The organism is Zunongwangia atlantica 22II14-10F7 (assembly GCF_002094855.1).
In the GTDB taxonomy this organism is placed as follows: Bacteria; Bacteroidota; Bacteroidia; order Flavobacteriales; family Flavobacteriaceae; genus Zunongwangia; species Zunongwangia atlantica.
Map to the genome: position 1 here is coordinate 1 of NZ_ARYN01000014.1, position 115,343 is coordinate 115,343.

Here is a 115,343-nt window from a genome sequence, read left to right on the forward strand (position 1 = left end):
TTCACTATGGCCGGCTCATCCACTATAGATCCCGAAGAAGTTGAAAACGAATTTGAGGAGGGTGTCGATGAAATTCCTGATTTAGATGATGAAGACCCTGAGGTTGCGGAGCCAGATTTTGCAGCTGAGTCAGATGTGCCTGAAGCGACAACTGCTGCTGCTGCAGATTTCTCTTCCGCCGAAACTGTTGATGACTTGAGTTCTGAGAGTTCTGAAATATTAACCTCCTTGGAGTCGGCTGTAGATGATGTTCCCGCAAATGCGTTGAGTATTTCTGCATCTTTAACCGAAGATGATATTGAAGCTATGTTAGATCTTGATCAAGATTTACCAGATGGTGTTGACGCTGATGCAATTGTAGCGTCTCTTCCGGATGACATTATAGCACTTTTGCCACAAATTAATTACGATTTTTCTAGCAGTGCATCTTCGACTGTAATTCCAAATGGAATTAATGTTTTAAATTCTGGTGTTGATTTAGATCCAGTTGCGCAAGCAGTAGATGCACCATGTGAGGATGTTTATAATGATGCTTATGACGATGTAATCGCAGATCTTCAGGCAACAAGAGATGAACAATTAGCGACTGTTTTTGCAAATTTTGAAAGAAGATCGGCTGCAGCAGAAGATAGATTTAATAGCAGGACAGAAACTTTAAATAACAGTGCAGATGAATTTGCCGCTGAAATTGAGGCAATCGCTGAAGAATTCTTACTAGCTGCAGAGGGCTTGGATTTTGCTGAAGAGGAATTAAGATTGATGGCATTCCTAGTTGCCTTGGAAGGAAGAATAGAACTTCAAAGTTGGTATGATGCTGCTTCAACTGTAATTTCTAATGCACGAACAACTGAGGAAACTACCATAGAAGAAAGAAGAGATGATAGAGAATCTACTGTGAATTCCAATTATCAAAATTCCGCAGATCAAGCAAGAGAAATTTTAGTAGCAGGTATTGCGGCTTGTCATAATCAAGGTTCTGGATCTTAGTATTTAGTTTCATTTGATAATTTATTATGTTATTTAAAAACCTGTTGTTTAAGTTTAATTTTAAAACGGCAGGTTTTTTGTTTTTGGTGCTGATGTCCTCAAATGTATTTGCCCAAAATAACTTTTTAGGTAAGCCAGGTTATATGACTATTCCCACAGCCGATTGGAGGGATGGTCATGAGCTTGGCTTTTCCTATGCTTTTATTCCGGGAGAATATTCAGATGATACCTTTAGTCCTGGGGCGCAGGAAGCTGATGTTGATGTATATAGTGTTAGAGTTGCATTGACTAGTTTTATGGAAGTTAATTTTGGTGTTTTCTATCGTTCTGAAATTGCTGATGAAATTGGAGTCGGAGATCGTCAATTAGATTTTAGATTTAGACTTCTTAAGGAAAGTGAGTATTTGCCTACAATTGTTTTGGGTTGGACTCCGCCGGGATCCAGATCTCCTGTTATCTCTCATGATTACTTAGTGGCTACTAAGAATATTAAATCGTCAATTGGTAAATTTCAATTATCATTAGGTTACGGTTCTCCTTATGTCTTGGTTAGGGGAGGAGATGATAATAATTTCTGGAAAAGTTTAAGTTTTGAAGAAAAGGAGAATTTCGGTAACAACCATTATTTAACAGGTGTTTACGGAGGTGTTTCCTATGAGCCTTTGTCTTTTTTAGGCGCAAGTATTGAATATAATACTTCTACTATTAATGCTGGTGTTTATGCTAAGCTTTGGGATGAACATATTATGTTGCAAGCTTATACTTTTGAAGGAAAAGAAATAGCCTTTAATGTTAATCTTCAGTTTTCGCTGAATTTTTTACCTAGATCATTAAGAAGATATGAGAAGAAATAGAACCCTTTTTATTTTATTCTTTTTGATTAGTTCCTTGGCTTTTGCTCAGGAATTGAAAGAAGCACTTTATGATGAGGGTTTCGAAAATGTGATTGTAGATGATAAGAACGACACCATAAAGATATTCTTTGAACTTAGGGAGTTTCGTAGTCCGTATCATAGTATGCGTTTTGCTAATGATATTGCTTCTAATTTTTTAGGTGAGAATCAAACTATAGAGTGGATACCGCTACATCATAATGTCCCTGTTGGAAAATATAGTTCCGATTCTTATAGTTTTAATACTTTGTCTTCTTCAGACTTAGAATTCTATAATCGGAATAATAAACCTTTTAAGAATTACCGTTGGAATATTCGGGTGCGACCTTTTGTTGCTGCACGTTTTGGGTATTATTCTAATCCTTTTGAAACAGTTTTTGACGGAATTATTGATACCCGAGTATATTTAGCCAAAGGTTTAAGTGCGCAAACCGGAATTACTATTCCTATTCAGAATTCTTTAAATAATACTAGTATGTCCCCAAGAATGGCTCCTAGTATTTTGACTTACTTTACGCAAATAAAACCAGGACATTTTGCTAATGTGTCTTTTGGGACTTACCATAACGATAAATATGGCTTAGATGTACAATACCGATATGGTTTACCATCAAAGAATTGGAGTGTTGGTTTTGAGGCTGGTTTAACTGGATTCTATTATCAGGATGGTTTTAATGATATCACATTCTCTAATATGAGTATGATTCATTTTATTGCTGATATCGAATACCATTTACCTATTGAAAATTTGAATGTAAGAGCTAGTGTTGGTCGTTTTATATATGAAGATTTTGGCGGTCGGGTTGATTTAATAAAGCAATTTGGATTAGTTGATGTTGGTCTCTTTGGAACCTATACTCAAAATGGAGCGACAGGAGGATTTCAATTCGCAATTCCTATTTTTCCTGGGAATATATTTAAAACGAAGAAAATACAACTTAGAACTACTGAAGAATTTAGATGGGAATATACCTATAATAACGAAGATCGCGTTGGTTTAAAATATCGTATTGGAGCTGCGCGTTTGGTAGATGTTTTAAGGCAGTATCGAGTTGACTTTATTCAGTCCTTAAAAGAATAGTTCTTCTAAATTTCAATTACACTTACCCCATTTATTAATCTACTTCTGCTATCCATTATTGCTGAGTTTACAAAGAGTGTCTCGCCAATTTGTTTCTTTCCGTAGTCATCATGAACGTGGCCAAAAAGATGAAGTTTTGGTTTAATATCAACGATCTTTTTCAATAGTTCTTCACATCCAATATTTCTGTAAGTTTTACTTTCATCTAGGATGCCGTAAGGCGGAGTGTGGGTTACTAAGATATCAGTATTGGCAGGTATAAGATTCCATTTTTTTCTAATCCCTCTTCCTCTCTCAAGATTAAAAGCCCAATTGCCATTTCCTGGTGTATGTGGACTTCCCCAAATGTGCAAACCTTTAATGGAAATCCCTTCATTTTCTAGATAAATAATGTTACTAGGGATCAGGCTTTTTAAATCTTTTTTGTTTTTCTCGAAGAAAAAATCATGATTTCCAGAAATAAGAATTTTATAAGGATGAGTTTGGTTTGAGAACCATTTCAGGAAATCGAGTGTTTCAAGTCTAGTACCACCTTCAGTGAAATCTCCGCAATGTATTAAAAGATCTCCGGCTGGAAGATTTAGTTCATGATGTCTATTGTGAGTATCGGAAATTGAAATTATTTGCATATACTATTCACCTTCAACTACACCATCTTCCTGTTCTTGCGAAATGTAATCTTTATCTACAGGTAAAAATTTATTGGTGATTTTAGTAAGTGCGAACGCGATAATTACTGCGGTAAATGCAAAGAAAATAAACTTAACCAACAAACTATCGCTCATGGCAAAACTGTAGAACGCTAAGAAAATCTCAGCAACAACAAACAGAATCTTTATAGATAGTTTAAGGATCATTGGTTATTTAGTTGATAATTGCAAATATATATTCTAATTCCGGTTTTTTGGTAACATATTGTCAGGTTTGACGTAAATTTAACGTAGGCTGTCCTCTTCGGTTTAACTTTTTAGTTAAATATTCTTAATCCTTCAAGGAGCTGTTGTTAAAGGTTGTACATTTCAGTGAAAACTTTCCAATCTTGAAAAGAAAACCAAAAATTATAATATCGATTTTCGTTGTTTTAGCCCTGCTTTTTTTTGCCGGACTATTTCTGAATTCCTTCGTCGAGAAAAAGGCGATAAGCTTACTTGAAGAACAGGTGCCTGAACTTAAATTCGATAAACTGAAGGTTCAGGTTTTTAAAAATGCGGCGGAATTAACCAAAATCGACTTAACGCAGGGAGAAGTTAATATTCAATCTGAACGTTTAAAGGTTAGCGGGCTTAATTATTGGAAGTTTCTTACCCAAAAGAATATAGATCTTAATAAGGTTCAGATTAACGATCCTGAAGTGGTGTATCAAACTAAGGCAAAGGATCAAAAAGCTGGAAGAAAGCAAAAAAAGGATAAGCAGAATGGGCCAAAATCGTCTGGATTGGATAAAGAAATAACTGTAGAAGAGATTATTCTTAATCATTCAAAATTTGTGTTGCTCGATAGTGTTTCAGATGAAAAAATTAAGGTTAAAAGCTTCGATTTTCGACTTGAAGGATTAAAAATTGATAGTGTTTCTATTTCAGAAAAAATACCTTTTCAGTTTGATCATTTTAAACTAAATGCAGATTCGGTTTATTTTAAAGTTGATGATCGGCATAAGATGAATGTTGCTGCGATCGAAATTCAGGATAAAAAAAGCAGCTTAAAAGGGCTAAAATTAGAGTCTATTTATTCTAAACAAGAGTTTCAAAGGCATATTCCCGTAGAAAAAGATAGGTATCATTTAGTGGTAGATAGTATTTCGCTGGAAAATCAATATTTTGGATTTCAAAATGATAGTTTAAGGTTTAAAGCCACAAATCTTTTAATTAGCGATGCCGATTTTGAGATTTACAGGGATAAAATGCAGCCAGATGATAACTCGATAAAACCCATGTATAGCCAAATGCTAAGAAAACTTCCGTTTTTATTGAAAATAGATACTTTGCAGGTGAAAAATACTCAGATTGTCTATGAAGAACGTATGAAGGCCAATCGAGAGCCAGGGAAAGTAGTTTTTGGAAAAGTGGCAGGGAAAATATCGAATCTTACCAATTTTAGCGATGCTTCTGAATTTCCTACAACACGAGTGGTGGCTAGTGCTAATTTTATGAAGCAGGCTTCTTTACGCTTAAATTGGGCGTTTAAAGTAAATAATCTTAGCGATTGGTTTGATATATCGGGTAATATGAGTTCACTTTCGGCTGAGAATATGAATGGTTTTTTAAGGCCTGCGATGAATGTGCAGGCAGCAGGTTCTATAACTAATATGGATTTCGATTTTTCAGGAAACAGGAATAAAGCGACTGGCGGTGTGAATATCGCTTATAAAGATTTTAAAATTGAAGTTTTAAAGAAAGATGGCACCGAAAAAAGTGGATTTTTAACCACTATCGCCAATATATTTGTGAAACATAATGGCGAAAGTGGCCGAAATGTGAATGATGGTTTGGAAATAGAACGTGATAAAACCAAATCATTCTGGAACTATTTGTGGTCTTGTATTAAGAAAGGAGCACTAAAGACCTTTGTCTAAATTTTAAATGTGATCACCGGGCGTTTGGCATGATTAACCAGATCTTCACTTATACTTCCGTTAAAGAAATGCGATAGGCCTTTGCGACCGTGTGTGCTGATGCCTATTAAATCTGCTTTAAATTTTTCAGCAAAATTTAAAATTCCTTTTTCTACGCTAATGTCATTATAGATATGTTTTTTTACATTTTTAAGACTCATTTCCTGTAAAAATTCATCTAAATCTGCATAAGCTTGTTTGCTTGTCGTAAAATTATTTGGAGTGTTTACAAAAAGTAGATGTAATTCAGCTTCAAAAAGTTTAGCAAATTCTATGGCTTTTACTAGTGTTTTTTTGTTATCGATTTCAGTATCTGTGGCGAAAACAAACTTTTCGATTTTAAAATCTGGCGACTCTTCTTTGATCACTAAAACAGGAATTTCAGATTGTCTAACTACCTTTTCTGTATTTGATCCTATAAACATTTCCTGAAATCCACTGCTTCCATGAGATCCCATTACAATAAGATCGCACTGGTTGGATTTTGCAAATTCAGTGATACCTTTAAAAGCATAATTAAATTGTACAGCTTCGTTTACCGGAATGCCTTCTAGGTATTCACTTTTTTTAATTGTGCTAAACTGCATATGAGCAAGCTTCATAAAATATAGGGCTTCAGGCACATTTTGACTGTTTCCCTGTACGGGGTCAATTAAGCTAAGTGGTAAGTCCAACATGTGAAGCAGGAAAATTTCAGCATCAAATTTTTTAGCAATTACTGCTGCAGTTTTTAGTGCGTTTTCAGCTTCTTTAGAAAAGTCTGTTGGGACAAGAATCTTTTTCATGGCGGGAAAGATTAAGAATGTTTATTATCTATCTTAAATTTACGAAGATTTTTGCCTAAATGCCTGGTTTTCTTTCTCGGGAATTATTATTATATTTGCAGCGTTGAAACTAAAAAAGTACAGCGAGGGGACATAAAGTCCCCTCTTTTTATAACCAGTATGAAGTTGAAGGAGAACGTAGAAAAGTTGCTACAAGAAGCATTCGAAGAGAATAATTCCTTATTTTTGATTGAACTTATTGTAACACCAGATAACCAAATAAGAGTGGTTATCGATGGCGATAAAGGTGTCTCTGTTGAAGATTGTATTTATGTAAGCCGAAAGGTAGAGCATAATTTAGACAGGGAAGAAGAGGATTTTTCTTTAGAAGTGACATCGGCCGGTGCAACCGAGCCGCTACAAATTCCCAGACAGTATAAAAAAAATATTGGCAGAAAGTTGCAGGTTAAAACTGAAAATGGAAAATTTGAAGGAAATTTAATCGATGCTACAGAATCTGATATTAAACTTCAATGGAAAGCACGTGAACCTAAACCTGTAGGAAAAGGAAAGGTTACGGTAGAGAAAGAGGCTGTATTAGAATATTCAGCAATTGTTGAAGCAAAAGTTATGATAACATTTTAATTGTTTTAGTATGGAAAATCTCGCCTTAATAGATTCATTTTCAGAGTTTAAGGATGATAAGTTGATAGATCGTGTAACTTTAATGGCGATCTTGGAAGATGTTTTTAGAAATGCTTTAAAAAAGAAGTATGGTGAGGATGATAACTTTGATATCATTGTAAACCCTGATAAAGGGGATTTGGAAATTTGGAGAAACCGTGTGGTAGTTGCAGACGGCGAGGTTGAAGATCCAAATCAGGAAATATCACTTACAGAAGCGCGTAAAATTGAACCAGATTTTGAAGTTGGTGAAGATGTTTCTGAAGAAGTAAAATTAATTGATCTTGGACGTAGAGCGATTTTAGCATTAAGGCAAAATCTTATTTCTAAAATCCATGAGCATGATAATACAAATATCTATAAGCAGTTTAAAGATCTTGAAGGAGAGATTTATACTGCAGAAGTTCATCATATAAGACATCGTGCAATTATTCTTTTGGATGATGAAGGAAACGAAATTGTACTGCCAAAAGACAGACAAATTCCTTCAGATTTCTTTAGAAAAGGAGAGAATGTACGCGGTGTTATAGAAAGTGTTGAGTTAAAGGGGAATAAGCCAAGTATAATTTTATCTAGAACAGCACCTGCATTTTTGGAAAAATTATTTGAGCAGGAAATCCCTGAGGTTTTTGATGGTTTAATTACTATTAAAAAAGTTGTTCGTGTACCTGGTGAAAAAGCGAAAGTGGCAGTAGATTCTTATGATGATAGAATTGATCCTGTTGGAGCTTGTGTTGGGATGAAGGGATCTAGAATCCATAGTATTGTACGCGAACTTGGAAATGAAAATATTGATGTGATTAATTATACAAATAACGATCAGTTATTTATCACAAGGGCTTTGAGTCCTGCAAAAATCACATCTATTAAGATAGATGAAGAAAATAAAAGGGCTGAAGTTATGCTTAAGCCTGAAGAGGTTTCTAAAGCGATTGGTCGTGGAGGGCATAATATTAGACTTGCTGGCCAGTTAACAGGTTACGAAATTGATGTGTTTAGAGAAGGAGTAGAGGAAGATGTTGAATTATCTGAATTCTCTGACGAAATCGAAGATTGGGTAATTAAGGAATTTGCAAAAATTGGTTTAGATACTGCAAAAAGTATTTTAGAGCAGGATGTAAATGACCTTGTAAGACGTACCGACCTGGAAGAAGAAACCGTTCGTGAAGTAATGAGAGTTCTTCGTGAAGAATTCGAAGAATAATTTATTGTAGTTAATAAACAAAAGAGGTTAATTTAGAGGGCAATTTATGGCTGAAGCAAAAACAATGCGATTAAACAAAGTATTACGTGAATTCAATATTTCGCTAGATCGGGCTGTAGAGTTTTTAAATTCTAAGGGGCATGATATTGAAGCACGTCCTACTGCTAAAATCTCTCAGGAGACTTATCAGGTTCTTTTTAATGAGTTCCAGACAGATAAAAGCAAAAAAGTAGCTTCTAAAGAAGTTGGTGAAGAAAGGAAGAAAGAGAAAGAAGAGCTACGTTTAGCCCGTGAGCGTGAGCAGGAGGAAAAGAGAAAAGAGCAGGAGAAAAAGGAACAGGAGAAGTTGAAAGAAGAGCAGGAGCGTAAGAAGCAAGAGCAGGAAACGCTTGGTTCTCGTACTAAACTTACTGGCCCTAAAACTGTAGGTAAGATAGATTTGGAAAAATCACAGGTTGAGAAGAAAAAAGAGGAGCCTAAGAAAGAAGAAAAGGTAGAGAAAGCTCAGCAGGAAAAACCAGCCCAAAAGCCAGTTGAGGAAAAGCCTAAGCCAAAAACTGATTTTAGTAAAAATCAGAATACTGCCCCTAAAAAAGATCAACCTAAGCAAGAGCCTAAGAAAGATAAAGATGTTCCTCAGGAAAAAACTGAGACTGCCGCACAGGGAGAGGATTCTAACCGTATAAAAACTAATTATACAAAATTAGATGGTCCTAACTTTACGGGAGAGAAAATCGATCTTTCTAAATTTAAGAAGCCTGCTAAGAAAAAAGACGACAAGAAAACTGCGGCATCTAATGATGATAAAAAAGGAAACCGTAAAAAGCGTCGTAGAAGAATTAGTAAGGATGTAAAAGGCGGCCCTAATCAGGGAGGTGGAAATAACAATAACAACAACCGTAAAGGTCGTAATAATAATAAACAGCGCAGCAGGCCTATCGCCAAAGAAGAGCCTAGCGAAGAAGAAGTACAAAAACAAGTTAGAGAGACTCTTGAAAAACTTCAGGGGAAATCTAATAAAGGTAAAGGTGCAAAATATCGTAGAGATAAGAGGGATCAACACCGTCAACGTTCAGAAGAAGATCTTGCAAAACAAGAATCAGATTCTAAAGTACTTAAGGTAACCGAGTTTGTTACTGTTAGTGAGGTTGCGACAATGATGGATGTGCCGGTAACTAAAGTTATTTCAGCATGTATGTCTCTTGGTATGATGGTGACAATGAACCAGAGATTGGATGCAGAAACTCTTTCTATTGTTGCTGATGAGTTTGGTTATGAAGTGGACTTCGTAACTGCGGATGTGGAAGAAACAGTTGAAACGCAAGAAGATGCTCCTGAGGATTTAGAAGAAAGAGCACCTATTGTAACGGTTATGGGTCACGTAGATCACGGTAAAACATCTTTACTGGATTATATTCGTAAAGAGAATGTTATTGCTGGTGAAAGTGGAGGTATAACACAGCATATTGGTGCTTATGGTGTTGAATTAGATGGAGGGCAAAAAATTGCATTCCTGGATACGCCGGGTCACGAAGCCTTTACGGCAATGCGTGCTCGTGGTGCGCAGGTAACCGATATAGCTATTATCGTTATTGCTGCAGATGATGATGTGATGCCACAAACGAAAGAGGCTATTTCTCACGCGCAGGCAGCTGGAGTGCCAATTATTTTTGCAATCAATAAATCTGATTTGCCTACAGCTAATCCAGAGAAGATTAAAGAGAAGTTAGCTTCTATGAATCTTCTTGTTGAAGATTGGGGAGGTAAAGTGCAGTCTCATGATATTTCTGCTAAAACAGGAATGGGAGTTAAGGAATTACTTGAAAAAGTATTGCTTGAAGCTGAGATTTTAGAGCTTAAAGCGAATCCTAATAAAATAGCTAATGGTACCGTAGTAGAAGCTTTCTTGGATCGTGGTCGTGGTTATGTGGCTACAATTCTTATTCAGGCAGGTACGCTTAAGATAGGAGATTATGTTCTTGCAGGTCGTCATAGTGGTAAAATTAAGGCGATGCATGATGAACGAGGGCACGAGATAAAAGAAGCTGGTCCATCAACTCCGGTTTCTATCTTAGGTCTAGACGGTGCGCCACAGGCAGGTGATAAGTTCAAAGTGATGTTAGATGAGCGCGAGGCTAAGGATATTGCTGCTAAACGTACACAATTACAGCGCGAGCAGAATGTAAGAACGCAGCGTCATATCACCTTGGATGAAATTGGTCGTCGTATTGCGTTAGGAGAATTTAAGGAACTTAACATTATCCTGAAAGGTGATGTTGATGGTTCTGTAGAAGCACTTACTGATAGTTTCCAGAAACTATCTACTGAAGAGATTCAAGTGAATATTATTCATAAAGGAGTTGGTGCCATTACAGAAAGTGATGTGTTGTTAGCTTCTGCTTCAGATGCGATTATCATTGGATTTAATGTTCGTCCTGCAGGAAATGCGAGACAGGTAGCAGATAAAGAAGAAATCGACATTAGAACATATTCGATCATCTATGATGCAATTAATGATCTTAAGGATGCGATGGAAGGAATGCTATCTCCAGAACTTAAAGAAGAGATCACTGGTACTGCTGAAATTAGAGAAACGTTTAAAATCTCTAAAATCGGAACTATTGCTGGATGTATGGTTACTTCAGGTAAAATCTATAGAAATGCCGGTGTCCGCTTAATTCGAGATGGTGTAGTGATTTATACAGGAGAATTGTCATCCCTTAAGCGTTTTAAAGATGATGTAAAAGAGGTAGCTAAGGGATATGACTGCGGTATGCAGGTGAAAAATTACAATGATATCAAAGAAGGTGATGTAATAGAAGCCTTTAGAGAGGTAGAAGTTAAAAAGACTCTTAAATAAAAGAGAGTGTGTTTATAAATAAAAAAAAAGGGCTGCATTTGCGGCCCTTTTTTTATTGTGATGTAATCTCTTGAATTTTTCTATAAGAAGATAAGTAGCGGCTTAAAATGATTATTATCATTTTATTTTAACCTCACTTTAGCAGTTGTAAAATTGTCTAGGTTACTTTCTTTTTGGTTTTGGTATAAAAGCTGAAGGATATGTCTCTTTAATTATTAAAAGTGCTCTGTCGGCTTCTAATCTGTTTCTGAAATTACCTATCCAAACTTTATAATTTGGAGCCTCATATTTAATTCTGGCTGGGTATTCATAAAGCGCTTCGTAGTCTTTTATCTGGTTGCTGGCTTCTCCATTGCTTCCGCTAAATAGCTGAATTACAAATCGATCGCCAATATTGTGTGATTTTTGAAGCTTTGTTTTTGTTTCTGCTAATTCCGCAATCATTTCATCTTGTGAAATGTTAATTTTTGCAGAATCCTCTTGGGCAATTGCTATACTCGAAAAACTTAAAAAAGATCCAAGTATTAAATTTCGAAAGCTTAAAATATTCATAGTTATGATTTTATAGACAAATGTAAAACTAAATAACTGAGATTATATCTATTTTATTATTTAGAACTAATATAAATTACCTATTAACGCTTCTCTAACATAAACAAAATCCAACTTAAGTATTACTTTTGTGCCTGAATTTAATGGTGCGATTCTAAGTTTTTACGTACAGATTTTAATCTTAAAAACCGTACCAAAGTTTAGACGTTAATTCAACTTATAATATGAAAAAGGTGAAATACCGCCACTCAACTTCGCGATTGCTCTTAATTGTAGCGCTTTTTCTATCGTTTACTGTAACGAGTTTTGCTCAGGATTCAACAGATGTCGAGGCTGGGGAGCCAGAAACAGCTGCCGATAAAGCAGATGCTTCAGCTTCTGCCGAGTTAGGAGATCCGGCCGCAGGAAAAGGTTTGTTTAATTCTTTATGTGCAGCTTGTCACAAACCATATTCAGCAAGTATTGGTCCTGCTTTAAATGGTGCGACATTAAGACATGATAAAGAATGGCTTTATGCTTGGATTAAAAACAATGCAGAGTTAAGAGCATCTGGTGATGCAGATGCTGAAGCAATTTATCAGGAATATAATGGTACTGCGATGCCAGCTTTTCCTCAATTGTCTAATGAGGATATCGATAATATCCTGGCTTATGTTGAGCAACCAAAACCAGAGCCAGCTGCTGCTGCAACCGGAGGAGCAGGTGCTGAAGGTGGAGAAGGATCTGCTGGAGGTGTTTCTGTAAATATTATTCTTGGGGTTCTAATATTTGTTTTAGTAATGTTACTTGTTGTTTTGTTTTTAGTGAACAAGACATTAAAGAACTTTGCTGCTGCGAGTGGAGTGACTCTTCCAGAAAAACCATCAAGAAAACCAATTTGGCAGGCGTTTGTAGAAAACCAGTTTTTAGTATTGGTGTTCTCTCTTGTTGTTTTGTTAGGTGTTGGATATTTCGCGTATGGATTTTTAATGCAGGTTGGTGTAGATCAAGGTTATCAACCAATCCAACCTATTCATTATTCGCATAGAATTCATGCTGGTGATAATGGTATAGAGTGTAAATACTGTCACTCTTCAGCTCGTGTATCAAAAACTTCAGGTATTCCATCATTAAATGTTTGTATGAACTGTCATAAAGCAATTTCAGAAGTTGCTCCAGAGACGGCTACTGCAGAGCATTCTAAGGAATTCTATGACGGAGAGATTGCGAAGCTTTATGATGCTGTTGGTTGGGATCCATCTACAAGAACATATTCAGGTGAACAAAAGCCTGTGAAATGGGTTAGAATACATAATCTTCCAGATTTTGTTTACTTTAACCACTCACAACACGTTTCTGTTGCAGGAGTTCAATGTCAACATTGTCATGGTCCTATTCAGGAAATGGAAGTTGTGCATCAGGAAGCCCCACTTACAATGGGATGGTGTATAAACTGTCACAGGGAAACTGGAGTTCAGATGGAAGGGAATGAATATTACGAAAAGATTCATGAAGAGCTTTCTAAAAAGTATGGTGTAGAAAAGCTTACCATTGCTGAAATGGGAGGTCTTGAATGTGCAAAATGCCACTATTAATAACTGCGTTAGCAGATATAAATTAAGAAGTTAATATCTAGATATATATGTCATCAAACAAAAAATACTGGAAAAGTGTTGAAGAACTAAAAGGTAGTTCTGTTGTTGAGACGCTAAAACAAAAAGAATTTGCAGAGGAGATTCCTGTTGATGAGTTTCTTGGAGATGAAGAGTCTTTAAGTAATTCAAAAACTTCTAGAAGGGATTTCTTAAAGTATGTTGGGTTTAGTACTGCTGCTGCTTCACTTGCTGCCTGTGAAGGTCCGGTTGTAAAATCGATTCCTTATGTTGTGCAGCCAGAGAATATTGTTCCTGGTGTAGCAAATTACTATGCTTCTACTATTGCAAATGGTTTCGATTTTCAAAGCGTATTGGTAAAGACTCGTGAAGGGCGACCAATTAAAATTGAGAATAATGACCTTGCTAAAGTAAAAGCTGGTGGTGGTGCTCGTGTTAATGCTTCAGTTCTTTCTTTATATGATAAGAAAAGAGTGAAGCGCCCTATGATTGATGGGAAAAATGTTTCTTGGGAAGAATTCGATCGTCAGGTTGGTTCAGCTCTTAACGGAGTATCAGGTGATATTGTTCTTTTAACTCAAACTTTTGCTAGCCCAAGTACTACAAAGCTGATTCAGGAATTCAGCGCTAAATACCCAAATGTAAAACATGTGGTGTATGATGCTGTTTCTGAAGATGCTGCTCTTTCAGCTTTTGAATCTAGATATGGAAGAAGAGCATTGCCAAATTATGATTTCAGTGAAGCAGAAGCAATTGTTTCTATAGGAGCTGATTTTCTTGGTGACTGGCAAGGTGGAGGATACGATGTGAGCTATGCTAAAAGTCGTGTTCCTGAAAATGGAAAAATGTCAAGACACGTACAATTTGAATCAAACTTGTCTTTAGCAGGTGCGAAAGCAGATAAACGTGTTCCTGTAAAACCATCGCAGCAAAAAGCAATTTTAGTTGCATTGTATGGTTATATAGTTGGAGGTGATTCTACAAGTGAATTGCCTTCTAATATTGATGAAGCTGTTGTGAAAGCTGCTAGCCAGTTAAGAGAAGCTGGGAATAAGGCGGTTGTAGTTTCTGGAATTCCAGATGCAGATGCGCAATCATTAGTGTTAGCAATTAATGAAGCTTTAGGTAGTACAATAATGGATACTGATAATGCACGTATGACCCGTCAGGGAAATGTTGCTCAGGTTTCAGAACTTGTACAAAGTATGAATTCAGGAAGCGTTGGAGCTCTTATGGTGGTTGGAGTAAATCCAGCTTACAGTTTGCCGAATGCTTCAGAATTTGTTGAAGGATTAAAAAATGTAGAAGTTTCTGTTTCTTTTACAATGAAAGAAGATGAAACTGCAAAACTTTGCAAATATATAGCTGCTACTCCGCACTATCTTGAAAGCTGGGGGGATATTCAGTTTACAGATCAGCAATTCAGTTTAATGCAGCCAACAATTAGACCGTTGTTTGATACGCGTCAATTTCAGGATTGTTTATTAAAATGGTCTGGAAATAGCCAATCCTATAGTGATTATATTAAAGAAACTTGGTCTGGTAATTTATCAGGAGGTTGGAATCAGGCATTGCATGATGGTGTTTTTGATGGAACAAGTCCTGTTGCTGTAGTAGCTTCAGAAGACTTTACTTCTTCAAGTAATGATGCCTCTTCACTAAGAAAATTAAGTTCATCTGCTCAGGAAGGTAGCGAATATGAACTTACTTTATATACTAAAGTTTCGATGGGAGATGGTGAACAAGCTAATAACCCTTGGTTACAAGAGCTTCCAGATCCTATTACAAGAACAACATGGGATAACTATTTAATGATTTCTAAAGCCGATGCTGATAAGTTAGGCTTGGAGAATGAAATTGTTTCTAACGGAGCTTTAAATGGTAGTTATGTAAATGTTACTGTAGGTGAAACAACAGTAAAAAATGTTCCCGTAATTATACAACCTGGGCAGGCTAAAGGTTCTGTAGCATTAGCTTTAGGATATGGTAAGAAAGAGGGAATGCAAAAGGAAATGCAGGTAGGTGTTAATGCTTATCCTTTGTACCAAAACTTTAGTGCATTTCAAAATGTAACTTTAGCAAAGGCTGAAGGTATGCATGAATTTGCTAGTGTACAGATGCAAAGTACTTTGGCTGGTCGTGATGATATTGTTAAAGAAACCACGCTATCAGTTCTTACAACAAAAAGTAAGCATGAATGGAATAGTGTTCCTGAGGTAGATTATAATCATCAGGAAATTCCTGTAAGTGATGAAAAAGCGGATATTTGGAGTGCTTTTGATCGTACAATTGGGCATCATTTTAATTTATCTATAGATTTAAATGCTTGTACTGGTTGTGGAGCCTGTGTTATTTCTTGTCATTCTGAAAACAACGTTCCTGTTGTTGGAAAAGATGAAGTTAGAAAGTTTAGAGATATGCACTGGTTAAGAATTGATAGATACTATTCAGCTGGTGATACATTTGTAGAAGAGCAAGAGAAATTAGTTAATCTAGGTGCTTTTGAAACTTATGATACTATAGAGGATCCATCTTACGATAACCCTCAGGTTGCTTTTCAACCAGTAATGTGTCAGCATTGTAACCATGCACCTTGTGAAACTGTTTGTCCTGTGGCGGCAACTTCACACGGTCGTCAGGGTCAAAACCAAATGATATATAACAGATGTGTAGGTACAAGATATTGTGCTAACAACTGTCCTTATAAAGTAAGAAGATTTAACTGGTTTAATTACGCTCAAAACGAAGAGTTTGATTATCACATGAACAATGATCTAGGTCGTATGGTATTAAATCCAGATGTGGTAGTTCGTTCTCGGGGGGTAATGGAGAAGTGTTCTATGTGTATCCAAATGACGCAAAAAACAATTCTTGATGCTAAGCGTGAAGGAAGACCTGTTAAAGATGGTGAATTCCGTACAGCTTGTTCAGCGGCTTGTGATACTGGTGCAATTGTGTTTGGAGATGTAAATGACAAAGAGTCTAAAGTTTCTAAATTGCAAGGTGATGATAGAACTTATCATTTACTTGAAAGTATAGGTACTAAGCCAAACGTAATGTATCAGGCTAAAATTACCAATACCGCTGAAGCATAATAATTAAGTAATAAGAATCAATTTTAAAGAAATATGTCGTCACATTACGAAGCACCTATAAGAGAACCTCTTGTTACCGGAGAGAAAACTTATCATGATATAAGTGTTGAAGTAGGAGCGCCTGTACTTGGTAGAGCTAATAAAACCTGGTACGTTGTATTTACACTTGCCTTAATTGCATTTTTGTGGGGATTAGGTTGTATTATTTACACCGTTTCAACAGGAATCGGGGTTTGGGGATTGAACAAAACCATTGGTTGGGCATGGGATATTACCAACTTCGTTTGGTGGGTAGGTATTGGTCACGCCGGTACATTAATTTCGGCAGTATTATTGCTGTTCCGCCAGAAGTGGAGAATGGCAGTAAACCGTTCAGCAGAAGCAATGACAATTTTTGCGGTTGTTCAGGCTGGATTGTTCCCAATTATTCACATGGGGCGTCCTTGGTTGGCATATTGGGTACTACCTATTCCAAACCAATTTGGTTCTTTGTGGGTTAACTTTAACTCACCACTGCTATGGGATGTATTTGCAATTTCAACGTATTTATCGGTATCACTTGTTTTCTGGTGGACTGGTTTACTTCCGGATTTTGCAATGCTTCGTGATAGAACTACAAATGAATTTCAGAAGAAAATATACGGTATACTAAGTTTTGGATGGAGTGGACGAGTTAAAGACTGGCAACGTTTTGAAGAAGTGTCTTTAGTTCTTGCTGGTTTAGCAACACCTTTAGTACTTTCTGTACATACAATTGTATCTTTTGACTTTGCTACTTCAGTAGTTCCTGGGTGGCACAGTACAATTTTCCCTCCATATTTTGTTGCTGGAGCAATTTTCTCTGGATTTGCAATGGTGCAAACACTACTTATCATAATGAGGAAAGTTGTGAATCTTCAGGATTATATTACACTTCTTCATATTGAATATATGAATAAAGTAATATTGCTAACTGGAGGTATTGTATCTGTAGCTTATATTACGGAATTCTTTATAGGATGGTATTCTGGTACTAGTTATGAGAATTATACCTACCTATCTTTTGGTGCGGCTACTGGTCCTTATGCATGGGCATTCTGGGCACTTATTATCTGTAACTTTGTAGTGCCATTAACTTTATGGGTTAAGAAGCTAAGAAGAAATATTCTTTGGACATTTATTGTAGCTCTTGTAATTAATATTGGAATGTGGTTTGAACGTTTTGATATTATTGTTATAGATCTTAGTAAAGGTAGAACTCCTTCTTCTTGGGCTATGTTCTCTCCAACTTTCGTTGATATAGGAGTATTTATTGGAACAATTGGTTTCTTCTTTGTTTTGTTCCTGCTTTATGCTAGAACTTTCCCTGTGATTGCTCAGGCGGAAGTAAAGACAATTTTGAAGTCTTCAGGAGAATATTATAAAAATCTTCGTGCAAAACATGGTGATGATGTTCCTCATCACGCTGAAAGCGATCCAACTGCAAAAGAGCCTGCAGCTAATGTTCAACAGAAAGACGCTTTTTTAGGAAGCGATTCTTCTAAATCTACCCATGAGGCTACTGTTAATGCAGATGCCTTAGGTATTACTGAAACACAAAAAGATCAGTTAGATGCAATGTTGGCTAGAATTGGAACATTTAACCCTGAGACCGAGAAGGCCGATAATTTACAAAAGCTGGATGGAGTAGGACCTGTGTTAGAACAACATTTACATCAGGTTGGTATTTATAAGTACGATCAGGTAATTAAATTAACCAAGGAAGATTACGAATTGCTTGATGAAGTTATAGAAAACTTCCCTATCCTTGCTAACCGTGGTGATTGGAATGCACAAGCAACTGAATTAAAAAATAAATAATCAAGATGGCATCAAAGACAATACACGCTATTTATAACGATGATGATCTGCTATTACATGCGGTAAAGCAGGTTCGTGAAGCGCGCTATCATATTGGTGAAATATATACTCCTTTTCCCGTTCACGGGCTAGATAAGGCAGTTGGTGAAGCACCTACAAGATTAGCTATAGCTTCGTTTTTATACGGTATAACAGGTTTATCTGTTGCTGTTTTGATGATGAACTTTATGATGGTTCAGGATTGGCCTCAAGATATTGGGGGAAAGCCTAGTTTTTCCTTTATAACAAATATGCCATCATTTGTTCCGATTATGTTTGAGTTAACAGTATTTTTTGCAGCTCACTTAATGGTAATCACTTTTTATATGAGAAGTAGATTAGCTCCATTTAAAAAAGCAGAAAATCCAGATCCAAGAACTACAGATGATATGTTCTTAATGGAGATAGACGCAACTAATCATAATGTAGAAGACCTATCTAAATTTTTATATGATACGGGAGCTGCAGAAATTAAATTAATTGACAATAAATAGACCAGATGAGAAGTTTATTTCATAAATCTTTAATCTTTGTTATAATCGCGGGCTTCTTTAGTTCTTGCTCCGGAGATAAGGATCGTAATTATCAATATTTTCCAGATATGTACCGTCCGGTACCTTACGAACCTTATGGGGCTTACGATATTTTTGCTAACCAGCAGGAAGCTAAATTGCCAGTAGATGGTACTATTCCTAGAGGGTGGATGCCATACGAATACGAGGATACTCCTGAGGCAAGAGAAGCAGCAAAGGCTAATCTTAAGAATCCAATTCCTTATACAGAAGAAAACCTAACAAAAGGTAAAGCGTTATATACTGTTTATTGTGCGGTATGTCATGGAGATAAAGGTGATGGTCAAGGGACTTTAGTAGAAAGAGAAAAAATTCTTGGTGTGCCTTCTTATGACGATCCAGGTCGTAGTATAACTGAAGGGAGTGTTTATCATACAATGTATTATGGTCTTAATAATATGGGATCTTATGCGGTGCAAACAAGTATCGAAGAACGTTGGCAAATAGATCATTATGTAATGAGTTTAAAAGATAAATTAGAGGGCAACCCTGAGAGATCTTTTCAAACAAATACAATCACTCAGGAGAATTCAGATAATCTAAATCCTGCAGAACCTGCAGAAGATTTTAGTGAAGAAGATACACAATCTGAAGAATAATTAAATAGGAATATAGCTTTTAGATCTAGTAATATGTATACGCTTTCTAGTAAATTAAAATTAACTGCAATTATTCTAGTAATTGTTGGTGCCATAGGCTTGGTTTATGGATTCATTTCTACACCATCTAACGAAGAAGAGTTGAAGGAATTATTGGCGGCAGATGCCCATGGAGAACATGGTGGAGAAGAACATCATGAGGCTTCGGCAACAACAGAACAACATGGAGAAACTGCAGATGTAGCCCATGATGAATCTGTTGAGCAGCATGGGGAAACTGCCCATGGAGAAGGAGAGCATGGTGATTCTCATATGGAGCATGTATTGCACCAATTTCAAACAAAACCATGGTCGGCGCTTTTCGTTTCAGCTTTCTTTTTCTTTATGATTGCATTGGGCGCCTTGGTATTTTATGCAATTCAATATGTGGCTCAGGCAGGTTGGTCTCCGGTTTTATTTAGAGTTATAGAAGGTGTTACCAATTACCTTTTACCAGGATCTATTATTGTTGTGCTTATTGTGATTTTTGCAGGTACTCATTTTTACCCTTGGCAAAATCATGAGCTTGTGGAAGAAGATGTTATTCTTCAGGGAAAATCGGGATACCTTAATTTTCCATTTTTCGTAATTAGAGCTATCATTTACTTAATTGGATGGAACGTTTATCGTTTTATAGCTACTAGAAATTCTATTGCTCAGGCTACTGCTTCTAATCTAACTCCGTATAAAAAGAATTTTAAAGCCTCAGTATTCTTTCTGTTATTCTTTGTGATAACTGAAACTACAATGGCTTGGGACTGGTTTATGAGTATGACTCCGCACTGGTATAGTACATTATTTGCTTGGTATGTTTTTGCAAGTGTTTTTGTGTCTGCTATTACAGTGATTGCTTTAGTTACAATGTTTCTTAAGAAAGCTGGCCATTTAGAATTTGTAAATGATAGTCATTTACATGACTTGGCTAAGTTTATGTTCGCTTTCAGTGTATTCTGGACGTATCTTTGGTTTGGTCAATTCTTATTGATTTGGTATGCGAATATCCCAGAAGAAGTAACTTATTTTATCATTAGAATTGAAGAATATAATTTGTTGTTCTTCGGAATGATAGCCTTAAACTTTATATTCCCTATTTTAATGTTAATTAATAGTGATTATAAACGTATTCCTTGGTTTGTGATTATGGCGGGTGTTGTAATTCTTGTAGGTCATTATATCGATATTTTCTTATTGGTTATGCCTTCTACTGTAGGTCCTTACTGGTCTTTCGGTATCACAGAAATTGCAGGAATACTATTCTTCCTAGGTCTGTTCATATTTTTTGTGGGCACCGGGCTTGGGAAAGAATCCTTATACCCAAAAGGTAATCCTTTCCTTAAGGAGAGTGAAAATTACCATTACTAATTAAAAGATTGATTGTTTAAAGAAGACTTTATAAAATGACCGTATTTTTAGTAATCATAGTATTAGCACTTCTTGCTGTAACAGGATGGCAGATTTCAAAAATATTTGAATTGTCAAAATCTCCTGATGCAGATACCTCTCAGGTAGCTAACAACAAGGATAATGAGAACCAGGGTAAATTAATGATGGGGTTTGCCGTTTTCCTATATCTTTTAATGTTTTACTGTTTTTGGACTTTTACAAATGTAACGCTACCAGATGCAGCCTCAGAGCATGGAGGGAAATATGACAATCTAATGTTGATCTCAATGTTATTGATCATGTTTGTGCAAATCGTTACTCAGGCTTTACTTCACTATTTTGCTTATAAATATCGTGGTGAGGCTGGTAAAAAAGCTTTGTTTTATGCCGATAATGATAAACTTGAATTTATCTGGACTATTATTCCTGTAATTACCTTAGCAGGATTAATTATCTATGGTCTTTTCACGTGGACAGATATTATGAGCGTTAATGAAGATGAAGATCCCTTAGTTGTAGAATTATATGCACAGCAGTTTAGTTGGACAGCTAGATATGCTGGTGAGGATAATACTTTAGGTGAAGCTAATGTTAGATTTATTGAAGGTACTAATACACTTGGAGTTGATAAAGAAGATTCTTATGCTCAGGATGATAAAGTGGTAAGAGAGCTTCACTTACCGGTTAATAGGCCAGTTTTATTTAAGTTAAGATCTCAGGATGTATTGCACTCAGCTTATTTTCCTCACTTTAGAGCGCAAATGAATGTTGTTCCTGGTATGATTACTCAATTTGGTTTTACTCCAACAGTAACTACGGAGGAAATGAGAAATAATGGTGATATTGTTGATAAAGTTGAACGTATTAATGATATTAGAAGAGAAAATGGAGATGATTCTTACGAGTTCGATTATTTCCTTTTATGTAATAAAATTTGTGGACAAGCTCACTATAACATGCAAATGAAAGTAATAGTAGAGTCTGAAGCAGATTACGAAGCATGGTTGGCTGAACAGGCAACTTTTGGAGAATCAATGTCTGAGGAATAAAATAACATTTAAGAATTAAAAGTATTATTTAAGAAGATATGTCAGCAGTAGTAAACGCACCAGCTCACGATCACCACGAAGATCACGGACATCATCATAAGCAAACCTTTATATCGAAGTATATTTTTAGCTTCGATCATAAAATGGTAGCTAAACAGTTTCTTATTACAGGTTTGTTAATGGGAATTGTTGGTATTGGAATGTCAATTTTATTTAGAATTCAATTAGCATGGCCAGAACAGTCTTTTGCTATTTTTGAAGCTTTACTTGGTAAATGGGCACCAGATGGTGTGATGACACCAAATATTTATTTAGCATTAGTGACTATTCACGGTACCATAATGGTTTTCTTTGTGCTTACTGCTGGTTTAAGTGGTACATTTAGTAACTTACTTATTCCGTTACAGATTGGTGCTCGTGATATGGCATCTGGTTTTATGAACATGCTGTCTTACTGGTTGTTCTTTTTAGCTTGTGTGATTATGCTTTGTTCTTTATTTGTAGAAGCTGGTCCTGCATCTTCAGGTTGGACTATATATCCTCCTTTAAGTGCCTTGCCTCAAGCTATTGGTGGTTCAGGAATGGGGATGACGCTTTGGTTGGTTTCTATGGCATTATTTATTGCTTCGCAGTTACTTGGTGGTATTAACTATATTGTTACTGTTATTAACTTAAGAACCAAGGGAATGTCGATGACTAGACTTCCATTAACTATTTGGGCATTCTTTGTAACAGCTATTCTAGGTTTAGTTTCTTTCCCGGTATTATTGTCTGCTGCTTTATTGCTTATTATGGATAGAAGTTTTGGGACTTCTTTCTTCTTAAGTGATATTTTCTTGGATGGTGAAGTATTGAGTCATCATGGTGGTTCGCCAGTACTTTTTGAGCACTTATTCTGGTTCTTAGGTCACCCAGAGGTTTATATTGTAATTCTTCCAGCACTTGGTATTACTTCAGAGGTTGTTGCTACAAACTCTCGTAAACCTATTTTTGGATATCGTGCAATGATTGCATCTATTTTGGCTATCGGATTCCTTTCAACAATTGTATGGGGTCACCACATGTTCGTATCTGGTATGAACCCATTCTTAGGATCTGTATTTACATTTACAACATTATTGATTGCTATTCCTTCTGCGGTAAAAGCCTTCAACTATATAACAACTTTATGGAAGGGTAACCTTCAAATGAATCCTGGTATGCTTTTCTCTATTGGATTAGTGTCAACATTTATTACTGGTGGTTTAACCGGTATTATTCTTGGGGATTCTACATTAGATATTAACGTTCATGATACATATTTCGTTGTGGCTCACTTCCACTTGGTGATGGGTATCTCAGCATTGTATGGTCTTTTTGCTGGTGTTTATCATTGGTATCCTAAAATGTTTGGGCGTATGATGAATAAAAATCTTGGTTATATCCATTTCTGGGTAACGGCTGTTGGAGCATACGGAGTTTTCTTCCCAATGCATTTCTTAGGTATGGCTGGTCTTCCAAGGCGTTATTACACCAATACTGCATTTCCTTACTTTGATGATCTTGCAGATATCAATGTTATTGTAACTGTTTGTGCCATTATTACAGCACTAGTACAGTTGGTGTTTATCTATAACTTCTTTGCTTCTATGTTCTATGGTAAGAAAGCAACGATGAACCCTTGGAAATCGAATACGCTAGAGTGGACAACTCCTGTAGAGCACATTCATGGTAACTGGCCAGGTGAACTTCCTGTAGTATACCGTTGGGCTTACGATTACAGTAAAACCAATAGTGATGGTGAATATGTAATTACAGGGCAGGATTATGTTCCTCAGAATATTCCAATGCAGGAAAATGAAGAAGATTTGCATCACTAGAAAAAATCTATCTTAAAAATACACAAAAGCCTTTTCTTTATTGAAGAGGCTTTTTTATTTTATCTTTGTTTTGCCTATACTTAGATTGAAATTAATTTATCTGCTATGAATGAAAACCTGGATGCCACTGGCGAAAATTTTTCTTCGGAAGAATTTGATATTGAAAGAGCTTTAAGACCGCTAAGTTTTGATGACTTTGCCGGACAGGAACAGGTTTTAGATAATCTTAAAGTGTTTGTCGCAGCTGCAAACCTAAGAAGCGATGCTCTAGATCATACGCTTTTACATGGTCCTCCTGGATTGGGAAAAACTACATTGGCGCACATTTTGGCAAATGAACTAGGGGTTGGCTTAAAAGTTACTTCAGGGCCTGTTTTGGATAAACCGGGAGATCTTGCAGGTCTTTTGACCAATCTTGACGAACGTGATATTCTTTTTATTGATGAGATCCATCGATTAAGCCCAATTGTAGAGGAATATTTATATTCCGCGATGGAAGATTATCGTATCGATATAATGATCGAATCTGGGCCTAATGCTCGTACAGTTCAATTAAATTTGAGTCCGTTTACTCTTATTGGAGCTACGACACGCTCAGGTTTGCTTACAGCGCCTATGAGAGCACGTTTTGGTATTTCAAGTAGGCTGCAATATTATTCAACCGAATTACTTTCTGATATTGTACAACGTAGTGCACAAATTTTAAATGTGCCTATTAGTATGGAAGCTGCAATAGAAATTGCTGGCCGTAGCCGTGGTACGCCTCGTATTGCGAATGCGCTTTTACGAAGAGTGCGTGATTTTGCTCAGATTAAAGGTGATGGAAAAATTGATATTAATATTGCTAAATATGGGCTTAAGGCTTTAAATGTTGATGCCCATGGTTTAGATGAAATGGATAATAGAATTCTGGAAACCATCATTGAGAAATTTAAAGGTGGCCCGGTAGGAATTACCACTTTGGCAACAGCTGTAAGTGAAAGTGCAGAAACAATTGAAGAGGTTTATGAACCTTTTTTAATTCAGCAGGGATTTATTTATCGTACGCCAAGAGGAAGAGAAGTGACTGAAGCTGCTTATAAACACCTTGGGAAATCCCGTGGTGCAACTCAGGGCGGTTTGTTTTAAATTCCGAAGAAACTGCAAAGAAATTCTGTATAATTTTTGATGATTTTGATTTATGAAGAAAGAAATTCCACAGGTTTCAACCTTAACTTTTTTAAAAAATGCTGCTCAGATTGTAAAAAATCCGCTGCCATTTCATCGTGAGAATTTTGCAAAGCATGGTGATATTTTTAGGTTAAATATAGGGCCTAAAAAATCGGTGATCTTTTGTAGAGATGCCGAATTTGCCCAGTATGTACTTCAGAAAAATCAGAAGAATTATTTCAAATCTGAAATTCAGACCAAGGATCTGGTAAAATATGTAGGTAATGGTCTGCTTACTTCAAATGGTGAGCATTGGCAAAAGCAGCGAAAGCTTATTCAGCCTGCTTTTCATAAAAAACATATCGCAAATTTACTCGATACAGTTTTAGAAGCTATTCGAGTGGAGTATTTAAAGATTCGCCCGGAAAAAACAATAGATGTTTATCCTGTTTTTAACGATTTGGCTTTTCAAACGGTGGTAAAATCTTTGTTTAGCAGTGCGGCAAGCCAGGAAGAAATTAATAGGCTGCAATTTGTAACCGAAGCTAATCAAAAAATGCTGGTTAAAGAATTGCGACAGCCGTATAAACATTTGTGGTTTAATATCAGCGGAAAGCTAAAATATCATCTTAAGCTTAGCGAAGAATCAAGGCAAATTTTAAAGAATATCGTCTATAAGCGAAAGCAAAATCCTAAACGCTATGATGATTTGCTGGATATGTTGTTGGATGCGCGTTACGAGGATGGGCAGGCAATGAGTGAAGAACAGTTGATTGACGAAATTCTAATTCTATTTGTCGCCGGGCACGAGACCACTTCTAATTCTTTAAGTTTTACCACACAGTTATTAGCCCAAAATCCACAAATTCAGGATAAAATTTTTGCTGAAGTAAAAGCGGCTTCAGACAATACAAATTCGTTAATGGATTTTCTTCAGCAATGTTCATATACACAAAATGTAATTTTGGAGAGTATGCGATTGTATCCGCCGGCATATTTTATGGATCGGGTAAATTTGGAAGAAGATGAATTTAACGGGATGAAATTCGATAAAAACTCTAACCTTTTATTTTCATTTTATGAGATTCATCGAAGTGAAAAACATTGGGAGAAACCCTTAGATTTTAATCCAGATCGTTTTACTTCAAATAAAAATCCAGAAGCTTATTTCCCATTTGGCGCAGGTCCAAGAAAATGTATAGGAAGTAATTTTGCGATGTACGAGATGATTTTGGCTGTTTCAGAACTTATTTTAAATTATAAGATCTTACCGGTAAAAGAGAAGATAGAAATTTTGCCGCTTATTACCCTGAAACCTAAAAATGCTTTTGTAGAATTTCAGAAAAGAGCTTAATGGCGATAGAAAACAAGGCAAAAAACACCAATCTTATCAAAGAAGAGGCGAAACGCCTTGGTTTTATGTCCTGCGGAATGAGTAAAGCAGAGTTTCTAGAAGAAGAAGCACCAAGATTGGAAGAATGGCTTAATAAAAATCGAAATGGACAAATGTATTACATGGAAAATCATTTCGATAGGCGCTTAGATCCTACAAAACTGGTAGAGGGCTCTAAAAGTGTGATTTCTTTATTGCTGAATTATTATCCTAACGAATTTCAAAACCCAGAATCTTACAAGATAAGTAAATATGCCTACGGAAAAGATTATCACTTTGTGATTAAAGACAAACTGAAATCTTTGCTTCAATTTATACAAAATGAGATTGGAGAAGTAGATGGGCGAGCTTTTGTAGATTCTGCACCGGTTTTGGATAAAGCCTGGGCCGCAAAAAGTGGTTTGGGTTGGATTGGTAAAAATTCGAACCTTTTATCTAAAAAAGCAGGTTCTTTTTTCTTTATTGCAGAATTGATCGTAGATTTAGAATTAGAGTATGATACGCCGGTTACAGATCATTGCGGTACTTGCACCGCCTGTATCGATGCCTGCCCCACAAATGCGATTGTAGAGCCTTATAAGGTAGACGGTAGTAAGTGTATTTCGTATTTTACAATAGAACTTAAGGATCAATTACCTAATAGTTTTAAAAATACTTTTGATGACTGGATGTTTGGTTGCGATGTTTGTCAGGATGTTTGTCCCTGGAATCGATTTTCTAAATCCCATAGTGAACCATTATTCGATCCGCATCCAGATTTGCTGAAATTCGATAAAAAAGATTGGGAAGAAATCACCAAAGAAACCTTTAACGAAATCTTTCGAAAATCGGCCGTAAAAAGAACCAAATTTGAAGGCTTAAAGCGCAATATCGAGTTTTTAGATACTCAAAATTGATTTGTAATTCCTAAGTCTTAATCCCCGCAGTAAGTATTTAGATAGATATCCCAGTTTTTTAAAAGTTGGGAGATTAAAAATTGAATAAAGAACCTAGAGACGAATCCACGAGGAATGATTAATGAAGACTTTTTTCAAATTCGAGCCAGGTCTAGGGTGAATTAAACCCTTAATACGGATTAAAAACTGGCTAAAATCTTATCATTATTTTAAAATATTTAGGTAGTAAATGTAATCTACCTTACTAACTTTGTATTAGCTAAAACCAAAAGTTATGAGCAACAACTCTAGAAAAAGGCGCGAGGCCTTAGTGTATCATGCTAAGCCGAAGCCTGGAAAAATTCAGATCGTACCAACCAAAAAGTACTCTTCGCAACGTGATCTTTCGTTGGCGTATTCACCTGGTGTGGCAGAGCCATGCCTTGAGATAGAAAAAGATAAAGAAAATGCTTATAAATACACTACCAAAGGAAATTTGGTAGCGGTAATTAGTAATGGTACGGCGGTTTTAGGACTGGGCGATATTGGGCCAGAAGCTTCTAAACCTGTGATGGAAGGTAAAGGTTTGCTTTTTAAGATCTTTGCAGATATCGATGTTTTTGATATCGAAGTAGATACGAAAAATGTAGATGCTTTTATCGAAACTGTAAAAAATATTGCTCCAACTTTTGGTGGAATCAACCTTGAAGATATTAAAGCTCCTGAAGCTTTCGAAATCGAAAGGAGATTAAAAGAAGAGCTTAATATTCCTGTAATGCACGACGATCAGCATGGTACAGCAATTATTTCTGCAGCTGCTTTGCTAAATGCTACAGAACTGGCGAAAAAGAAAATGAGTAAGGTGAAGATCGTGGTGAGTGGTGCTGGTGCAGCGGCGGTTTCCTGTACAAAACTTTATAAGGCTTTTGGCGCAAAGGCTGAAAATATTGTGATGTTGGATAGTAAAGGCGTGATTAGAAAAGATCGTCCAAATCTATCTGAGGAAAAATTAGAGTTCGCTACAGATCGAGATCTAAATACATTGGATGATGCAATGAAAGATGCCGATGTTTTTATTGGTCTTTCTATCGCAGATATCGTTTCTCCAGAAATGCTTAAAAGCATGGCGAAACGTCCTATCGTTTTTGCAATGGCAAATCCTAATCCAGAGATCGATTATCAACTAGCTATGGATACTCGTAAAGATGTAATCATGGCAACGGGACGTAGTGATCATCCTAACCAGGTGAATAACGTACTTGGTTTTCCATTTATCTTTCGTGGGGCTTTAGATGTTAGAGCAACAAAGATCAATGAGGAAATGAAAATGGCCGCTGTTAAAGCTTTAGCTGAACTTGCTAAAGAACCAGTGCCAGAACAAGTGAATATTGCTTATGGGGAAACTCGACTTAATTTTGGTTCAGATTATATCATTCCGAAGCCATTCGATCCAAGACTTATTGCTAAAGTGCCGCCGGCGGTAGCAAAGGCAGCAATGGAAAGTGGTGTTGCAAGAACTGAAATTACAGATTGGCAGAAATACGAAGATGAGTTGTTAGAACGAATGGGAAGTGACAATAAGATCACCCGTTTGTTAATGCAACGTGCGAAGAATAATCCTAAACGTGTGATTTTTGCTGAAGCAGATCATCTGGATGTGCTTAAAGCTGCACAGATTGTTTTTGATGAAGGTATTGCAATTCCTATTCTTCTAGGTAGAAGAGAAGTAATTAAGGAATTAATGAACGAGATCGATTTTGATGCAGATGTAGAAATTATCGATCCAAAATCTGATGAAGAAAAAGATAAACTTCAGAAGTATGCTGAGGCTTATTTTGATTCTAGAAATAGAAAAGGAGTAACGCTTTATGATGCGCAGCGATTAATGCGTGAGCGTAATTATTTTGCTGCAATGATGGTAAACGAGGGTGATGCAGATGCCTTACTTTCGGGGTATTCCAGAGCTTATCCAACGGTGGTGAAGCCAATGCTTCAGTTAATTGGTATGGCCAAAGGAATTTCCAGAGTAGCCGCTACCAATGTAATGAATACCAGTAGAGGGCCAATATTTATAAGTGATACTTCAATAAATATCGATCCTTCAGCAAAAGATCTTGCTAAGATTGCGCAATTAACTGCGGGCGTTGTAAAATTATTTGGTTTAGAGCCGGTAATGGCAATGCTGTCTTATGCAAACTTTGGATCTTCTAATCATCCTGAAGCCAGAAAAGTTAAAGATGCCGTTTCGTATTTACATCGTTATCATCCAGATTTATTGGTAGACGGTGAACTTCAGTCAGATTTCGCATTAAACAAAGAAATGCTTCAGAATAAATTTCCGTTTTCAAAATTGGCGGGTAAAAAGGTAAACACTTTGATCTATCCAAATTTAGATTCAGCAAACAGTGCTTATAAACTTATAAAAGAGCTTAATGAAGCCGATTCTATTGGGCCGATCATGATGGGAATGAACAAACCGGTACATATTCTTCAGCTTGGTGCAAGTGTAGAAGAAATGGTAAATATGGCTGCAGTTGCTGTAGTAGATGCTCAGGAAAAAGAAAAAGCCGCAAAAGCTAAAAAGTAACCTGTATTTTTTCAGGATAGAATTCAGGTATTTCTATCAAAAAGTAAATTTAACATACGCATTGATTAAGGGGGAAGACATACGTTTTCCCCCTTATTTTATTTTAGTACATTTGGGCTTTAACTTTCGGTTAACGTATGATTCATCACTTAAAGGGCAAACTGGTAGAGAAGAATCCTACCAATGTTGTAGTAGATTGTAATGGCGTTGGTTATTTTGTCCATATTTCGCTTAATACCTTTTCAAACTTAAAAGACGAAGAGAATATCTTTTTATTCACTCATTTACAGGTGAAAGAAGATTCTCATACGCTTTTTGGATTTAAAGAAAAATCAGAAAGAGAAATCTTTAGGCTGCTTATTTCCGTAAGTGGTATAGGGGCAAGTACGGCAAGAACCATGCTTTCTTCTTTAGAACCTGCGCAAATTAGAGATGCGATTGCATCTGGAGACGTTGCAACTATACAAAGTATAAAGGGAATAGGAGCAAAAACAGCGCAAAGGGTTATTTTAGACCTAAAAGATAAGATTGTTAAAATCTTTGGTATAGACGAGGTTTTTGTAGAACAAAACAATACTAATAAAGAAGAAGCGTTATCTGCTTTAGAGACTCTGGGGTATGCTCGTAAGCAATCAGAAAAGGTGCTTAATAAGCTTATCAAAGAAAATGAAGATCCTACGGTAGAGACTCTAATTAAATTGGCGCTAAAAAACTTGTAGTTACATTGAGAAACAATTACCTGAGATTGTTAACATCGGTGCGTTTTCCTTCATCACTAGTGCTGTTGCTGTTAATTTCTTTTAATTTATCTGCACAGGAAGAAGAGGAAGAAGAAACCCAGCAGGATACTACCCAAACTTCTACGTTTGGAAGTATTGCTATGCCCGATCCCGGGTCGATACAATCTAAGTACGAATATGATCCTGTATTAGATCTCTATTTTTATAAAAAAACGCTGGGAGAAACCAATATTGGCCTTCCGTTGGTGCTTTCTCCTAAGGAATATGAAGAGCTGGTAATTAAAGAAGAAATGAAGCGCTACTTTAGGTTAAAGAACGAGGCGCTTACAGGAAGATCTGATGATGCAGATGCTTTGCAGCGTGATTTATTGCCAGATTATTATGTAGATTCAGATTTTTTTCAAAGTATTTTTGGAGGTACAAATATTGATATTTTTCCGCAAGGTTCTGTAGCTATGGATCTTGGGATTTTGTATACTAAACAAGATAACCCGGCATACTCACCAAGAAACAGATCTAATTTCACTTTCGATTTCGATCAGCGAATTCAATTGTCACTACTCGGTCAGGTAGGAACAAGATTAGGGATTACGGCTAATTATGATACCGAATCGACCTTTGATTTTCAGAATCAATTAAAACTGGAATATACACCAAGCGAAGATGATATTATTCAGAAAATCGAAGTAGGTAATGTAAATATGCCGCTTAATAATACATTGATTCAGGGTGCGCAAAGTTTATTTGGATTTAAAACTCAGCTTCAGTTTGGTAAAACAAGAATTACCGGAGTTTTTTCAGAACAAAATTCAGAACGTAGAACAGTAAATGTTGAAGGTGGCGCAGCTGTTGAAGAATATGAAAAATTTGCCCTGGATTACGACCAGGATCGTCACTTCTTCTTAGCTCATTATTTTAGAGATAACTATAACGAATTTATTGCCGATTATCCATTTGTAAGAAGTGGAATCCAGATTAAAAGAATCCAGGTTTGGATTACCAATAGAACAAATAACGTACAGAATCTTACCGATACTAGAAATATTGTGGCTATCCAGGATATAGGGGAAAGTCCGGTTGATGGAAATATAGGTTTAGATAATGTGCCGCCCGGATTTTTTAATCAGGCTCCTGGTGCTTTTCCAGATAATGGTAACAACGATTTCAATCCTGTAGGTATAAATGGCAATGCACCATCGATATTAACTTCAGCTATTAGAGATATTTCTACCGTAGAAAGTGGGTTTGGAAATGTTCAGGTTTCAGAAGGTATAGATTACGTAAAGCTTGAAAATGCAAGGCAGCTTAGCCCAAACGAATATAGGCTGAATCAAGATCTTGGTTATATTACATTAAACCAAAGACTAAGTAATGACGAAGTCTTGGCGGTTGCGTTTCAATACACGGTTAATGGGCAGGTGTATCAGGTTGGTGAATTTGCAAATGATGGAGTGAATGCTACCGGAGACGAATCTCAGCAACAAGAAGGTCAAACCGATGCAAGGGTAAGTCAGAATTTAGTGGTAAAAATGCTTAAAAGTACGGTCACTAATGTAAACGAGCCGGTTTGGGATTTAATGATGAAGAATATTTATAGTTTGGGGGCTTATGACCTGGATCCTAATGATTTTAGATTGAATCTTCTGTATACAGATCCTCAACCTTTAAATTATATAAGAGCAGCAGAAAATTCTACAGTGCCTTTACCAGAAGATGTTCAGGAAACTCCGCTTTTGCGTGTTTTCAACCTTGATAATTTAAATACTAATAACGATCCTATTAATGGTGGGGATGGTTTCTTTGATTTTGTGCCAGGGTTTACTATCGATGTGCAAAATGGGCTTGTGATTTTTACTTCTGTAGAACCTTTTGGAGAATATTTATTCGATAAATTAGATAATACACCAAACAATAATCAGGAGATCTACTCAGAGCCTTCAACCTGGAATGATAACCAGGAAAAATATGTATTTAGATCACTTTATCGAACCACAAAAACTCAGGCAGAGCAGGAAGATGCCGATAAGAATAAATTTCAGTTAAAAGGACGCTATAAATCATCGAATTTCGAGGGAATACCTATTGGTTTTAATGTGCCACAGGGATCGGTTACGGTTACTGCCGGAGGAAGAACGCTTCAGGAAGGTGTAGATTATGTGGTAAATTATGATTTAGGCCGAGTGCAGATTTTGGATGAGGCGCTTTTGGCTTCAGAAACGCCAATTCAGGTAAATACAGAGAGTAATGCGTTGTTTGGGCAGCAGTCTAAGCGTTTTACAGGGATAAATGTAGAGCACCAGTTTAATGAAGACTTTATTGTTGCGGGTACATTCTTAAATCTTAGGGAGCGACCACTTACACAAAAGGCCAATTACAGCTACGAGCCAATTAACAATACTATCTTAGGATTCAATTTTAATTATACAAAAGAGGTTCCTTTTTTAACAAGATTGGTTAATAAATTACCCAATATCGATACAGATGTAAAATCGAATCTTTCGGTAAGAGGTGAATTTGCCTATTTAATTCCGGGTGCTCCAGCTGTAAATGATTTTGATGGAAAAGCAACTTCTTATATCGACGATTTTGAAGCTGCACAAACTTCTATAGATATTAGCACTCCGTTAAGTTGGGAACTTTCCAGTGTGCCTATTGGTTTTGGTGGAGAATTAGCCAATGGAGATCTAAGTGTTGGTGATCGCAGGGCTAAGCTGGCCTGGTATACTATCGATCCTGTTTTTTATAGTAATAGTCGCCCAGATGGTATTACAGATTCAGATCTTAGTAGTTATGCAACACGACGTGTAACTGTAGATGAAATTTTCCCGAATACCGATGTGATTCAGGGGCAGGCGCAGGTAATTTACACCATGGATGTTGCTTATTATCCTGAAGAGCGTGGACCATATAATTATAATTCGGCCGCGGCAGGAGGTAATACCTTGCCGAATCCTGCCAATAATTTTGGCGGAATGATGCGCGGAATAAATACTACCAATTTTGAACAATCTAACGTTGAGTATATTCAATTTTGGGTAATGGATCCATTTATTTATCAGGATGATCCAGATAATATAAATAACGACGGAAAAATCGTCTTCAACTTAGGAAATATTAGCGAAGATGTGCTTAAAGATGGTAGAAAGCAATATGAAAACGGTTTACCTGAAGATGGCTCAGATCTAAATACTACCGAGACTGCTTTTGGGAAAGTGCCATCAGATCAATCTCTTGTTTATGCTTTTAGTTCAGAAGGTGAGGCTAGACTTAATCAGGATGTTGGATATGACGGTTTAGGTGATGTAGAGGAAGCACAAAAGTTTCCTCAATTTGGAAATCTACCAGATCCATCAGCAGATAATTATGAGTATTTTTTAAATGTAGATGGTGGGATTAGAGAACGCTATAGAAATTACAATGGTGTAGATGGAAACTCGCCAGATAATTCCGGCGATAACAATCGCGGTAACACTACACTTCCTACTACAGAAGATGTGAATCGTGACAATACCATGAACACTATTAATAGTTATTTTCAATATGAAGTTCCATTTTTTGAAGGGATGAACAGTGAGAATAACGAGTATGTTTCAGATACTAAAGAGTTAAATGTTACGCTTAGAAATGGGCAAACCCAGCGAGTTCGTTGGGTACAGTTTAAAGTGCCAATTTTTGAACCTACAGATGCTATTGGCGGAATTGCAGATTATCGATCTATCCGTTTTATGAGGATGTTTCTTACTGAATTTCAAAATCCAACTTTGTTGAGGTTTGGAACTATGGAATTGGTAAGGGGAGATTATCGCCGTTATAATGGTGATTTAAATGAAGAGGGTAATTTGCCAGTTAGTTCTGATGCACTTTTTGAGGTTACAGCGGTAAATATTGAAGAAAACGAAAATCGAGAGCCAATTCCTTATGTACTACCACCGGGAGTAATAAGAGAAGAATTGTATCAAAATAACACCAATATCAGGCAAAATGAGCAATCGTTAGCTATGCGTGTTTGTGGTTTAGAACCACAGGATGCTCGCGCAGTTTATAAGAACTTTCAGGTGGATATGCGCCAGTATAAAAATCTTGAAATGTTTCTTCATGCCGAAGGTTTCCAGGGGCAAACAGATCCTGATGATGGTGATATGGTTGCTTTTGTAAGAATAGGAACAGATTTTACAGATAACTTCTACCAAATTGAAATTCCGCTTTCAATAACGGCGGCAGGTAGTGTGAGTCCAACAGATATCTGGCCAGAACTTAACCGTTTAAATTTACCTTTAGAATTACTTCAGCAGGTAAAAACAGCGGTTTTAGGAGATCCTTCTTATAATACAACGCGCTTAAATTTCTTTGATGAAAATTTAGAACCACGAAACCCTGAAGATGAGTACGAGCCGGGAAGATTAAGACTAGGAGTTAAAGGAAATCCGAGTTTTGGAAACATAAGGCTTATTATGCTTGGGGTGAAAAATGGTACACCACGTGCCGGTTTGCAGGATGTTTGTGGAGAAGTTTGGTTTAATGAACTTCGTTTATCAGATCTTGATAATGAAGGTGGTTGGGCCGGAGTTTTAAATATTGATACGAATTTGGCCGATTTTGCTACCTTTTCTGCAACCGGTAGAAAAAGTACTGTTGGTTTTGGAACTTTGGATCAGGGGCCAAATCAGCGTAGCAGGGAAGATGCAGAGCAGTATGATTTTGTGACTAATATTAATATGGGGCAGTTGCTACCTGAAAAATGGGGAATTAAAGTTCCTGTAAATTATAGTCGGGGCGAAGAGGTGATTACTCCAAAATACGATCAGGAATTCTTAGATATTGAGTTAGACACTCGTTTGGCTTCAATTACCGATCCACAGGAAAGGGATCGTGTTAAAAAACAGTCCCAAACTTATACAAAACGAGAAAGCATAAACCTTATTGGTCTGCGAAAAGAACGAACAGGCGAATCTAAACCACAACCTTACGATGTAGAGAACTTTGCGTTTTCAGGTTCTTATAATCAGGTAGATTATCGCGATTTCGAGATCGAAGAATCTTTAGATCAAAATGTGAGAACAGGTGCTACTTACGAATTTAATTTTGCGCCTAAAAAGGTAGAGCCATTCAAGAATATTGCAGCTTTAGATAGTAGTCAGTATTTTTCACTAATTAAAGATTTCAATCTTAATTTATTGCCATCTAATATTAATGCTAGCGCTAACTATTTTAGGCAGTATACACAGCAACAATTTAGATCTTTAGAACTGAGTGATGATGATATTGGAATACCTACTTTGTATCAAAGAAATTTCTTATTCGATTGGGAATATGGGATTAATTATAATCTAACCAATGCTTTAAACTTTAGTTTTAACGCCTCTAATAATCGTATTATTAGAAACTATATCGACGAGGATGGTAATGCTAATGATGAAATTGGTGTTTTTGATGATTATTTTAATGTTGGAGAGCCAAATTACCATTATCAAAGCATTCAGGTGAATTATGAGTTGCCACTGAATAAATTACCAGTTTTTGAATTTTTAAAGACTTCGTATTCGTATACAGGAGATTTTCAGTGGCAACGAGGATCAAGAATTTATCAAAATCTTGAAGGTGTGCCTGATATTGGAAACTCTGTTCAGAATTCAAGCACCCATCAGTTAACTGCGAATATGGATTTACAAAAGCTTTACAATTATGTGGGGCTTAGAAAAAAAGAAAGCAAGAGAGGAACATCTATTGCAGAACGTAGTATGGGAGTTCCAACTTTGGAACCTTCAGGAGAACAAACTCAGGAAAAACCAGCGCGAAGAAGAAGTTCAGCTTCAGGAAATAAAGCTTTAAATACGGTTATCGATGTAGTGACAGCTGTAAAAAGGCTTCAGGTAAATTATAGAAATACACAGGGAACATTCTTACCAGGATATACGCGTAGTATTGGTTTTATGGGAACATTAAAACCTTCAGCAGGATTTACTTTTGGTATGCAGGATGAAATTAGGTACGAAGCAGCAAGACGAGGTTGGTTAACTTTGTATCAAAATTTTAATCAGCAATTCACTACTACCGAAAATGAAGAACTAAGTGTGCAGGGGTCTGTAGATTTGCTTCCAGATCTTACCATCGATATCACAGGGCGAAAACTTTATTCTGAAACTTTTTCTGAAAACTTTCAGGTAGACGCTCAAAGTCTGCAATATCAATCTTTAACTCCGTATACTTTTGGGAACTTTAATATTTCTACGATTTTAATTAAAACTGCATTTAATCAAAGTGACGAGCAATCTTCAGCAACTTTTCAGCAGTTTAGAGCCAATAGAATTGAAGTAGCCAGAAGATTGGCGGCAGAGCGTGGTTTAGATCCTAATAATGTAGATGAAAGTGGATATCCTGTTGGTTTGGGAAGATCTAATCAGGCTGTTCTATTGCCGGCGTTTTTAGCTGCATATACAGGAACTTCTGTAGATAATGTGAAACTTGGAGCCTTTAGAGATGTTCCGCTGCCAAACTGGAATATAAAGTATACTGGTTTGATGAGATTGGAGTTTTTTAAACGTAATTTTAGAAGGATTTCTCTTTCCCATGGTTATCAGTCTAATTACACAATTAATCAGTTTCAAACTAATTTAGATTATGATGCTGAAAATCCTTTTGAAACCAATCAGGCCGGAGATTATAAAAATCCAACATTATTTTCGAATATCGTATTGTCTGAATTATTTACACCATTGCTTCAGGTAGATTTAGAAACTACAAATAATATTCAGCTTTTAGGAAGATTAGAGAAAGACAGGCAGCTATCCCTTAGTTTCGATAATAATATACTAACAGAAATTAGTGGTAATCAATACACTTTGGGAATGGGATATCGATTAAAAGATATGAAAATTGTAACAGCTTTAGGTGGTCGTCGTAGAGTGTTAAGTAGTGATCTTAATTTTAAGGCCGATGTTTCCTATCGTAGAAATAAAACTATTGTTAGATATTTAGATTTGTCAAATAATCAGGTAATAGCAGGGCAGGATATCTGGTCTATAAATTTTGTGACAGATTATGCGATCACTAAAAACCTTACTGCATTGTTTTATTATGAGCATACCTTCTCTGAATATGCTGTTTCTACAGCATTTCCGCAAACAACGATTAGGTCTGGTATCACTTTAAGATATAATTTTGGAAATTAATGCCGCCCTATTTGAACAATTACCCGAAAAAATTAACTTTGTCGCTATATAAAACATAACTATGAATATTCCAGAGGATTTAAAGTACACCAGAGACCACGAGTGGGTTAAAATTGATGGCGACATCGCAACTGTAGGAATTACAGATTTTGCACAGGGTGAATTAGGAGATATTGTTTACGTAGAGGTAGAATCTGTAGACGAGTCTCTAAACCGTGAAGATGTTTTTGGTACGGTAGAAGCTGTTAAAACAGTTTCAGACCTTTATTTGCCATTAACAGGAGAGATTATTGAATTTAACGATAGTCTTGAAGACGAGCCTGAAAAAGTAAATAATGCACCATACACTGATGGGTGGATGATTAAAATTAAATTTGCTGAAATCGCTGAGCTGGAAGATCTTCTTACCGCACAGGAATATAAAGAAATCATCGGTGGTTAAACTTGCCTTTTCTCTGGCAGGTCTATATACGGCTACGCTAACTTTTTTCTCACTGTATAAAATTACACCTGAAATTACGGTGGGTGATTTTAGTCTAGGAGATAAAGTTTTGCATACTTCGGCTTATTTTGTTTTATTTTTAGTCTGGAAAATCTCATTCTTTCTTAAAGCTGAAAATAATTTATCGTATAAGTCTACAATTTTAAAAATAAGTGTTGCTTGCACCGGTTTTGGTATGCTAATTGAGGTCTTACAAGGAACGCTTACCAGTTATAGACAGCCAGATTGGTTGGATGTAATTGCGAATTCAACCGGTGTTTTAACAGCATCGATACTTTTTTTAATCTTTAAGAGGACACTCGAAAAGGTTAAATATTAATATTTATTTAATTTTTTGGAAAAAATATTTATTTTAGCAAACCTTATTAATCATTAACCATTATGGAACCTAAGAAAAATCCGAAAGCAGATTTATCGAAAAGAAGCGTGTTGTTTCTTCAATTAGGTCTTATATTGGTTCTTTTTGTTACTTGGCAGGCTATTGAATGGAAGACTTATGAGAAGTCTGAAATTGATACCGGGATGGTGCAGATGGATCAATTAGACGACGAAGAAATTCCAATTACAGAAATGCAAAACACTCCACCGCCACCTCCACCGCCACCACCGGCGCCAGAGATTATCGAAGTTGTGGAGGATGAGGAAGAAGTAGAAGAAGATGAAATCGAATCTACTGAAACTAGCCTTGAAGATATCGTAGAGGTAGAGGAAGTTGTTGAAGCGCCTGTTGAAGAAGAGGTAGCAGACGTTCCTTTCGCGGTTATCGAGGATGTGCCAATTTTCCCTGGATGTGAAAATCTTAAAGATAACGACGAGCGTAAAGCTTGTATGAGTGAAAAGGTAATGAAATTTGTGCAAAAGGAATTTGATACAGATTTAGGATCTGAACTTGGATTATCAGGTATTACTCGTGTAATTGTTCAGTTTAAGATTGATAAACAAGGGAAAATTACAGAGGTAAGAGCACGTGCTCCACACCCTAGATTAGAGCAGGAAGCTGCTAGAGTGGTAAACAAATTACCTAAAATGCAACCAGGTAAGCAAAGAGGTAAGCCGGTAGGGGTTGTATACTCATTACCAATTACATTCCAAATTCAAGACTAAGGAAATTACAATTATACTTTTTAGAAATCCCGGCTTATGCCGGGATTTCTTATTTTAGGATATATTTAAAAAGTGTATCTTTCGTGCCGAATATCTATTACTCTTGTATGAAGTATTTTCTACTTCCCTTCGTTTTATTAGCTACTTTTTTTGTTCAGGCGCAGAATGCTGAAGTGTATCCTATGTTTCCTGAATGTGAACCTGTAAGTTATGACGATTCTGAAATTTGTTTTAAAAATACCCTTGTTAATTTTATTGTAGATCATTTTGATATACCTTCTAATGTGATAACCAATGATTATACAGGAGAAATTGCAGTGGTTTTTGAAGTAACTAAAAATGGGGCTTTTAAATTGATGTATGTTAATGCCGCTTATGATGAATTGAAAGCTGAGGTAGCCAGAGTTTTTGATTTACTTCCAGTAATAGAACCAGCAAAATATAATGCAGAGCCAACATATATGCAGTTTAGACTGCCTATTAAAATTCCATTAGAAAGAAATCAAATTCAGGATTTAAAAGATAAATCACAAGATAATTCTGTTGCTCCAATAGTGAGTTCTAAAGAAAGTTTAGAAAATAATGAATTAGTTGTCGCGTCTAATGAATACGATTCTATTCGGTCTAAATTATTTACAAATCCTCGTTATGAAAGTAGTATAAATATTCCTTTGTCTCACGAATATTATTCCCGTTTCGATGCTGCTTTAAATAAAATAGGAACTAATAATCACACGGCTTCAAAACCACTTCTTTTTAAAGATGTGTCAAAGTATTACGATCTAAAATCTGATGCTGAAAGACTTCATCAAAATCGCAAAACATTACTTGGTAGAAAAATTTGGAACGAACATACTATTAGATTTCAGAATGAAGATTATTGGTTTACTTTCGATTTTGCTTTGGATCTTCAGTTGGGTAAAGATTTTGGAGATAGCAATGCAGATTTCACCTATAATAATACCAGAGCTGCAATATTTCAAGGAGGATTAGGTGAAAACCTTAATTTTTACACGGTGGTTTATGAAAACCAGGGAAGATTTGCAGGTTATTTTAATGATTGGGCTGAATTAATTAGGCCAGATGGTGGTGATCCTGCTATAATCCCGGGACGTGGTATTGCTAAACCTTTTGGGAGTGATGCTTATGATTATCCTGTAGCTGAAGGTTACTTGTCGTATAGCCCTAGTAAGTACTTTAACATTCAGTTTGGGCATGGGAAGAATTTTATCGGGGATGGATATCGATCGTTGTTAGTAAGTGATGTCACTTCTCCCTATCCATATTTTAAATTAAACACCACTTTTTGGAAGTTGAAATATACCAATACCTGGATGTCTATGCGAGATGTTAGGCCAGAGGTAACCGGGGATGGAAGCTTCAGGACTAAATATATGGCTAATCACTATTTAAGTTTAAATGTGAGCAAACGACTTAATATTGGTCTTTTTGAATCTGTAGTTTGGGAAAATGACAATAATCGTGGTTTTGATATCAATTATTTAAACCCAGTTATTTTTTACAGGGCAATAGAATTTTCTACCGGTGCCAGGGGCGGTAATGCCTTAATAGGATTAAGCGGGAAATATAAAGTTAGTAACCAATTAAATGCTTATACCCAGATTATTATAGATGAGTTTTCTACCAGTGACGTTTTTGGAGGAGAACAAAGTTGGAAAAATAAATTAGGTTATCAATTAGGTTTAAAGTACTTCAATGCATTTAAAGTACCTAATCTTTTTCTTCAGTTAGAATATAATCAGGTGCGTCCTTATACCTATTCTCATAATACCGAAGTGCTTAATTATGGGCATAATAATCAATCCCTTGCTCACTTATGGGGAGCTAATTTTAGAGAAATCATTGCTATTGCCAGATATAAAAAGGATAGATGGTATGGTATGGGCAAATTAATTTATGGGAAAAGAGGATTCGATTACGATAACGACCCTTATTCTTATGGAGGTGATATTTACCGTAATTACGAAGATCGCCCTTTTGATAGTAATGTAGAAATTGGTCAGGGAAATACGGGAATTTCTTTCTTTGGTCAGGTAGAGGCCGGATATATTATAAATCCTGAAACCAACTTAAAACTCTACGGAAGTTTTATTTATCGTAATATGAATACGGAAGTAAATACGGCTAGTCACTTTGATACTTCTACCTCCTGGCTAAATTTTGGTATTCGTACAGATATTTTTAATTGGTATTACGATTATTAAGATAAAAGCAAGCTTTTAAAATTAACAATTGTACGGCCTTGTCAAAACCTAATTAAGGAGTATCTTTGCGCCAATTGTAAAAAATAATTTTTGAGTAGCGCACGCGTACATAGTTCTTCCCCTTCGTTATTATCAGATTTTAAGGAAATAACCAAAATGCGTTTGGCCATTAGTGTGGTGTTTTCTTCAGTTGCGGGTTATTTTTTAGGTGCAGAAACGGTAGATTTTGTGGTCGTGCTGCTATTAGCCATTGGGGGTTACTTTATGGTGGGAGCTTCTAATGCCTATAATCAAATCATAGAGAGAGATCTTGATGCTTTGATGGATAGAACAAAAAATCGTCCAGTTCCATCTGGTAGAATGTCTGTTACAACTGCTTTTATTATCGCAAGTGTTTTTACAGTTTTAGGTTTAGTGGTGCTTTATATTATTAACCCTAAAACAGCGATGTTTGGTGCTATTAGTATATTTCTTTACGTAAGTATTTATACACCCTTAAAAACAAAAACACCACTTTCTGTATTCGTAGGTGCCTTCCCGGGAGCTATCCCGTTTATGCTTGGTTGGGTGGCGGCATCAGGAGAATTTAGTATAGAGCCGGGTACTTTATTTATGATTCAGTTTTTCTGGCAATTTCCTCATTTTTGGGCAATTGGATGGTGGTTGTATGACGATTACAAAAAAGGAGGCTTCTTTATGTTGCCTACCGGGAAACGAGATAAAGGTACGGCAATCCAGGTAGTTTTATATGCTGTGTGGACTATATTGGTATCTTTAATTCCTGTTTTTGGAGTAACAGGAAGATTATATCTAACTCCGGTTTCAGGAGTGATTATATTATTGTTGGGCTTAGGAATGCTTTATTATGCAGTTAGGCTTTTTAAATTAAAAACTGCAGATGCTGCCAAAAAATTAATGTTGGCGAGTGTATCATATATTACCTTATTACAAATAGTTTACGTATTGGATAAATTTATTAGAGAATGGATTTAACAAAAGGGAGCGAACAGGAAAGAAGAGATCGTGCCAAAAAAATGATGTTGTGGTTTGCTATTATTAGCATGGGGATGATGTTTGCAGGTCTTACCAGTGCCTATGTAGTAAGTAAAACAAGACCAGACTGGCTTACAGAATTTGAATTGCCGCAATCTTTTATGTGGAGTACTATTGTAATTATTATTAGTAGTATTACCATGTTTTTTGCAAAAAAGAATATTATATTAGGAAACAGAAAAAACGGTACGGCTTTTTTACTGGGAACTTTAATTCTGGCAACACTTTTTGTAGTGTTTCAGTTTCAGGGCTTTGCAGATATTGTTGAGGCTGGTTATTATTTTACCGGAAGTGAAAGTACAATCACCACAAGCTTTATTTATGTGTTGGTTTTAGCACACTTAGCCCACCTGGCGGCGGGTTTAATAGTACTTTTGGTGTTAATTTATAATCATTTTAAACAACGGTACTACAAGGGGCAAACACTTGGATTAGAGCTTGGTGCAACATTTTGGCACTTCCTTGATGTACTGTGGGTTTACCTGTTTTTCTTTTTATATTTCTTTAGATAATAAAAAAGCGTATTTTTGCGCTGCACTTAAAATTAAATGACTTCTTCTATGGACGCTACTGTTGTTAGAACAGGCACCGAAGGTAAAACTTGGGGCGGTGGTAACCAGCCACTTGGAGCCAGCTATGGTAAGTTGATGATGTGGTTTTTCATCCTTTCCGATGCACTTACATTTACAGGATTCTTATCTGCATATGGATTCTCAAGATTCAAGTTTATGGATTCTTGGCCAATTGCCGATGAAGTTTTTAATCACTTTCCTTTCTTACATGGGGTAGATGCACCAATGTATTATGTTGCATTGATGACATTTATTCTTATTTTCTCTTCTGTAACTATGGTTTTGGCTGTAGATGCAGGTCACCAAATGAAACAGGGAAAAGTAACCACCTATATGTTCTTAACTATTATAGGGGGGCTAATTTTCTTAGGTTCTCAGGCTTGGGAGTGGAGTAACTTTATTTCTGGTGAATATGGTGCTTTGAAAACAAAAGGAGGTAAAATTCTTCAATTTGTGGATGGAGAAGGTCATCGAGTAGCTTTAGAAGATATAGCTGTTATGCACGAAAGCGAACGTGCTACACACGAAAGTAATAAAGGTCTTTGGTTTGAAAGTGAATCTACTGTTTCAGAGTTCACTTTAGAAAGTATCAAAGAAGGTTTTGCTGCTAATGACGATCTTTATATTAGAACTTTAGATTTTAATGAAGAAGGAGAGAAAACAGTTCTTTCTAGAGCAGAATCACAAAATTGGTTAGATAATAATGCTGTTGGAGTTGTAGAAGGAGCTAATTTAACCGAGAATGAATATGGGCCACCATTATTCGCAGATTTCTTTTTCTTTATTACAGGTTTCCACGGTTTTCACGTAGCTTCTGGAGTAGTGATTAATATCATTATTTTCTTCAACGTTATTTTAGGAACTTACGAGAGAAGAGGAAGCTATGAGATGGTAGAGAAGGTTGGTTTATACTGGCACTTTGTAGATTTAGTTTGGGTATTTGTATTCACTTTCTTTTACCTTGTTTAATTTTTTGAATCTAAGAAATTATGGCACACGATAGTACAGCACATCAGCACGAATCAAGTACAAAAAGAATCTGGCAGGTTTTCGGGATTCTTTCAGTAGTAACCATTGTAGAAGTGATATTAGGGATTTTTAGACCTCCTTTTTTAACTGAAACTTCTATAGTGGGTATGCACTTGCTAAACTGGATATTTATTATCCTTACACTATATAAAGCATATTATATCGCCTGGGCTTTTATGCACATGGAACACGAAACCAAAGGTCTTCGTAGAGCCGTTGTATGGTCTGGAGTATTTTTGGCAATCTATTTAATCTTTATCTTACTTACAGAGGGAGATTATATTTACGAGGTTTATAAAAACGGGTATATCGCCTGGGATTTTTAAGTCTTACAAAAGTTAAAAGATTAAGAAAAGGCGGTTTTGTTAAACCGTCTTTTTATTTTTGTACTCCTTTTCTGAATAGGTGTTATGAAGAAATTTTTTGTACTCACAGTACTTTTTGCATTGCCAATTGTTGCTTATCTTTTTTTTGCATCAGGTAAAAATAATTTTGCCAGACTACCAATATTAACTGAGGATGTTACTGAAATATCCAGCCTTTCCAGTTACGACCAAGAACCTGTTTATCTTCAGGATCATATTAGTGTTATTGCTTTCTTCGGTGAAAATCTTGAAAATCTTAAAGGGAACACCTTCAATCTTGATAAAAAAATCCTGGAAAAATATTACGGATTCGATGATTTTCAATTTGTAATAATACTTCCTGAAACCGCCAGAGAAAACGCTGCTGATTTCGCAAAGGAGTTTGAAGGAATTACCAATGCTCACGAATGGAAATTTGTATTTGGATCGCCAAATGAGATTCAAAATGTATTTAAAAGTTTAAATAGTCCTTATCAATTATCAGATGAAAGTTATACTCCGTATGTTTTTATTGTTGATAAATCAAGAAATCTTAGAGGGAGAGATGACGATGATGAAGGAAGTTTGTTTGGTTATGATTCGCGCGATATAGCAGAACTTACCAATAAAATGAATGATGATGTTAAGGTGATTTTGGCTGAATATAGGTTGGCTTTAAAGAAAAATAACGCTGGCAGAAAAAATAATTAAACAGAATTTAGAATTTCAATAGTAATGAAAAAGAAGTATTCATATGCAGGTTTAGCTGTTATCATTATAATTTTTGGGATTATAGTGATGCCTAAGATTGTAGATCGAATGAATAATGGAGAAGTTGTGGAAGGTGATCGTCTTAATAAAGAAGGTTCTAAAAGACCTGCAAAAGAATCTCCAGAAGTTGGTTACTTAGAATTAAACGGTAAAAAAAGAAAAGCGCCAGAGTTTGAATTTATAGATCAGCACGGCGATACCATTACTAATAAGGATTATTTGGGTAAAGTTTATGTTGTAGAATTCTTTTTTACTACATGCCCAACAATTTGTCCTATAATGAGCGAGAATCTTGTGGAGGTTCAGGACGAATTAAAAGAATTTCAGGATGATTTTGGCGTGGCTTCTTTTTCTATAGATCCAGAGCATGATACACCTGAGGTGCTTGCAGAATATGCAGATCACTACGGAATAACCAATCCCAACTGGCACTTATTAACTGGAGAAAAAGATAAGATTTATGAGCTTGCTAATGCAGGTTTTCAAACTTATGCTGGCGAAGATCCAGATGTTCAGGGAGGTTTTGTGCATTCAGGAATGTTTGCTTTAATTGATAAGGATGGATATATTCGCTCAAGAAAAGATAAATTTGGTAATCCTTTGATTTATTATAGAGGATTTGTGAAGAGAAATAAATCGGTTTTAGATGGTGAAGAAGAGCCTCAAATCGATATGTTAATTGAGGATATTAAGACGTTGTTGTGAAAAAAACATTAACAAAATTAGATAAAATCGCCATTCCGGTGATTATTGCACTATCGATACTGGTGCCGATTGTGGTATTAATTTTAATGAATTTGCCAGAGCGATATAATCTTTTGGGTGCCAAATCTGGTACATTTCCATTATTTCATGCGGTACTTAATGGTTCTACAGCCGTACTGCTTTTAATGGGGTATTTCTTTATGAAAATAAAGGAATATAAATTACACAGAAATGTAATGATTACAGCTTTTGCCTTATCTGCTGTTTTCTTAGTGAGTTATGTTATTTCTAAAATAAGTAATGCCCCGGTTCATTATGAAGGCGAAGGATTGCTTAGGTATATGTATTTTTTCATTTTAATTTCACACATAGCGCTATCAGCGATCATTATTCCGTTAGTTTTATTTACAATGTACCGTGGTTTAACAGGAGAATATGTAAAGCATGCTAAAATAGCAAGATGGACGTTCCCTATCTGGTTATATGTGGCGATAACAGGTGTTTTGGTGTACATTTTTATGTATCCATATTATTAAAATTGAATGAAAATGAAGAAGATTTTTAATACAAAGACGATATTCGTTGTTTTGGTGTTACTTTTTTTACCAATGTTTGCAGAGGCGCAATGTGCCATGTGTAGAGCTGTGTTAGAAAGTGAATCTTCTCAAAATGCTGCGGAAGGAATTAATGATGGGATACTTTATTTAATGGTTTTTCCTTATCTACTTGTAGGTGGTCTTGGATATTATATTTACCGTTCTTACCGAAAGAAAAAATACGAAGCTTAAATAGCTATATTTAAGAAATTTTTAAATTTTCTGTAACAATTTTGACATTTTATAGTCTTATGGATATAAGCAGATTACCTGCTTTTAACCATCAGTCAAAATGTTATGATCACAATTAAAGATTTACACAAATCTTACAAAACCGGGAATAATTCTCTTCATGTCTTAAAAGGAATAAACTTTAATGTTGCTGAAGGTGAACTTGTCTCTATAATGGGGTCTTCAGGATCAGGGAAATCTACACTTCTTAATATTTTAGGAATGTTAGATGAAGCTGATACTGGTTCTTACACGCTTGATGGTGTAGCAATTAAAAATCTAAATGAAAAGATTGCTGCGCGCTACCGTAACAAATTCCTAGGTTTTATATTTCAGTCATTCAATCTTATTAATTATAAAAGTGCGCTCGATAATGTTGCTTTGCCTCTTTATTATCAGGGGATGAAGCGCAGTGAGCGTATGGATAGAGCTGAAGCTTATTTAGAAAAAGTTGGCCTTGCACAATGGATGGATCATTTGCCAAATCAACTTTCTGGAGGCCAAAAGCAACGTGTAGCTATTGCTCGCGCTTTAGCATCAGATCCAAAAGTACTACTTGCCGATGAGCCAACTGGAGCTTTAGATACAAAAACTTCTTACGAGGTTATGGATCTAATCCAACAAATTAATGATGAAGGAAGAACCATTCTTATCGTTACCCACGAGCCAGATATTGCGCAAATGACCAAACGAATCGTAAACCTGAAAGACGGTTTAATTATCGACGATACTAAAGTTAATCAGGTAAGAGCTTTACAAAATGTTTGATCTTGAACGTTGGCAGGAAATTTTTGAAACTATCAGCAAAAATAAACTGCGTACATTTTTAACGGGGCTTTCAGTGGCCTCCGGTATTTTTATCCTGGTTATCCTACTTGGTATTGGCGAGGGAATGAAGAATGGGATAGAAAGAGAGTTTCAGGGTGATGCTGCAAATGCCATTTTTGTGTATCCTGGAGTAACAACTAAAGAATATAAAGGCTTAAACCCTGGTCGTAGAATTCAGTTGAAAAACGACGATTTTGAGTATACTTCCGCAGAAAATAAATCGGAATTAGAATTTAAATCTGCAGTATTTAGAATTTTTGGTGGCATGGTCACTTTTGAAAATGAATCTGGTTCTTATAGGGTAGAAGGTGTCTATCCAGATTATCAATTCTTAGAAAATAGTAGTATGGTTTCTGGCCGATTTCTAAATAATAGAGACGTTGAAGAATCTACTAAAATTGTAGTGCTTGGAAATCGCGTTAAGATGGATTTGTTTAAAGATTCTAATGATGTGCTTGGTAAATATGTAGAGATTTCGGGAATAAAATTTAAAGTGGTTGGTGTTTATACAGATCCGGGAGGAGAGCGTGAAGAAAGTCGTGTTTTTGTGCCAATTACCACAGCTCAAAAAGTTTTTAGTGGTGGGAACGATATTAATTCGCTTAGTTATACGCTTAAAGCCAAAGAGACATACGAGGAAGCACTAGCAGCTTCTAATAACTTTACCAGTAAACTTGAAACTTATCTAAAAGGTAAACATACCATAGCACCAAGTGATAATAGCGCCATTTATATTAATAATATGCTTGAAAATACCAAGCGATTCTACGATCTTATAGGGATGATAAAAATGTTCTTTTGGGGAGTTGGGATTTGTACGATCATCGCTGGTGTTGTAGGGGTAAGTAATATTATGCTGATTATTGTAAAAGAGCGTACCCGGGAAATTGGCGTTAGAAAAGCATTGGGTGCACAACCACTTTCCATAATTGGGATGGTGCTGCACGAATCGATATTCGTGACTTCTTTTGCAGGTTTAACAGGATTGATAATGGGATTAGTGCTTTTGGATTTTGTTGGTCCAATGATTCAAACCGATTTTATTTATAATCCTACGGTGAATTTTAATGTCGCTCTATCTACTGTAGTTATTTTAATAGTTGCCGGTGCGGTGGCTGGATTTTTCCCTGCATATCGGGCAGCAAGAATTAAACCAATTATAGCATTAAGAGACGAGTAAAAACAATAAATCATGTTTAGTAGAGATCGCTGGGACGAAATTATAGAAGCCCTAACCGCAAATTGGTTTAGAACACTGCTTACTGCTTTTGGGGTTTTATGGGGTGTTTTTATCCTGGTTATTCTATTAGCTGCAGGAAAAGGACTTGAAAACGGAGTTAAGCAAGGCTTTAGTGGAATGGCTACTAATTCTATGTTTATGTGGTCGCAGACCATTTCTAAATCTTATAAAGGTTTGCCAAAGGGAAGAAATTATAATTTCAAATTAGGAGATGTAGAAGCCATAAAAGAAACTGTTCCCGGCCTGGAAATTGTTTCGCCAAGAAATCAACTTGGTGGTTTTGGCGGAGCTAATAATGTGGTTAGAGGTTTAAATAGTGGTGCTTATAATGTGTATGGAGATTATCCTGAAATTATACGGCAACAACCTATGGATATTACTTCTGGTAGGTTTATCAACTATTCAGATATCGAGCAAAAGCGAAAAGTAGCTATTATCGGGGAAGGTGTAAAAGCTGGATTGTATGAGATAGATGAAGAGGTTTTGGGAACTTATATCAAGATTAATGGTGTTAATTTTATGGTTGTGGGAACCTATAAGAAAAAAGGAAGTGGCGGAAATGTAGAAGAACAGCAAAAAGAAATATTTGTGCCTTTTACTGCATACTCACAAGCTTTTAATATGGGAGATGTAGTAGGATGGATGGCGATCACTGCAAACGATGATCATTCTATAACCGAGCTTAAAAATAGCGTTTTTGATGTTATAAAAACCAGGCATAGCATTCATCCAGAAGATGATCGTGCAGTTGGAAATTTTGATCTTTACGAAGAATATAGCCGAATTAACGGTTTGTTTATAGCGCTACGCTTAGTGGCCTATTTTGTTGGTACGCTGGTATTGCTTTCAGGAATTATTGGAATTAGTAATATTATGCTCATTGTAGTGAAAGAAAGAACAAATGAAATAGGTGTTCGTCGTGCTTTAGGAGCAAGCCCCTGGAGCATACGTGGTCAAATTTTATTAGAATCGATCTTTTTAACTATTGTTTCCGGGATGGCAGGAATTATTCTTTCAACGCTTGTAATCTATGTGATCAATACATTATTAGATGGAATGGATACTTCAGAAATGATGTTTCTAAATCCAACAGTAAATATCGGGGTGGTATTAATTGCCTTAGCTATCCTTGTAATTTCAGGATTACTGGCAGGATTAATTCCGGCGCAAAATGCAATAAAAATTAAACCTGTAGACGCTTTAAGAACAGAATAACAATTTTAGAACATAGAATAAACACAATCGAAAAATGAAAAGAACAGTTACCATCGTTATTTTAGCCGTAATCTTTATTGGCTTTTTGGGTTCGCTGTATTATTACTTTCAAAAAGGACAGCAAGATCCTGTGGTTTATCAAGCCGAACAGCCTTCTGTACAAACCATTACTAAAAATACAGTAGCCACCGGAAATATCGTTCCGCTAGAAGAGATCTTAATTAAACCTAATATTAGCGGAATTATAGATGAAATTTATGTTGAAGCGGGAGAATCTGTAGAAGCAGGTGATCTAATCGCAAGGATTCGAGTGATCCCAAATGTTACTTCTTTGCAAAGTGCGAAAGATGCTGTGGCTACGGCTAAGATCAATTTAGATAATCAAAAAAAAATATTCGATCGCCAAAAATCATTATTCGATAAAGGTGTGATTTCGGCTAACGATTATGATAATGCTGAAGTTGCCTATCAAAGAGCTGAGCAAAATTATAAATCTGCACAGCAAAATTTTGAGATCGTTAAAACCGGTACAACAAGCGGTATTGGTAGTGCGGCGAACACATTAATAAGAAGTACTGTAACCGGGATGGTGTTAGACGTTCCTGTGAAAACCGGAAACCAGGTGATCGAATCCAATAACTTTAACGACGGAACTACGCTAGCTACTCTTGCCGATGTAGATAAGATGATTTTTGAAGGAAAAGTAGACGAAAGTGAGGTTGGTAAAATTAAAGAGGGTTTACCGCTTGAAGTAACTGTTGGTGCCATCGAGAATAAAACATTTGATGCGGTTCTAGATTATATCGCACCAAAAGGTGTTGAAGAAAACGGAGCGATTCAGTTTGAAATAAAGGGGACTTTAGATAAAGCAGAAGCTACTTTTATAAGAGCGGGACTTAGTGCAAATGCTTCGATCATTTTGGCAAAGGCTGAAGATGTGTTGTCAATCAAAGAAGCTTTAGTGCAATTTGACAGCGATACGCAGCAGCCTTTCGTAGAAATAGAGACTGCAGATCAACAATTTGAGCGTAGAGATGTAGAGTTGGGGGTGAGCGATGGGATTCATGTAGAAATCAAAAAAGGCATCGCTAAAGACGATAAAATTAAGGTGTGGAATCAGCTAAAACCAGCTCAAAATTATGCTGCAAATTAATTTTTTACAGTTTTTGTAACAACTCAACTTTTTGTTAGACATATCCATTACAATATACATTATGAAGAAATTTAGCTTTTTTACCATTTTACTTTTAGTTGGGTTCATCGCCAACGCACAGGAGAAAAAATGGACTTTGCAGGAATGTGTGGAGTATGCCTTAGAGCATAACATCTCTGTTAAACAATCTGAACTTGATGTAGAGGCAGCCGAGATTGATAAGAAAGATGCAATTGGTAATCTTTTACCGGGAATAAATGGTAATGCCAGCAATTCCTGGAACACTGGTTTAACTCAAAATGTTACTACCGGTGTACTTCAAAATCAAACTACAAGAAACTTCTCTGCGGGAGTTACTGCCAGTGTAACTTTATTTGACGGATTAAGAAATTACAAGCAACTACAACAAGCAAAAATGTCTAAGCTTGCAGCGCAGTACTCTTTAGATAAGATGGAAGACGACATTACGCTTGCTGTGGCAAATTCTTATTTACAAGTGCTTTTTGCGAAACAGGAGCTAGAAGTTTTAAAATCGCAAAACGATGTAACCATAGAGCAAATGGACCGCACGCAACAATTAGTGGATGCAGGTTCATTGCCAAAAGGTGATCTTTTAGAGATTCAGGCTACCAATGCAGATGAAAGACAACGAATAATTATTGCGCAAAATAATATCAGGATTTCACTTATCAGTTTAGCACAAACTTTATTGATTAAGGATTACGAAAACTTCGATATTGTAGAAGACGATTATGATATATTCGGAACAGAGATTTTAGATAATTCAGTTTACGATATTATTGAAAGAGCCAAAGAAGAGCGTTCAGAAATTAGAATTGCTGAAGCTAACAAAGAAATCGCAGAGCAAAATGTAAGTATTGCTCGTGGTGCTTATATGCCAACTTTAGGTGCGTTTGTAAACTATAACACAAGGGAAACAGGTGCTAACAGGATCGATTATATCAATCCTCCCGGAACTACAATTACAGAAATTGGTTATGTGCAATCTACAGGAGAAACAGTAGTAACCGAATCCTCTAATCCTGCAGTACCTATTTCGTTACCACCAAGACCTTTTATCGATCAATTATGGTTAAATGATGGTATTTCTTATGGGTTTCAGTTAAGCGTTCCTGTATTTAATGGTTTTGCTACCAGAAATCAGGTAAAAAGAAGTAAGGTAAATGCGCGTAGAGCAGAATATCAACTAGAGCAGGCAGAATTAGATTTAGAAGCAAATGTGTATCAGGCTTATGTAGATGCTACAGGTGCTTTTGAAGCTTACGAAGCAGCCTTGGTTGCGGCAGAATCGCAGGAGAAAGCTTACGAGTATGCAACAGAGCGTTTTGATGTTGGTTTAACCAATGCTTTCGATTTTAGTCAGTCTAAATTACGTTACGAAAATGCTGAAAGAGAGGTAGTACGTACTAAGTATGATTATATCTTTAAATTAAAAGTACTGGAACTTTATTTTGGTGTTCCGGTTGCTAACTTGAGATTTTAAAAATAGCATTAGCTGTTTTAAATAAATAAAGCCGAAATAATAATTCGGTGTATAGAAATGATTGCGTTTTAAAAATTTTATAAATGAAAAAGAAAACTCTTTTTATCATTCTTGGAGTAGTACTTGTTTTAATAGTGCTTTTAGTAGTAGGTAAGAAATCTGGAATGTTTGGTAAAAGCGGTAATTTTAAGCAGGTTGAAATTGCTGAAATTAAGCCGTTGGATATTGTAGAAACCGTTTCTGCAACTGGTAAAATTCAGCCAGAGGTAGAAGTAAAGTTATCTTCTGAAGTTTCAGGAGAGATTATCGAACTTCCTATTGCTGAAGGGCAAACAGTAGAGAAAGGTGATCTTTTAGTGAAAATCAACCCAGATATCTATCAATCTAATTTGCAACGTTCACAAGCAAGTATGGAGAATGCTCGTGCTAATTATGCGCAATCTCAGGCAAGTTTAAAGCAGGCAAAAGCAGATTACGAGCGTAATAAAACACTTTTTGAAAAAGGAGTAATTTCTAAAGCAGAGTGGGACGGAATCGTTTCTAGCTACGAAGTTGCAGAAGCAAACAAAGAATCTGCTTATTACAGCATGCAAAGTGCAGCGGCAACGGTAACCGAATCTCAGGATAACTTAGGTAGAACCAATATCTATGCACCAATGAGCGGAACTATTTCTAAACTAGACGCTGAATTAGGGGAGCGTGTTGTAGGTACGCAACAAATGGCAGGTACAGAGATTTTACGTGTAGCCAATCTTTCTAATATGGAAGTTGAGGTAGATGTAAATGAAAATGATATTGTAAAAGTTGAAGTTGGAGATTCTACAATCGTTGAGGTAGATGCTTATCTAAGAAAAGAATTTAAAGGCGTAGTAACCGAAATTTCTAACTCTGCCGATAGTGAATTAACTACAGATCAGGTAACAAACTTCAAGGTGAAAGTTAGAATCTTAGAAGATTCTTATAAAGATCTTTTAGAAGGAAAACCAGAGAATTATTCTCCGTTTAGACCAGGAATGACGGCTACTGTAGATATTATCACAAACAAAAGAAGCAAAGTTATTGGTGTACCAATTAGTGCTATCGTGGTAAAAGCAGATACATCCTCAGTAGCCATGGGAGCTATGGCACCTGCTAATGTAGAAACAGATCCTTCTAAACTTTTTGAATGTGTCTTTGTTAAGAACGGGGAAGAAGCTAAATTGCGTGTTGTAAAAACCGGTATTCAGGATGATACTAATATCCAGATCACAGAAGGTCTAGAGGAAGGAGAAACTGTAATTACCGGGCCTTATAATGTAGTAACTAAAACTCTAAAATCTGGAGATAAGGTTGAGGTTGCAGGAAGCGTCAACAGCGAAGGATAGAGTTTAAAATTAGATAATTTTGGCTGTAATTCTTTGTTTGGAAACAGCAACCACCAATTGCTCGGTTGCTTTATGTGAAGATGCTAATGTAATTGCATTAAAAGAAGATAATAGCAAAGGCTATTCTCATGCAGAGAAGCTTCATGTTTTTATCGATGAGATTTTAAAAGAAAATGATCTTAAGATCAATAATCTTGATGCGGTTGCAATAAGCAAAGGCCCTGGGTCTTATACAGGATTAAGAATTGGAGTTTCTGCAGTAAAAGGATTGTGTTTTGCTCAGGATATTCCGCTTATTTCAGTGCCAACATTAAGTGCTTTGGCAAAACAGATAGATCCAAAGGAAGGAGAGCAAATTATCCCAATGCTCGATGCCCGAAGAATGGAAGTATATTCTGCGGTATTCGATTCAGCATTTAATCAAATAAGAGATACAAAAGCTGAGGTGCTTTCAGAAGAAAGTTTTCAGGAAGAATTAGCAAAAGGGAAGGTTTATTTTATAGGAAATGGCGTAGCAAAATTCAGAGAAATCTGTGAGCATCCAAATGCCGAGTTTATAGAAGATCGATTACCTTCAGCGAAAGAAATGTGTAGCATAGCTTATGATAAATACAAAATAAGCGACATAGAGGATGTCGCTTATTTTGAACCTTATTATTTAAAGGATTTTGTAGCAGGCTAATCGCCTGCTTTTTTATTGGCAACGCCAAAGGGTGTAATGCTCCAAGGCTTATCCAAGCTAGTTTATTCAGTTTTATCTGAGCTGTCTTTTTTAGATTCTTTTAAAACTGTACCGCTCATTTTAGTTTGATCGTAAAGATAAACATCACGTTGTGGGTAAGGAATCGTCATTCCAGCTTCTTCCAATCTTATTTTTCCTTCTTCTAGCATATACCAGTGGATATCCCAGAATACAGGATTTTTAGCAAAATATCTTACATAAAAGTTAACCGAGTTATCACCTAGTTCTCCTACAAGTACCTGTGGTGCTGGCTCTGCTTCAATGCCTTCCTGCTCTTTTACAAGATTCATAAGAACTTCTTTTGCTTTCTTGATATCATCGTCATAAGAAATTCCAAAGGTCATATTCTCACGACGCACACCGTTTACAGTATAGTTTACAATATTGTCGTTCGCTAAGCTTCCGTTAGGAATTACTGCTTCCTGGTTACCAAACGTATCAAGTTTAGTATAAAATAAACTCACACTTTTCACACTACCAGAAACACCTTGTGCCTCAATCCAATCGCCAATTTTAAATGGTTTTAAAACTATAATTAAAACACCACCGGCAAAATTGGCAAGTGATCCTTGTAAAGCTAAACCTATCGCTAAACCAGCAGCACCAAGAATCGCTACTATAGATGTGGTTTCTATACCCACCTGATCTATGGCAACAATAATGACCAATATTTTTAAGGCCCAACTTACCAGTGTGGTTAAAAATCCTTTTAAGGCAACGTCATAATCCTTTTTATCAAGTGCCTTTTGCATTAATTTTACCACGCGTTTAGCAATCCAAAATCCTACAATTAGGATTAAAATTGCAGCAATTAAGTCCGGTAAAAAGTCAATAAGTTTTTTAGCATATTCCTGTGCTAATTCAGAAAAGTCATTTAATTTATCCATAGTAACAAGTAGTTTTACTACAAAGAGAACATTTTTTTGGGCTAAATGCGAGTAATTCTCGTTTAAGTTTTGTTAAACAAGGCTGATATTATTTAAAACAGGCGTTAATTTTTCTTCAGGAAGTTGGCATTTTCCCTGCTCGCATAAATAAAAGAGCGTTTTCTTTTCTACATAACGATCTTTAAGAATTGCTAATTCGCTTTTGTTTTTACTACCTGAAATTATAAGATTTGGAAGATATTTTTTCTGAATTTCTATCTGCTCAATTTCTGCATTTTCTCCCAAAATCGCCAATTCATAAAATGGATTGCTGAAGTTTATATATAAATGAAGCCAATTGGAATAACCCATAGGATAAGATTCGATTTTTCCCGCAATCGCCTGAAGCATTTTTTCTGAAGTTTCTAAATATTCAGCATTTCCGGTTAAACTTCCCAATCTAAATAAATTATTTGCCATTGCTGAATTTGATGCAGGGATCACATTATCGGTAAATTCTACAGGATTGCTAATTAAAGCATCGTCGTTTTTAGAGGTGAAATTGAAGAGATGGTTTTCCTGGTTGTAAAAATTTTCAAAACAATATTGGCTAAGATTGTTTGAAAAATCGATCCATTTTTTATCGAAAGTGACCTCGTATAGTTTTAACAATGCTTCGATGGTAAACGCATAATCTTCAAGATAGCCATTAATTTTACTTTTTCCGTTTTTGTAAGAATGGAAAAGACTATGATCTGATTTTAGCTGATTTTCGATAATAAATTCAGCATTTTTCAGCGCGGTTACAAGGTAATCCGAATTTCCTGTAGCTGAATAAGCTTCAGTAAAACCAGTAATTGTAAGTGCATTCCAGGAAGTAAGTGTTTTATCGTCTAAACCTGGTTTTTTTCGTGGTTTTTTAGCTTCAGAAAGAACTTTAGTCCATTTTTCTTTTTTCTGCTGAAGTTGTTCTATCGATAATTGATGATTTTCAGCAAAAATATTGTCCTTTTCAGTTTTGTAGAGAATATAATTTCCGTTCTCCCAGTAGCCTTTTTCATTGATATTAAAATAAGCCGAAAAAATATCGAATTCTGACTCTAACAATTCCTGAAGTTCCTGTTTTTTCCAGGTATAAAAAGCACCTTCTTCTTTGATTCCTTTTTCATTTTCAGAATCGGCATCCAAAGCCGAATAAAATGCTCCGGTAGCATCGGTAAGATAAGATTCGATAAAATTGGTGGTCTTTTTTATAATTTCTTTATACCAGGGATCCTGAGTTAGTTTATAGGCTTTGCTGTATACACTTAGTAATTGGGCATTATCGTAAAGCATTTTTTCGAAATGCGGAACATGCCAGCGATCATCTACAGAATATCTTGAAAATCCGCCATCGATATGATCAAAAGTGCCGCCAAAAGATATTTTATCTAAGCTATGAAGTACATATTCCTGCAATTCTTCATCTTTAAATTGATAAGCATAACGTAGCAGGAATTCTAAATTAGTTGGCATCATAAACTTTGGCGCATTTTTGGTGCCGCCTAGTTTTGTGTCTAGGTAAGGTTTCCAGATGTCAACAAATTCGGTTAACCTCTGTTGTGAAAATTCATGCTTAATATTACTAATATCAATTAGATTTAGTTGCTGTAAACCTTCTTCCAGTTTATTAGCGTAATTGGTAAGTTGGGAGGGCTCTTTTTTATAGATCTGCTGAATTTGTAATAGTGCACTTTTCCATTGTTCTTTTCTAAAATAAGTGCCACCCCAAACCGGCCTCCCGTCGGGTAGTGCTACGATATTCATGGGCCAGCCGCCGCTACCGGTCATAATTTGCACAGCCTGCATATACACTTGGTCGATATCTGGGCGCTCTTCGCGATCTACTTTTATCGAAATATAATGCGCATTCATAATGTCGGCAACTTCAGTATCTTCAAAACTTTCGTGTTCCATCACGTGGCACCAGTGGCATGCAGAATATCCAACACTAATAATAATGAGTTTGTTAGCCTTTTTTGCTTCATCCAAAACATTGCTGTTCCAGCCTTTCCAATCTACCGGGTTATGGGCGTGCTGTAAAAGATAAGGACTACTTTCGTGAATAAGATCGTTGGTGTATTTGGGAGTTTTCATAACCTGTGTTTAATAGAACTTAGCCAAATTTAAAAGTTTTACAACAATGATATGTAGATAAGTTTATCTACTTAAAGACAATCCAAACTTAAGATTAGTATATTTGTTGCTCAAAATCAGCATGAAGACTGTGATTTTAGACGCAAAATAACTTAAAGTTTTCATAACCTTGGACCGCTTTTAAATTCAAAAAAAAGAAAGACTTTTGCTGGTTGAAAATATTGGATTTATGGAAGATGTTTATATTGTAATGCTTGTAGCCCTTTTGGCTCTTGCGATTACAGATTTGGTGGTAGGAGTAAGTAATGATGCCATCAACTTTTTGAATTCGGCTATCGGGTCTAAGGCGGTTTCTATGCGAACCATCTTAATTGTAGCCAGTATTGGTGTGGCTATTGGAGCGATTTTTTCCAGTGGTTTGATGGAGGTAGCTCGTAAAGGGATATTTCTTCCGCAGCAATTTTACTTCGAGGAGATTATGATCATATTTATGGCAGTAATGATCACCGATGTGTTACTGCTAGATTTCTTTAACTCCATAGGTCTGCCTACTTCTACAACTGTTTCTATTGTTTTTGAACTTCTTGGAGCAGCAGTAAGTATCGCAGTAATAAAAATTTACAAAGAAGGGAATGATCTTGGCCAATTGGCCAGCTATATTAATACCAGTAAGGCAACAGAGATTATTATAGGTATTTTAATGGCGGTGGTTATAGCCTTTATTGTTGGTTTGTTGGTACAGTATATTTCGCGATTAATTTTTTCTTTTCAGTTCGAGAAGAAGATGAAATATGTTGGGGCGATCTTTGGAGGTCTGTCATTAACTGCAATTCTTTACTTTATACTTATTAAAGGTCTTAAAAGTGTTCCTTATCTTTCTGAAGATACCTTAACTTTTATAAACGAGAATACCATTTTAATCATGCTAATTGGTTTCGTGATATTCTCGATCATCAGTCAGTTACTTATGAGTATTTTTAAACTGAATATTCTAAGAGTAATTATTGTAATAGGAACTTTTGCCCTGGCATTAGCTTTTGCCGGTAACGACCTTGTGAACTTTATTGGGGTTCCTATTGCGGCATGGCAATCTTATAATTTATGGGAGGCAGCTTATCAGTCTTCTGGTACTTTACCATCTGAATTATTAATGAGCGGCTTAAGCGGAAGTGTACCTACGCCAGAATTTTTATTGATAATTGCCGGTGGTGTTATGGTAGTAACACTTTGGTTTAGTAGTAAAGCAAAATCTGTTGTAGAAACAGGTGTAAACCTGGCAAGACAGGGAGATGGCGTAGAGCGTTTCGAGCCAAACTGGTTGTCTAGAAGTATCGTTCGTTATTCTGTGATTTTTAGTGGAGCTGTTTCTACCGTTGTACCTAAAGCTGTTAAAAATAAGATCGATAAAAAGTTCGAAAAGCCAGAAAATAATTCTCGTACTAAACGACTAGATGCTCCTGCCTTTGATATGGTTAGAGCTTCTGTAAATCTTGTAGTGGCAAGTATTTTAATTTCTATTGGTACAAACTTAAAACTTCCTTTATCTACTACTTATGTAACTTTTATGGTTGCAATGGGTTCGTCTTTGGCAGATAGGGCTTGGGATCGTGAAAGTGCCGTATATCGTGTAGCCGGAGTATTGAATGTAATTGGAGGATGGTTTGTAACTGCATTGGTTGCTTTTACGGCAGCAGCTCTTTTTGCGTGTATTATTTATTACGGCGGAACTATTGCTTTAGTGATGCTTATTATTTTGGCGATTGTTTTAGTGGTAAGAAGCGGAATTATACACAGCAGAAAATCTAAAGAAGAGAAGAAAAATAAGCGTTATAACCGTACAGATATTATTACCATTAATGAGATTACTACAGAAACTTCAGAAAATATTTCTAGTGTAATTCACGGTATAAATAGGATGTACACCAAAACGGTAGATAATCTAGGTTATCATGATTTAGGCAAGCTAAAGAAGAATAATAAGGCCATTAGTAAGCTGGAAGAAGAAGTAGATGAACTAAAAGGAAATATATTCTATTTTATTAAGTCTTTGGATGACGATTCTGTAGAAGCCAGTAAATTTTATATTTTGATTCTGGATTATCTTCAGGATATGACGCAGTCTATTGCTTTTATTACTCGTAATAGCTACAATCACGTACATAACAACCATAAGAATTTGAAGTTTAACCAGATTCGTGATCTTAAAAAAGTAGATGAAAGAATGCAGGTGCTTTTTGATGATATAGAGCATGCTTTTAATAATCACGAGTTCGCTAAAATCGATCAAATCTTAAAAGATAAACAGGATTTACTGGATTATGTTTCAGATTTAATTCAGAAACAGATAAACCGAATTAGAACTTCAGAGACGAGTCCGCGTAATACAAAATTGTATTTTGGATTGTTGTTAGAAACAAGAGATCTTATTACCTCTACAATGAGTTTACTTCAGTTGTTTCAGGAGTTTTATCGTGAGGCAAAAAGTACGTTCTAAAACGTCTAAAATTAGATATAAAAAATAAAAAAGCCGCTTCATTTGAAGCGGCTTTTTTATTTTTTATATTCAGCAATAATTATCCATTAACTGCTTCTACGTAATCTACTCTTCCTTTTAGCATATCTCTAAGCATGGTTTCGATTCCGCTTTTTAATGTCATTGTAGACGATGGGCAACCGCTACAAGCACCTTGTAAGATTACTTTCACAGTTCTGCTTTCCTCGTCATAAGAGTCAAATAAAATATTACCGCCATCACTGGCCACAGCTGGTTTAATGTATTCTTCTAAAATAGCAACTACCTGTTGTGAAGTGTCATCTAACTCATCAAGATTAAGCTGAGGTTTAGGGGCACTTTTAGAAGTTTCAGCCTCATTTTCCTGCCCGGCAGTTCCGGTTACAGCATCATTATTTAAAACTGAATTTCCTTCCTGTAAAAAAGTGCGAATAAATTCACGAAGCTCCATGGTGATTTCTTCCCATTGCGCCATGTCGTATTTATTTACACTCACGTAATTTTCGTCGATAAAAACTTCTTTTACAAAAGGGAAATGAAATAACTTTTGAGCTAACGGAGAATCTTTAGCATCGTCTATATTTTTAAACTCGGCTGCATGAAGAACAAGTTTCCTGTTAGAAACAAACTTCATTACTTTAGGGTTAGGAGTACTTTCAGCATAAACAGTAACAGGAATGTTTTTTTGTTGCTCATCTGTTTTAATTACAACTCCGCCTTTATTTAAGTAATTCTCGATTTGCTCTGCAACTTCATTTTCTACTTCTGGCCATTCTACGATATCATATTTTTCGATAGCGATAAAATTCTGAGAAATGTAAACTGTTTTTACAAACGGAAGATAAAAAAGTTGTTGTGCAATCGGCGATTTTGCTGCCTCGTCGATGTTTTTAAACTCAAAATTCTCGTGTTTGGTTAAGAATTTATTAGCTTCAAATTTAACAATTCCGGGTTGTGTAGTGTGTTGTATATTAATGGTGTAATTTTCCATTTCTTAAAATTTTCGGCAAAAATACTAAAGAAAAGTCAGCTTATGTATATATTTACCCGACTTATATTAACCAGTATTTATAGATTGATAAAATTATACTTTGATTTTATGTGCCTTGAACGTCTTAAGCGAATCCTAATATTGTTTATTTTTAGCCTCTTTTTTTTATCTACCGCTAAAAGAGCAGAAGCACAAGAGGTTATCCCAACATATTCAGATTACTTAATGGATAATTTATATTTGCTTTATCCATCAATGGCAGGTGCATCAAACTATAACCAGATTCGACTTACGGCCAGGCAGCAGTGGTTTGACGTAGACGACGCACCTAACTTACAAACTTTAAGTGTTAATGGTAGATTAGGTGATAAAATAGGTTTGGGATCAATATTTTTTAGAGACGAAAATGGCTATTTCTCTAAATTAGGTGCTTATGCTACATTTGCCTATCACCTTATGTTTTCTAGAGATAATGTTAATCTTAATCAATTATCTTTTGGGATTAGCGGTGGTATTATTCAGCATCGTTTAGATCAATCTGAATTTACCGTTTATGATCCTATTATAGGTAACAATGATATTGCGACCGATTTTTTCGCAAATATGGATGTGGGAATGTCTTATTATTATATGGATTTTTATGCCCATGTTGCGGTGAAAAATATAATTTCTGTTGAAAGGGATTTGTTTTATTCAGATGCGGTGCCAAGTAATCAAAGAAAATATTTAGCCTCTGCTGGGTATGTTTTTGATTTTTATCGAAATGATTGGGGGTTAGAACCATCGTTTTTATTTCAATTAAGAGAGCTAAATTCTCAGGCAACTATCGATGCTAATATAAAGGCCTATAAAGATTTTGATATTGGGCAGGGATGGATTGGTTTATCGTATAGACAGGCTTTTGATGGGGCAGAGTATACCAGAACTGGAGACGAAATACAGCGTCAAAACCTGAGATATATCACACCATTCTTAGGTTTAGAGTTTAAGCAATTTATTATAGGTTATACTTTTAGTTACCAGATGAACACCATGGTGTTAAGTAATAATGGTTTTCATCAGCTTACTTTGGGTTATAATTTTGGTGAAAGCAGGCAACGTTACGATTGCCATTGCCCGGCAATTAATTAGAAGTTTAATTGCTTAACCTGAAATTCGTTATTTTTGGGATTAATTATTTTGTTGAGCACTGAGGGATTGTAATTGGTATAAAAAATACATGATCCTTTTTGTCGAAAATCGATATTTAATAAGCCCTTTTTTTCTAAGATTGTTTTAGTTTGCCTGGCTACAGCTTCTCCAGAATCGATTATGCTTAAATCTGGACTAAATTTTTCTTTTAACTTCGGAATTAAATAAGGGTAGTGGCTACAGCCTAAAACAAGATAATCTATTGGGTTTTCTTTTAGTGGTAAAAGAAGTTTGTCTAATAAGACGTCCATTTCTTCAGAATAGATTTTACCATCTTCAATAAGTTCTACCAGGCCGTTTCCTTCAACTTCAATAACTTTTAATCCTTGGGTGTACAATTCTGAAGTTTTTGTGAATAAACCGCTGCTAAGTGTTCCTTTGGTGGCAAGAATACCAATTGTTTTGGTTTTCGACTTTAAAGCTGCAGGTTTTATGGCAGGTTCTATGCCAATAAAAGGAACATCAAATTCGCTTCTTAGCTCATCGATAGCATTCGTGGTAGCAGTGTTGCAGGCAACCACTATTATTTTAGCTCCTAATTCTAAAAGTTTAATCGTGTTTTTTCGGCTAAGTTCAATAATTTCTTGTTTACTTCTTATGCCGTAAGGAGCGTTAATACTATCGGCTAAATAGGTAGTATTTTCAAATGGTAGAAGTTCGTGGATTTCTCGCCAGATAGATGTACCACCAATACCAGAATCGAATATGCCAATAGTATCTTTTATCATAGGTATCAAAAATAAAAACTGCGCAGATATCTGCGCAGTTTTTGTGAAAATTTATATATCGAAATCTAATGATTAGATTCCTAATTTAGTTTTTACATCTGGCATTAAATCATATCCATCTGCCATGATTACACCAGCACCAGTAGTAGAATCTAAAACATAATCAAATCCTTTAGCTCTTGCTACATCTTGGATAGCGTTACGTGCTTTTTCTAAAATAGGTCTTACAAGATCCTGTTGTTTTTTCTGAAGATCCTGAGAAGCTTTTTGGCTACGCTCACGGATTCTTTGCTCAGCACTCTGTAATTCCATAGAACGTTTTTGGTTTTCTTCTTCAGTTACAGTTTCTGCTTCTGCTTCGTAACGTTGTAGGGTCTTTTGAGCTTCATTCATCATATCCTTGATTTCTGCATCATAAGTATTTCTCAACTTATCAAGCTGAGTCATAGCATCCTTATAAGCAGGCATAGACTCTATAAGCTCCTGAGTTGCGATATGCGCAACTTTAGAATCCTGAGCATTTACAAATGCAGTAGCTCCCAGGGTTAATGCTAAGGCTATAAAAAATGTTCTTAATTGTTTCATTTTAATTATTATTAAGTGTTAAAGTAATTATTTGTTAATTGATTGTATCCTTGCTCTTTTGCGCGGCTTCTCTAGCTGCATTTATGCTATCTGTCCTTGCCTGGCGCTCTTTTAATATTTCTTCTCTTCTTGCTTGAAAAGCTGCTTTTTTAGCTTCTCTTACAGAATCTCTTTCCCTTCTTCTTTGTTCAATATAAAGTTCTCTTTCGGTTTTAGCATTTTCAGACGCCTGTGCTCTTGCCTGTACAACCGAGTCTTGCTCTACTGTTCTATTTTCAGCTTGCTCTAATTCTACACGGTCGCGGCGGGTTTCAATCTGCTCACGATTAGCGGCTCTGGTAATGATTCTTAAAACCTGATCACTCATGTCATAATTGGACTTGGCATAAATCATACCAATTTCTGAAGTCCGGTCAAAAATAAAATCAAAATTTCTTCTGTCAGCAATCTCCTGAACTGCGGTAAATACTTGATCCTGTATAGGTTTTATTAATTGTTTTTTCTGAAGAATAAAATCTCCGCCAGGGCCAAATCTTTTTTGTTGATACTCGGTTAATTGATCTTGTAAATATTGAATGTCTTCTTCTCTTTCTTCTAAAAGTTCTTTAGTTAATAAAGTTCTTTCATTTTCAAGTTGGGTCTTAATTTCAGAAATTTCACGTCTTTTTGCGTCAATTTCGTTTTTCCATTCCTGTACTCGATTGTCTAATTGAGTGGAAGCTTCTTTGTATTCAGGGATGTTTTCTAAAATATAATCCATATCGATATAACCAATATTAAGACCACGCTGTGCAAATGTTGCCAGTGGTAAAAGTATTGCTATAAGGATTAGACTTAATTTTTTCATACGCCCGAATATAGAAAATATCATGCCATTTTAAAATTGTTGTCCTATGATAAAATGTGTTTCCCATCCATTTGCTTCAGACATCCCAGGAATAGGATCAAATCCATAACCAAAATCTATTCCTAATAATCCAAATGCAGGCATAAAGATTCTAAGACCAGCACCCGCAGAACGGTTTAATTGGAATGGGTTAAAATCTCTAAAGTTATCGTAAGACGCACCACCTTCTAAGAAAGTTAATGCGTAAATCGAAGCCGATGGTTTAAGAGTAATAGGGAAACGAAGCTCTAAAGAGTACTTGTTATATATCGTAGCACCATCTTCTTCTGAAGCCTGACTTAAAGACGTTCTATCTAACGGAATTAAAGATTGGTTAGGGTAACCTCTTAATCGAATAGTTTCACGTCCATCAAGGCTATAAGAACCTAGACCGTCACCTCCAAGATAAAAACGCTCGAAAGGAGGAACACCACGATCATGGTTGTAAGCACCTAAGAAACCATATTCAACATTTGTTCTTAATACAAGGTTCTTGTTCTCACCAAAGTTAGCAAGAGTGGTGTACCAGTCTCCCTGGAATTTTACTTTATAAAATTCTAACCACTTATATTTTTCCTGGTCTATTTTAGACTGGTCTCCAACAGCATTAGCAGGAGTTACTCTATTTCCGCTATTATCGATAAGATTTCCATTATCATCTTCTAACTGGAATTCTCTTTGGTTTTCTAGATCATTATAATCTACACCGTTCCATAAAGAGTAAGGAGGTGTAAACTTAGCAGTGATGCTAAATATAGATCCGCCAACAGGGAAGATAGGGTTATATCTTGTGTTATCTCTTGTGATACCAAGTGTGTATGTTAGGTTGTTAGAGAAACCGTCACCATAGGTAAATAATCCTGTGTTATAGTTATTAAGGTCGTAACGTTGGAAACCAATGGAATGCGAGATCTGTAGGTAAGGGTCTGGCTCGGTAAGACGTTTACCAAATCCAACACTTACCCCAAGAATATCGAAACTACGGCTTCTATCTGCTTCTCTTTCGTAATAATTATATAAGAATTGTCTTGTGTAAGAGAACGACGTAGAAAGCTGTACCGGCTTTTTACCACCTAGCCATGGTTCTACAAAAGATAGACTATAAGTTTGGTAAAAAGTACTGGCTTGTGCTCTTAGAGATAGTCTTTGCCCATCTCCCATTGGCACCGGTTTATATGCCTCCTTGTCAAATATACCTGCGATAGAGAAATTGTTGAACGAAAGTCCCAGTGTACCAATAAAGCCACCACCACCGTAACCACCTTGTAGTTCGATTTGGCTGGCACCAGCTTCAACCACATTGTATTCTAAAGATAAAGTTCCTGTTTGTGGATCTGGATCAATAAATTCTGGACTAAGCTGCTCTGCATCAAAGAAACCTAAAGAACCTAATTCTCGTACAGTAGAAACTACATCCTGCTGGTTGTATTTTTGTCCTGGTTTAGTTAGCAGGTTTCTATAAATTACGTGATCTTTTGTTTTGTTATTTCCTACAACTCTAATTTCATCAAAATAGGCTTCTTTACCTTCAGTAATACGAAGTTCGAAATCAATGGTGTCGTTATAAACATTTGTTTCTACCAGGTTAAAGCTAGAGAAAAGGTATCCGTTGTTTCTATAGATAGTAGAAATATTAGTTGCGTTAGGATCTTCAGCATCTTCAATTCTTTCGTTCATTAGAACGCCGTTGTAAGTGTCACCTTTTTTAATTCCTAAAGCACGATGTAAAAACTCATCGGTATAAACGGTGTTTCCAACAAACTCGATATTTCCGATGTAGTATTTATCGCCCTCTTCTACATTAATATTTAAAGCGATATTATTCTCATCTATTTTTACAAGACTATCTGAAATGATTCGAGCATCTCTAAATCCATTTTCTTTAAGCTTATTTACAAGACTTTGTTTATCGGTTTGATAATCTTCACGATTAAATTTAGAGCGCTTCCAAAAACGATAAATTCGCTTTTCTTTGGTATTTTTCATGGCTCTTTTAAGCTTGGCGTCAGATAATTGATCGTTACCAATAATATCGATATCCTTAATTTTTACTTTATCTCCGGTATCAATATTAACAACCATATTTACCAGGTTGTTGTTTGTAGTGTCTTTAACTTCAATAGTATTAATGGCTACTTTTGCATTAAAATAACCATCTTTTTTATATTTATTTTCGATGTAGTTTTTGGTGTTAGTGATAAGGTTTTCAGTAACGTTTACACCGGTTTTAAGCTTATTTTCATCAATAAGTTCTTCTTTATCTCTTTTCTTTTTAATTCCCTGAATACGAACTTCAGAAAGTTTTGGAATATCTGTGATAACCAGTTCTAAATCTGCAACGCCGTCTTTTACGTTTGTAATGTAAAATTCGATATCGCTAAACATATCAAGATCCCAAAGTTTTTTAATAACGTTACTTAAACGCTGCCCTGGGATGTAAAGCTCGTCTCCTGTTTTAAGACGGGTAAATGAAATTACGGTACTTTCGTTATATCGGGTAGAACCAGTAACTTTAATTTCGCCTAAAGTGTATTTTTTACCATTTCCTATAGGAAGATCCTGCGCATTGGCAGAGATACTAAGAGTAAAACAAATTATTAAGAATGCTAATATCCTTCTCGTCATAAATGCACTAACTAAGTTGTTCACTTGTTTTTCCAAATCTTCTTTCTCTGTTTTGATAATTGTAAATGGCTTCATAAAGATTTTCTTTTCTAAAGTCTGGCCATAAAATATTTGTAAAATACAACTCGGCATAAGCCATTTGCCAAAGCAAAAAGTTGCTAATTCTTTGTTCTCCGCTTGTTCTAACCATCAAGTCGACATCTGGTACATCTTTGGTGTATAAACTTTCAGATATCAAAGAATCATTAATTTCATCTGGTTGTAACGTTCCATCCTTTATTTTATTGGCTAAAGCTTTAAAAGCAGAGGTTATTTCTTCTCTGGATCCATAGCTTAATGCCAAAATCAAGGTCATTTTAGCATTATCTTTTGTTTTATCGATAACATCTAAAAGCTCTCTTTTTGCTTTTTTTGGCAGGTTTTCAATATTACCTATTGCGGTGAGTTTGATGTTATTGTCCTGAAGCGTTTTAATCTCTTTTTTAAGGGAAGAAACTAAAATCTTCATTAATGCATCAACCTCTAGTTTGGGGCGATTCCAATTTTCAGTGGAAAAAGCGTACAGGGTTAAAAATTTTATTCCAATCTCGGCACTACCTTCAACAATATCTCTAACAGATTTTACACCTTCATTATGGCCAACGGCTCTTAAAAAGCCCTGCTTTTTTGCCCAACGACCATTACCGTCCATTATAACGGCAATATGCGAAGGTAATTTTGTTAAGTTGAGATTATCTTTAAAATTCATTTTCTAAAAGCTCGCGTAACATGGCTTTCTGCCAAATGTTACGGTGAATGTTATTCCGGTAAATACATACCAGTCGTTAGTGTTTTGATTACCAAAGGTAATTATAGGATCTTGAGAATCCAGTAATTCTTCGGGATTACTTCCGTCTAAATTATCGGTAAATGTGTATCTGGCTCCAATTTCTATAGCGCCCACCAAATGTTGGCTAAGCGTTGTTTTGTAACCAACTACCATCGGAATAGCAAATTCCCAGTTTGTACCTTCATTAACTAAAGGGCCGCCTCGTGAACCATCCAAAATCACATGGTCTGCACTAAAATAAGTGACGCCGGTGTAAAGATAAGGAGCACTTTGCGGAGTTCCTTTGTGAAGATCGAAATCCCAAAAGTTAAATTCTAAACCCAGGGAGGCTTCTGTGATCGTGTTACTAAAGGAATAACCTCTTTGTTGCCTACGCGTATCGTTACTCTCTGCATCGTCTGCTTCAATATTTCCCATTATTAAAGAAAACCTAAAAGAATGGCGAGGGCTGCGGTTCCATTTTAAAATTCCACCTGCAGCAAGACCACTGGGGTTAATGTAGAATGTATTTCCTACATCCCCAATATAATTTGCGCCACCTAAAAAGGCACCGACCTCATATGTTTGAGATTGCAAATTAATCGAAGTGACCAACATTAAAACAAAAGCTATTAGATACCGCATAGGTTCTTAAAAGTTTGCAAATATAACAATTATGTTTGCTCTGCAATAATTTGAGCTCATTAGTATTACATTAACAGTTTTTGCAAAAAAATATTGTCTAGTTACGTTTATCTTCTCCCCATAGTAGCTTTTTTCGTAAAGTTTGAAGAAAGCTGTTGTCGTTTAGCTCTACCAGGTTAATGGTATAGGGTGCTTTTTGGACGATGATTTCAGTGTCGTTCTGCAAACTGGCCAGGCGAGAATCCATCGATAAAAGGTGAGAATCTTCCCTACCGCTAACTTTTAGGGTGATTTTTGTGTCGTCTTTTATTATTAAAGGTCTGGCATTTAAATTATGTGGTGCAATTGGTGTAATTACAATTGAATCTGCATCTGGAGTAATTACCGGGCCGCCACAGCTTAGTGAATAGCCTGTAGATCCTGTAGGTGTGGCGATAATTAAACCATCTGCCCAATAAGATGTAAGATATTGGTCGTTTAGCCAGGTGTCTACCGTAATCATCGATGTGGTATTTTTTCGGCTTACTGCTATTTCGTTAAGTGCAACATTGTCGAAAATTTCATCGTCGAATTTTGGATTGGTTTCAATCTTTAAAACAGTTCTTCTGGAAATATGGAAGTCTTTTTTTAAAATGGTATGAATGGTTTCTCCTATTTGTTCTTTTTGAATGGTAGATAAAAAACCAAGTCTTCCGGTATTTATTCCAACAATAGGAATGTCGAGATTCTTAATATAATTTATCGATTTTAGGATCGTGCCATCACCACCTATGGTAAAAAAAAGATCGTAGGTGTTATCCAGAATATCAAAAGTTTCGTAATCGCTATATTCGCCGGTAACACTTTTATTCTTATTTATAAGATCTAAAAAGTTACGCTCTATAACTACATCAACTTTTTCCTGCTGAAGAAGTTCTAGAAGCTGATTAATATAAGTGCCGGCGTTTTCGTGATAAAACTGGCCGTAAATGCCTATTTTCATCTATATTAAAATTAACTCTTTAATTAAGACAGGTTGCTTCAGGCTTAATTATTATATAGAGTGTAGAATTAAAATTACGTTCTAAATAGAAAGTCTTAAAAAGACATTCTTTTAAATATTAAGGTATTTGTCTAAATACTTAGATCGATCACGAAGGTTTTTATTAAAAGCATCTTCCTGATGTTGTGAAATAATGTTGTAGCCGTACCTTCTTAAAGATTGTATTACTTCATTAATACCGGTAGGATTTATTTTTATGGTGATTTGAGCAAGATCATTTTCGATCTTCGATACAAATAAACCAAGTAAGTGTACGTTGCTGGATTCTACAATCTGGCTAATTTCACTTAACGAGTAATCTTTAAAGCCTTTTTCAACAACAATAATATTTCCTGCTTCATTTAAAAATGGAGTTTCGTTAAAAATTCCCATAATTTCATTTAGCTCTACATAGCCTAAATATTCATTTTCGCTATCTAGCACTGGTAAAATATTAGAATTGTTTTGTGCGAAAGATTCTAAAATGTCCAGCCAGTAATCTGTATCCCTAACAAAAAAACCTTCAAGGGCATACTGGTAATCTTCAATCGATTTTTCAGCATCAAAACATCGAATATCATTTTCAGAAATGCATCCCATATAAATACCATTGTTCTCTACCGGTAAGTGAGAATAGGTAAGTTGGTTAAAATCATTCTGTAAATCACCAATCTTGTCTGAAAAATGACGAATAGCAACATCATTTAAAATGTATTCTTCCATATTCATAATCCACGCGTCGTTTAACGCAAATTAATTAAAATAATATTCATTAAGCCATCCTCAACTTTGTATTTTTGTTAAAACAGAAAGTTTTAGGATAAGCTTTAGAAGTTGTCGTAAAGATCTACTTTAATATTGCAGAAATTCCTAAGAATTTATATCAATTTTGAAACCAAAGTTTTACAGGTAAATCAAATAATATGACCAAATTAAGCGTAAATATTAATAAAATCGCCACGCTAAGAAATGCAAGAGGAGGTAACATCCCGAATGTTGTAAAATGTGCTTTAGATATCGAGAAATTTGGTGCTGAAGGTATTACGGTTCACCCCCGTCCAGACGAAAGACACATAAGATATCAGGATGCAAGAGATTTAAAACCTGTATTGACGACCGAATTTAATATTGAAGGAAATCCAGTAGCAAAATTTATTAATCTTGTCTTAGAAGTAAAACCTGCGCAGGTAACTTTGGTGCCAGATGCGGTAGATGCTATTACCAGTAATGCAGGTTGGGATACTATTAAAAATAAAGAATTTTTAGTTGAAGTAATTTCTGAATTTAAAAAACATGGCATCAGAACATCGATTTTCGTAGATCCAGACGAAAAAATGATCGAAGGTGCTGCAGCAACCGGTACAGATCGTATCGAATTATATACAGAAAGTTTTGCAGAACAATTTGCTGCCGGAGATAAAGAAAATGCAGTAAAACCTTATGCGGAATGCGCTAAGCTTGCCCATAAATTAGGTTTGGGAATCAACGCTGGGCACGATCTGTCTTTAGATAATATCGAATTCTTTAAAAATGAGGTGCCATTTGTAGACGAAGTTTCTATAGGGCATGCTTTAATCGCTGAAGCACTCTATCTTGGCCTGGAAGAAACAATCGCCAGATATTTACAAAAATTACAGTAAGCCGAAATTGGTCATTTTTGGACTATTATTTTTTAAAAAAATTGCAATGAAGTTACATACCAATATTATAGGAGAAGGAAAACCTTTTATCATTTTACACGGATTTTTAGGAATGGGAGATAACTGGAAGACCTTAGGGAAGATGTTTTCTGAAAAAGGATACGAAGTTCATCTTGTAGATCAAAGAAATCATGGTAAAAGTCCGCATAGCGATGATTTTACTTATGAAGTATTGGTAGAAGACTTAAAAGAGTATATCGAAACGCATAATTTAGATGAAATTGTGCTAATGGGGCATTCTATGGGCGGTAAAACGGCCATGCTTTTTGCAACTACATATCCAGATTTACTTAAAAAGTTAATAATCGTAGATATTGCACCTAAATATTATAAACCACACCATCAGGATATTTTGGCAGGGTTAAGTTTGTTAGAAGAGTCTAATGTTTCTTCAAGACAGGAGGCTGCTAAAATTATTTCTGAATATGTTCCAGATAAACCAACTCAGCTTTTTCTTCTTAAAAATCTAGATCGTGAAGGTAAAGACAAGTATGTTTTAAAAGTAAACCTTAAAATATTCAAAGAGAAAATCGACAATATTGGGGCAGCTTTAGATGACGACAAAACCTATGATGGAGAGACATTATTTATAAAAGGAGAAAAATCTAACTACATAAAACTTCCTGAAGATGAGAAACTACTTCAAACTCATTTTCCAGGTGCTGAAATCGAAGTGATTAGCAATGCGGGGCATTGGGTTCATGCAGAAAATCAAAAAGATTTTTACGATGCTGTAATTCGATTTCTTTAAAAATCGACGTTAAATATTATGCATACATAATATTTTTACCTATTTTGTTGCGGTATTTGTATTTTATGTCTATTTCAAGGCATTTTTTACATACTGAAACAAACTTAATTCTACTTAAATTATGAAGAAACTTTTATTCCTAACCCTTTTTGGGTTGGCGGCTGCAATGACTTATGCCGGGGGATACAGAGTAGGGCTTCAGGGACAGCGAAGACTGGCCATGGGGCATACTGGTGTGGCTGTAGTTGATAATGCAGAGTTGGCTTTTTTTAACCCTGCTGGGTTAGTGTATTTAGAAGATCGCATAAATGTATCTTTTGGTGCAAGTGCGGTATTCTCAGACGTGGTGTGGCAAAATGAAGAATTTGGGCAAATGGCAAGAACAGATAGTCCCGTTGGAACGCCTTTTTATGCCTATGTTTCTTATAAAGCTTCAGATTGGTTAACCTTAGGGCTTGCGGCTTATACGCCTTACGGTAGTTCTGTAGAGTGGCCAACAGATTGGTCTGGTTCTCATCTTGTGAATAATATAGATCTTCAGGCGATTTATATTCAGGCTTTGGCTTCTGTAAAAATTTCAGATAAACTTAGTGTAGGTGGTGGTCCTATTTATGTAAATGGAGCCGTAAACTTCAACAGAAATTTAAACAGAACTCTTAGCGATATCGATGGAAATAGGGCAAATGTAACTGTAGATGCATCAGGAGTGCATGCATGGGGATGGTCTTTAGGAGCAATGTTTAATCCTACCGATAAACTTAGGATAGGAGCAAACTATCGTTCAGAAATTATTGTGGAAGCAGAAGAAGGGCATGCCGATTTTAGCAATGTTCCAGATTCTCCACTTACTCCATTTAATGATACTCGTTTTGATGCGTCATTGCCTTTGCCAGCAGAACTTTCTATAGGTGCTTCTTATGAGATTTCAGATAAGTGGTTAGTTGCTTTTGATTATAATCGTGCTTTTTGGGATGTATATCAATCTTTAGATATCGATTTTCAGGATCCGGCAGTTCCAGATTCAGAAAATCCAAGAAATTACAAAGACGCTAATACATATAGATTTGGTGCGCAGTATATCGCCAACGAAATGTTTACGCTTCGTGCCGGGTATTATTTTGACGAATCTCCTGTGCAATCTGGTTATTTTGCTCCAGAAACACCACGAAACGATGCGCATGGTTTTACCGCAGGGCTTTCAGTAAATATTACTGAAAAATTATCCATAGATGCTTCTTTCCTTTATAATAGATTTAAAGAAGTAAACGAGTCTTATGATTATTATATGGAGAATGGGCAAAATGTACCATTTGAAGGAACTTACAAAACAGTGGCGTTTGTGCCAGGTCTTGGTGTGACATTCAAAATTTAAACTTACAGGAAATGATGAAAAACTATAGATTTTTAGCAGTGGGCTTATTGGCTTTGGGAATAGTTTCTTGTGAGCCAGATTTAGATAACCCTATAGATGAAACGGGAGATGTGTATGAAAATGGTGAAGCCGATTTTACGCATTATGTAGCCTTAGGAAATTCGTTAACAGCAGGATATGCAGATAACGCATTATACATTACGGGGCAAACAAATTCGTATCCTAATATTTTAGCAGGGCAGTTTGCTCTAACTCAGGAAACAGATGAGTTTACTATTCCTTATATGAATGATAATGCAGGCGGACTTTTAGCTGGCGGGCAACCACTGCCGGGTTTTAATAACCGTTTGGTGTTGGCTTCAGATGGGGCAGGAAATAATAGTCCGTCGATTTATACCGGGATGTCAGCAACTACAGATATTACGAATATTTTAGAAGGACCTTTTAGCAATATGGGAGTTCCAGGTGCTAAATCTTATCATTTAGTAGCAGAAGGTTATGGTAATTTAGCAGGAGTTCAGGCAGGGATGGCTAATCCATATTTTGTGAGATTCGCATCTTCGCCACAAACTAGTGTGATGGCCGATGCTTTAGCGCAAGATCCTACATTTTTCTCTTTATGGATTGGGAATAACGATGTTTTAGGTTATGCGACTTCTGGCGGTGTTGGGGTAAACCAGGCAGGAAATCTAAATCCTGCTACTTATGGTTCTAACGATATTACAGATCCACAGGTTTTTGCTCAGGTATATTCACAAATGGTGCAGGCCTTAACAGCTAATGGGGCAGGCGGAGTTTTAATTAATATTCCAGATGTAACTTCAATAGCATTTTTCAATACAGTGCCTAATAATGCATTGGTGTTAGATGCGCAAACCGCTGGGAATCTAACCGCATATTTTAGTGCTGTTTCTCAGGTTTTTGCCGGTGGATTAATGGCGCAGGGAGTTCCGCAGGAACAAGCTGTAGCCTTGGCTTCTCAATACGCTATAACATTTAACGAAGGTCCAAATAGATTTATAATCGATGTGCCGGTAACTCAGGCTAACCCGCTTGGATTTAGACAGATGACAGAAGATGAATTAATTCAACTTCAGGTAGATCAATCGGCTTTAGCTAGTGGTTATGGATCTGTTAATTTAACTGCTGAAGTTCAGCAGGTTTTAGGCTTACTTATGGCTGGAGAAACACCTACTCAGGAACAGGCTAACATCTTATTTGGAGGCGTGAATGGTTTAGATGATGCAGATGTTTTAGATAGCACAGAGATTTCAGAAATTCAAACAGCTACGGCTTCTTTCAATCAAACTATATCTGCTGTAGCTAACGCGAATGGATTAGCTATGGTAGATGCAAATGCATTATTAAATAGCGTTGCAGATGGAGGTTTATCTTTTGATGGAGGAACTGTTACTGCAACTTATGCAACAGGTGGTGCTTTTTCTTTAGATGGGGTGCACTTAACACCAAGAGGTTATGCGATCGTGGCTAACGAGATTATCGACCAGATTAACGCAACTTATGGTGCTACTGTTCCAAAAGTGAATGTAGGACAATACGGTACAATTACGTTGAGTAATGAGGTGCAGTAATGATAAACTTATATTAAAATAGGGAAAGTCGGCAATTAGCCGACTTTTTTTTTCGCAATTTTGAAGTATCAATCAAACCTTTAAAGAGATGAGACTTTTATTAAAACTCCTTTTATCTGCACTAGTAGTGGTAGGTCTAGCTAAGTTTTTGCCAGGTGTAGCGGTAGATGGGTATTTTTCAGCATTTATTGTGGCCATAGTTTTAGCAATCCTTAATCTTATCGTTAAGCCAATATTGGTGATCTTAACTTTGCCGGTAACGATTATAACTCTGGGCTTATTTTTACTAATCATAAATGCTATAATTATCTTTTTAGCAGATGGCTTTGTGAGTGGTTTTAGTGTAGATGGCTGGTTTATGGCGATAATATTTAGTTTACTTTTTTCGCTATTTCAGTCAATATTATATTCTCTTCTAGATAAGGATTAGAAGCTTACTGAAATTCAATAATTTGAAACTTTGCAGGCTAGTGAAAAAAGCTTAATTTTGCACACCAATTTTTTATAATAAGTCAAGATGAATATTACCAGAGAGAATATTGATGAATTGAATGCGGTAGTAAAAGTAGATATCGCAAAAGACGACTATGCTCCTAAAGTAGAGAAAATCCTTAAGGATTACCGTAAAAATGCCAATGTTCCTGGCTTTAGAAAAGGTCACGTTCCTATGGGAATGGTGAAAAAACAATACGGGCAGGCTGTATTGGTAGATGAGGTAAATAAATTACTACAGGAAAACCTTAATAAATATCTTACTGAAGAAAAATTAGACGTTCTAGGAAATCCTATTCCTAAAGAGCAGGAAAATTTTGACTGGAATGAAGATAACTACACTTTTGAATTTGAAGTTGGTCTTGCTCCAGAATTTGAAGTAAGTCTTGATTTAGAAAAGCCTGTAACAAAATATAATATCGTTGCTGATGATACGATGATCGATAGACAAATCGAAAACATCCAAAAGCAATACGGTAAATTAGTTTCTAAAGATGAAGTTGAAGAAGGAGATATCGTAGCCGGAACTTTCAAGAATGAAGAAGAAGGTATCGAGAACGAAACTTCAATCGAGCTAGAGAAGATTAAAGGAAAAAGAAACCTTAATAAATTTGTAGGATCTAAAGTTGGTGATACCATTACTTTGAAGACAAAAAGTCTTTTTGAAGATGATCACGATTTAATCCAACATTTAAAAGTAGAGCATGATAAAGCTCACGATCTTGATATCGAAGTAGAATTTACTATTTCAGAAATCAACAAAAGAGAACTTGCAGATTTAGATCAGGAATTATTTGATAAACTTTTTGGTGAAGGTAAAGTGAAAACAGTAACTGAGCTTAAAGAGAAAATCAAAGAAGATGCTGAAAAACAATTTGTTCAGCAAAGCGATCAACAGTTAATGAATGATGTGACTGAAGCATTAATCGAAAAAACTGAATTTGATCTTCCTAAAGAATTTCTTCAGAAATGGATTAGAACTGTAGGTGAAAAACCATTAACTGAAGAAGAAGCAGTTGAAGAATACGAAAACAGCGAAAAAGGACTTCGTTATCAGTTAATCGAAGGAAAAATTGTTAAGGATAACGACATTCAGGTAGATTTCGAAACCCTTAAAAACTTCGCTAAAGATAAAATTAAAGAACAAATGGCTCAGTTTGGTCAGATGGATCCTTCAGATAAAGAATTAGACGATATCGCAGCAAGAATCTTATCTAACCAAGACGAAGTAAAGCGTCTTTCAGAGCAATTAGTGAACGAAAAATTGTTAAATTTCTATAAAGAGAATATGAAATTTGACGAAAAGGAAGTTACTTACGATGAGTTTGTAAAAGAAATTTATGAGTAAAAAAACTGCTGGTAATTCAGCAGAATAATTTTGCTTTTGGCTAAGGCCTCCAAATAAACAAATCTCGATTATCGAGTAAGCCTTTTTTATAATTTATACCTATCTTTAAGGCGTTAACCATAACGGTATAACGCCTTTTTTGGCTCTATAGATTACTTGTGTAATTAAAAAGAAAAATTGATGGACTACGGAAAAGAATTCGAAAAGTACGCAACTAAACACCACGGGATAAACAGCAATTATTATAACAAAATAGTAAGCAGTATGGCACCTGTTGGGATGACTCCTAACATTATTGAAGAGCGCCAGATGAATGCTGTAGCTATGGATGTATTCTCTAGATTAATGATGGACAGGATTATCTTTATGGGTACTGCCATTAACGATCAGGTAGCTAATATTATCCAGGCGCAATTGTTGTTTTTAGAAAGTACAGATTCTTCAAAAGATATTCAAATTTATATAAACTCTCCTGGAGGTAGTGTTTATGCTGGTTTAGGTATTTATGATACCATGCAGTTTATTAAGCCAGATGTAGCTACAATTTGTACAGGTATGGCGGCTTCTATGGGAGCAGTGTTACTTTGTGCAGGAGAGAAAGGAAAAAGAAGCGGTTTGCCACATTCAAGAGTGATGATTCACCAACCACTTGGTGGAGCACAGGGGCAGGCAAGTGATATCGAAATCACAGCTAGAGAAATCCTTACTTTAAAAGAAGAATTGTACAATATCATTTCTAAACATTCTGGGCAATCTTACGAAAAAGTTTACGAAGACAGTGATCGTGATTACTGGATGAAAGCTGATAGAGCTAAAGAATACGGAATGATAGACGAGATTCTTACCAGAGAAAAGTAAGAATCAAGATTAGACAGAATTAGAAGAGAATTTCAGGATTTATTATCTTGAAATTGAACAGGAAATATAATAAGATGGCGAAAGAAGAATTAGAATGCTCCTTCTGCGGAAGAAAAAAGCCTGAAACCAATCTTTTGATTGCAGGTTTAGATGCACACATTTGTGATCGATGTATCGAGCAGGCTCATGGAATTGTTCTTGAAGAATCCAGGCAGGGAGAGGCAAACGAATTATCTTCAGAATTGATGCTGAGTAAGCCTAAATCGATCAAGGCATTCTTAGATGAATATATAATTGGGCAGGAAGCTACAAAAAAAGTAATGTCTGTTGCTGTTTATAACCACTACAAACGTTTATTGCAGCCAGATAGCGATGATGATATCGAGATCCAGAAAAGTAATATCGTTATGGTTGGTGAAACTGGTACCGGTAAAACTTTAATGGCAAAAACCATTGCAAAAATGCTTAATGTGCCTTTAGCAATCGTAGATGCAACGGTATTAACTGAAGCTGGTTATGTGGGTGAAGATGTAGAAGGAATTCTTACACGTTTACTTCAGGCGGCAGATTATAATGTAGAGAAAGCTCAACGCGGGATTGTATTTATCGACGAGATTGATAAGATCGCTCGTAAAAGTGATAATCCTTCAATTACCAGAGATGTTTCTGGAGAAGGTGTTCAGCAGGCATTATTAAAACTTCTTGAAGGAACTACAGTTAATGTTCCGCCAAAAGGAGGAAGAAAGCATCCCGATCAAAAATTTATCGAAGTAGATACTGAAAATATTCTGTTTATCGCCGGTGGAGCTTTTGATGGTATCGAGAAAAATATCAGCAAGCGTTTAAATATGCAGGCGGTAGGATTTAGTGCGTCTAAAAGTGATGATAATATTGAAAGAACAAATCTTTTAAAATATATCATTCCTAAGGATTTAAAGGATTTTGGACTTATTCCTGAAATTATTGGTCGTTTACCGGCTTTAACTTATATGAATCCGCTAGATCAGGAAACACTTCGTTCTATTTTAACCGAGCCTAAAAATGCGATCATCAAGCAGTATACAAAACTGTTTGAAATGGATGAAATCGAATTTACAGCTACAGATGAAGCTTTAGATTTTATCGTAGAAAAAGCGGTAGAGTACAAGCTTGGTGCGCGTGGGTTGCGTTCGCTTTGTGAGGCGATCTTAACCGATGCGATGTTCGATCTTCCTGAAAGTGATGTGACTGAATTTACACTTACTCGCGAATATGCCGAGGAAAAATTAAATAAATCTACTATGAATGCGCTAAAAGCAGCTTCATAGAACAGATAATAATTGTTTTAAAGTTAAAAGGCCTCGCAAGTATTTGTGGGGCTTTTTTTATTGCTGAAATTGGTTAATTCCTAACAATGTTTTTTTCTTTCTTAAAATATGAGAAATTTCATTTTTCAATTTTTGAAAGCTTTAGCATAGCGCTATAATCTTCTGTTAATCATTTGAAGTCGGTTTTATTAATTGGTAATTTCAAAGAGATAGATCACTCTATTACCAACTAATAAATCTCAAAGCATGGCAGAGGATAAAGCAGCAACAGCTGAAGTTGAAAATCAGGAATGGCTGGATTCCCTTAAATGGGTTTTGCAAAATGAGTCGAAAGAACGAGTAGAAGAAATACTAAAATTACTACGAGCAGAAGCTCAAAGACATGGCGTAAAATCAAACTTACCTTTAACTACACCGTATATTAATACCATAAGTCCCGAGGATGAAGAAAAATATCCAGGGGACATCGAAATCGAAGAAAAAATCTTGGCCTACATCCGTTGGAATGCAATGGCAATGGTTGTGCGGGCAAACAATAACAGTAAAGGAATTGGCGGGCATATTTCAACCTATTCTTCTATTGCACATTTATGGGAAGTTGGTTTTAATCACTTCTTTAAAATGGATCGAAGTGCAGGTTCAGATTTGGTATATTTTCAGGGACATGCTTCACCAGGAGTTTATTCCAGGGCTTTTTTAGAAGGAAGACTTACAGAAGAGCATTTAGAAAACTTCCGTAGAGAAGTAAAATCAGATAAAGGCTTAACCTCATATCCGCATCCGCATTTAATGCCAGAATTCTGGAATTTCCCAACTGTTTCTATGGGCTTGGGGCCAATAAGTGCAATCTACCAGGCGCGTTTTAATAAATACCTCGAAAAACGCGGAATCATAGAAAAAGACGATCAACAGATCTGGGCGTATTTAGGAGACGGAGAAATGGACGAGCCAGAAGCGCGTGGTGCTATTAGTGTGGCAGCGCGAGATCAATTAGATAATTTGACTTTTGTGGTCGATTGTAATTTGCAACGATTAGATGGTCCTGTTCGAGGTAGCGGAAAGATCATTCAGGAATTAGAGGGATTGTTTCAGGGAGCAGGTTGGAATGTGATCAAGCTGATCTGGGGAAAGGACTGGGACCCGATTTTCGAAAAAGATACTGAAGGAAAACTGGTAAGCTTACTTAACGAATTACCTGATGGGCAACTTCAAAAATACGCTTTTTCTGAAGGAGATTTTATTCGTGAAGATCTCTTCGGAAAAGATAAAAACCTGGCTGAAATCATCAAAAACCTATCTGATGACGAGTTAAAACGCCTGAAGCGAGGAGGGCACGATCATCAAAAGATTTACAACGCTTACAAACAGGCAACCGAGCATAAAGGCCAGCCTACAATTATCCTGGCACAAACCATAAAAGGTTACGGGCAGGGTAAAGCCGGTGAAGCCAGTAATGTTTCCCATAAAAAGAAAAGTTTTAAAGAGGAGGAATTGAAAGCTTTTAGAGACTTTTTTAGTTTGCCGGTTTCAGATAAAGAATTAAAAGATATTCCGTTTTTAAAACCCAAAAAGGACAGCGAAGAACTTAAATATCTGCACGAAAGGAGAGAAAAATTAGGTGGTTTTCTTCCGCAGCGAAAAGATAAAAGTGAGGTAATTAAAGAACCCGACAAAAAAGTGTTTAAAAGCTTTTTAGAAGGTTCCGGAGACGACGAAGCCGCTACCACAATGGTGATGATCCAAACTTTAAGTCGGTTGTTCAAGGATGAAGAATTAGGGAAATATATTGTTCCTATTATTCCCGATGAAAGCCGAACCTTTGGAATGGAATCTTTATTTAGACAGGTTGGAATTTATGCTCCGGGCGGACAGTTGTATGAACCGGTAGATAAAGAAAGTCTGTTGTTCTATAAAGAATCTGAAGATGGCGCAATCATGGAAGAAGGAATAACTGAATCTGGTTGTATGGCCGAGTTTATTGCGGCGGGTACTGCTTATTTGAATCAGGGAAAACCAATGATCCCGTTTTACTTTTTCTATTCGATGTTTGGTTTTCAGCGTACCGGAGATCTAATTTGGGCAGCGGCCGATGCCGGAGCTAAAGGATTTCTTGTAGGTGGGATTTCAGGAAGAACAAGTCTGCCGGGAGAAGGTTTACAGCACCAGGATGGGAATAGTCATTTATATGCCTTAGCATTTCCAACGCTAAAGGCTTACGATCCTGCATTTGCTTACGAGCTTGCGACGATCGTAAAAGCCGGGATCAAAGAAATGTACATCGATAAAGAGCATTATTTCTATTATATCACATTAGGAAATGCTACTTACAAAATGCCTAAAATGCCAAAAGATAGCGAAGAAGGTATTTTAAAAGGAATGTATAAATTCCAAAAAACCAGAAAACGCAAAACCGATAAAAAAGCGCATCTTTTTGGTAGCGGTTCTATAATGGCAGAGGTGCTGGAAGCAGCTGAAATCTTAGAAAAGGAATACGATGTTGCGGTTGATATTTGGAGTGTTACCAGTTATAAATCACTATACGATGACGCGATAGATACAGAGCGTAACAATCGCTTAAAAACTCAGCTAAATAAAGATAAAAATTATATTCAGGAATGTCTTGAGGATGAAAAAGGAGTTTTTGTAGCTGCTTCAGATTATGTAAAAGCATTGCCAGAATCGATCGCAAAATGGTTTCCTGCAAATCTTGCTGCTTTGGGAACCGATGGTTTTGGCCGTAGTGATGCGAGACCAGAACTACGCGATTTTTTTGAAGTAAACGCAGCTCATATTGTTTTTGCTACGCTTTACGAATTGGCAAATGATGGAAAAATTAAAGCGAAGCAGCTTAAAGAAGCGGCAAAAAAGTTTGATATCGACGCCAAGAAACCAAATCCAAGAACATCCTAACCAATAAAAGAAAAAAAAATGGCTAAAGAAATTAAAGTTCCACAAATAGGAGACGGAGTAGAATCTGCAACAGTTTCTGAAATATTAGTTGCTGAAGGCGATAAGATTGAAAAAGATCAGGGTGTTATTGCTGTAGAAAGTGATAAAGCTTCAGTAGAAGTGCCAAGTTCGGCTGCCGGAACCATCAAAGAAATAAAGATAAGTGAAGGTGATGAGGTTGAAGTTGGGCAGGTGATCATCTTGTTAGAAGCTGCCGATGATGACGAAGATGAAGCTGATGATAAGGGGGGATCCTCAGATGAGCAGGAAGAAGAAAAAACTTCCGAAGAAAATGAAGATACAGAAGAAGATGATGAGGATGAAGCTGAAGAAAAAGATTCAGATAAGAAAAAGAAAAAAGTAAAAGAAAAAAAAGCTAACGATAGGGAAGAGGATTCTGAAGAAGACGGTGAGGATGAAAAAAAATCATCCAAAAAAGACGAATCTGAAGAATCTGATGAAAAATCTTCTGAAGAAAGCGAGGATGAAACCTCTAAAAAATCTTCAGGCAAATCTACCGAATCCGGAATTCAGGCTTCGCCGGGCACACGTCGTTTAGCTCGTGAACTAGGTGTAGATCTTAGCGAACTGGCAGAAGAAATTTCTGGAAGAATTTCAGAAAAAGATGTCAAAGAATTTTCTAAAAAAGGAAGTCAAAAATCTACAAAATCGGCATCTGTTTCTTTACCAGATTTTGAAAAATGGGGAAGTGTAGAACGCAAGCCACTAAATAATATCCGAAAAGCTACAGCGAAAAATGTGACGGCTTCCTGGCAATCTGTGCCGCATGTTTTTCAGTTCGATGAAGCCGATATTACAGATATTCAGCAATATTTAGAAGCAAATCAGGATAAAGCTGAAAAAGCCGGTGGAAAATTAACAATTACAACATTACTGACGAAAATCGTAGCAAGTGCACTGGTTAGATTTCCAAAGTTCAACGCCAGCGTAGATATGGAAAACGAAGAAATGATCCTGAAAAATTATGTGAATATCGGGATTGCAGTAGCTACAGAAAAAGGTCTTTTAGTGCCGGTGATTAAAGATGCCGATAAGAAAAGCATTATAGAAATTGCTGTAGAATTAAGCAATATTGCTGAAAAAGCCAGGGATGGTAAATTAAGTAAAGAAGATATGGGAGGTGCTAATTTCTCTATTTCTAATCTTGGTGGAATTGGCGGAACTAATTTTACGCCTATCGTTCCCGCACCACAATCGGCTATTTTAGGAATTTCACGTTCGGCTAAAAAACCGGTATATATTGACGACGAATTTAAACCAAGAGAAATTTTACCGCTTAGCTTATCCTACGATCATCGTTTAATCGACGGTGCAGATGGCGCAGCATTTATAAATTGGATCACGCAGGCACTACAAGATCCTTACAAAGCCTTGCTTGGGGCATAAAACTAGAGATTATGGCAAATAGCAAGAAAGAGAAAAAAGAACTGGTGGTGATCGGCGCAGGCCCGGGCGGTTATGCCGCAGCATTTAGAGCAGCAGATCTGGGAATCAAAACCATTTTAATTGATCCAGAAGCCAACCCCGGTGGCGTATGTTTATATCGCGGCTGCATTCCTTCTAAAGCCTTGTTGCATGTAGCGAAAGTGAAAAAAGAGGCTACAGAATTATCGAATTTCGGGTTAAGTTTTGAAGAACCTGAAATCGATGTTAAGAAAATAGCAAAGTGGAAAGATGGTGTGGTGAAAAAGCTTACCGGCGGTTTAGGTCAGCTTAGTAAAGCCAGGAAAGTTGAGTTTATTCAGGGGAAAGCTTTTTTTAAAAATGAAAAAACGCTGGAGATTGAAGAAAACTCAGGTGAGTCGTACGAGCTTGAATTCGAAAATGCAATTATCGCTACAGGATCTACACCAACCGAACTGCCAAATATCGAAGTAGATCATAAGCTCATCTGGAATTCTAAAGATGCACTCGATCTTAAAGAAATTCCTAAGAAATTATTAGTCATCGGTGGCGGTTATATCGGCTTAGAATTGGGGAGTGTTTATGCTAATTTAGGAAGTGAAGTTTCTATTGCTGAAATGACTTCTGGTTTTTTACCGGGTGCCGATCGTGATCTGGTAAAAGTTTTTGAAAAAGAACAGTCATTCAAAAATCTGTATTTTGATACCAAAGTCGAAAAAGTAGATCCTAAAAAGAAGAAGGTTGAAGTGGTGTTGAAGTCGGGCGATAAAGAGCAAAAAAAGAAATTTGATAAAGTGCTGGTAGCGATTGGGCGAAAACCCAATGCAAAAGCCAGTAAACCACAAAATGCGGGAGTAGAAATTGGCGAAGACGGTTTTATAAAAGTCTTTAGCAATCGTAAAACTTCAGCAAATAATATTTATGCAATCGGTGATATCACGGGGCAACCTATGTTAGCGCACAAAGCCTCACACGAAGGTCGTGTTGCTGCGGAAGTTATAAAAGGAGAGAAAGGCTCGACCTATGATGCAAAGGTGATTCCTGCGATCGTTTTTACAGATCCTGAAATTGCCTGGTGCGGGATAACAGAAGAACAGCTTAAATCATCGAATATTGATGCTAAAGTGGTTAAATTTCCATGGTCGGCTTCGGGAAGAGCAAAAGCTTTAGGAACCGATAACGGACTTACAAAACTGATCGTCGATAAAGAATCTGAAATTATTCTGGGAGGTGGCGTTGCCGGTAAAAATGCCGGGAGTCTAATTCCTGAAATTGCATTAGCCATAGAAATGGGCACTACCGCAAGAGATTTGTCGCTTACCGTTCATCCACACCCAACGCTTTCTGAAACAATTATGGAAAGTGCTGAATTGTTCTACGGAAGCCCTACACATATTGTTGATAACTAATTTTAGCTGAAAGTCCCTGTATTTGTAGAGGCTTTGGAAATGTAAGTGATGTAAAGCGAGATTTTAACTTTCTCGCTTTATTTATTTTTATAATTTTGGAATAAATCCATTAAATAGGATTAAATCCAAAATTGTATGATTTCGAAGTCTATTTTACATCTCGATCTGGATTCATTTTTTGTTTCAGTAGAACGAAAACATCATTCAGAATTAAATAATAAACCGGTGATCGTTGGCGGGATGGGCGATCGTGGCGTGGTAGCTTCGTGTAGTTATGAAACCAGAAAGTTTGGTGTGCGATCTGGGATGCCAATGAAAATTGCGAGAAGACTTTGTCCGCAGGCAACTTATATAAAAGGTAATGCCGGGATTTACACCAAAGAATCGCATCTGGTAACCGAGATTATTAAAAATCAGGTACCTTTATTTGAGAAAGCGAGTGTAGACGAATTCTATGCAGATCTTACTGGGATGGATCGGTTTTTTGGGATCGAGCGTTTTGCCAAAGAGCTTCGGGAAGGTATTATTAAAGAAAGCGGTTTGCCAATTTCGGTGGGTTTATCACAAAACAAAGTAGTTTCTAAAATTGCGACAGGAGAGGTAAAACCCGATGCGATGAGTGTGATTAGGCTTGGTGAAGAAAAGCAATTTTTGGCGCCGTTAGATGTAAATAAGATTCCTATGATTGGCAATAAAACTTTTCAGTTGCTTATGGGCTTGGGTGTTTATAAAGTGAAAACGCTTCAGGAAATGCCCATTGAAGTTTTAGAAGGAGTTTTAGGTAAAAACGGCCGAACGATCTGGAAACGCGCTAACGGGATAGATAACTCACCTATTATTCCGTTTCATGATCGAAAATCGATTTCTAACGAGCGTACTTTTCATCGTGATACCACAGATATTACGCGCCTGCATGCCACTTTGGTAGCGATGACCGAGAGTTTGGCGTTTCAGTTACGTCGAGGCAATAAACTGGCTTCGAATATTAGCGTGAAACTTCGGTATTCAGATTTTCAAACCAGTACACTTCAGGCCAAAATTCCGTATACCAGCGCCGATCATATTTTAATTCCGAAGGCAGAAGAGCTTTTTAAAAAACTATATAATCGTCGGGTTTTGATTCGGCTCGTTGGCGTAAAACTAAGCGGACTCGTAGGCGGGCATTACCAGATCAATCTATTCGATGATAGTGAAAAGATGCTGAGTTTGTATAATTCTTTAGACCGAATTAAAAATAAATACGGCGAACGTAGTGTGGTTAGAGCGGTAAGCATGGGAGCCAGGACGATTGGACGAATGCGAAATCCTTTTGATGGTGAACCGCCGATTGTGCTTGCGCATCGAAATCAATAATCACGTCTTAAAATATCAAATCTCAATATAGAGGAAAGGGAAATTATGTATTTAAACGCTCATTCTTATTTTTCGTTGAGGTATGGCACTTTTTCTGAAAATGACCTGCTGAAATTAGCAGCATCGAACAACTCAAAGTTTGTAGCGCTTACCGATATTAATAATACTTCGGCTTGTCTAAATTTTTTAAAACAGGCTAAAGATTATCCTTTAAAACCTCTTGTAGGGATCGATTTTCGTAATGGTATAGATCAGCAATATGTGGTGATCGCTAAAGATCGTGACGGATTTAGACAGATGAACGAGCATCTTTCTAAACATCTTCATGCTAAAAAGAATTTTGATGAAAAAGCACCAATATTAGCAAATTGCTATGTGATTTATCCTTTTAAAAAAGTACTGAAAATTAACAAAACTGAATTTAATGAAAATGAGTTCATCGGAGTTTCGGTACGTGATCTCAATAAGTTAAAATTTTCAGGATATAGAAAACTTACTTCAAAATTAGTGGTTTTACAGTCGGTTTCTTTCCGGAGTAAAAAAGATTTTAACGCGCATCGATTATTGCGCGCTATCGATAATAATACATTGCTGAGTAAACTTCCGGCGGAAGAACAGGCAGATCCTGAAGATAAAATGCTTTCCGAAGAAAAATTAATCGATGCTTTTAATGAGTTTCCTGAAATTTTACCGAATACTGAAGCACTAGCTGAAAACTGTAATGTTGAATTTACCTTCAGTAAAAAACAGAACAATAATTTATCGAAAATCGATGGAGAGAAAGCCGATGAGTTTAGACTTAGAAAATTATGTTTCGAAAATATCGAAAAGCGATATCCTGAAGCGACAGAAAAAGTTTATGCGCGGCTGTATAAAGAACTTACCGCAATTATAAAACTGGGTTTTGTTTCTTACTTTTTAATTAATTACGAGATTGTAAAGTATGCCCGCAAAAAAAAATATCCGGTAATTGGGCGGGGGAGTGGCGCAAACTCTATCGTAGCCTATATTATTGGGATTACCAATGTAGATCCCATAGAACTGGATCTTTATTTTGAGCGTTTTATTAACGAAAATCGAAGCTCGCCACCAGATTTTGATATTGATTTTTCCTGGAAAGACCGTGAGGATGTTACCCGTTTTATTTTTGAGAGTTTTGATAATGTAGCCTTGATGGGAACTTATGTGACTTTTAAAAGGCGAGCGGTGATTAGGGAGCTGGGAAAGGTTTTTGGACTTCCCAAAGCCGAGATCGATAAACTTTCTTCAGGAAGATTTCATATTTCCGGTTTAGATAAAATGGAACTTTTAGTGCTGAATTATGGAAATTTGATAGCTGGTTTTCCTAATTATTTAAGTGTGCATTCTGGTGGAATTTTAATTCTGAATGACGATATTTTTAACTATGGAGCGACTTTTTTACCGCCTAAAAATTTCCAGACGATCCAGATCGATATGAATATTGCTGAAGAAGTTGGAATTCATAAATTCGATATCCTGGCGCAGCGCGGCCTGTCTAAAATCACCGATACTTTAGAGCTAATTCAGCAAAATCAGCCTGAAGCTTTTGTTGAAGATATTGATGATATTCCAAAATTTAAAAGTGATCCCAAGATTAACGATTTGCTTAAGATTGGGGATTGTATGGGTGTTTTTTATGTGGAATCTCCTGCTATGCGTGGTTTGTTAACTAAGCTGCAAACCGATAACTATATGAATCTTGTGGCGGCAAGCTCGATCATACGCCCGGGAATTTCTAGCGGCGGTATGAAGGAGGAATACATTAAAAGACATCGTGATCCTAAACGGCTAAAATTGGGGCATCCTGTGATGTTGAAAATTATGAAAGATACCTACGGAATTATGGTCTATCAGGAAGATGTGATGAAGGTAGCGCACCATTTTGCCGGGCTTAGCTTTGATGATGCTGATGTTTTGAGGCGTGGGATGAGTGGTAAGAAAACTTCAAAAGGGCAAATGGAGAAAATTGAAGCGCAATTCCGCAGTAATTGTAAAGAAAGGGGCTATACGCAGCAGATTACCGATGAAGTTTGGGAGCAGATTTCATCATTTGCCGGTTATGCTTTTCCGAAAGGTCATTCGGCTTCTTATGCCGTAGAAAGTTACCAGAGTTTATATTTAAAAAAATACTTTCCGTTAGAATTTATGGTGGCGGTGCTAAATAATGGTGGCGGATTTTATTCGGTTGAAACCTATGTTCAGGAAATAAAAAATTGTGGTGGCAATGTCCTGGCGCCTTGTATTAATAATAGTGATCATCCCAATACGATCTTTGGTAAAGATATTTACCTGGGTTTTGGATATATCAAGGAATTGGAAACAAAAACGGTGCAGCAAATTCTGGAAAACCGACAGTTTTTCGGCGTTTATAAGGGTCTGGACGATTTTATCGATCGAGTAGAAATTTCGATAGAGCAACTTCGAATCTTATTAAAAATAGGAGCTTTTCGATTTACAGGAAAGGATAAGCAACAGCTGCTTTGGGAAGCTTATTTTAGGAAGATAAAATCAAAAAAGAAAAACAATCAGCCAGGGCTTTTTAAGATAGAGCATAAGGAATATACTTTGCCTAAATTTCAATATTCTAGTTTGATAGATGCGTACGACCAAATGGAACTTTTAGGCTTTCCTTTGTGTAGTTATTTTGATTTGTTGCAGGAGCCAGTATATAACTCGGTATATGTAAAGCAGTTTAAAGATTTTGTTGGGCAGAAAATAAGTATTTACGGGAAATTAATTTGTACTAAAAAAACAACAACCTCTATGGGGAAGGAAATGTGTTTTGCTACATTTTATGATGTAAACTATGATATTTTCGATACTGTACAGTTTCCAGATCAAGTGGTTAAGTATCCGCTGTATAACAATGGGGTTTACCTATGTGTAGGAAAGGTAAAAAACGAGTTTGATTATATTTCTATAGAGGCTGAGAGTATAGAATTTCAAAAAATACAGGTAGATCCAAGATTAGTTTCTTCGCAGTTTAGTGCTTAAATCTTTATTGGTGTCGCCAAAGGGTATAATACCTCGAGGTAGTTTGCTTTCGGTAAACTGTAGGTGCTAAAACGTTTGTAAATATCTGAAAATGTTAAAATCAAACCATTCGTCGATTTTTTTTGTTTATAGGCGAAAATTTATATTTTATTTGCCGCAACCAATACAACCTTAACCTTTTACGAATCTAATCTTATAATAAACTATTCCCTAACTAATAGTTGTTATGAAGTTGATAAAATATGTGTTCCTGCTAATTTTTGCAGGGGGTTACGGGCAGGCTATTACCGTTGATGATGCAGGAGTTCCAAAAGAGGAGTTGGTTGCCGGTCTATTAGATAACTCTTGTGTACAGATTACTAATATATCACAGTCTGATAAAGAGGCTGTTGCATATTTTAGTAATAATTCTGGTGATTTTCCTATTTCTGAAGGGGTGCTTATTCGCTCTGGAAAAGCTAAACTTACAGAGGGAACCTATTCTGGAAGAGATTTAAGTACAGAGATTAACACCAACGGAGATCCAGATCTTCAGGCAATTAATAATACATCTGGGCAAAGTACTCAGATATCAGATGTTGCTTTCCTTGAATTCGAATTTATACCACTTTCTGAAAACTTTAGTTTCGACTTTATTTTTGCAAGTAACGAATATGGCCAATGGCAATGTGCTAGTAGTGATGTTTTCGCTTTTATTTTAACCGAGGTAGAGACGGGAGAAGCACGTAACATAGCTGTTTTGCCAGGAACTGAAGAGCCTGTTTCGGTAAGAACAATTAAAGATCGAAGTTTTAATGAGAATTGTGAGAGTGATCATCCAGAGCTTTTTGAAAGTTATCAGGTAGATGCGGCAAACTCGGTTATGAATATGCGGGGGTATACTAAATTGCTTACGGCTTCAGCAACAATAAAAGCAGGTAAAAGGTATAGAATTAAATTGGTAATAGGTGATAGCCATGATTCTAATTACGATAGTGCGATATTTATTGCTGGTGGTAGTTTTAGAACAGATTTAGATTTGGGAGCAGATCGTATGCTTTGCGAAGGTACTTTTACTCGGTTAAATACTGGTTTGGAAGAACCAATTTATCAACATAAATGGTTTAAAGATGGTGTTGAAATTCTAAATGAAACCAATCATTATTTAGATGTAAATCAACCAGGCGACTATTCAGTAAAAGTAACTAAAAGTGATTCTGCTTGCGATATAAGTGATCAAATTAGAGTAGAAAATCTTACCTATAATGAACTTCCAGATCTAATAGTTTGTGATAATGGAGCTGCAGAGCAGGTTTTTGATCTAACCAATAATGCTTACGAAAGATTAGGTTTAAGTTCAGAGCAATATGATTTAGTTTATTTTAAAGGAGGAACGGGGGCTTCTAATCAAATAAATCCTGCAAATCTTGCCTCTTTTACAAGTAAACCTGGTGAGACCATTTATGTAAAATTAAAAAGCAAGGAAACTGGAGAATTTTGCAATGCAGTCGCATCTTTTAATTTAGAGGTAAATGAATCTATTCAGCTTGAGGTTCCAGATGAGATCGTTGCATGTAAGCCGCAGGGGAGTAATTTGGTTAATCTTTCAGAAATTAGCGATATTGTAAATAGTCAGTTATTTCAGGATTCTTACGTTTTCGAATTATATCGAACTGCCGGCAATGCAGATCAGGGTGTTAATCCTATAGAAGATATTTCTAATTTTCAGTTCTCAGGGGATGCTTCAGCCTTTCAGGTTTTTGGTAAGGTTCAGGATACTTTAGTGAGTGGTTGCTATAATATTTTTACGCTTAACGTAAGTTTAAATGATCTGCCACCTGTTACCAAGTTACAGGATGTGGTAACTTGTGATACTTATGTTTTGCCAGCAATAATCCATGGAAATTACTTTACTCGTCCAGAAGGAGAGGGGAGAATGCTTCAGGCTGGAGAGCTAATTGAAAACTCTGGAACATATTATATTTATAATACGGCTGCTTCAGGGTGTTCTAATCAATCTAGTTTTAAAGTAGAATTAATTAAGGATTATACACTTAACTCATATTATTGTGAGCAATTTGTGGTTCCTGTTCCGCCTGCCGGAGCTTTTTATACAGCTCCTGGAGGTCCTAATGGGGATGGACAGGAAGTTGCTGCGGGAACTGTATTTACTTCAGATTTTAATATTTATTACTACGGGGAAATGGAGGATGGTTCTTTGTGTAAGGAAGAACAATTTGATGTAGCAATCTATCCTTTGCCTGAAATTGATATGCCAGAAGATGTAGTGGTTTGTAATGGTTTTATCCTTCCTCAGCTTGCTAGCGGAGAATACTATACGAACCCAAATGGTGGTGGGCAGCGATTAAATCCAGGAGTGCGAATAACATCTTCTATGACATTGTTCGTTTATAATGATGATGGTAGATGTAATAATGAAGCTGAATTTAAGATAAAGATTATTCCAAATTTTGAGGATGTTGTGGCTTGCGGAAGTTATACTTTGCCTGAACTGGAAATTGGTAATTATCTAACTGAAGAAGGAAAAGTGCTTCAGCCAGGTGCTATAATTACTGAAAGTGCTGAGATTTTCTATACTGCTGAAACTACAGATGGTTCAGATTGTGCAAATGAGATACGATTTTTTATAAATGTAACACCAATTCCTGAAGTAAGTAGATTAGAAGACGTTGTGGTATGTGTAGAAGATGGCTTTGTGCTTCCGGAAATCGAAAATGGAGAATATTTTACAGAAGCTGAAAGACAGGGAGAGCAATTATTGCCAGGTGCAAGAATTGTAGAAAGTCAAAAAATCTTTATCAATAATAGCGAAAATCAGTGCTATAACGAAACAAGTTTTAATGTAGAGGTAAGAGATCTTGCTCCTGTAGAAAATTTTGTAGATGTATATTCATGTTTTGGATACGAATTGCCAGAGCTTCAGTTTGGTAAATATTATACTCAGCCAAATGCACAGGGAGAAGAGTTGGCAGCGGGAACATATATCGAAAAGACAGGTCGAATTTATATTTATAATGAATGGGAAGATTTAGGTGGTTGTGCCAACGAGAAGTTTTTCACTATTTATATTGAAGGAGTTAGGGTAGATCGTCCAGAAGCAGTTAATGTGTGTGATGAATATATACTGCCTCGGCTTAATGAGGGTGAATATTTTACAGAATCTGGAGGGAAAGGTCAAAAAGTTGAGCCTGGTACAAGTATTAGAAGTAATACACAGTTGTTTATTTATAAGAAAGCTGGAGTTCGATTTACATGTGAAGATGAATATGTCTTTGATATTAAAGTTTCAAAAACACCTAATGTTTCAGAGATTCCAGATATCGAGGTTTGTGGTAGTTATCATGTACCTAATATTATGTCTCCTAGTGGGATCATGCCGGTAGATTATCAGATGTTTTATACTACAGATCTTGAAGATGATCGCGCAATTTTAAGTCCGGATAATGTAATAACAGAACCCGGAACATATACGATGTATTTAAAAGCGCAATCTTTAACCAATAATTCGTGTTATAAATATAGTGCTTTTAATGTTACGGTATACCCATTGCAGGAGCTTGAAATTGAAGAAGAAGCCCTGTGTGTAAATACAGCGAATGGTGAAGTTGAAACTGGAGCATATTTTTATACTGGGCTAGATCCAAGGACTTTTGCTGTAGAATGGTATTATCAGGGCAGTTTGGTACATACCGGGGTAGAGTTCGAAGCGATGTTGCCGGGAGAATATGTGGTAAAAACAACAAAGTTAGATCGTTCTATCGAAACTGGTTGTAGTTATAAAGAGACATCTGTGTTTGTAAAAGAATCTGCTAAACCTGAAGTTTCGGTAACTGTAACAGAACCTTTTCAGGATATCGCTGTGGTGAATATCGATGTGGTAGAAGGAAGGGGAGATTATTTATATAGTCTTGATGGAAGTGAGTTTCAAACAGAAAATGAATTTTATGATGTGGCTTCAGGAACTCATATTGTAGAAGTGAAAGGAGTACTTGGGTATTGTGGGGTTACCATAGAAATTGTTGAGGTGCTTAAACACCCTAAATTTTTTACGCCTAATAGCGATGGTTATAATGATACCTGGAATATTACTGAGCTGGAATCTCATCCAGAAGCTGAAATTCATATCTACGATCGCTATGGTGCTTATATTACAAAAATAAAGCCTGCTGAAGGTGGTTGGGATGGTTCTAAAGGTGGGGCTTCAATGCCTTCAAACGATTATTGGTTTGAAGTAGATTTTGAACAGGAAGGAATTGCTAAAACCTATCGATCTCATTTTTCTCTGAAACGATAAAAATTAACTGTACCTATGATTTAAAGTTGATTTTGTTTAAAAGAAAAGCCCGCTAAAATTAGCGGGCTTTTTTAAAGGTGGTGCCTCCAGGAATCGAACCAGGGACACAAGGATTTTCAGTCCTTTGCTCTACCAACTGAGCTAAGGCACCAGTTGCTTTTTGAAAGCGGTTGCAAATATAAATTCAATTTTAGGAACTCACAAGGCTTTTTTGAAAAAAATGCTTTTGTACCTTAGCATTTTTTAAAATCGAGCTATGAATCTTGTTGTTGATTTAGGGAATACATTTGCGAAAATCGCTGTTTTTCAAAATTATAGGCTTTTGGAAGTGTTTAAAGTTTTGAAGTCAGAAAAAAATAAAAAAATTGAAAAAATTTTTCATGAATACACAGAAATTGAGTTTGCGATACTTTCAAGTGTTTTAAAAGATGATAATTCAATAAAAAAAATACTTCAAAAACATACAATCTTATATTATTTAGATCATAGCACAAAGCTGCCTTTCAAGAATAAATATAGTTCACCTCAAACTTTGGGGAAAGATCGAATCGCCCTTGCGGCTGCGGCAGTTCACGCCTATCCAAATACAAATTGCCTGGTAATCGATGCGGGAACTTGTATTACTTACGATGTAGTAAACGATAAGAATGAGTATCTGGGGGGCGGAATTTCTCCCGGTTTACAAATGAGATTTAATGCAGTACATAAGTTTACTGAAAAATTACCGTTAATAAAAACAGATAGTAACCATCTAAAATTGATAGGAGACACTACAGAAGAAAGTTTGAAAAGTGGTATTTATTTTGGTTTTGCTGCTGAAATTGATGGGATGATTAGCAGCTATAAAGCAGAATTTGAAGATTTAACAGTTATTTTGACGGGCGGCGATCTTCTATTTTTGTCAAAGCGACTAAAAAATAGCATATTTGCGAACTCAAATTTTCTTTTAGAAGGTTTAAACTACATTTTAGAATATAACAAAATTCAATGATTAGACGATTTATAGTAATCGTAGCCTTATTTTCTGCATTTTGGGCCAAGGCTCAGGAAAATACTTCTTCCCCGTATTCGTATTACGGAGTTGGGATTACCAATTTTAAAGGAACTGTGGAAAACAGGGCGATGGGAGGTCTTAGTACATTTTCGGATAGTATTCACATGAATCTTACTAATCCTGCTGGATTTGGTAAGCTTGCCAGAACAACCTATACCGCTGCTGCTAGTGTAGAATCTACGCAGCAGGAAACTTCAGAGGCTAGTGATAGAACCAGCAATGTTTCTCTAGATTATTTAGGATTAGGGGTGCCTGTTGGGCGCTTTGGCTTTGGTGCAGGTTTAATTCCGTATTCTTCAGTAGGATATCGTATAATTGATGTTGAAGAGGATGGAGCCAGTAGATTGCAAGGTCGTGGAGGAATGAATAAAGTTTTTCTTTCTGCTGCTTATGCAATAAGTAGAGATCTAAGTATTGGTGTGAATGCAGATTATAATTTTGGAAATATTCAGCATAGAAGAACGGTTTTAAGAGATGGAATCCAGTATGGTACCAGAGATATAGATCGATCTGATATATCAGGATTTAATTTCAATTTTGGTTTAGACTATCAAACAAAACTGAAAAATGGATTAAAATTACACGCTTCTGCGGTGTATACTCCTGAAGCTGATATCACAACTGAAAGCTATCGTGAACTTTCAAATGTGCTTTTTACAGCAAATGGGGAAGATGTTTATAATGTAAGAAATTTTGATATAGAATCTCAGGATATTACATTGCCATCAAAAACTACATTTGGCTTGGGGCTTGGTAGACCAAATAAATGGTTTGTTGGTGCAGAATATTCTGCATTTGGAAGTATCCCAGAAATTTCAGTTTTTAGTACTCCTGTTAATGATGCGGAATATAATGATGGAAGCGCATATCGATTAGGAGGTTATATTGTGCCAGAGTATAGTTCACTTACAAGTTACTTTAAACGCGTCGTTTATCGCTTTGGAGGGCGTTTTGAGGAAACAGGTTTGCAGCTTAATGGAGAATCGATAGATGAGTTTGGCATATCTTTTGGATTTGGATTACCGATTGGAGGAGATTTCTCTAATCTTAATTTGGGTCTGGAGTATGGACAGCGCGGTACAACAAGCTCAGGTTTAATACAGGAGAATTTTTTTAAATTATCAATTGGTTTATCTTTGAATGACCAATGGTTTGTAAAGAGAAAGTTTAATTAACCATAATAAACAACAAGATGAAAGCGAGATTTATAGTTTTATTATCGGCGGTAATGCTAGGTTCTGGGGCATTTGCTCAGGATTGTCAGACTACTGCAGCTTTGGCTTACGATGATGCTAAGGCGAAGAATTATGATGCGGCATACGAGCCGTTAATGAAAGTGAAAGATGAATGCCCAGATTACAGTTTGGCTACTTTCCAGTATTTGGCAATGGCACTTAACTACAAAATTGGTAAGGCCACTGGTGATGAAAAAACAAAATATATCAATGAATTAATTGATGTATACAAAGGAAGATTAGAACACTATCCTGAGAAAACTAAAAAAGGTGATATCTACGGAGATATCGCATTATTAAAGTTTACTCATAAAATTGGATCTACAGAAGATAGATTTAATGCTTTCGATAAAGCATATACTGAAGATAAAGAAAACTTTACCAGTCCAAAAGGTTTATATGCTTATTTTGATTTAATGGTAAATATGCAAGATGCCGGTGAGCGTGAGCTACAGGATGTTTTTGATATCTACGATAGAGTAATGGCGAAAATTGAAGAAGAGGAAATCAATGAAGCAGATCGTCTTCAGCCATTAATTGAAAAGCAAGATGCTGGTGAAGATTTAACTTCTAAAGAGCAAAGAGCAGCACAAATTGCTGAGCAAAGATTAACTAATTTTAATGCAGTTAAGAATGCCTTAAATGCAAAATTAGGTGCTCGTGCAGATTGTGATAACTTAGTGCCACTTTACGAGAAAGATTTTGAAGCTAAAAAAGAAGACGTTTCTTGGTTAAGAAATGCGAATGCTCGTCTTTCAGCTAAAGATTGTGAGGATCCATTGTTCTTCAAGATTTCTGAAGCACTTCACCAATTAGAGCCTTCTGCTGCTTCTGCCTATTCATTAGGGCAGTTAGCTGAAGCTGATGGTGATAGAGCGAAAGCTTTAGAGTATTATAACGAAGCTGCAGATTTAGAAGATGATGCTGCAAATAAAGCTAAGATTTACTATAGAATTGCTCAGAACTATAAGTCTTCTGGAAGTTTTTCTCAAGCTAGAAACTTCTACAAGAAAGCAATTCAGGCTAAGCCTTCTTATGGTAGAGCTTATTTAAATATCGCAGATATGTATGCAGATAGTGCTAACAACTGTGGTGAAACAAGTTTCGAAAAAAGAGCGGTTTACTGGTTAGCTGCAGAGTATGTAGCAAAAGCTGGTAGAGTAGATCCTTCACTTTCAAACCATGCGAATGCAACAGTTGCGGCTTACAATGGTCGTGCCCCACAAAAAGCTGATGTATTCCAGGAAGGGAAAAAATCTGGAGATGCTATTCAGATTGGTTGTTGGATTGGGGAAACTGTACGTATCCCGTAATTAGAATATGAAAATCACATATCGTGAAATAATAAAAGGCATTGTCACGCTTATTGGCGTGACAATGCTTTTTTCATGTGAGGGTAATTTAAATGAAGTAAGAGCACTTCAAAATCCTGCAGATGCTCCAGCAGGAACAGCTAATGGTATTCTTATGAAGTATACCGACTCTGGGCGGGTAGTTGCTACGCTAAAGAGCCCAAAAATGTTTGATTTCGAGAATAAAGATTTTCCGTATAGAGAATTTCCAGAGGGTGTTTATATCGAGTTCTTTGGTAAGGATAATGAAAAAAGTACTGTAACTGCAGATTATGGTATTGTTTATAGTGGTACAGGTCTAGTAGACCTTCGTGGTAACGTGGTTATTTTTACTGCAGATAGTACGCTTTTGGAAGGTGAACAGCTTTATTGGGATCAAAATCAAAGTTGGGTGTTTACCGATCGTGAAAATCAAATTAAATTTCCCGATGGCTCTTTTAATGAAGGAATGGGTTTTGATTCCAATCAAAATTTCGATAAATTCAACTTTAGAACCAATAGTGGGATTCAAAACATAGACGAGTCAGAAAAATGACAAAATATTTTAGGTATTTCGAGTATGCGTATTTAATAATTGGAGGTTTCTTTATTTTCGAAACTTTTGCCATTTGGGATACCGAGCGCAGTAGAGCGTACATTTTTATATTTCTTGCTGCAATGGCAATATTCATGTTTTTCTTCAAAAGAAATTTCCGTAGAAAGCTAGAAAAAAGACAAAAAGATAAATAATGAGTGCAGAAGTCATCATCATTATTTTTTCATTATTACTTTCCGCATTTTTTTCGGGTATGGAGATCGCTTACGTATCTTCAAACAAAATTTATATTGAAATAGAGAAACTTCAGAATGATTTTTTAGCTAAAGTTTTAAAACGACTTACTAAAAAACCTTCTAAGTTTATTGCAGCCATGCTTGTAGGTAATAATATTGCCCTTGTTGTTTATGGTTTTTATATGGGCGATTTAATTATGGCCTGGTTAGGCGAAATTCAGCCTTTAAACAATGCAATTTTAAATTATCTGGTAACAGATTTAAGTCTGTTTACCCAAACTGTATTATCTACACTGCTTATTTTAGTAACTGCTGAATTTCTTCCGAAGGTATTCTTTCAGATTTATGCGAATACGATGCTGAAGTTTTTTGCGGTACCAGCTTATCTTTTTTATCTGTTGTTCAGCTTTATTTCATCATTTGTAATATGGATTTCAGATATGATCCTGAAACGTTTTTTTAAAACCGATGGTGATGAAGTCCAACTTGCGTTCAGTAAAATAGAGCTAGGGAATTTTATTAGCGAACAAATGGAAACAGTAGAGGAAGAGGATGAAGTAGATTCTGAAATCCAGATTTTTCAAAATGCACTGCAGTTTTCAGATATCAAAGCACGTGAAGTTATGATTCCGCGTACCGAGATTATTGCGGTAAATCAAGATGAAGCACCAGGTGATTTGGTGAAAACCTTTACCGAAACTGGTCTTTCAAAAATTTTAATCTATAACGATACCATAGACGATATTATAGGTTATGTGCATTCATTTGAATTATTTAAAAAACCTGCATCTATTAAGTCTATCTTGCTACCTGTGATTTTTGTTCCAGAAACCATGTGGGTAAAAGATGTGCTTAATGTTTTAATTAAAAAACGTAAAAGTATAGCAGTTGTTATCGATGAATACGGTGGTACCAGTGGGATGATGACGATTGAGGATATCGTTGAAGAATTATTTGGAGAGATAGAAGATGAACATGATTCGCCAATCCTGGTAGACGAAAAAATTAGTGACGAGCATTTTAAATTCTCGGCAAGAGTAGAAGTAGATTATATTAACGAAACCTATCGTTTAAATATCCCTACGGGCGAAAATTATGAAACTTTAGGTGGGTTTATCGTAAATCATACAGAGGAAATTCCTCAGCAAAACGAGGTGGTTCGAATCGATGAATTCGAATTTACGATCCTCGACGTTTCTAATACAAAAATCGATCTTGTAGAGCTTAAAATCAAGCCTGAAGATTAAAGCGTTAAAAAGTTAAGATTTTGCTAATTATAAGTTTTATAATTAGCCTAAAAACACTATTTTCGCCCACTATATTTTGATAAATTATATCTAAAAATGGCAGTATTAAATAAAATCAGACAACGTTCTGTTTTCTTAATTTTAATTATTGCATTGGCATTATTTGCATTTGTTCTGGCCGATGTGATTAGAAGTGGTGGCTTTAGCGGTAAAGATAACTCTATTGCTACTGTAAATGGAGAGGAAATTAGCCGGGAAGAATTTGCCCGTCAGGTAGAGGCTTTTCAGCAAAATATGCGGGGAAGTATCACTACTACCCAAGCTGTAAATCGTGTTTGGGAACAGCAATTAAACCAAATTATTGTTGAAGAGCAGGTAGAAGCACTAGGGATTAGAGCAGAGCAGGCGCAGGTAAGACAAATGATGAGAGCTCAAATGTCTCAAAATCCTCAATTCACCAACGAAGCTGGAATGTTCGATGAGAATCGAGTAAAAGAATATGTGGCTAGTTTAAAACAAACTTCACCACAAATGTATCAGCAATGGTTAAGCTACGAAGAAGGTCTTTCAGAATCTGCTGCACAAAATATTTATGCGAATATGATTCGTACAGGTGTAGGTGCAACTTTAACTGAAGGAAAACAGGCATACCATTTGCAAAACAACACTATGGATCTTCGTTATGTTCAGGTTCCTTTTTCTTCAATTTCAGATGATGAAGTTGAAGTTTCTAAGGCTGAAATTAAAGAATATGTAGATAGCCATAAAGCAAAGTTCGAAACTGAAGCCGCTCGTAATATTCAATATGTTATTTTTAGTGAAGAGCCATCTCCAGAAGATAAAGAAGAAGCTAAAGCATCTTTAACTGGTTTGTTAGAAGATAGAGTTGAATATAACTCTGTTTCTAAAACTAATGATACCATAGCTGGATTTAAAACAACTTCAGACGATCAGGAATTTGTTAATTCTAATTCAGATTTAACTCAGCCAGTAACTTTCAAATTCAAAAATCAGCTTCCAAAAGAATTTGCTGATGACTTGTTCAATCTTGAAGAAGGAGAAGTTTATGGTCCTTATGAAGAAAATGGATACTGGAAGTTAAGCAAGTTGGTAGAGACTAAGCAAATCCCAGATTCGATAAAAGCAAGCCATATTTTATTAGGATATCAAGGCGCTCAGGCTGGTGGAAGCCGTACTGAAGCTGCTGCAAAACAATTAGCAGATAGTTTAGCTGGAGTTGTAAAGGCAAATAAATCTAAGATTGGAGAATTAGCAACTGAATTTTCAGATGATCCTTCGGCTGCACAAAACTCTGGTGATCTTGGTTATTTTAGGCCTGGTATGATGGTGCCAACTTTCGACGATTTTGTTCTAAATAATAATGAAGGAACTGTAGGTGTTGTAAAAACAGATTTTGGTTACCACGTTATTTATATTGAAGAGCAAACAGATAGAGAGAAAGCTGTAAAGATTGCTACTGTAGCAAGAGAAGTAGAAGCTACTGAAGGTACAAGAAATAAGCTTTTTAATGATGTAACTAAATTCGAGATCGCTGCAAGTGAGGGTGACTTTACTGAAGAAGCTAAAACTGCAGATTATAGAATTCGTACTGTTCGTGACGTAAAAGCTTTAGACGAAAATATCCCAGGAGTAGGACAGCAGCGTCGTGTAGTACAATGGGCTTTTGAAGAAGAAGCTAAAGTAGGCGATGTTAAACGTTTCGAAATTCCAACAGGATACATCGTAGCTCAAATTACCGCTAAAAAGAAAAAAGGATTAATGAGTCCAGAAGATGCTTCTTCTGAAGTTATTCCAATTCTTACAAAGCAGAAGAAAGCTGAAATGATCAAAGAAAAGATTTCTGGAACTACTGTAGATCAGGTTGCAGAAAATCAAAATAAAATTGTTCAAACTGCAAATGCTGTAAACTTAAGTTCTCCAACACTTGCAGGTGCAGGTAGTGAGCCAGAAGTTGTAGGTGCTGTTTATGCTTTAGAGGTTGGTGAAACAAGTAAGCCAATCGTAGGGGATAAAGGTGTTTATGTTGTAGAATTGGTAAGTAAGAGTGAAGCTCCAGAGCTAGATTCTTATAAGCCATTCGCACAACAGGAAACTAGTAGTCGTCGCCAAATGGCGAACGCTAGAGCTTTTGAAGCTTTAAAAGCTAAAGCTGAGATTGAAGATAATAGAGCTAAATTCTATTAGGATTTATATTCAAATAATAAAAAAAAGCCACTCGATCGAGTGGCTTTTTTTATTTCTGCAAATCTCCAGTAGTCGATTTTATATAATTTTCGATACTTTTTTTAGAAGTAAAATTTATAAGATCATTTTTGAATATGGGATCACCACTTCAAAGCCTTTAGTCTTAAAATATACCGTGGGATCATTTTTACTCGTGGCCATTACAAAATCGCCGCCCCATGCACCAAGACTTTTAATACTTCCTTCAAAATCTGCGAAAACTCTAGTTTTAACCTTAGGCAGCTGTACTGCTTTAGCAATTAAATTCTCATGAATATTTAAAAGTAACTCAAATTCAGCCAGATTTTCGCATTTAATGAGTTGCTGAGTGATATTCGATACTTTTTCAATTAAAACTTCACGATGTGCGTCTTCCTGCTTTCTATAGTGCGCTATGCCTTCTCTGCTGTTTTGTTTCTGGTTTAGATATACAAAGTATATGTTATCTGAAAATACCGGGTTAAAAGGCGATTTTAGCGAAATTTGGGTATCTTTTTTTCGCTCGTATGTAATTGCACCGTCTGCTTTGGCACAGGCAATGTCATAACCACTTCCTCCAAAAGTTTTATTCAGTAAAACATAAGGATCTATAGACAGCCATTGGGAAATATTATTAATTAAGGTTGACGAGGTTCCCAATCCCCATTCGCGCTTAAATTCTAATTCGGTTTCAATAATGTAACCTTTTTCGAAAAGATTTAAACCAGATAGTTCTTCTGCTTCTGTTAAAATCTGAATGCAACGTTGGGATATTTCAGTGGTTTTTTCTGAAATGTTTTCTTCTGAAGTTGATTTTATTCCGAAGGAATCTTTCCTAAACTCATCCTGAAACCAAATCTCACCGTTTTCATCTTTACTGATCCATTTTATTAATCCCGAAGAATTTTCTTCAACATTTAAAAACTGACCTTTTTTCGTAGGAAGGCATAAAGCTTGTGCGCCATCTAAAACTGCATATTCTGCAGTGATTAAAAGTTTTCCGTGGCTATAAAATCTCATCCTCTAAGTTTTTCAAGTTGCACAGCAACATCGCTATGAGAAACCACATTGGTTTTATAATATTCGATTAGTTTTTCTTTTTCTTCCAAAGTGGCGTTATGCTGATTAAGAATATTCATTAAATGCATTTTCATGTGGCCTTTTTGGATGCCGGTAGTGATTAGCGATTTTACAGCTGCAAAGTTCTGAGCCAATCCTGCTACGGCAACTATTTCCATCAATTTTCTGGCATTAGGTTTTCCAAGCATTTCCATAGCAAGTTTTACTAGTGGATGAAGACTGGTTAAACCGCCAACAGTTCCTAAAGCCAAAGGAACTTCAATCCAAAATTTAAAGATTCCGTCTTCAACTTTTGCATGGGTTAGACTGGAGTACTGGCCATCTTTGGCGGCATAGGCATGAACGCCAGCTTCAATGGCTCTAAAATCGTTTCCGGTAGCTAGTACAACCGCATCGATACCATTCATAATACCTTTATTGTGGGTAACGGCACGGTAAGGTTCTGTTTCAGCAATTTTTACTGCTCTTAAAAATTTTTCAGCAAAATGTTCTCCGGTAAAATTCGCATCATCAGATAATTCATCTAGCGAGCAGGAAACTTCAGCACGCACAATACATTCAGGAACATAATTAGAAAGAATACTCATCACAATTTCGATATTGCGCTCTTCATCATTAAAATCTTCCCAGATGGCGGCTTCTTTTTCAAGAATTTCAGCAAATTTTTCAAGGCAACTATTAATAAAATTAGCGCCCATGCTGTCTACAGTTTCAAAATTACAGTGCAGCTGATAATAATTTTCAACTTCTGTGGTGCGCTCTCTTAGTTCGATGCTTTTAATTCCGCCACCGCGTTGCTCCATATTTTTAGTGATAGGTGCAGCAGCTTCTCTAAGTTTAGGCTCTAATTCGTTAAAAAACAGCTCTAATTTTTCTTCGCTTCCCTGGTAAATAAAATGTACTTGCCCAACTTTTATGGTGTCTATCACTTCAGTTTTAAATCCGCCTCGGCTTCCCCAAAACTTAGCGGCTTTGCTGGCCGCAGCAATAACCGAACTTTCTTCGATTGCCATAGGAATTGCAAAAAGCTCGTTGTTAATTAAAAAGTTAGGAGCAATTCCAAAAGGTAAATAATAATTAGAGATCGTATTTTCGGTAAACTCGTCGTGAAGTTGTTGTAAATTTTCCTCTTTATTCCAATACTGTTTTAAAACTTCTTCAGCTTTAGGATCGGCATTCAGATAGGTTTTAGTTAACCAGTTAATCTTTTCTTCTTTCGTTAGCTTCGAAAAGCCAGAAATTGGTTCCTTCATGAAATTTTGTAATAGTTTCAATGCAAAGATACAATTGTTATTTAGTTGCTCGTAAGACATAAATTTAATCCCGTGTTAGGGGATGTTGAAAATCTCTTTAACAAAATGTTAGTATTTAACACGAGTTGCGCCCGCTTTGTCATCAAAATTTAGTAAACTTGGCCTGCAATAAAATTTTTAAAGAATTTAATGAGGTTCTCAAAAATCTTAGTTCTGCTTATGACGATGGCAGCTTCTGTTGCGACTTCCCAGGAAAAGAGTATCACGCTTGAAGAAATATGGAGCGGAAAATTTAGTCAGCAACATTTACAATCCCTACAATCTCTAAAAAATGGTGTAGAATACGTGGTGCTAAATCACGATTCAGATTCTGGAAACTCCAGTATAGATGTTTATAGTTATAAAACTGGGGAGCAAACCCGCACGCTGGTAGACACCAAAAATCTTGAAGATCTAAAAAGCTTTCAGAGTTTTAGTTTAAGTGAGGATGAATCTAAGATCTTACTAGCTACAGATCCACAGCCAATTTACCGCAGATCTTCTAAGGCGATATTCTATATTTTCGATGTAAACTCTAAAAAACTTACAAAATTTAGCGATAAGAAAGTACAGGAGCCAACATTTTCTCCAGATAATTCGAAGCTTGCTTATGTTTTTGAGAACAATATTTACATCTACAATGTTGCTGAAAAAACTGAGAAACAGATCACCAAAGACGGTAAAATTAATAGTATCATCAACGGAATTACCGATTGGGTTTACGAAGAAGAGCTTGGTTTTGTGAGAGCATTTGAATGGAATGCCAAAGGTGATAAAATTGCCTTCTTAAGATTAGACGAAACTGAAGTACCAGAGTTTTCTATGGATATCTTTGGTAGTGATCTTTATCCTAGCGAGCAGGTTTTTAAATATCCAAAAGCGGGTGAAGCAAATTCTAAGGTATCGCTTCATATGTACGATGTAAAAACCGAAGAAACAGAGGAAATCGATCTTGGTGATTATTCAGATTTTTATATTCCAAGAATTAAATGGACCAATAAAGATTACATCTTAAGTGCGCAGGTGTTAAACAGGCATCAAAATCAATTAGATCTTCTTTTTGTGAATGCTGAAGATAATACTGCAGAAGTTATTCTTACTGAAAAAGTCGAAGCTTACGTTGATGTGACAGATAATCTAACCTTTTTAGAAGATAATAGCTTTATCTGGACCAGCGAACGTGATGGTTTTAACCATATTTATTTATATGCTGAAAGTGGAAAACTGAAGCATCAGGTAACCACCGGAAATTGGGAAGTGACCAACTACTATGGTTACGACAAGAAAAACGATCGCTTATTTTATCAAAGCACAGAAAACGGAAGTGTAAACCGTGATGTTTATTCGATAAAAACGAACGGGAAAAGTAAAAAAAGACTCACCGAAAAAACCGGGATGAATAATGCCGATTTTAGTGCTGATTTTACATATTTTATTAATGCATTTACCAGTACTGAAACTCCAATGCAGTACACGCTTCATTCAGCGAAAAGTGGAAAATTAGTTCGTGAGATAAAAGATAATAGCGAGTTGCTGGATATTGAAAAACCTTATCATTTTTCACCAAAAGAATTATCTACACTCGAGGTGAATGGGAACGAATTAAACATGTGGACGATCAAACCTTCAGATTTTGATGAATCTAAGGAATATCCGTTATTAATGTTCCAATATTCAGGGCCTGGCTCACAGTCGGTTTCTAATTCTTACTTCAATACTAACGAATATTGGTATCAATTATTAGCAAATAAAGGCTATATTATCGCCTGTGTAGACGGTAGAGGGACTGGTTTTAAAGGAGCCGATTTCAAAAAAGTAACTCAAAATGAGTTAGGGAAATACGAATTGGAAGATCAGATCGCTGCCGCTAAAAAATTAGGAGAGCTGGATTATATTGATGAAAGCCGAATTGGTATTTGGGGATGGAGCTTTGGTGGATTTATGGCGTCTAATGCAATCTTGAAAGGTAATGATACTTTTACTATGGCAATTGCTGTAGCGCCGGTAACAAGCTGGAGGTTTTATGATACGATCTATACCGAACGTTTTATGACTACACCGCAGGAAAATGCTTCTGGTTACGATGAGAATTCGCCCATAAATCATGTAGAAAAATTAAAAGGAGACTTTTTAATTGTACATGGTGGTGGCGATGATAATGTGCATCTTCAAAATACCATGCGAATGGTTGAAGCACTTATCCAGGCAAATAAACAATTCGATTGGGCCATTTATCCTGATAAAAATCACGGAATTTTTGGCGGAAATACCAGGCTGCACATGTATACTAAAATGACAAACTTTATAACAGAACATCTATAAAACTCAATCAACAAACTTAAAATTATGGCAAATACTGCACCTCCAGCTAATCAAAAAGAACTATTTGGGCACCCGGTAGGATTGTATATTCTATTTTTCACCGAATTATGGGAACGTTTTTCGTATTACGGAATGCGTGCACTTTTTGTACTTTATCTAGTCGCTGAGACAAACTCTGATAATCCTGGTTTTGGATGGACCAACGCTGAAGCATTAAGTTTATACAGTTGGTATACCATGCTTGTTTACGTAGTTTCTATTCCCGGGGGATGGATTGCAGATAAGTTTTTAGGTCAAAAGAAAACTGTATTAATCGGTGGTATTTTACTATGTATTGGTCATGGTATTTTAGCTTTTGAATCTGAAACTTCTTTCTATATCGGTTGTTTGTTTATCATTCTTGGTGTAGGTGGCTTAAAGCCAAACATCTCTTCTATGGTGGGTGGTTTGTATAAGCAAGGTGACGAGCGTAGAGATCTTGGGTTTTATATTTTCTACATGGGGATTAATATTGGTGGGTTTTTAGCACCAATTGCCTGTGGATTTTTAGCTGAATATTACGGATGGCACTGGGGCTTTGGTCTTGCAGCTATAGGAATGTTACTGGGACAGATCGTTTACATGATGGGACAAAAACACCTAACTCATGTTGGGAATTTAATTTCCAGAAAGAACGAAGCAGATCGTGCAATTTTAGATAAGCCATTAACATCTATAGAAAAAGACAGAGTAAAAGTGCTATTACTTTCTTTCTTGTTAATTATCCTTTTCTGGGCGGCTTTCGAACAAGCGGGTGGATTAATGAACCTTTATGCTGCAGAGAAAGTAGATAGAACGCTTTTAGGTTTCGAGATTCCGGCTTCAGTATTCCAATCGGTGAACTCATTCTTTATCATTACGCTGGCAACTTTGGTAGGTAGCTTCTGGTTTAAATGGAAACAAAAAGGGAAAGAATCTTCTTCGATCTTTAAAATGGCGATTGGGTTGATCATTATGGCCTTAGGATTTGGATTTATGAGTGCTGCTTCTGTACAGTATCAGGAAACTGGATCTTCAGGAATGTATTGGCTAATCGCAGCTTATTTATTCCATACCATTGGTGAACTTTGTGCTTCGCCGGTATCACTTTCATTCATTACGAAATTGGCACCGCTAAAATACGCTTCAGTAATTATGGGGATGTATTGGGCTGCAACCGGTCTAGGAAATAAAGTTGCAGGTCTTATCGGGCAGTTTGCTCAGGATCTTGGGGAGTTTGAAGTTTTTACAGGTATCGCGGTGATTTGGACGCTAATAGGGATTATAGTAATTATGTTACTTAAACCTCTTAAACGTCTTACTCACGGAGCTGAGGATGCTAAAATGGAAGAAGGAATTCCTATGGAAACCACAGTAGAATAAATTACACAAAATATATTATAAAAAACGTTCTGTAAAAGGAACGTTTTTTGTTATTATAGAAGAAAATTTTTAGAAGATGAAAAGACTATTTTTTATAGCATTGGTACTTATTGGCTTTACAATGCAGGCGCAGGAAACTGAAAGCAAGATCAAATGGATGACGATGAATGAAGCTTTGGCAGCACAAAAAGAAGCGCCAAAGAATATTATTATGGATGCCTATACAGACTGGTGCGGGCCTTGTAAAATGTTAGATAAAAATACGTTTGGACATCCTAAAGTAGCTGAATTTATAAATGAAAACTATTATCCGGTAAAATTTAATGCTGAAGGTGAAGAAGAGATCAATTACAAAAATGAAGTTTTTGCCAATCCGCAATATAATCCAGATTTAAAAGGAAGAAGAAACAGTCCGCATGAATTTGCTCGTGCGCTACAAATTTCTGCTTATCCAAGTATCGTGTTTTTTGATGAAAAAGGGGATTTAATAGCGCCATTAAAGGGATACAGGACTCCGGCGCAGATTGAAATTTTCCTTAAAATCTTCGCAAAAGACGAATATAAAAATTTAACTACTGAAAAAGCCTGGAACGAATACAATGAAAACTTCGAACCTACGTTTACTAAGTAAGTGTTAGTTGTATCATAAACAATAGTTTGTGGTTAGTAGTTAAAAGCTCCCTTTTTACCTGTCTGGTAGAAAGGGACTTTTTTATTTAGGCAGGTTTGTTCCCAAAGTTCGATAAGGCTTGGGTAGTTGCTGGCATCGGCGATAATTAAGTCTGGCTTTAAAACTTCAATAACTCGGTTTAAATTCACTTTTGGAGAATTAGAAAGTAGTAGGATATCTGGATTAAATTCAGGGAAATTAAGAAGCGCTGTGCTATCAATCACCATAATTCGTTTTTGCTTCAGCTCGTAAAAATTTTCGAGTTCCTTAAATTCGATATTCGATATTTTTTCAGCTATTTTAAAATCATCGATATAACTCCAGCCGCTATCTTTTTGTGAGTTTCCGTAGAGATGTAATTGTTGGGCATTCTTTTCAGCAATGATACTGCTTCCAGATTTATTCAGAATAAAAATTTCTTCGGAAGAATGCTGATATTGGTCAAAAAACAGACTAATTTGAAATAGAATAATACTTACTAAAGTCAGCAATACCTGCTTTTTCTTTTTCTGCTGAAGTAAAAAGAAAAAACTAATTATTATTCCGAATAAAAATAAGACTGAAAAATGACTAATATGAATGTCGTTAATAATAAAACGCTCATGGCTGGCTACCCAGGCGATAAAATGGTTTAGATTTTCAATCAAAATCGAATAAAAGTGTACCAGAATTTCAGGAAGAAGGTCGAAAATACCCAGAATAAGGATCAATATTCCGGAAATTAATAAAATCCCAAGTCCCGGAAGGATCACGATATTGGTAAGTAAAAATAATCCCGGAAATTGATGAAAATAGAATAAACTTAAGGGTAAAACACCAATTTGAGCACAAATACTTACCGTTATAATTTGATAAAAAAATCGTACAATCTTATATTTTGGATGCCATAGTTTGCTGAATTTAGGCTGAAATAATGCAATGCTGAAAACCGCCGCAAAACTTAGTTGAAATCCCACCTGAAACACATAAAACGGATTGATAAGAATGAGCACGAAAAACGCCGAAAATAGGGTATTGAGAAGGTTGACCTTCCGATTAATTTGAAGTCCAAAAGCTACAAAACTAAACATGAATGAGGCACGAACTACAGATGCCGATAAGCCGGTAAGCAAAGCAAAACTCCAAATTCCGATTAGTGTTAGAGTGAATTTTAATATTTTTGATTGCTGAAGTGGTTTTAGAATAAAATTAATAAACAACAGCACAATCCCAACGTGCAGTCCTGAAACGGCCAAAATATGAATCGCACCTGCAGCCGCATAATTTTGATATAATTCATTAGAAATGGCGGTTCTTTCTCCTAAAATTAATGCCTGAATTACTGCAAGTTCATCTTCTTTGAATCCTGAATTTTGTAAAGTTTTAAGTAGAGAAAAGCGAAGCTTAGTTAGAAAGGAAGGATTCAAATTTTGATCGATCAGAATTTGATCTTCAGAAAGCTGAATTTGATGAAAAATACCCTGAAATTTCATGTATTCCTGGTAATTGAATTGATGCGGATTTAGTGGAGGATTAATTTCGCTGACTTTTGCCGGAACGATTATTTCCTGCCCAACTTTCAAACGAGATGTTAGCGGTAAACCAATCAGAATTTTCCCAAAAACTGGTTGAGATTTCATCGAATCTTGGCCTTGGATAACTTGTTCTGCTTCAGCAATAAAACGTTTCTGGAAGTTTGGTTTTAATTCTTCAGTTAATTTTAGTTTTAAAAGATCTTCTTCAGAATTAATGAATTTCGAAAAATAATACGGCTTATTTTCAGGGAATTTAAGTTGGTAAGAAATACTTCCGAAGAAAAATAAAACCAGAAAACAGCAAATCCCAAAGTAGAGGAGTTGGTAGAGTTGAGATTTGGCCTTAAAAAAGAAAAACAGAAAGAAAGCGATACTAATTCCGGTAGGAATTATCAGGATTTTTAAAGAAATTTCAAAAAAATGTGCACTTAAGATTCCGCATAAAAATGCAATCGAAAATTGTAGAATTTTAATATTGATGTAGCCCATCTTTCTGATAATTAGAAAGTAGGGTCACTTTAAAAGTAATGAAAATCTGGTTTTTAATGGACTTTTTTTTAAACTTTAAATCACTCGTCTTGCCATTACAAAAGCATTATTCCAATAATTTTCTGAAAGTTTACTAATAACTACGCCAAGCGAAGTGGTAGAGTGAATAAAAAGAATATCTCCCTGTGAGATATCGACGACGAGCCCAACGTGATTAATTACTTTGCGGTTTTTATTAGTTTCAAAGAACAAAAGATCGCCAACCGTAACATCCTTTAAGTAAAGGCGCTCACCTTGCAAAGACATATCGCGAGAACTTCTTGGTAATTGGATGTCGTTTTCCTGAAACGATACGTACACGAGACCAGAGCAATCCATGCCTTTTTTGGTTGTACCGCCATATTTATATTTGGTGCCCTCAAAACCAATCGCATAATTTACAATATTGTAAACACGCTCGTCTTTTGGTTGGATAACTTCTTTGGTTTGGGTGATCTCAGGATCGTAATGTTGTACCTTCTTTTTAGGTGTAGTTTCTGTTTTTGTGGTAACAACTTTTGGTTTTGAAGCTCCGCAAGAACTTAAAAATATAGCGGCTAAAATCATAATGCCTAATCTTAGGCTCTGCTTCATTATCGTACTGCTATGTTTATTTTTCATCTTGGTTAAGGTCGATATTGTAGGATTTGGGTTTGGTTGTTTATTTTATTGAGTTATAAATGAGGGTGGCGGTTTCTAAACTAGCACCAGTACCGCCCAGTTTTTGTTCTAATTCGTAATAATCTTTAAAAATTCGCTCTCTGTTTTTCTCTTGCAGGATTTTTTTCAATTCGGTTTTAAGCGATTCAGAATTAAATTCAGACTGAATTAATTCTTTCACCACTTCACGATCCATAATTAAATTTACCAGCGAGATATAGTCTAAATTAATAATTCTTTTGGCAATATGGTAAGAAATATAGCTGCCTTTATAGCAAACAACTTCTGGGACTTTAAATAGGGCTGTCTCTAAAGTCGCCGTTCCTGAAGTTACCAGTGCTGCGTGGGCGCAACTTAAAATATCATAAGTTTTATTCATCACCAGATTGATATTGGTCTTTTTTAGGTAAGGTTTATAAAATTCAATTTCCTGGCTTGGAGCTCCGGCAATAACAAATTGATAATCCTTAAAATCCTGGGTGATGCTTAGCATAACTTCCAACATTTTAGATATTTCCTGTTTTCGGCTTCCGGGAAGTAAAGCTATTATTGGGCGATCGTCGAGGTTATTTTCAGCCTTAAATTTCTCTACATCGGTATTTTTTCTGTTTGAAATTGCATCGATTAATGGATGTCCAACAAAGTTTACCGGATAATGATGTTTCTTTTCGTAAAAATCTTTTTCGAATGGTAGGATCACATACATATGATCTACATCGCGTTTTATGGCTTTAATACGATTTTCTTTCCAGGCCCAGATTTGGGGTGAAATATAAAAATGAGTCTCGTATCCTTCTTCTTTTGCCCATTTGGCAATGCGTAGGTTAAAGCCAGGATAATCGATAAATATTAGGGCATCTGGTTTATAGGCAGTAATGTCTTTTTTGCAAACTGAAATATTTCCCAGGATTATACGAAGATTCATTAGCACTTCAGCAAAACCCATAAAAGCAAGGTCACGATAATGTTTTACAATAGTGCCACCTTGTGCTTGCATAAGATCGCCACCCCAAAACCGAAATTGGGCATTAGGATCTACTTTTTTTAGAGACTTCATAAGATTAGAAGCATGTAGATCTCCCGAGGCTTCTCCTGCAATGATATAATATTTCAAGTGCTTAAAATTTTATTCTGAATAATTAAAAATTTCGAATCTTAACAACTGCAATTGCAATGGCTACAACAAGGCAGGCGAGTAAAACGCCGCGGGCATGATAAATTTGTTTCTTCCGCATAAAAACAAAAAACGGGAAGAAATTAAGCACTGCTCCAATGGCTACCAATTTTCCGAAGTAATCGTTGTTGATTGAATCTCTTAGACTCATTTCAAAACTATAATCAGAGAAAAAAGTAGTAAATAAAAAAACGCCTCCAATGGTTGTAGATAAGCCTATTAAAAAACCTATTGCGATATTGCCTTTACTCATCCAGTTTCCAGTCGTTTAACTCGTTTATAAAATGATGTGCAGTAAGGTCGAATTGTACTGGTACTAAAGAAACAAAGCCATTTTCTAAAGCCCACTCATCGGTATCCTTGCCTTCATCGTTATTTACAAACCTTCCGCTTAACCAATAGTAATCTCTACCTTGCGGATTAGTTCTCTTATCAAATTCCTCTTCCCAGTGTGCATTGGCCTGGCGACAAACTTTGATGCCTTTAATTTCTTTCGCAGGTAATTTTGGAAAGTTCACGTTTAGGACAACCCCTTTTGGGAGTCCGTTTTTAAGTACATTTTTAGTGATCGCTTTCACGTATTTTTTACAAGGCTCAAAATCGGCATTTAGCGAATAGTCTAAAAGCGAAAAACCAATAGCTGGAATCCCTTCTACACCAGCTTCAACAGCAGCACTCATGGTTCCTGAGTAAATCACGTTTATCGAGGAGTTAGAGCCGTGGTTAATACCGCTTACACAAAGATCTGGTTTGCGATGTAAAATTTCCTGTGTGGCGATCTTTACACAATCGGCCGGAGTACCAGAGCAGCTATATTCTTTATGATTATAATTTTCTTTTAGTGTAACCGAATCACAAAATAAAGTATCACTTATCGTAATGGCGTGTCCCATCCCACTTTGTGGGCTATCGGGAGCTACAACAACTACATCGCCAATCTCTTTCATTACCTGTAATAAGGCTCTAATTCCTGGTGCGGTGATACCATCATCGTTAGTTACCAGGATTAGCGGTTTTTCTTTACTCATAGCTTAAATTTTCTAGATGCTAAATTAGTAATTTCCTATGGAAACCGTATTTTAGTAGTTTAACAAATTATTAGCCGCCGTTCTTATGAATGGCACAGTTTTTAATGTATTTTGTACAGAATTTAATGACGAAATCTATGCGATATATGAAAAGGAATTTAAAAATCCTGGTGTTGGCTGTTTTGATGGCAGCAACTTCATGCAGCTTCACCACAAAAAAGTTTGACGACCCTAACAAAGACAAGCTTTTAATAGACCTCATAACCTATGTTCTTAGTCAGGGACATTATGATGCTAAAGAAATAAATGATGATTTTTCTGTAAAAGTTTATGATCATTATATAGAAAGTTTAGACCCTTCAAAACGTTTCTTTTATAAAGAAGATATCGAAGAATTTGAAGAATATAAGATGTTAATTGATGACGAAATCAACAACAAACAACTTAATTTCTTCGATTTAACATATTTTAAGCTTAACCAGCGTAACGAAGAAGCAAAACAATTATATACTGAAATCTTAGCGCAGCCCTTTGATTTTTCTAAAGAAGAAGATTTTATAGCTGATGGAGACGAGTTAGATTATGTAACTTCTAAAGCTGAATTAAAGGAGCGTTGGAGAAAGCAACTTAAATTTTCTACGCTTATTACTTTTTACGATCTAAAACAGGACGAAAAGAATAAGAAAGAAAATGACTCAGATTACACCATGAAATCTGATGAAGAATTAGAGAAAAAAGCACGTGAAACTACCCAAAGCAGTTTAACTGAATATTTTGATCTAACCGATGATCTTGAAAGAAAAGATTATTTTTCTGTTTTCATAAATTCAGTAGTAGAAGAGTTTGATCCTCACACCTATTATTTTGCACCGCAGGATAAAGATCGTTTCGATATCCAGATGTCTGGGAAAATAGAGGGGATTGGAGCGAGACTTCAAAAGAAAAACGATGATATTACCATTATGGAGGTAATTTCTGGAGGTCCGGCCTGGAAAAGTGATGAATTAGATGCTGGTGACGTTATTCTAAAAGTAAAGCAGGAGGATGAAAATGAGCCTGTAAATATTGCTGGAATGCGTTTAGATGATGCGGTAGATTTAATAAAAGGCCCAAAAGATTCTAAAGTTACACTTACCGTTCGTAAAAAATTACTTGGTAATATCGAGCAAATTACGCTTACGCGAGATATCGTAGAATTAGAAGAGACCTATGCAAAAACAGCAATGGTAGATAAAGAAGGTAAAAATTATGGTATAATTAATCTTCCTAAATTTTACTTTGATATGGAAGATTATAATAGCCGTAATGCAGCTTCAGATATGCGTAAAGATATCGTAGAGCTTAAGAAGCAAGGTATGGATGGTCTTGTTGTAGACCTTAGAAATAATGGAGGAGGTTCTTTAAAAACAGTGGTAGATATTGCTGGTTTATTTATAGAAAAAGGACCTATCGTACAGGTGAAATCTAACGGAGAGCGCAAAGAAGTGCTTAATGATGAAGATTCTGAAATTGTATGGGATGGCCCGTTGGTAATCTTAGTTAATGAACTTTCAGCTTCTGCATCAGAAATTTTAGCTGCTGCAATGCAGGATTATAAAAGAGCAGTTATTATTGGAAGTAAGCAAACTTATGGTAAGGGAACCGTTCAGAATGTAATCGATCTTAATCGTTGGTTAAGAAATAATGATTACGGAGATATGGGAGCTTTGAAAATTACAACTCAGAAATTCTATAGAGTTAATGGAGGTTCAACTCAGTTAGAAGGAGTGAAAAGTGATGTTGTGGTTCCAGATCGTTACAGCTATGTAGATATAGGAGAAAAAGATCAGGATAATCCACTACCATGGGATAAAATCGATCCTGCAGATTATAATATTTGGGATGGATATATAGGTTACAAAGAAGCTATTGAAAATAGTAAAAAACGTATGCAGCAAAGTGAGCAGATTAAGCTTATCGAGCAAAATGCAAAATGGATAAAGGATCAAAGTGAAGACAATACATATTCTTTGAATTATGATGTTTATGCTGCAGATGCAGAAAAAAATAAAGAAGTAGCTAAACAGTACGACGCATTAAAAGATTATAAAACAGATCTTTCTTTTACCTCTTTACCTTACGAAGAAGAGCTATTTAAAGC

The 115,343-nt window shown here is 36.1% G+C and carries 88 protein-coding genes and 1 tRNA gene (1 of these 89 running past the window's edge); 66 read left to right on the top strand and 23 right to left on the bottom strand.

The window, feature by feature from the left end:
• The first annotated feature begins 6 nt into the window (after positions 1–6).
• From IIF7_RS14790 to IIF7_RS14800, 3 genes are all read left to right on the top strand, one after another.
• Positions 7–987, top strand: coding sequence for a hypothetical protein (locus tag IIF7_RS14790; RefSeq protein ID WP_139801338.1), 981 nt, complete (start codon positions 7–9; stop codon positions 985–987).
• 92 nt (positions 988–1,079) lie between these two features.
• Positions 1,080–1,841: a YjbH domain-containing protein gene (locus IIF7_RS14795; RefSeq protein WP_262508196.1), complete on the top strand. Its 762-nt coding sequence runs from the start codon at positions 1,080–1,082 to the stop codon at positions 1,839–1,841.
• Positions 1,828–2,961 (top strand): YjbH domain-containing protein, encoded by a 1,134-nt coding sequence (locus tag IIF7_RS14800; protein ID WP_084842480.1) that lies wholly within the window; start codon positions 1,828–1,830, stop codon positions 2,959–2,961. The genes IIF7_RS14795 and IIF7_RS14800 overlap by 14 nt, the downstream gene beginning before the upstream one ends.
• A gap of 5 nt (positions 2,962–2,966) precedes the next feature.
• Here IIF7_RS14800 and IIF7_RS14805 read toward each other — a convergent pair whose 3' ends face one another.
• Both IIF7_RS14805 and IIF7_RS14810 read right to left on the bottom strand, forming a co-directional pair.
• On the bottom strand, positions 2,967–3,590 hold the full coding sequence (locus IIF7_RS14805; RefSeq protein WP_084842481.1) for a metallophosphatase domain-containing protein: 624 nt from the start codon (positions 3,588–3,590) through the stop codon (positions 2,967–2,969).
• 3 nt (positions 3,591–3,593) lie between these two features.
• Positions 3,594–3,818 (bottom strand): hypothetical protein, encoded by a 225-nt coding sequence (locus IIF7_RS14810; RefSeq protein WP_084842482.1) that lies wholly within the window; start codon positions 3,816–3,818, stop codon positions 3,594–3,596.
• 182 nt (positions 3,819–4,000) lie between these two features.
• Here IIF7_RS14810 and IIF7_RS14815 point away from each other — a divergent pair, with 182 nt between their 5' ends.
• On the top strand, positions 4,001–5,533 hold the full coding sequence (locus IIF7_RS14815; protein ID WP_139801339.1) for an AsmA family protein: 1,533 nt from the start codon (positions 4,001–4,003) through the stop codon (positions 5,531–5,533).
• Here IIF7_RS14815 and IIF7_RS14820 read toward each other — a convergent pair.
• Positions 5,530–6,357: a universal stress protein gene (locus tag IIF7_RS14820; RefSeq protein ID WP_084842484.1), complete on the bottom strand. Its 828-nt coding sequence runs from the start codon at positions 6,355–6,357 to the stop codon at positions 5,530–5,532. The genes IIF7_RS14815 and IIF7_RS14820 overlap by 4 nt on opposite strands.
• A 159-nt stretch (positions 6,358–6,516) precedes the next feature.
• Here IIF7_RS14820 and rimP point away from each other — a divergent pair, with 159 nt between their 5' ends.
• From rimP to infB, 3 genes are read left to right on the top strand one after another with little or no spacing between them, the layout of a single operon-like run.
• Positions 6,517–6,981, top strand: coding sequence for a ribosome assembly cofactor RimP (gene rimP, locus IIF7_RS14825; RefSeq protein WP_084842485.1), 465 nt, complete (start codon positions 6,517–6,519; stop codon positions 6,979–6,981).
• 10 nt (positions 6,982–6,991) lie between these two features.
• Positions 6,992–8,224 (top strand): transcription termination factor NusA, encoded by a 1,233-nt coding sequence (gene nusA / locus IIF7_RS14830; RefSeq protein ID WP_084842486.1) that lies wholly within the window; start codon positions 6,992–6,994, stop codon positions 8,222–8,224.
• A gap of 46 nt (positions 8,225–8,270) precedes the next feature.
• Complete coding sequence (gene infB, locus IIF7_RS14835; protein ID WP_084842487.1) at positions 8,271–11,084, top strand: translation initiation factor IF-2; 2,814 nt, start codon at positions 8,271–8,273, stop codon at positions 11,082–11,084.
• Positions 11,085–11,246: 162 nt separating this feature from the next.
• Here the strand turns inward: infB and IIF7_RS14840 are convergent, their stop codons facing one another.
• Positions 11,247–11,636: an SPOR domain-containing protein gene (locus tag IIF7_RS14840; RefSeq protein WP_084842488.1), complete on the bottom strand. Its 390-nt coding sequence runs from the start codon at positions 11,634–11,636 to the stop codon at positions 11,247–11,249.
• Positions 11,637–11,860: 224 nt separating this feature from the next.
• On the opposite strand from IIF7_RS14840, the gene IIF7_RS14845 reads away from it, so the two are divergent.
• The 33 genes from IIF7_RS14845 to tsaB all read left to right on the top strand — a co-directional run bounded on the left by IIF7_RS14845 (position 11,861) and on the right by tsaB (position 54,733).
• Positions 11,861–13,210 (top strand): c-type cytochrome, encoded by a 1,350-nt coding sequence (locus IIF7_RS14845; RefSeq protein ID WP_084842489.1) that lies wholly within the window; start codon positions 11,861–11,863, stop codon positions 13,208–13,210.
• A gap of 47 nt (positions 13,211–13,257) precedes the next feature.
• Positions 13,258–16,323 (top strand): TAT-variant-translocated molybdopterin oxidoreductase, encoded by a 3,066-nt coding sequence (locus IIF7_RS14850; RefSeq protein WP_084842490.1) that lies wholly within the window; start codon positions 13,258–13,260, stop codon positions 16,321–16,323.
• A gap of 33 nt (positions 16,324–16,356) precedes the next feature.
• Positions 16,357–18,162 (top strand): NrfD/PsrC family molybdoenzyme membrane anchor subunit, encoded by a 1,806-nt coding sequence (gene nrfD / locus IIF7_RS14855; protein WP_084842491.1) that lies wholly within the window; start codon positions 16,357–16,359, stop codon positions 18,160–18,162.
• A 5-nt stretch (positions 18,163–18,167) separates the two neighbouring features.
• Complete coding sequence (locus tag IIF7_RS14860) at positions 18,168–18,695, top strand: DUF3341 domain-containing protein (protein WP_084842492.1); 528 nt, start codon at positions 18,168–18,170, stop codon at positions 18,693–18,695.
• Positions 18,696–18,700: 5 nt separating this feature from the next.
• On the top strand, positions 18,701–19,372 hold the full coding sequence (locus IIF7_RS14865) for a cytochrome c (protein ID WP_084842493.1): 672 nt from the start codon (positions 18,701–18,703) through the stop codon (positions 19,370–19,372).
• Positions 19,373–19,405: 33 nt separating this feature from the next.
• Positions 19,406–20,773 carry a quinol:cytochrome C oxidoreductase gene (locus IIF7_RS14870; protein ID WP_084842494.1) on the top strand — a complete coding sequence of 456 codons (1,368 nt, stop codon included), beginning with the start codon at positions 19,406–19,408 and terminating at the stop codon, positions 20,771–20,773.
• 35 nt (positions 20,774–20,808) lie between these two features.
• A complete protein-coding gene (locus IIF7_RS14875; protein ID WP_084842495.1) occupies positions 20,809–21,843 on the top strand; it encodes a cytochrome c oxidase subunit II in 1,035 nt (344 codons plus the stop codon).
• A gap of 38 nt (positions 21,844–21,881) precedes the next feature.
• Complete coding sequence (locus IIF7_RS14880; RefSeq protein WP_084842496.1) at positions 21,882–23,702, top strand: cytochrome c oxidase subunit I; 1,821 nt, start codon at positions 21,882–21,884, stop codon at positions 23,700–23,702.
• A 105-nt stretch (positions 23,703–23,807) separates the two neighbouring features.
• On the top strand, positions 23,808–24,830 hold the full coding sequence (gene ruvB, locus IIF7_RS14885; protein WP_084842497.1) for a Holliday junction branch migration DNA helicase RuvB: 1,023 nt from the start codon (positions 23,808–23,810) through the stop codon (positions 24,828–24,830).
• 52 nt (positions 24,831–24,882) lie between these two features.
• Positions 24,883–26,205 (top strand): cytochrome P450, encoded by a 1,323-nt coding sequence (locus tag IIF7_RS14890; RefSeq protein WP_084842498.1) that lies wholly within the window; start codon positions 24,883–24,885, stop codon positions 26,203–26,205.
• The gene (gene queG / locus IIF7_RS14895) at positions 26,205–27,140 is read left to right on the top strand and encodes a tRNA epoxyqueuosine(34) reductase QueG (RefSeq protein ID WP_084842499.1); all 936 of its coding nucleotides are present in this window, start codon (positions 26,205–26,207) and stop codon (positions 27,138–27,140) included. Before IIF7_RS14890 ends, queG begins: the two co-directional genes overlap by 1 nt.
• 274 nt (positions 27,141–27,414) lie before the next feature.
• A complete protein-coding gene (locus IIF7_RS14900) occupies positions 27,415–29,706 on the top strand; it encodes an NADP-dependent malic enzyme (protein ID WP_084842500.1) in 2,292 nt (763 codons plus the stop codon).
• A gap of 137 nt (positions 29,707–29,843) precedes the next feature.
• Positions 29,844–30,425 (top strand): Holliday junction branch migration protein RuvA, encoded by a 582-nt coding sequence (gene ruvA / locus IIF7_RS14905; RefSeq protein ID WP_084842501.1) that lies wholly within the window; start codon positions 29,844–29,846, stop codon positions 30,423–30,425.
• Between the two features lie 5 nt (positions 30,426–30,430).
• Positions 30,431–37,615, top strand: a complete 7,185-nt coding sequence (gene sov, locus IIF7_RS14910) for a T9SS outer membrane translocon Sov/SprA (protein WP_084842502.1) — start codon at positions 30,431–30,433, stop codon at positions 37,613–37,615.
• 61 nt (positions 37,616–37,676) lie between these two features.
• A complete protein-coding gene (gene gcvH / locus IIF7_RS14915) occupies positions 37,677–38,057 on the top strand; it encodes a glycine cleavage system protein GcvH (RefSeq protein ID WP_084842503.1) in 381 nt (126 codons plus the stop codon).
• Positions 38,050–38,436, top strand: coding sequence for a VanZ family protein (locus tag IIF7_RS14920; protein WP_245801652.1), 387 nt, complete (start codon positions 38,050–38,052; stop codon positions 38,434–38,436). The genes gcvH and IIF7_RS14920 overlap by 8 nt, the downstream gene beginning before the upstream one ends.
• Positions 38,437–38,498: 62 nt before the next feature.
• Positions 38,499–39,221: an energy transducer TonB gene (locus IIF7_RS14925; RefSeq protein ID WP_084842504.1), complete on the top strand. Its 723-nt coding sequence runs from the start codon at positions 38,499–38,501 to the stop codon at positions 39,219–39,221.
• A gap of 107 nt (positions 39,222–39,328) precedes the next feature.
• A complete protein-coding gene (locus IIF7_RS14930) occupies positions 39,329–41,446 on the top strand; it encodes a gliding motility protein RemB (protein ID WP_084842505.1) in 2,118 nt (705 codons plus the stop codon).
• 90 nt (positions 41,447–41,536) lie between these two features.
• The gene (cyoE, locus tag IIF7_RS14935) at positions 41,537–42,439 is read left to right on the top strand and encodes a heme o synthase (protein ID WP_084842506.1); all 903 of its coding nucleotides are present in this window, start codon (positions 41,537–41,539) and stop codon (positions 42,437–42,439) included.
• Positions 42,430–43,011: a cytochrome c oxidase subunit 3 gene (locus IIF7_RS14940; RefSeq protein ID WP_084842507.1), complete on the top strand. Its 582-nt coding sequence runs from the start codon at positions 42,430–42,432 to the stop codon at positions 43,009–43,011. Before cyoE ends, IIF7_RS14940 begins: the two co-directional genes overlap by 10 nt.
• Before the next feature lie 48 nt (positions 43,012–43,059).
• Complete coding sequence (locus IIF7_RS14945) at positions 43,060–44,040, top strand: cytochrome c oxidase subunit 3 (protein WP_084842592.1); 981 nt, start codon at positions 43,060–43,062, stop codon at positions 44,038–44,040.
• A gap of 20 nt (positions 44,041–44,060) precedes the next feature.
• Positions 44,061–44,426, top strand: a complete 366-nt coding sequence (locus tag IIF7_RS14950; RefSeq protein WP_084842508.1) for a cytochrome C oxidase subunit IV family protein — start codon at positions 44,061–44,063, stop codon at positions 44,424–44,426.
• An 84-nt stretch (positions 44,427–44,510) separates the two neighbouring features.
• Positions 44,511–45,155 carry a hypothetical protein gene (locus IIF7_RS14955; RefSeq protein ID WP_084842509.1) on the top strand — a complete coding sequence of 215 codons (645 nt, stop codon included), beginning with the start codon at positions 44,511–44,513 and terminating at the stop codon, positions 45,153–45,155.
• Positions 45,156–45,179: 24 nt separating this feature from the next.
• Positions 45,180–45,920: an SCO family protein gene (locus IIF7_RS14960; protein ID WP_084842510.1), complete on the top strand. Its 741-nt coding sequence runs from the start codon at positions 45,180–45,182 to the stop codon at positions 45,918–45,920.
• Positions 45,917–46,456, top strand: coding sequence for a DUF420 domain-containing protein (locus IIF7_RS14965; RefSeq protein WP_084842511.1), 540 nt, complete (start codon positions 45,917–45,919; stop codon positions 46,454–46,456). Before IIF7_RS14960 ends, IIF7_RS14965 begins: the two co-directional genes overlap by 4 nt.
• Positions 46,457–46,468: 12 nt before the next feature.
• Complete coding sequence (locus tag IIF7_RS14970) at positions 46,469–46,708, top strand: hypothetical protein (protein WP_084842512.1); 240 nt, start codon at positions 46,469–46,471, stop codon at positions 46,706–46,708.
• Between the two features lie 105 nt (positions 46,709–46,813).
• The gene (locus IIF7_RS14975; protein ID WP_084842513.1) at positions 46,814–47,515 is read left to right on the top strand and encodes an ABC transporter ATP-binding protein; all 702 of its coding nucleotides are present in this window, start codon (positions 46,814–46,816) and stop codon (positions 47,513–47,515) included.
• On the top strand, positions 47,508–48,755 hold the full coding sequence (locus IIF7_RS14980) for an ABC transporter permease (protein WP_084842514.1): 1,248 nt from the start codon (positions 47,508–47,510) through the stop codon (positions 48,753–48,755). Before IIF7_RS14975 ends, IIF7_RS14980 begins: the two co-directional genes overlap by 8 nt.
• 12 nt (positions 48,756–48,767) lie before the next feature.
• Positions 48,768–50,030, top strand: coding sequence for an ABC transporter permease (locus tag IIF7_RS14985; RefSeq protein WP_084842515.1), 1,263 nt, complete (start codon positions 48,768–48,770; stop codon positions 50,028–50,030).
• A 34-nt stretch (positions 50,031–50,064) separates the two neighbouring features.
• The gene (locus IIF7_RS14990; protein ID WP_084842516.1) at positions 50,065–51,183 is read left to right on the top strand and encodes an efflux RND transporter periplasmic adaptor subunit; all 1,119 of its coding nucleotides are present in this window, start codon (positions 50,065–50,067) and stop codon (positions 51,181–51,183) included.
• Between the two features lie 61 nt (positions 51,184–51,244).
• Positions 51,245–52,687: a TolC family protein gene (locus IIF7_RS14995; protein WP_084842517.1), complete on the top strand. Its 1,443-nt coding sequence runs from the start codon at positions 51,245–51,247 to the stop codon at positions 52,685–52,687.
• Positions 52,688–52,770: 83 nt separating this feature from the next.
• Positions 52,771–54,051, top strand: coding sequence for an efflux RND transporter periplasmic adaptor subunit (locus tag IIF7_RS15000; RefSeq protein ID WP_084842518.1), 1,281 nt, complete (start codon positions 52,771–52,773; stop codon positions 54,049–54,051).
• 19 nt (positions 54,052–54,070) lie between these two features.
• A complete protein-coding gene (gene tsaB / locus IIF7_RS15005; RefSeq protein WP_176218970.1) occupies positions 54,071–54,733 on the top strand; it encodes a tRNA (adenosine(37)-N6)-threonylcarbamoyltransferase complex dimerization subunit type 1 TsaB in 663 nt (220 codons plus the stop codon).
• Between the two features lie 62 nt (positions 54,734–54,795).
• Here the strand turns inward: tsaB and IIF7_RS15010 are convergent, their stop codons facing one another.
• Together IIF7_RS15010 and IIF7_RS15015 are read right to left on the bottom strand one after the other, a co-directional pair.
• Entirely contained in the window at positions 54,796–55,680 is an 885-nt protein-coding gene (locus tag IIF7_RS15010) for a mechanosensitive ion channel family protein (protein ID WP_084842519.1), read from the bottom strand.
• A 72-nt stretch (positions 55,681–55,752) separates the two neighbouring features.
• Entirely contained in the window at positions 55,753–57,795 is a 2,043-nt protein-coding gene (locus tag IIF7_RS15015; protein WP_084842520.1) for a thioredoxin domain-containing protein, read from the bottom strand.
• 229 nt (positions 57,796–58,024) lie between these two features.
• On the opposite strand from IIF7_RS15015, the gene IIF7_RS15020 reads away from it, so the two are divergent.
• Positions 58,025–60,289 carry an inorganic phosphate transporter gene (locus IIF7_RS15020; protein WP_084842521.1) on the top strand — a complete coding sequence of 755 codons (2,265 nt, stop codon included), beginning with the start codon at positions 58,025–58,027 and terminating at the stop codon, positions 60,287–60,289.
• Positions 60,290–60,368: 79 nt separating this feature from the next.
• On the opposite strand, the gene IIF7_RS15025 is transcribed toward IIF7_RS15020, so the two are convergent.
• On the bottom strand, positions 60,369–61,298 hold the full coding sequence (locus IIF7_RS15025) for a NifU family protein (protein WP_084842522.1): 930 nt from the start codon (positions 61,296–61,298) through the stop codon (positions 60,369–60,371).
• Positions 61,299–61,340: 42 nt separating this feature from the next.
• On the opposite strand from IIF7_RS15025, the gene IIF7_RS15030 reads away from it, so the two are divergent.
• Positions 61,341–62,429 carry a PorP/SprF family type IX secretion system membrane protein gene (locus tag IIF7_RS15030; RefSeq protein WP_245801654.1) on the top strand — a complete coding sequence of 363 codons (1,089 nt, stop codon included), beginning with the start codon at positions 61,341–61,343 and terminating at the stop codon, positions 62,427–62,429.
• Here IIF7_RS15030 and murI read toward each other — a convergent pair.
• From murI to IIF7_RS15070, 8 genes are all read right to left on the bottom strand, one after another.
• Complete coding sequence (gene murI, locus IIF7_RS15035) at positions 62,426–63,217, bottom strand: glutamate racemase (protein ID WP_084842524.1); 792 nt, start codon at positions 63,215–63,217, stop codon at positions 62,426–62,428. The genes IIF7_RS15030 and murI overlap by 4 nt on opposite strands.
• 72 nt (positions 63,218–63,289) lie before the next feature.
• Positions 63,290–63,802 carry an OmpH family outer membrane protein gene (locus IIF7_RS15040; protein WP_084842525.1) on the bottom strand — a complete coding sequence of 171 codons (513 nt, stop codon included), beginning with the start codon at positions 63,800–63,802 and terminating at the stop codon, positions 63,290–63,292.
• A gap of 34 nt (positions 63,803–63,836) precedes the next feature.
• Complete coding sequence (locus IIF7_RS15045) at positions 63,837–64,649, bottom strand: OmpH family outer membrane protein (protein WP_084842526.1); 813 nt, start codon at positions 64,647–64,649, stop codon at positions 63,837–63,839.
• 30 nt (positions 64,650–64,679) lie between these two features.
• A complete protein-coding gene (locus tag IIF7_RS15050; protein ID WP_084842527.1) occupies positions 64,680–67,388 on the bottom strand; it encodes a BamA/OMP85 family outer membrane protein in 2,709 nt (902 codons plus the stop codon).
• Positions 67,321–68,061: an isoprenyl transferase gene (locus IIF7_RS15055; protein WP_084842528.1), complete on the bottom strand. Its 741-nt coding sequence runs from the start codon at positions 68,059–68,061 to the stop codon at positions 67,321–67,323. The genes IIF7_RS15050 and IIF7_RS15055 overlap by 68 nt, the downstream gene beginning before the upstream one ends.
• Positions 68,062–68,064: 3 nt before the next feature.
• Entirely contained in the window at positions 68,065–68,766 is a 702-nt protein-coding gene (porG, locus tag IIF7_RS15060; RefSeq protein ID WP_176218971.1) for a type IX secretion system protein PorG, read from the bottom strand.
• A 97-nt stretch (positions 68,767–68,863) separates the two neighbouring features.
• Positions 68,864–69,748 (bottom strand): NAD kinase, encoded by an 885-nt coding sequence (locus IIF7_RS15065; protein ID WP_084842529.1) that lies wholly within the window; start codon positions 69,746–69,748, stop codon positions 68,864–68,866.
• Between the two features lie 111 nt (positions 69,749–69,859).
• A complete protein-coding gene (locus IIF7_RS15070; RefSeq protein WP_084842530.1) occupies positions 69,860–70,516 on the bottom strand; it encodes a CBS domain-containing protein in 657 nt (218 codons plus the stop codon).
• Positions 70,517–70,710: 194 nt separating this feature from the next.
• On the opposite strand from IIF7_RS15070, the gene IIF7_RS15075 reads away from it, so the two are divergent.
• The 14 genes from IIF7_RS15075 (at position 70,711) to IIF7_RS15140 (ending at position 93,652) form a co-directional block, all read left to right on the top strand.
• Positions 70,711–71,427: a pyridoxine 5'-phosphate synthase gene (locus IIF7_RS15075; RefSeq protein WP_084842531.1), complete on the top strand. Its 717-nt coding sequence runs from the start codon at positions 70,711–70,713 to the stop codon at positions 71,425–71,427.
• A gap of 46 nt (positions 71,428–71,473) precedes the next feature.
• The gene (locus IIF7_RS15080; protein WP_084842595.1) at positions 71,474–72,238 is read left to right on the top strand and encodes an alpha/beta fold hydrolase; all 765 of its coding nucleotides are present in this window, start codon (positions 71,474–71,476) and stop codon (positions 72,236–72,238) included.
• A gap of 121 nt (positions 72,239–72,359) precedes the next feature.
• Positions 72,360–73,610: an OmpP1/FadL family transporter gene (locus IIF7_RS15085; RefSeq protein ID WP_084842532.1), complete on the top strand. Its 1,251-nt coding sequence runs from the start codon at positions 72,360–72,362 to the stop codon at positions 73,608–73,610.
• A gap of 14 nt (positions 73,611–73,624) precedes the next feature.
• Positions 73,625–75,202, top strand: a complete 1,578-nt coding sequence (locus tag IIF7_RS15090) for an SGNH/GDSL hydrolase family protein (RefSeq protein ID WP_084842533.1) — start codon at positions 73,625–73,627, stop codon at positions 75,200–75,202.
• Positions 75,203–75,290: 88 nt separating this feature from the next.
• On the top strand, positions 75,291–75,632 hold the full coding sequence (locus IIF7_RS15095) for a phage holin family protein (protein ID WP_084842534.1): 342 nt from the start codon (positions 75,291–75,293) through the stop codon (positions 75,630–75,632).
• Between the two features lie 87 nt (positions 75,633–75,719).
• Positions 75,720–77,042 (top strand): trigger factor, encoded by a 1,323-nt coding sequence (gene tig / locus IIF7_RS15100; protein WP_084842535.1) that lies wholly within the window; start codon positions 75,720–75,722, stop codon positions 77,040–77,042.
• A 180-nt stretch (positions 77,043–77,222) separates the two neighbouring features.
• Positions 77,223–77,900: an ATP-dependent Clp endopeptidase proteolytic subunit ClpP gene (gene clpP, locus IIF7_RS15105; protein WP_084842536.1), complete on the top strand. Its 678-nt coding sequence runs from the start codon at positions 77,223–77,225 to the stop codon at positions 77,898–77,900.
• Positions 77,901–77,974: 74 nt separating this feature from the next.
• Entirely contained in the window at positions 77,975–79,207 is a 1,233-nt protein-coding gene (gene clpX / locus IIF7_RS15110) for an ATP-dependent Clp protease ATP-binding subunit ClpX (protein WP_084842537.1), read from the top strand.
• A gap of 246 nt (positions 79,208–79,453) precedes the next feature.
• Positions 79,454–82,117, top strand: coding sequence for a pyruvate dehydrogenase (acetyl-transferring), homodimeric type (gene aceE, locus IIF7_RS15115; protein ID WP_084842538.1), 2,664 nt, complete (start codon positions 79,454–79,456; stop codon positions 82,115–82,117).
• An 18-nt stretch (positions 82,118–82,135) separates the two neighbouring features.
• A complete protein-coding gene (locus tag IIF7_RS15120) occupies positions 82,136–83,563 on the top strand; it encodes a 2-oxo acid dehydrogenase subunit E2 (protein ID WP_084842539.1) in 1,428 nt (475 codons plus the stop codon).
• Between the two features lie 11 nt (positions 83,564–83,574).
• Entirely contained in the window at positions 83,575–84,990 is a 1,416-nt protein-coding gene (gene lpdA / locus IIF7_RS15125; RefSeq protein ID WP_084842540.1) for a dihydrolipoyl dehydrogenase, read from the top strand.
• A 135-nt stretch (positions 84,991–85,125) separates the two neighbouring features.
• On the top strand, positions 85,126–86,343 hold the full coding sequence (dinB, locus tag IIF7_RS15130) for a DNA polymerase IV (RefSeq protein ID WP_176218972.1): 1,218 nt from the start codon (positions 85,126–85,128) through the stop codon (positions 86,341–86,343).
• 45 nt (positions 86,344–86,388) lie between these two features.
• Positions 86,389–89,358 (top strand): DNA polymerase III subunit alpha, encoded by a 2,970-nt coding sequence (locus IIF7_RS15135; protein ID WP_084842541.1) that lies wholly within the window; start codon positions 86,389–86,391, stop codon positions 89,356–89,358.
• Between the two features lie 226 nt (positions 89,359–89,584).
• Positions 89,585–93,652, top strand: coding sequence for a T9SS type B sorting domain-containing protein (locus IIF7_RS15140; protein WP_084842542.1), 4,068 nt, complete (start codon positions 89,585–89,587; stop codon positions 93,650–93,652).
• A 78-nt stretch (positions 93,653–93,730) separates the two neighbouring features.
• On the opposite strand, the gene IIF7_RS15145 is transcribed toward IIF7_RS15140, so the two are convergent.
• A tRNA-Phe gene (locus tag IIF7_RS15145) sits at positions 93,731–93,803 on the bottom strand.
• A 105-nt stretch (positions 93,804–93,908) separates the two neighbouring features.
• On the opposite strand from IIF7_RS15145, the gene IIF7_RS15150 reads away from it, so the two are divergent.
• The 6 genes from IIF7_RS15150 (at position 93,909) to IIF7_RS15180 (ending at position 101,516) form a co-directional block, all read left to right on the top strand.
• A complete protein-coding gene (locus IIF7_RS15150) occupies positions 93,909–94,643 on the top strand; it encodes a type III pantothenate kinase (protein ID WP_084842543.1) in 735 nt (244 codons plus the stop codon).
• Positions 94,640–95,881 carry a hypothetical protein gene (locus tag IIF7_RS15155; protein WP_084842544.1) on the top strand — a complete coding sequence of 414 codons (1,242 nt, stop codon included), beginning with the start codon at positions 94,640–94,642 and terminating at the stop codon, positions 95,879–95,881. The genes IIF7_RS15150 and IIF7_RS15155 overlap by 4 nt, the downstream gene beginning before the upstream one ends.
• 17 nt (positions 95,882–95,898) lie before the next feature.
• Positions 95,899–97,254 (top strand): tetratricopeptide repeat protein, encoded by a 1,356-nt coding sequence (locus IIF7_RS15160; RefSeq protein ID WP_084842545.1) that lies wholly within the window; start codon positions 95,899–95,901, stop codon positions 97,252–97,254.
• Between the two features lie 7 nt (positions 97,255–97,261).
• Positions 97,262–97,828 (top strand): LPS export ABC transporter periplasmic protein LptC, encoded by a 567-nt coding sequence (lptC, locus tag IIF7_RS15165; RefSeq protein WP_084842546.1) that lies wholly within the window; start codon positions 97,262–97,264, stop codon positions 97,826–97,828.
• Positions 97,829–98,021: 193 nt separating this feature from the next.
• A complete protein-coding gene (locus IIF7_RS15175; RefSeq protein ID WP_084842548.1) occupies positions 98,022–99,311 on the top strand; it encodes a hemolysin family protein in 1,290 nt (429 codons plus the stop codon).
• A 96-nt stretch (positions 99,312–99,407) separates the two neighbouring features.
• Positions 99,408–101,516, top strand: a complete 2,109-nt coding sequence (locus IIF7_RS15180; protein WP_084842549.1) for a peptidylprolyl isomerase — start codon at positions 99,408–99,410, stop codon at positions 101,514–101,516.
• 114 nt (positions 101,517–101,630) lie between these two features.
• Here the strand turns inward: IIF7_RS15180 and IIF7_RS15185 are convergent, their stop codons facing one another.
• Together IIF7_RS15185 and IIF7_RS15190 are read right to left on the bottom strand one after the other, a co-directional pair.
• Positions 101,631–102,554, bottom strand: a complete 924-nt coding sequence (locus IIF7_RS15185; protein WP_084842550.1) for a GYDIA family GHMP kinase — start codon at positions 102,552–102,554, stop codon at positions 101,631–101,633.
• Complete coding sequence (locus IIF7_RS15190; protein ID WP_084842551.1) at positions 102,551–103,867, bottom strand: hydroxymethylglutaryl-CoA reductase, degradative; 1,317 nt, start codon at positions 103,865–103,867, stop codon at positions 102,551–102,553. Before IIF7_RS15190 ends, IIF7_RS15185 begins: the two co-directional genes overlap by 4 nt.
• 189 nt (positions 103,868–104,056) lie before the next feature.
• Here IIF7_RS15190 and IIF7_RS15195 point away from each other — a divergent pair, with 189 nt between their 5' ends.
• The 3 genes from IIF7_RS15195 (at position 104,057) to IIF7_RS15205 (ending at position 108,260) form a co-directional block, all read left to right on the top strand.
• Positions 104,057–106,228 carry a S9 family peptidase gene (locus tag IIF7_RS15195; RefSeq protein ID WP_084842552.1) on the top strand — a complete coding sequence of 724 codons (2,172 nt, stop codon included), beginning with the start codon at positions 104,057–104,059 and terminating at the stop codon, positions 106,226–106,228.
• A 24-nt stretch (positions 106,229–106,252) separates the two neighbouring features.
• On the top strand, positions 106,253–107,629 hold the full coding sequence (locus tag IIF7_RS15200) for a peptide MFS transporter (RefSeq protein WP_084842553.1): 1,377 nt from the start codon (positions 106,253–106,255) through the stop codon (positions 107,627–107,629).
• Between the two features lie 76 nt (positions 107,630–107,705).
• Positions 107,706–108,260, top strand: coding sequence for a thioredoxin family protein (locus IIF7_RS15205; protein WP_084842554.1), 555 nt, complete (start codon positions 107,706–107,708; stop codon positions 108,258–108,260).
• Between the two features lie 32 nt (positions 108,261–108,292).
• On the opposite strand, the gene IIF7_RS15210 is transcribed toward IIF7_RS15205, so the two are convergent.
• The 5 genes from IIF7_RS15210 to surE all read right to left on the bottom strand — a co-directional run bounded on the left by IIF7_RS15210 (position 108,293) and on the right by surE (position 113,203).
• The gene (locus tag IIF7_RS15210; RefSeq protein ID WP_084842555.1) at positions 108,293–110,302 is read right to left on the bottom strand and encodes a ComEC/Rec2 family competence protein; all 2,010 of its coding nucleotides are present in this window, start codon (positions 110,300–110,302) and stop codon (positions 108,293–108,295) included.
• 75 nt (positions 110,303–110,377) lie between these two features.
• The gene (locus IIF7_RS15215) at positions 110,378–110,962 is read right to left on the bottom strand and encodes a C40 family peptidase (protein ID WP_245801655.1); all 585 of its coding nucleotides are present in this window, start codon (positions 110,960–110,962) and stop codon (positions 110,378–110,380) included.
• A 40-nt stretch (positions 110,963–111,002) separates the two neighbouring features.
• Complete coding sequence (gene lpxB, locus IIF7_RS15220) at positions 111,003–112,115, bottom strand: lipid-A-disaccharide synthase (RefSeq protein ID WP_084842556.1); 1,113 nt, start codon at positions 112,113–112,115, stop codon at positions 111,003–111,005.
• 25 nt (positions 112,116–112,140) lie between these two features.
• Entirely contained in the window at positions 112,141–112,428 is a 288-nt protein-coding gene (locus IIF7_RS15225) for a hypothetical protein (RefSeq protein WP_084842557.1), read from the bottom strand.
• Positions 112,421–113,203 carry a 5'/3'-nucleotidase SurE gene (gene surE / locus IIF7_RS15230; RefSeq protein WP_084842558.1) on the bottom strand — a complete coding sequence of 261 codons (783 nt, stop codon included), beginning with the start codon at positions 113,201–113,203 and terminating at the stop codon, positions 112,421–112,423. The genes IIF7_RS15225 and surE overlap by 8 nt, the downstream gene beginning before the upstream one ends.
• A gap of 146 nt (positions 113,204–113,349) precedes the next feature.
• On the opposite strand from surE, the gene IIF7_RS15235 reads away from it, so the two are divergent.
• Positions 113,350–115,343 carry the 5' portion of a carboxy terminal-processing peptidase gene (locus IIF7_RS15235; RefSeq protein ID WP_176218973.1) on the top strand. It continues 148 nt past the right edge of the window, so 1,994 of the gene's 2,142 nt are visible here — the first part of the coding sequence; the start codon lies at positions 113,350–113,352; its stop codon lies beyond the right edge, outside the window.

Excerpts from the sequence above, each read along its gene's own strand:
- IIF7_RS14790 (WP_139801338.1), top strand. The coding sequence starts at position 7 with ATGGCCGGCTCATCCACTATAGATCCCGAAGAAGTTGAAAACGAATTT.
- IIF7_RS14795 (WP_262508196.1), top strand. The coding sequence starts at position 1,080 with ATGTCCTCAAATGTATTTGCCCAAAATAACTTTTTAGGTAAGCCAGGT.
- IIF7_RS14800 (WP_084842480.1), top strand. The coding sequence starts at position 1,828 with ATGAGAAGAAATAGAACCCTTTTTATTTTATTCTTTTTGATTAGTTCC.
- IIF7_RS14805 (WP_084842481.1), bottom strand. The coding sequence starts at position 3,590 with ATGCAAATAATTTCAATTTCCGATACTCACAATAGACATCATGAACTA.
- IIF7_RS14810 (WP_084842482.1), bottom strand. The coding sequence starts at position 3,818 with ATGATCCTTAAACTATCTATAAAGATTCTGTTTGTTGTTGCTGAGATT.
- IIF7_RS14820 (WP_084842484.1), bottom strand. The coding sequence starts at position 6,357 with ATGAAAAAGATTCTTGTCCCAACAGACTTTTCTAAAGAAGCTGAAAAC.
- rimP (WP_084842485.1), top strand. The coding sequence starts at position 6,517 with ATGAAGTTGAAGGAGAACGTAGAAAAGTTGCTACAAGAAGCATTCGAA.
- nusA (WP_084842486.1), top strand. The coding sequence starts at position 6,992 with ATGGAAAATCTCGCCTTAATAGATTCATTTTCAGAGTTTAAGGATGAT.
- infB (WP_084842487.1), top strand. The coding sequence starts at position 8,271 with ATGGCTGAAGCAAAAACAATGCGATTAAACAAAGTATTACGTGAATTC.
- IIF7_RS14840 (WP_084842488.1), bottom strand. The coding sequence starts at position 11,636 with ATGAATATTTTAAGCTTTCGAAATTTAATACTTGGATCTTTTTTAAGT.
- IIF7_RS14845 (WP_084842489.1), top strand. The coding sequence starts at position 11,861 with ATGAAAAAGGTGAAATACCGCCACTCAACTTCGCGATTGCTCTTAATT.
- IIF7_RS14850 (WP_084842490.1), top strand. The coding sequence starts at position 13,258 with ATGTCATCAAACAAAAAATACTGGAAAAGTGTTGAAGAACTAAAAGGT.
- nrfD (WP_084842491.1), top strand. The coding sequence starts at position 16,357 with ATGTCGTCACATTACGAAGCACCTATAAGAGAACCTCTTGTTACCGGA.
- IIF7_RS14860 (WP_084842492.1), top strand. The coding sequence starts at position 18,168 with ATGGCATCAAAGACAATACACGCTATTTATAACGATGATGATCTGCTA.
- IIF7_RS14865 (WP_084842493.1), top strand. The coding sequence starts at position 18,701 with ATGAGAAGTTTATTTCATAAATCTTTAATCTTTGTTATAATCGCGGGC.
- IIF7_RS14870 (WP_084842494.1), top strand. The coding sequence starts at position 19,406 with ATGTATACGCTTTCTAGTAAATTAAAATTAACTGCAATTATTCTAGTA.
- IIF7_RS14875 (WP_084842495.1), top strand. The coding sequence starts at position 20,809 with ATGACCGTATTTTTAGTAATCATAGTATTAGCACTTCTTGCTGTAACA.
- IIF7_RS14880 (WP_084842496.1), top strand. The coding sequence starts at position 21,882 with ATGTCAGCAGTAGTAAACGCACCAGCTCACGATCACCACGAAGATCAC.
- ruvB (WP_084842497.1), top strand. The coding sequence starts at position 23,808 with ATGAATGAAAACCTGGATGCCACTGGCGAAAATTTTTCTTCGGAAGAA.
- IIF7_RS14890 (WP_084842498.1), top strand. The coding sequence starts at position 24,883 with ATGAAGAAAGAAATTCCACAGGTTTCAACCTTAACTTTTTTAAAAAAT.
- queG (WP_084842499.1), top strand. The coding sequence starts at position 26,205 with ATGGCGATAGAAAACAAGGCAAAAAACACCAATCTTATCAAAGAAGAG.
- IIF7_RS14900 (WP_084842500.1), top strand. The coding sequence starts at position 27,415 with ATGAGCAACAACTCTAGAAAAAGGCGCGAGGCCTTAGTGTATCATGCT.
- ruvA (WP_084842501.1), top strand. The coding sequence starts at position 29,844 with ATGATTCATCACTTAAAGGGCAAACTGGTAGAGAAGAATCCTACCAAT.
- gcvH (WP_084842503.1), top strand. The coding sequence starts at position 37,677 with ATGAATATTCCAGAGGATTTAAAGTACACCAGAGACCACGAGTGGGTT.
- IIF7_RS14925 (WP_084842504.1), top strand. The coding sequence starts at position 38,499 with ATGGAACCTAAGAAAAATCCGAAAGCAGATTTATCGAAAAGAAGCGTG.
- IIF7_RS14930 (WP_084842505.1), top strand. The coding sequence starts at position 39,329 with ATGAAGTATTTTCTACTTCCCTTCGTTTTATTAGCTACTTTTTTTGTT.
- IIF7_RS14940 (WP_084842507.1), top strand. The coding sequence starts at position 42,430 with ATGGATTTAACAAAAGGGAGCGAACAGGAAAGAAGAGATCGTGCCAAA.
- IIF7_RS14945 (WP_084842592.1), top strand. The coding sequence starts at position 43,060 with ATGGACGCTACTGTTGTTAGAACAGGCACCGAAGGTAAAACTTGGGGC.
- IIF7_RS14950 (WP_084842508.1), top strand. The coding sequence starts at position 44,061 with ATGGCACACGATAGTACAGCACATCAGCACGAATCAAGTACAAAAAGA.
- IIF7_RS14955 (WP_084842509.1), top strand. The coding sequence starts at position 44,511 with ATGAAGAAATTTTTTGTACTCACAGTACTTTTTGCATTGCCAATTGTT.
- IIF7_RS14960 (WP_084842510.1), top strand. The coding sequence starts at position 45,180 with ATGAAAAAGAAGTATTCATATGCAGGTTTAGCTGTTATCATTATAATT.
- IIF7_RS14970 (WP_084842512.1), top strand. The coding sequence starts at position 46,469 with ATGAAGAAGATTTTTAATACAAAGACGATATTCGTTGTTTTGGTGTTA.
- IIF7_RS14975 (WP_084842513.1), top strand. The coding sequence starts at position 46,814 with ATGATCACAATTAAAGATTTACACAAATCTTACAAAACCGGGAATAAT.
- IIF7_RS14980 (WP_084842514.1), top strand. The coding sequence starts at position 47,508 with ATGTTTGATCTTGAACGTTGGCAGGAAATTTTTGAAACTATCAGCAAA.
- IIF7_RS14985 (WP_084842515.1), top strand. The coding sequence starts at position 48,768 with ATGTTTAGTAGAGATCGCTGGGACGAAATTATAGAAGCCCTAACCGCA.
- IIF7_RS14990 (WP_084842516.1), top strand. The coding sequence starts at position 50,065 with ATGAAAAGAACAGTTACCATCGTTATTTTAGCCGTAATCTTTATTGGC.
- IIF7_RS14995 (WP_084842517.1), top strand. The coding sequence starts at position 51,245 with ATGAAGAAATTTAGCTTTTTTACCATTTTACTTTTAGTTGGGTTCATC.
- IIF7_RS15000 (WP_084842518.1), top strand. The coding sequence starts at position 52,771 with ATGAAAAAGAAAACTCTTTTTATCATTCTTGGAGTAGTACTTGTTTTA.
- IIF7_RS15010 (WP_084842519.1), bottom strand. The coding sequence starts at position 55,680 with ATGGATAAATTAAATGACTTTTCTGAATTAGCACAGGAATATGCTAAA.
- IIF7_RS15015 (WP_084842520.1), bottom strand. The coding sequence starts at position 57,795 with ATGAAAACTCCCAAATACACCAACGATCTTATTCACGAAAGTAGTCCT.
- IIF7_RS15020 (WP_084842521.1), top strand. The coding sequence starts at position 58,025 with ATGGAAGATGTTTATATTGTAATGCTTGTAGCCCTTTTGGCTCTTGCG.
- IIF7_RS15025 (WP_084842522.1), bottom strand. The coding sequence starts at position 61,298 with ATGGAAAATTACACCATTAATATACAACACACTACACAACCCGGAATT.
- IIF7_RS15030 (WP_245801654.1), top strand. The coding sequence starts at position 61,341 with ATGTATATATTTACCCGACTTATATTAACCAGTATTTATAGATTGATA.
- murI (WP_084842524.1), bottom strand. The coding sequence starts at position 63,217 with ATGATAAAAGATACTATTGGCATATTCGATTCTGGTATTGGTGGTACA.
- IIF7_RS15040 (WP_084842525.1), bottom strand. The coding sequence starts at position 63,802 with ATGAAACAATTAAGAACATTTTTTATAGCCTTAGCATTAACCCTGGGA.
- IIF7_RS15045 (WP_084842526.1), bottom strand. The coding sequence starts at position 64,649 with ATGAAAAAATTAAGTCTAATCCTTATAGCAATACTTTTACCACTGGCA.
- IIF7_RS15050 (WP_084842527.1), bottom strand. The coding sequence starts at position 67,388 with ATGAAGCCATTTACAATTATCAAAACAGAGAAAGAAGATTTGGAAAAA.
- IIF7_RS15055 (WP_084842528.1), bottom strand. The coding sequence starts at position 68,061 with ATGAATTTTAAAGATAATCTCAACTTAACAAAATTACCTTCGCATATT.
- porG (WP_176218971.1), bottom strand. The coding sequence starts at position 68,766 with ATGCGGTATCTAATAGCTTTTGTTTTAATGTTGGTCACTTCGATTAAT.
- IIF7_RS15065 (WP_084842529.1), bottom strand. The coding sequence starts at position 69,748 with ATGAAAATAGGCATTTACGGCCAGTTTTATCACGAAAACGCCGGCACT.
- IIF7_RS15070 (WP_084842530.1), bottom strand. The coding sequence starts at position 70,516 with ATGAATATGGAAGAATACATTTTAAATGATGTTGCTATTCGTCATTTT.
- IIF7_RS15075 (WP_084842531.1), top strand. The coding sequence starts at position 70,711 with ATGACCAAATTAAGCGTAAATATTAATAAAATCGCCACGCTAAGAAAT.
- IIF7_RS15080 (WP_084842595.1), top strand. The coding sequence starts at position 71,474 with ATGAAGTTACATACCAATATTATAGGAGAAGGAAAACCTTTTATCATT.
- IIF7_RS15085 (WP_084842532.1), top strand. The coding sequence starts at position 72,360 with ATGAAGAAACTTTTATTCCTAACCCTTTTTGGGTTGGCGGCTGCAATG.
- IIF7_RS15090 (WP_084842533.1), top strand. The coding sequence starts at position 73,625 with ATGAAAAACTATAGATTTTTAGCAGTGGGCTTATTGGCTTTGGGAATA.
- IIF7_RS15095 (WP_084842534.1), top strand. The coding sequence starts at position 75,291 with ATGAGACTTTTATTAAAACTCCTTTTATCTGCACTAGTAGTGGTAGGT.
- tig (WP_084842535.1), top strand. The coding sequence starts at position 75,720 with ATGAATATTACCAGAGAGAATATTGATGAATTGAATGCGGTAGTAAAA.
- clpP (WP_084842536.1), top strand. The coding sequence starts at position 77,223 with ATGGACTACGGAAAAGAATTCGAAAAGTACGCAACTAAACACCACGGG.
- clpX (WP_084842537.1), top strand. The coding sequence starts at position 77,975 with ATGGCGAAAGAAGAATTAGAATGCTCCTTCTGCGGAAGAAAAAAGCCT.
- aceE (WP_084842538.1), top strand. The coding sequence starts at position 79,454 with ATGGCAGAGGATAAAGCAGCAACAGCTGAAGTTGAAAATCAGGAATGG.
- IIF7_RS15120 (WP_084842539.1), top strand. The coding sequence starts at position 82,136 with ATGGCTAAAGAAATTAAAGTTCCACAAATAGGAGACGGAGTAGAATCT.
- lpdA (WP_084842540.1), top strand. The coding sequence starts at position 83,575 with ATGGCAAATAGCAAGAAAGAGAAAAAAGAACTGGTGGTGATCGGCGCA.
- dinB (WP_176218972.1), top strand. The coding sequence starts at position 85,126 with ATGATTTCGAAGTCTATTTTACATCTCGATCTGGATTCATTTTTTGTT.
- IIF7_RS15135 (WP_084842541.1), top strand. The coding sequence starts at position 86,389 with ATGTATTTAAACGCTCATTCTTATTTTTCGTTGAGGTATGGCACTTTT.
- IIF7_RS15140 (WP_084842542.1), top strand. The coding sequence starts at position 89,585 with ATGAAGTTGATAAAATATGTGTTCCTGCTAATTTTTGCAGGGGGTTAC.
- IIF7_RS15150 (WP_084842543.1), top strand. The coding sequence starts at position 93,909 with ATGAATCTTGTTGTTGATTTAGGGAATACATTTGCGAAAATCGCTGTT.
- IIF7_RS15155 (WP_084842544.1), top strand. The coding sequence starts at position 94,640 with ATGATTAGACGATTTATAGTAATCGTAGCCTTATTTTCTGCATTTTGG.
- IIF7_RS15160 (WP_084842545.1), top strand. The coding sequence starts at position 95,899 with ATGAAAGCGAGATTTATAGTTTTATTATCGGCGGTAATGCTAGGTTCT.
- lptC (WP_084842546.1), top strand. The coding sequence starts at position 97,262 with ATGAAAATCACATATCGTGAAATAATAAAAGGCATTGTCACGCTTATT.
- IIF7_RS15175 (WP_084842548.1), top strand. The coding sequence starts at position 98,022 with ATGAGTGCAGAAGTCATCATCATTATTTTTTCATTATTACTTTCCGCA.
- IIF7_RS15180 (WP_084842549.1), top strand. The coding sequence starts at position 99,408 with ATGGCAGTATTAAATAAAATCAGACAACGTTCTGTTTTCTTAATTTTA.
- IIF7_RS15185 (WP_084842550.1), bottom strand. The coding sequence starts at position 102,554 with ATGAGATTTTATAGCCACGGAAAACTTTTAATCACTGCAGAATATGCA.
- IIF7_RS15190 (WP_084842551.1), bottom strand. The coding sequence starts at position 103,867 with ATGAAGGAACCAATTTCTGGCTTTTCGAAGCTAACGAAAGAAGAAAAG.
- IIF7_RS15195 (WP_084842552.1), top strand. The coding sequence starts at position 104,057 with ATGAGGTTCTCAAAAATCTTAGTTCTGCTTATGACGATGGCAGCTTCT.
- IIF7_RS15200 (WP_084842553.1), top strand. The coding sequence starts at position 106,253 with ATGGCAAATACTGCACCTCCAGCTAATCAAAAAGAACTATTTGGGCAC.
- IIF7_RS15205 (WP_084842554.1), top strand. The coding sequence starts at position 107,706 with ATGAAAAGACTATTTTTTATAGCATTGGTACTTATTGGCTTTACAATG.
- IIF7_RS15210 (WP_084842555.1), bottom strand. The coding sequence starts at position 110,302 with ATGGGCTACATCAATATTAAAATTCTACAATTTTCGATTGCATTTTTA.
- IIF7_RS15215 (WP_245801655.1), bottom strand. The coding sequence starts at position 110,962 with ATGAAAAATAAACATAGCAGTACGATAATGAAGCAGAGCCTAAGATTA.
- IIF7_RS15225 (WP_084842557.1), bottom strand. The coding sequence starts at position 112,428 with ATGAGTAAAGGCAATATCGCAATAGGTTTTTTAATAGGCTTATCTACA.
- surE (WP_084842558.1), bottom strand. The coding sequence starts at position 113,203 with ATGAGTAAAGAAAAACCGCTAATCCTGGTAACTAACGATGATGGTATC.